This window comes from Rosenbergiella collisarenosi (assembly GCF_018494085.1).
GTDB lineage: Bacteria > Pseudomonadota > Gammaproteobacteria > Enterobacterales > Enterobacteriaceae > Rosenbergiella > Rosenbergiella collisarenosi.
In genome coordinates this window covers 1-115,343 of the sequence record NZ_JABBFP010000003.1, presented here as the reverse complement: position 1 = coordinate 115,343, position 115,343 = coordinate 1, and the positions used below count along the sequence as shown (strand labels likewise).

Here is a 115,343-nt window from a genome sequence, read left to right as displayed (position 1 = left end):
TTAGTATTGTCGGCACTACGCCAGCTCTTCGTCTAATCATCGACTCATTCGGAACGTTATGCCAGCCCTAGGAACTCCTTCACGTAAATTACGCTTAGCTCAAGCTATTTCGCTAAGTCTACTCGCGCCCACAGATAGATCTCAACCATGCAACTACTGACAACGATTCTTCGGCAACATTTTCTCGCATTCATCGCGATCGTTCTCCTAAATTTAGTGAGCGCAGCGCTGGGCATTGCAATTATTTCATGGATAAATCATGGGCTATTAACCGAGCAGTCGCTAGCCCTTGGGCTCGCTAAGATGCTGGGGTTGCTGATCCTCTTATTAGCCACCACACTTGGCGCACAGTGGAGCTTGACGACACTGGGGCATCAGTTCATCTGGCATAAACGCTCAGCGATGATTTGGCAGATGATGCATACGCCGATCGCCAGCTTGGAGGCAAAAGGTGAGGGTGAGCTATTGGCATTATTGGGACCAGACATCCGCAACATCACATTAGCTTTTGTGCGGTTACCCGAACTGATCCAAGGTGTTGTCTTGGCGATCGTGGCGATCGGCTACTTGGGCTATCTCTCATTACCCGTTTTACTGATCACGGTTTTATGGTTGTTAGTCACCTTTACCCTCGGTTACCAGATGGTGAGTAAGGTTTACCAACACATCGCTCAAGTTCGTGGCTTCGAGAGCGATCTGCAATCCTCTTTTCAGGTAGTGATGCAGGGGCGCAAAGAGCTTGCCCTTAATCCCGTACGCGCGCAGCACTTTTATAAGCACACCTACCAAGCGGCGGCACAAGGCTATAAGCGTAATATTATCAAAGCAGACAGCTATCATCTCTCTGCGATTAACTGGTCGAATATCATGATGCTCGGCCTTATCGCCGTGATATTCCTTATTTCCGGGACTCAAAATTGGGTCTCGATGTCAGTCGCCACCTCCTTCTCCTTGACCATTTTATTCCTACGCACGCCATTACTACAGGCAATAGGCGCTTACCCCACGCTGTTAGCGGGCGAGCTGGCGTTTAAAAAAATTAATGAAGTGCTACCACAAGTGGCGCAACCTTCGGCCGAACAGTTCGCTCCACCAGAAAGTTGGCAGCAACTGCGTTGGGAAAATATAGCCTGGCAGTACCCGCAAAGCGCGTTTCAAGTCGGGCCGATATCAATGACGGTGAGTCGGGGGGAAACGGTATTTATTATCGGTGCCAACGGCTCAGGAAAATCGACGTTAAGTTTGATGCTAACCGGATTGTATCCCACGCAGCAGGGCCAAGCTTATTGTGATCAGCAGCCGATCCCCACGACACAACTTCGTTCGTTTTTCTCGGTTGTGTTTACTAAGCCTTATCTGTTCGATACGTTATTTCTCGAACCCGACGAAGAGGATACTCAGCTCGCCGCCGAATGGCTATGCCGCCTGCAGTTAGAGAAGAAAATTACCCTTAACAATCATCAACTCAGTACCTTAGCGCTCTCGGCTGGCCAGAGTAAACGTATCGCGTTACTCCTTGCTATGGCTGAAAAACGCGATATCCTATTTCTTGATGAGTGGGCAGCCGAGCAGGACCCGCAGTTTAGGCGGTACTTCTATCGTGAATTATTGCCTTGGCTTCAAAAGTTAGGAAAAACGCTCATTATTATTAGTCACGATGATGACTATTTTGATGTCGCAGATCGTGTTTATGAAATGCAACACGGAAACCTGCGATTGCTTAGCGCAGAAGAGAGTCGACAAGCGGCACGCGCGGTGATCTCGCAATCTTGATAAAGGGTTTTTAATGAAACAGTTGGTAATTTTACTACACGGTTACGGTAGCGACGGCGATGATTTAAAAGGATTAGGTGAATTCTGGGCGGGGACATTACCTGGACTGCAGTATGCCTCGCCGAACGCGCCAGAGCTTTGTGAGGCGGGTTTAGGCTTTCAATGGTTTAGCCTTGCCGATATTACCCCGCAGAATCGTGTACAACGGTTGGCGGCAGCGCGCGATGCGATCGATAATATTCTGGATGATATTCTTAAGCAGAATAAGATCGATGCGCAGCATGACCAAATTGTCCTTGTTGGCTTCTCACAGGGCACCATGATTGCATTAGATCTTCTTCTGCGTAGCGACTACAACGTTATCGGCGTCGTCGGGTTTTCGGGCCGCTTAATCGACACACCGACACTGGCACGTTCGACCACCGCCGAAGTATTACTTATCCATGGTGAGGCAGACGACGTGGTGCCGGTGCAAGAGACGCTTGCCGCACAGTCAACGCTCAATGAGTACGGCATAGCCTGCCAGGTGATGACAGAACCCGAGCTGGTACATACGATTTCTGCAGCGGGTGTAGAGGCGGCAACGCAATTTTTAATTGAGCGCTTCGGTTGGGAAGACGAGGACGAGGACGAGGAATAACTCGTTGGCCCCAAGAGAGTATGCCACTCTTGGGGCTAGGGGTTATTCGAAATAGGTATCAGGATTATCCGCTAGGCTAACAAAATTCTCGCCATGCTGGTCTAATGCGTGGATCTGACCACTTTCAATATCGTAAACCCAGCCATGCAGCGTGATTTTCTTATTACGAAGCCCTACTGCGACGGAAGGGTGTGTTTTGATATTGTTAAGCTGTGCAATCACGTTTTCACGGACCATCGCGTGAAGTTTATCTTCCGGCGTTGAGTACTCTTGTTTCTCGACAACGGCTTTAGCGGCGTCGGCATAGCGTAGCCAATGTTCAACAGCAGGCATCGTATCTAAGCAGGCACAGCTGGCAATGGCCGACATAGCGCCACAGTTAGAATGCCCACAGATAATAATATCGGTAACGCCCAAGGCCATGACCGCATATTCGATCGTTGCAGATACACCGCCTGGCTCCGGTCCGAAAGAAGGAACAATGTTCCCGGCATTACGGATCACGAATAACTGTCCGGGTTCTTGCTGAGTGACGAGCTCTGGGACTAAGCGGCTATCCGAACAAGAAATAAACAGTGCCTTAGGTTTTTGACTCGATGCTAAGCTGCGAAAAAGTGCCTCACGCTCAGGAAAAATCTCTTTTTGGAAGTTTAAAACGCCATCGATAATTGTTTTCATACTTATTCCACTTAGGTGCAGGTATTAAGAAGATACGAGGCCTTGTATCAGGCGTTCGCGTGCTTAACCACAAAAATTCCAACTAAAAAACAGAAAAAGCCAATCGGTCAGAGATATGTTCTAACACTGCGGTACCGGCGAGAGAGTTTCCGAACTGATCTAATTCTGGCGACCATACGGCGATGCTCATCTTCCCCGGGACGATTGCAACAATCCCTCCACCCACTCCTGATTTTGCCGGTAATCCAACGCGCCATGCAAACTCTCCCGCCGCGTTATACATTCCGCTAGTCATCATGAGGGCATTGATATGACTGATCTGACGGTGATTAAGTTCATGGCTAAACAAAACCTTACATAACTCTGGGGAAACCAGATAACGGAAGCAGCGTGCCAGCTCTTCGCAACTCATCGATAGCGCACAATAATGAAAATAGTTCTCCAGTACTGTATTCACGTCGTTATCAAAATTATCAAACGATTTCATTAGCCATGCGATGGCCGCGTTACGAGCGGAGTGCGCCAGTTCCGAACTGGCCACTTGTCGGTCATAGTGAATATCGTCGACGCCACTTAATCGGCGGACGAGGTTGAGCATTTGCTGGCGTGGCGCCGAGAGACGGCTCTGTAACATATCGCAGACGACTAGCGCACCCGCGTTGATAAACGGGTTACGAGGGATCCCTTGCTCCATTTCTAACTGTAATAAAGAGTTGAACGGTTGGCCGGAAGGATCTTTCCCGACACGCCGCCATAGCTCTTGCTCAGGGTAGCGGGTCATGGCAATCGTCAGGGAGAGAACTTTTGAGATAGATTGGATGGAAAATCGCGTTGCGCAGTCACCTGCAGTAAATAGCTGCCCATCATGCGTACAAACGGCAACGCCAAGTTGATCTGCAGCAACATTAGCTAACGCGGGAATGTAGCTTGCGACTTTACCCTGTCCCAATAGAGGCCGAACTTCGTCAAGAATAGAGGCCAGAAAAGCATTATCTAATTGCGACACAACGAATTTCCACTAATTCAAAAAGGGGGAGCATGATGCGATGCTCCCCCTATAATTGCAAGCGTAAATCATTGTGCGGCACTGACCCGCCAGACATGATTTCCAACGTCATCGGCGATGATTAGCGCCCCTTGATTATCCAGTGTCAATCCCACCGGCGCGCCGTACAGCTGCTTCTGGTCATTGGAGACAAAGCCCTCTACCACGGTTTTAGGCTGGCCGACCGGTTTACCTTGTGAAAATTGTACATAGCTAACCCGATAACCATTAAGCGGTTTGCGGTTCCAGCTGCCATGTTCACTGATAAACACTCCTTGCGGTGCAAAGCCCGGCAGTCGGCTACCCTGGGCAAATTGCATGCCCAATGGCGCAACATGCGAGCTTAGCGCGTAATCGGGAACCAGCGCGCTGGCCACCTTATCAGGCGCTGGCGGCTGAACACGACGATCGACGTGTTGGCCAAAATAGCTATACGGCCAGCCATAGAAGCCACCCTCTTTAACCTGCGTTAGATAGTCGGGGACCAGATTGGCCCCAATTTCGTCACGCTCATTAACGATTGCCCAGAGTTGATGAGTGGTCGGATCGAAAGCGACCCCGGTTGGATTACGTAAGCCACTTGCGTAAATACGGCTGGCTCCGCTCTGACGATCGATTTCCAAGATATTCGCGCGGCGATACTCGGCCTCGAGGCCATTTTCGGTGATATTACTGTTCGACCCGACCCCAACATATAATTTGCTGCCGTCAGGTGACACCGTAAGGGATTTCGTCCAGTGGTGGTTAATAGTGGAGGGTAAATCCGCTAACACTCTGCCTTGGTTAGCTATTGAAGTCTCCCCCGACTGATAAGGGAAGACGAGCAATGCATCCGCATCGGCAACATACAGTTGGTCGCCGACTAAAACGAGGCCGAATGGAGAGTTGAGATTTTGAATGAATACATGCTGCTGCCAGTGACCTGCACTGTCCTTACGCAATAGGGTAATACGATTACCGCCTTTGTCACCTTTACCGGAGTTTTTTTTCACTAATCCCGATATTAGCTGTTTAGGTGTTGTCGTCGCTTCGCTGCTCGGCGCATTAGACTCTGCCACGAGAATATCGTTATTCGGTAGACGATACACCATCCGTGGATGGGCCAAGTTTTCCGCGATACTCTCGATTTTTAACCCGGCTGCGACCCGAGGCTGCTGTCCCTCCGGCCATGCTGCTTTATCTGGCACGCTAATCGGCGGAATAAGAAAGGCACTAGGCTGATCGAGTTTTGGTGAAGGCCCCATTTGCTCAGAGATCGAGGTCGAGTCGCTATTATCGCACCCGGCTAACAGTATACAGCAAGAGAGAAATCCTACTTTATGTCCAATCATTAGCGAACCTCCTGTTGGTGAGTCGAACTCACCGCTTGGTTAATCACGGCAATGACTAAGAAAAGAACAGTGAGCAGGGAGAGGATAAGGCCTGCTGGCATTACGCCCCATGCGTCGCGGCTATGTATAAATGCGTTGAAGATAGCCAATACTATCGCGACAAGATTGAGCCAAAAGCTCCGACGCTCGGCAAACAATTGGGGAAGCGAACGAGAGATCCAAACCTGATACAGGTTGATGAGTCGCGGGATGATAGCAAAAAGTAGACCGAAGAAGTTTAACCAGCTCGCGGCCTTAACCCAGAATATCTCTTGAGTAGAGAAATAAATCACATCGAAGATCATGCCACTAACAAACGCGCCATAAGCAGCTGGGTTAAGTAATGTAAAGAAAAAGTGAGCGACCCGAGAAGGGCGACGTTCAGCATATGACGGCATATCTTGCTCCTAAACCGCAGAGGGGGGTTCTTAGAGCATGGTTCACCATTTACATTTTCTCAACTAATTTAACAAAATATAAACCTAGTGGCCTGCGTTTATGCTAAGGAACGCTTTCTCCACCGGTGATGTCGTGTAGCGACGCCATACAAGGTAGATATCGCACGCTGAGATATCGGTAAGCGGAAAACAGTGTAATCCGGCGATTTGAGGGTGGTTGTCGATAAAACTCTGCGGCATCACGGTAAAGCCAAGCCCCTGATGAATAGCGGCGAGGATTAATGGATAAGACTCGATATCACAACGCTGCCGAGCTTGTAACTGCTGATGGGCTAACCAGTCTTCAATCAAGACGTGATAAAAACAATGCTCACCGAAAGTATACAAGCTGAGCTGCGCAACACGCTCAGCAAACTCTGCCATCGTCGCACAGTGGGTGACCAGACTTAGGCTTTCGGGGGCGAAGAGCTGACTCGCTAATACAGGATGGGTTACGGGGCCGTCGACCAACACCATATCGACTTCTCCCGCCAGTAGTCGATCCATGAGCGGTAGAGAAGAGTGGCAGGAAAGTGACACGGTCACGTCTGGGTGCACCTTCATGAAGTCAACCATGACTCGCTGTAAATGGTCGTTAATAGCCACATCTAAAGCCCCGAGACGTAAATGACCGTGCAGTGAGTCAGGTTTGAAGAAATTCAGGCACTCTTCACTCTGCTGGAGGAGTTTTTGAGCTTGGGGATAAAATGCGCGGCCTTCCGGGGTGAGGGTTAAACGCTGCTTATCACGATTGACCAAGTTTACCGCTAGACTTTCTTCTAACTCGCGAATTCGTGTTGAGACATTGGAAGGCACACAATGCATTTTTTTGGCGGCTTGTACCACACTTCCTGTCTCAACCAATGCACAAAAAATCCTTAACTGCGGTAACTTTAATTGCATCGCCAACCCCCTCGCGTGATTACCTAGACAATAATAAATGCCATACCGGCAGCGTCAGAAAAGAAAGTAATATAGCATAGCCTTGCAGCGCATTGGCGAGTGCCGGTTGTAATCCCGCACGTTGTGCCATAATCGCGGCGGCAATCATCGGTGCCATCGCGGCTTCGATCACTGTGACCTGTTGGGTAAGGGGTGCACTATGTGTTACCCACACCACTCCCCATACCACCAGTGGTGCTGCTATGAGCTTCCAGACAATGCCGCTAATCAGCGGAGACAAGGCTCCACGCGGCGGACGCAAGGCTATCTGTAATCCCACACAGAAAAGGGCTAAAGGAGTAAGCGTTGCCCCGATTTGGGCCAACGGAACCTCTAAAAAAGACGGTAACCCATGAAACGGCCTAATCAAAAGACTGACACAGAGTGCGATAAACGGTGGGAAGGTGATCACTCGTTGGGCAATCATTTTCACAGTGGGGGTCTTACCCGCGCATAGCGCCATCACCATAACGCCCACCGTAGACAGAATAATAAAACTCCCGACCTGATCGGCGATAACGGCGATCTGTAATCCTGCAGCACCGTAATAACTCTGTACGATGGGATAACCCATAAATGAAGTGTTACCGATACCGGCGACCAATGCGACGACCCCGACCACTTCTTTCGACCATGAAAAGAGTTTACCCAACAATAAGGCAAGACCGAGAGCGCCCAAAAACACACACCACATTCCGGCGATCGGCACTAGCGATTGCTGAGTGATAGGCGTGTGAGGAATCAACGTGATAATAAGAGCGGGGAGAGCAATGGTAATTAGCCACCAATTGATAGAGGGGACTAATTGCTCCGGAAAGGTTAAAAAGCGACGGGCAGCGATACCCAATAACAGGCAGATTATGAGTAGAGGATTCATTGCTTATACCGAACAGGGAGGTGATAACCGGTGCCTGAGCACCGGTTTGACTATTATGATTGGTAGTTAAGATACACCGTTTTCTGTTTCACATAGATCTGGTAACCATGTTCACCATCATCGCCACCGATCCCTGAGAGTTTCCATCCCGCGTGGAAGCCATTGATCTCTTCAGGACCATAACGGTTGATATAGACCTCTCCGTACTCCAACGCATCGCTGATTTGCATCGCAGCAATCAGATCACGGGTATAGAGATAAGAACTCAGGCCATATTCACAATCGTTAGCAAGGCCAACCACTTCGTCGATCGTATCAAATACGACGACCGGCAGGATCGGTCCAAAGGCTTCTTCTTTAAGGATAGTGGCAGTGGCCGGTAAATCGGTCACTATGGTGGGGGCCACCCAGTTACCGCCCTTGAATTTTTCATCACTCGGGATGCTTCCCTGCCAGAAGATTTTTCCGCCTTCTTGTTGTGTCTTGGCGAGTAATTCTTCAACGTGCTCTTTCTCCGCTGGTGAGACTTTAGGCCCCATCGTCGTTTTCTTAGCGAGTGGGTCACCGACAACAATAGCCTCAGCCGCTTTTTTCAATGCGCGCATAAAGGGCTCGTAAGCTTCACGCTGCACATACGTCCGCTCGTTACAGATACAGACCTGGCCACAGTTTGCCATGCGTGCATCGATAGCGTCTTGTGCGGCTTTTTCAATGTCCGCATCCGCTAATACGATAAACGGTGCTTTACCGCCAAGCTCTAAGGAAACAGGAATCACTTTCTCGGCGGCGTTCTTAGCGATAATTTTACCCGCACGCGTTGAGCCGGTCATAGTGACCAACTGCACATCGGGATGTTTAACCAACGCATCGCCGACTTTAGATCCCTCACCACAGATTACGTTGATTACCCCATCAGGAATACCCGCTGCTTTACTCAAGGTAGCCAGTGCTAGCGAACAGAGTGGGGTATTTTCGCTCGGCTTAACAATAATAGTATTACCGGCAACCAATGCAGGCGCAGTTTTACGCGTAAAAATCGCCAGTGGGAAATTCCAAGGAATAATCGCGGCGACGACGCCAAGCGGGGCTTCTTTAGTGATCGCCTGATGATTAGGGTAGTTAGACGCCAGCACATGACCGGTACGTTTCCAACCAAGTCCTGCGTAATATCGCAGCATCAAAATAGCGGTATCCACCTCGCCTTCAGACTCAGCGAGCGGTTTACCCTGCTCGGTGGTCAACAATGTGGCGAGAGCGTTCTTATGCTTTTCGATCTGCTGAGCAAACGCATAGAGATAGTTGGCACGTTGTGGCTGCGGGGTCGCCGCCCACTTGATTTGTGCCGCTTTCGCTGCCGCGATGGCGTTATCCGTATCGGCTGTAGTTCCTGCGGCGACTTCGGCAATTGTCTCGCCGGTGGCCGGGTTTTTTATATCATCGGTATTTTTGCTCGCAACCCAGGTATTATTGATGAATTGTGCAGCGGTCTCGGGCAGTAACTTTTTAAAATCGGTAGACATAATTTATCCTAATCTCGTGAGTAAACAGGCTTCAATCGTTCAGTGGAGTGGGCTGCAAGATCTCGATCCAGTAGCCATCAGGATCTTTGATAAAGGCAATATGCTTCATTCTTCCGTCACTCAACCGCTTTTGAAAGTCAACGTTCAACGCTTCAAAACGCTCACAGGCTGCCCGCACATCGGGGACAGAAATACAGATATGGCCATAGCCTTGTGGCTCATCATTACCGTTGTGGTAATGAAAGTCAGGTTTCTTCTCGGTGCCGTGGTTGTAGGTGAGTTCTAACACGCCGGTCTGACGCAGTACCCACTCTTGGCGTGCCTCATCGTCATCTGGGATTGAGGTGAGCGGCGCGCGGATCAAATAGACAATGGTGAAAGCCGCGTCATTATTGACATGCTCCACGACGGGGACAAAACCCAGTACCTGAGTGTAGAAATCGACTGAAGCTTGTAAGTCCTTCACTCGCACCATGGTATGGTTAAACTGATAACCCGCTGCGTCCTGATTATCCTCACGCTTAACGGAGAATTTTTCTAATAAGTTCGTTAACGCCATGCTAGCTCCCGTTGTTCTGTGAATAACTCTATTGGCTAAAAGCTTAGGACAGGATCTAATTTTACGAAAGTGACAGTTTTTGTGAAAAGGTTTTCACAATTAGTGAAATAAGGGTGAGTTGCGTTTTCACGATCATGTGCCACACTTTTTTAACATTTACGCGTCGAGGAGTTATTCATGTCACGGTTTAACCAGAAAGTTGTTGTCGTTACGGGGGCAGGATCAGGAATGGGTGCCGCAACCGCGAAGGCATTCGTGGCAGAAGGCGCGAAGGTGGTACTAGTGGGGCGCACTGAAGATAAACTCAAGCAGGTGGCCGAGACGCTGCCCGCTGAAAAAGTACTTATTGCCGCGACTGATATCTCCGATCCCCATGCGGTGAATGCATTAGCTGCCCACGTCGCGCAGCAGTGGGGAGAGATCGATATTCTGGTCAACAATGCAGGTGTCGTGGTGCAAGGTCTGGCTCATGAATTGGGCGTTGAGGACTGGGATAAACAGATGGGAACCAACCTCAACGGCGTGTTCTACATGGTACGCGCATTCGTACCGAGTATTATCAAACGTAAAGGAAATATCGTTAATATCTCTTCTGTTTCAGGGCTAGGTGGAGACTGGGGGATGAGCTTCTATAATGCGTCGAAAGGGGCGATTACCAATTTTACTCGTTCCTTGGCGATGGACTACGGGCGTCAAGGGGTAAGAGTTAACGCCGTTTGCCCAGGAATGACTAAAACTGACATGACAGCAGGGATCACCGATGATCCCAAGGCTTTAGCAAAGTTTAAAGATCGGACGCCGTTAGAGCGTCCGGGTACTGCCGAAGACATCGCACACGCGGTGCTATTTTTAGCCAGTGACGACGCCAGCTATATCACCGGTGTTAATCTACCGGTAGACGGCGGCATCTCCGCCTCCAATGGTCAACCCCGTCAGGCCTGATCGACGAAAAGCTACCGTGCATCGGGCGGTAGCTTTTAGCGCATACTGTTAAGAAGTTGTTCGGTATTGTAGCGAAAAGCCTGTAAGTAGGTCGGTGCCGGGCCACTTGCCGTCGACAATGCCTCAGGATATAGCTCTCCTCCTGGGGTCGCGCCAGTGGCACTGGCAATCTGCTTGACTAAACGCGGGTCAGTCTGATTTTCGGTAAAATAGCGGCTGATCTTGCGTTGCTTCAATTCCTTTATTAACCCTGCGACTTGTTGTGCTGAGGCTTCTGACTCCGTCGAGAGGCCTAATGGAGCGCTAAAGGTGACACCGTAACGTTTTCCATAGTAGCCGAAGGCATCGTGGCTGGTAAGTACTACACGTCGGGCAACCGGAATGGCTTGATACTGCTGCTGTGCCCAGTGATCGAGCTGCTGCATCTTCTGAAGATACTGTGCACCGCGCTGAGCATAACCCGCGGCATGGGCAGGGTCCGCCGCTTTAAGGGCCTGCATGATATTACGCGCATACACTTCACCATTCGCTAAGCTATTCCACGCATGGGGATCCACAATCTGCTTATCATCCTCATCCATACTGTCTGTGTGGATACCGTTTGATGCCACGGTAATCTTCCCTCGGTAACCGGAAGCGGAGACCAGACGATCCATCCAACCCTCTAAGCCTAACCCATTAACGACGATGACATTAGCCTGTGCCAAAGCACGACTGTCGGCAGCGGTAGGTTCAAAACTATGCGGATCGCCATTCGGCGCTACGAGACTCTTCACCGTAACATCCTCACCCCCGATCTGTTTTGTGATATCAGCGAGTACGGTGAAACTGGCAACGACGTTGAGAGGGGCGGCGTGTACCAAGGGAGTGATGGCGAATAAGCTACTGACGGCTAATAGGTGAAATTTCATGATGATGCTCCTGAATGACGAAAAGAGTGTCTCGCTAACCAACCGTTAGCCCGACCCATAAGGCATGACACGAGGAAAAAAACGGCGCTACACAGTACAACTGCAGGTCCTGCGGGCAGTGCGCTGTACCAGGACAGAAGAAGACCAATAAATGACGATAATAGGGCGATGATACTGGCAATAATCATCGTCGGAACAAGACGCACCGCCCAAAATCGGGCGCTAACGGCAGGAACCATCATCAGACCTACCGACATCAAGGTGCCTAATATTTGAAACCCAGCGACCAGATTTAGCACAACGAGAAACAAAAACAGACCATGGATCGCTATGGCTAGAGGTCGATGACCTACACGCAGAAAATCGCTATCGAAGGTATCGATGATTAAAGGCCGATAAATAACGCGTAGCATCAGCAGCGAGGCAAGACAAATCAGGCTAGTGGTCAGTAAGGCGGAGTGACTGACGGCCAGCAGGGAACCAAACAGGATATTCAATAGATCCATGCCGGACCCCTTGAGCGAAATCAGCGTAATACCTAGCGCTAAGGCGCCCATATATAATCCCGAAAAGCTCGCATCCTCCTTCAAAAGCGTGGTCCGACTGATGATGCCTGAGACTAAGGCGACCAGCAGCCCCGCTACAAGTCCTCCGACTCCCATCGCCAGTGTAGACATCCCAAAAAATAGATAGCCGATAGCCGCACCGGGTAGGACGGCGTGCGAGAGGGCATCCCCCGCTAGGGAAAGGCGACGTAAAGAGAGGATCACGCCCAAGGGCGTGGCGCTCAAGGAGAGACATAGGCAGCTTAATAGCGCCCGACGCATGAAATCGAATTCGATAAACGGTTGCAGAAAAGACATTAGATCACCTGAGCGAGAGGGCGAGGATGGGAAGTTCGTGGGGTAGTCCACTGCGCCGCCTGAGCGGTGAGATGTACTTGAATATCGAAATAGCGTTGCACCAAGTGATCGTCGTGCAGCACCATAACCACCGTCTTACCCGCTGCGGCGACCTGCTGCGTAAGGGACATTAAGCGCGCGATAGTTCCTTCGTCGACTCCGGTAAAAGGCTCATCTAATAACCAAACATCGCTAGGCTGAAGCCACATCCGCGAAAAAAGCGTGCGCTGTAGCTGCCCTCCTGATAAATGGCTCAGCGGGTAATCGGCGATAGCCGTGATATCGGTAATCGCAAGCGCTTGTTCGACGCGACGCCGGGCGGCCGAGGGAAGACGCCCATACCAAGTACGCTGTTGCCAGCAGCCCATCATAACGATATCTCTGACGGTTAACGGAAAGGTGCGGTCCAGAGACTGCTGCTGAGGAAGCAACGCAATCTCTGAGGAGTGGACACAAAAATGGCCAGCGCTTGGAGAGATCAAACCCGCGAGCGTCTTTAATAATGTAGATTTACCGCAGCCATTTTCACCAGTAATCGCCGTTAAGCTACCTGCTGCGAGGCTTCCGGTTAGGGAGGGGGTGATACTTCGTCCTTGGTACCCAGCACGAAGGTCAGTAAAGTGGATCATAATTCTCAGCCCTTTATGTAATAGTATAACATTACACTAGACTAAGAATTATTGACACTTCTTGATGTAATAAAATATGTCACGCCATGACGTCTAACCTAGATCGCCTCCCGCGACAGGTATCACGGTGCCCGTGATATAACTTGCCTCATCGCTCGCGAGAAATAGGATCGCCGCCGCCTGTTCCTGCAATGTACCATAGCGGTGCATAAAACTCGTTTCACAGGTTTGGTCGACGACGCGCTGATACCAAGCCTCCTGTTGCGCCGTCGGGGAGGCCGTCGCGTTATTGCGCGGAATTTTACGTACCGGGGCCTCGGTCCCTCCCGGTGCGGTAGCGTTAACACGAATACCGTGCTCTGCGACCTCGAACGCAAGAGATTGTGTTAGCGCGTTAATTCCGCCCTTCGCGGCAGAATAGGGAATGCGGTGAACACCCCGCGTCGCCACCGAGGAGACGTTGACGATCGCCCCAGATCCTTGGGCGATCATCGTAGGGAGCACCGCACGGCACCCCCACAACCCCGGGAATAGCGACCGTCTGATCTCCGCTTCGATCTGCTCTTCATTGTATTCGGAGAACGGCATCGCCCAGATAGTGCCACCGACATTGTTGATTAAAATATCGATTCGCCCAGCCTGCTGAGTGATCTTCTCGATAGTCGAGTGAGTCGATGACCATTGCTCTAAATCGGCCAACATCGCCGTGGCTATTCGCGTGCCATCATTGAGGGCCTCTGCGACCTCGAAGACTAACGGCGAGCGATCGATAAGAAATAGCGTGGCGCCTTCTGCAAAGGCTCGCTCAGCCACGCACCGGCCGATACCCTGCGCTGCGCCGGTCACAACCATGACTTTGTCTTGGAATCGCTGCGTCATACACTCACCTGCGCCACTTGCGGCGTAAATTTTTCATAGTAGAAATGCGCGGGGGTGACGCCCTGGGCGTTGAGCCATATCATTACCGCATCGACCATCGGCGGCGGGCCACATAAATAGATATCGACATCGCCGTTATGCAGGAGTTCTGGACGGATATGATCCGTCACATGCCCCTTCAGCGGTTCACTGCTATGCGGATCTGAGACACAGAGCTGATAATCGAACTGTGCCAGTTTCTCAGTAAACGCGGTGAGGACATCGCACTTCACTCGATCGTCATCCCGCGATACACCATAGAGGAGATGTATGGGTGTGGTGATCCCTTGTTGGTTCACGCTGTGCAGAATCGACAGCAGGGGCGCGAGACCCGTTCCACCTGCAAGCAGCAGTAGTGGGCGAGTGACTTCACGAAGATAGAAGCTTCCTTGCGGGCCAGCGATCGTCATGGTATCGCCGGGTTTTGCCTGCTGGGTCAAATAGTGACTCATCGCGCCATCAGGAACATTGCGGATCAAAAAGGTGAGCGGGGCAGTACCGGGGCATGAGCTAAACGAATATGCACGCGTCACATCGCCTTGCGGCACAGACAGATTAATATATTGGCCGCTTAGAAAGTTAACCTCAGCCGCCTCATCACAATCAAGCGTCAGTTCCACCGTCGTCGGTGAAAGCTGTTCGACCTTAGCCACCGTCGTTGTCCAACGCTGCTGTGCCGTTTTGCATAATGAAGAGGCCATCGGAACGTTGATGACGCAATCTGACTCGGGCACCATCTGACAGGTTAATACCATCTGCTGCTCGCGTTCCTCATCAGAGAGCGCATCGTCAAGGTAGTCATCGCCTAAGTCAAACTGGCCTGATTCACAACGACATTTACACGTGCCGCAGACGCCATCAGAGCAGTCCATCGGCAGATTTATTTTTTGTCGATAGGCGGCATCCAGCACTTTTTCATTGACGTTGCATTGGATAAAACGGCTCACGCCATCTTCAAAATTTAGGGCAATGGTATAGGACATAGTGCCTCCTTAAAGATGGTAAATATCAATAACCTGGTTGATATAGTCGTTATTTAACTGGATCTTCTTATGCATAATCTGCCAGCCCTGATCGTGATGCTCGAGTTGGTAATGCGAGTGGCCAAAGTAGCAGTCGCTCTGTTGATAACGGTGGCTATGCGTACACCAGTCCACCCGAACGGTACACCGTTGCGAATCGCCCTCGAGGATCTCGATATTGGTAAGCAGGTGGGTGGTGCGTGGCTCTGGGGTACTGGCCGCAGACCGTTCGGTCTTGATTCGATAGACACGATCCTCCAGCCCATCCCGCGATGGATAGTAGATCAGTGACATCTCTGTCTGCGGGTCAGAAGTCAAACAATCGTCGTCTCCCCATGCAGGCATCCAATACACGGCTTTCGGGTGATAGCAGGTCAACCACTCATCCCATTGTCTATCGTCAAGCAGGCGTGCTTCGCGATAGAGAAACTGGCAGATACCGTCATAATGTTCACTCATGAGTCGGCCTCCGTCGTACGCGCAAGCGCGGCGAGTAAGGTGGTTTGCCAGTGATGGTGGTGGGTGATATATAAGCCTTCATCTTCCGAGCGCGGGCCGGAGATCAGCGGCTGCATGGCAATTTGTCGGGCATTGTCATCAGGACCATCGACCCAGCGCATCGCCCCACGGCTCATATCGCTCCACGGCAGAGTACGGGCTTGATAGCCTTGCTGGCAGGCGCGAAACTCCTCAAGGTCGTCTGGCGTACCCATCCCACTGACATTGAAGAAGTCTTCGTATTGGCGTATGCGTAACGTGCGGTCTTCTTGTGGTTCGTTTTTCGGTGCGAAGCAGAAAATCGTGACCTCGGTCTTATCGACCGCAATTGGCCTCACGATGCGCAGCTGGGTCGAAAACTGATCCATGAGATAGAGGTTAGGGTAGAGGGCGAGATTACGGGTCTGGTTGACCATCATCTCGGCACGCTGATCGCCAAATTGCGTTTTCAACGCCTCGTAGTGACGGTAGATCGGTCGGACTTCGGCGTTAATTACTTGCGTCCATAACAGCATATGCCCGTTCTCAAAGCCGTAGACGCCCCCGACACTCTTCGACCAGCCATTCGCATCAACGGTTTTCACCCCGTCTTCTTCGTAATTACGCCGTGACATGGTAGAGGCATAGTTCCAGTGCACCACGCTGACATGATAGCCATCGGCACCATTCTCCATTTGCAGCTTCCAGTTCCCTTCGTAGGTATAGGAAGAGCTGCCACGCAGGACCTCTAGTCCATCTGCCGCGGAATCGACGATGAGATCAATAACCTTACGCGTCTCGCCGAGCCACTCGTCGAGGCTCGATACATCCGGCTGTAAACTGCCGAATAGAAACCCGCGATAGTTTTCAAACTTAGCGATGGGTTTTAAATCGTGAGAGCCTCCCTGCTTAAAACAGGGCGGATATTCGCCGGTTTTCTCGTCCTTTGCCTTCAGTAACTTGCCATTATTGCTAAAGGTCCAGCCATGAAACGGACAGGTAAAGGAGCTTTTATTCCCCTTTTTACGCGTGGCGAGCATCGCGCCACGATGAGAACAGCTATTAATCAGGCCGTGCAGAGTGCCTTCTTTATCACGCGTAATCATAACCGGCTGGCGGCCTATCGTCAGAGTATAAAAATCCCCTGGTTGCGCGATTTGGCTCTCATGGGCTAAATAGACCCAGTTGCCCTCGAAAATATACTCCATTTCCAGTTCAAATAATTCGGGGTCGGTAAAAATACCGCGATGACATTTATAGATCCCTTGCGCCTTATCGACAATTAGCGCTTGGTTAATCTTCTCAATAACATTTTCTTGACGTGCCGTATGCTGAGTCATAGTAACCCCTCACAGTAGTAGCAGTGATTAATCGAGAGTAAAGCGCTAGACTTCGCCAACCCGTAAGCGTCTGACCCGTGCTTCTTCTTCGTGGTCGTGTGCCGACTGCAAGCTAAAATCGAAATTCACCTCAGTGTGCGCGCCGGGTAACTCACGCTGGAGAATGACAGCGTCATCGGTAATTTTAATTGGGTCGGCAATCAGCCCGTCACGGGTGGCGAATGCGAAGTCATCCCACAAATATTTATCGCCATTGAGGTTAATTTGCGTAGTCAGGTGTTTATAGCCAGGAGCCGAGACAAAAAAGTGAACATGGGCAGGGCGGTTACCATGTCGACCTAATAGATCTAACAGTTGCTGCGTGGGGCCATCCGGCGGGCAACCGTAGCCGGATGGGAGGATACTGCGCGCGCGATATACGCCTTCGCTATCGGTGACGATACGCCGACGTAAATTGAAGTCAGACTGCGATTTATCGAAGAAGGAGTAATTACCGAGGGTATTAGCATGCCAGACGTCGACGACGGCACCGGGGATCGGTTCGCCGTGAATATCGCGCACCACACCATGGAGCCACATCGTTTCACCGTCATCGCGACCATCATCCATACGTGTAAAGCCATCGCTTAATGGTGCGTTAGCGACATAGAGCGGGCCTTCGATCGTCCGTGGTGTCCCCCCGGACTCCCCGGCCAGTTTTTCTTTGGCATCAGCACGTAGGTCAAGAAAATGTTCCAGCCCAATTCCCGCGGCGAGTAATGCTGTTTCTTTACGTTCACCTAAGAAATTAAAGTAATTAACCGCTTGCCAGAACTCTTCGTCACTAATATCGAACTGATCGATGGTCTCGCAGAGATCACTTACAATCTTGCGAATAATTGCTTTATAGCGTGGGTTCCCGCGCAGCTCATCACCGTCGCAGGTGAGGGCGAGAAACTGCTCTAGGGTCGCTTTACTAATGATAGTCGTTGACATGGCACACATCCTTTAGTGTAGGGAGAGGATTTATCGTTGTTATCGGTTACTGGTCAGTGTCGTGAATTGACGATGGATGACGACACAAAGGCCTGACCGTAATGTCCATATAAGGATAAAGCGGCAGGGCGAGCAGCAGGTTATGCAGCTCCTCGTGGCTCTCCACGTCGAACAGACTGACGTTGGCGTAGTGTCCGGCGATACGCCAGATATGCCGCCATTTACCTTGCCGTTGGAGTTCTTGTGAATAGGCTTTCTCACGCGCTTTGATGGCGTCGAAGGTCGCGCTATCCAGCTCTTTAGGGGGATTAACGATCATTTCTACGTGATATAACATGTCCTGCCTCCTTATGCCGTACGGGCATAGTGCATTAATTTATCTTCATCGATTTCGATCCCCAGACCATTGCCAGAAGGAAGGCTAAGGTGACCTTGCTGATAGGTGAGGGGGTGAACGACTACATCGTCTTTTAGTAATAGCGGGCCGAACATCTCGGTGCCCCATTCAAGATCGAGCGTCGACCATGCATGCAAGGCGGCGACAGTCCCAATCGTGCCTTCAAGCATTGTGCCGCCATAGAGGCTGATCCCGGCTGCCTCGGCGACATGAGCGAGTTTTAACGCTTGGAACGGCCCACCTGCCTTGGCTATCTTTAAGGCAAAGGCACCACTGAATCCTTGGCGAATGAGTGCTAGACCTTGCTTGGCATCGGTAACGGCTTCATCTGCTAGCAGCGTGACGGCAAAGCGTTTCGCCAAATCCACCAGTTGGTCGATATCTTCCAATGCGGTGGGTTGCTCGATAAGCGTAATCCCAGCGGCCTGTAGGCGCGGGATAGCCGCCAGCGCTTGCGCCATCGTCCAGCCTTGATTGACATCGACGTGCACGTGAATCGCGTCCCCCAATGCCTGCTTGATGCGTATGGCGTGGGCGACATCGCTGTGCAGATCTCCGGCACCAATTTTTAATTTAAAGGCATGGTGACGGCCGCTTTCTAAGAGGGCGCGAGCCTCGTCGATATCTTTGTCGGTATTACCACTGGCGAGCGTCCACAATGCAGGCAGCGTCTGGTGACGCGCACCGCCCAATAGGGCGGCAACCGGTAGCCCGACTAATTTCCCATAGGCATCGAGAAAGGCGGTTTCTACGGCCGATTTTGCGAAGTTATTGCCACGTAGCACAGCGAGTTTTTCAGCTAGCGCCGCCACGCCACTAAGGGGTTGACCAATCAGTAGTGGTGCGACGTAACGTTCTACGGTGATCCTCATCGCCTCGGGGCTTTCTGGACCATAGCTGAGACCACCAATCGTGGTGCCTTCTCCCCAACCCTGAATGCCATTTTGACAGCGCAGCTGAACAATCATGAGCGTCTGGCTGCCCATCGTTGCCATCGATAATTTATGCGGTCGAATGGTCGGGATATCGACCAGCCAACAGCGAACCTCTTCTACGACAAGTTGCATGGTTTACCTACCGGGTAAGAAAATGAGAAACAGCATGAGTAAACTCCGGCCCGCACTCGACATTGGAAAGATGCGAGGCAGGAAGGGTGAGAAGTTCGCTGTTTGTCGTCTGGTGTACGATACGTTGCGCATCGTCAACGGTCGTCACCGGATCCTGCTCACCGGCGATCACCAACATCGCGCGCGACATAGACTCAAGCTCACTGCGTAAATCTGCGAGCGCTAACGCATCGCAACAGGCGGCATAGCCTTCTGCCTGGAGCTGCGCGAGGGTGTCCTCGAACTGCTCGACGATACCGGGACGCCGGTCAATGAATGCGTCGGTGAACCAACGGCTGGCGGCGCTTGCCGCGATGGCTGATAACCCCGCTTTGCGAACCTGTAGGGCACGCGTTTGCCACGCATCACGCTGGCCGATACGCGCGGCAGTGTTCGCAACCACGATGCGGTCAAAACGACTGGCGGCATAGCGATTGAGCCACAATCCGGTAAGCCCGCCGAGGGAGATCCCGCAGAAATGAGCGCGTGCTATATTCAAATGATCTAACAGGGCCACAACATCTTGTCCAAGCTGCGCAAGCGTTAGCGGGGCATCGGTGAGCGGACTGCTCCCGTGGCCACGAGTGTGATAACGCAAAACCCGAAACGTTTTTACCCATTCGCTAAACTGCGGGTCCCATAGGGTCCACAGCGTGCCCAAGGAATTTGAGAGCACCAGTACCGGGGCGTTGTCCGGTCCATCAAGACGATAATCGAGATCCATTATTCCCCCTTATACGCGTTCAATAATCATGGCGATGCCTTGACCCACCCCAATACACATGGTGCATAGGGCATAGCGGCCTTTCTGGTGGTGTAATTGATGTACGGCATTAAGCACTAATCGTCCCCCTGACGCGCCGAGGGGATGGCCTAAAGCGATCGCACCACCATTCGGGTTCAACCACGGGGCATCTTCCGGTATGCCCAATGCGCGCGCGCAGCTGATCACTTGTGCGGCGAACGCTTCGTTCAACTCGACGACATCCATCTGCCCAAGCGTCAGCCCAGCGATACCGAGTACTTTTTTCACTGCACCGACAGGACCAAACCCCATCACGGTTGGCTCGATGCCACTGCACGCACTGGCGACAACGCGGGCAAAAGGCTGGAGCTGATGCGTGCCCAGCGCTTTTTCACTGGCCATCAGGATGGCGCATGCGCCGTCATTTAATCCTGAGGCATTCCCCGCCGTAATAGTGCCTTGTGAATGGACGACGGGTTTTAAGCTCTGAAGCTTTTCTAGAGTAGTAGGGCGAGGATGTTCATCCACACTGATATCGACCTGATGCTGATGGCGTGAAGCTGGCTGTTTGACCGCAATAGTATGGGTAGCGTAAAAACCCCGTGCTTGGGCCTGCGCGGTACGCTGTTGGCTGCGTAGCGCGTAAGCATCTTGATCTTCGCGGCTGATGCTATCGCGGGCAGCTAGGTTTTCGGCAGTTTGTGGCATGGTTTCTGTACCATAAAGCGCCGTCAAACGAGGATTGATAAAACGCCAGCCCATGGTGGTATCTTCCAACTGCATGGTTCGGCTGAAAGCTTGTTCGGCTTTTCCCATTACAAAGGGTGCGCGCGACATACTCTCGACACCGCCGGCAATAATCAGGTCGGCCTCCCCAGATTTGATGGCCCGTGCCGCGGTGGCGACCGCATCAAGGCTGGAACCGCATAATCTGTTTAGGGTGACGCCGGGGATAGCGGCCGGATAGCCCGCCAGCAACGTCGCCATCCGCGCAACATTGCGGTTATCCTCGCCTGCCTGATTGGCACAACCTAGGATAACGTCGTCGATCTGGTCTAGGGCTAATTGCGGGTAGAACTCACGCAACGCGATGAGGGGTAACGCGGCGAGCTCATCGGCACGGATGGCCGCTAAACCGCCATTGAGCCGGCCAAAGGGGGTGCGTAAGCCATGACAAAGATAGGCACTTTTAGACATGGGCATTCTCCTGGCTCGTTACAGCAAAGGTTAGCGGAACAGGCGTCAATGCTTGAAGTTCCTGCGCGCTGATATCGGCCAGAATTTCTGTGACGACCAGCCCTTGCTCGGTAACATCCATAATGGCCAGGTCGCTATAAATACGATCAATGCATCGCAAACCGGTGAGAGGAAAACTACAGGTGTCGACGATTTTGCTCTGTCCATCGCGGGTGAGGTGATTGGTCATCACATAGACCTTTTTTGCGCCAGTGGCCAGATCCATCGCGCCGCCCACCGCAGGAATAGCGTCCGGGTTACCGGTACTCCAATTGGCTAAGTCACCCTCAGCGGAGACTTGATAAGCCCCCAGCACGCAGATATCTAAGTGGCCTCCGCGCATCATGGCAAAGGAGTCACCGTGATGGAAAAAGGCGCCACCGGGCAGCAGAGTCACGGGTTCTTTGCCAGCGTTAATCAAGTCAGGGTCGATGTGGTCATCGCTGGGATAGGGACCCATTCCCAGTAAGCCATTTTCGCTATGTAGGAAGATGTCTTTATCGCTAGGGAGAAAATTGGCAATCAGCGTCGGCAGTCCAATACCTAAATTGACGTAGGCGCCTTCCGGTATATCCCGAGCAATACGCTCGGCGAGTTGATGATGAGAAAGGGAGGACATAGTTGGCTCCTAAGCGGAAAGGCGCGTTTGCGCATTGGGCGTATAGACGACGCGATTGACAAAGATCCCCGGCGTGACGATATGCTCAGGATCGATCTCTCCTAACTCTCTTATCTCCGTACTCTGCGTAATCGTGCAGCTAGCCGCCGCCGCCATGATCGGCCCAAAATTACGTCCTGCTTTATTAAAGGTCAGGTTTCCCCAACGGTCGGCCTGCTGAGACTTAATTAAGGCGTAATCCGCGCGTAGCGGATATTCGAGCACATAGTGTTTACCCTCAATTTCTCGAGTCTCTTTTCCGGCGGTCAGATCCGTACCAAAACCGGTTGGCGTGAAGAATGCACCAATCCCGGCCCCGGCGGCTTGGATCCGCGCGACAAGATTGCCTTGCGGAACCAACTCCAGCGCAACGCGCTTTTCGCGATAGAGTTTGTCGAAGACCCAAGAGTCACTCTGTCTAGGAAAGCTACAGATCATCTTATCGACACAACCGGCTTTCAACAGCGCGGCGAGGCCGAAGTCACCATTACCTGCATTATTACTAATTAGCGTGAGGTGTTTCGGCGCATGCTCAATCAGCGCATCAATCAGTTCGACGGGCTGTCCCGCTGGACCAAAACCGCCGATCATGATCACCGAACCGTCGGCGATATCAGCGATTGCCTCAGCACAAGAAACATAGAGTTTATTAATCATGGCTTAACCTTGTTCGAATTCGTTAATGCACTCTACGCTCTCCCTCAATTCGTCAACAAGTGCGAATAACAAACATTTGTGCGATTATCGAAGCAAGTGTAAGCTCTGTGTTATATTTGTGAGCTATGTTAAAAAACGCTCATCATTGGCTAGCTTATTGAGGGGGGAAAGATGGAGCAGAGCAGCATCAACCCGGCACAGGTTGCCATTGCGGAATTGATGGCCTTGACGGAGAACCACTATAAGGGCGATCCCAATTTTATGACCTCGCTCGCTCGCGGGCTGATGGTATTGCAGGCCTTTAGCCCGGCACATCAGGCGTTATCTACCTCTCAGATCAGCCAAGCCACCGGCTTACACCGCGCAGCGGTGCGGCGCTGCCTCTATACACTTAACGCGCTCGGGTTTGTCGATAGTCACGATAATCGTTACTTCCATTTACTCCCGAAGGTATTGACCCTCGGACAGGCTTATTTGCAGGGGTCCGATCTCGCCCGTCACGCCCAGAACGCGTTAAATTATCTGGCTAAGGAAATTAACCAATCGTGTTCGGTTGCGACGTACGACGCCGGAATGATCCTCTATGTTGCCCGCTCCTCGGTGAAGAAGATTATGCGCATCGACCTAGGTCGCGGTAGTCGGTTACCTGCCTATGCCACATCCATGGGACAGGTACTATTAAGCGAGTTGCCTGAGGCGCAACGAGAGGAGTATCTCGCAACAACACCGCTGTTACCTTATACCGAATTCACCCTGACCGAGGTTGATGTGTTACGCATGCGTTTGCAGCAGATTAAAGCGCAGGGCTATGCCATTAACGATCAGCAATTGGAACTAGGGCTGACCTCGTTGGCCGTGCCGATGTACTCAGCAAGAGGGAAGGTGGTCGCGGCAATGAATGTGGGGATGAATTCTAGTCAAATCGAGATTAATGACCTGAAGCAGCGGATATTGCCACGTCTGCAACGCGCAGCGATGGATTTGTCTTTGGTTTTGTGAGGATGTGAGTTCTTGCTGCGCTCGTCGATGTTAAAGAGATCGAACGAGATTATTTTTCAGCGTGAAGGTAGCGGGCAATATAAACGACTACTTGCCGATTTTGGATCGAGTAAGCTCAACGATGAGTTTGATCGATGCGGCGAGAGTAGAAAGCAGGGTCTTTATAGTGACGTAATCGTTCAGGCTTGCCGATATCCGATAAAGGATCGGCTTCTATAGCATGAAGTAACTTACGGTTTCGCACTGAAGACCTATCATTGGTGAGCGCATGCCAATGGGTTAGGAACTTAAGACAAGTGTACTCGGCTGTGGCGATGAGATTATATCATGAATGCCCTACACGATGGCTCGTATAGGGCACCGTATTCTACGCGTAAAAGCGTTTAGCGAAACGCTTGGCGGCGACAAGTGCAAGGGCCTGAGTGGGGGCGTTAGTATTCCCACTAGTAATATTTGGCATGATCGAGGCGTCGATCACATGTAGGTTCTCTACCCCATACACTTGTAAATTAGCATCGACTACGGCCATCTTATCGGTGCCCATCCGGCAAGTCCCGACGGGGTGCCACATGGTCGTCGCGACTTGCTTCACAAATTCACCAATTTCCGCATCGCTCTGTACCTGTTTACCCGGCATCACCTCTTCCTCTAAGACCTGGGCTAAAGACTCTTGCTTCATAACGTCACGCATCGATTTTACGGCTTGAATACCGATATCAAGGTCATACTCATCGCCGATAAAATTCGGGTCGATTAACGGCATGTCAAGCGGATCGCGACTGGCAAGTTTAACGGAACCTCGGCTCTTCGGCTGCAGCACGACCAGGGCAAAGGTAAGACCTGAGCGAGTACCTGTCGGCGTTAAACCGTTAGTGGAGATAATCGGTTCGTGATAACACTGGACGGTCGGCTCGGCAGTAAGATCTTTTGGATTCCAGTAGGAGACGGTTTCAATCCCATTGCCTGATGCCGGTCCATCTTTAGTAAGGTAATAACGCATACCCGCCTTGATTGTGCCGAACCCCAGCGCTGCACTCTGATAGCCTAAAACACCTTTAACATAGGCACTAACCGGAATGATTGGGTGGTCGTGGAGGTTCTCACCCACGCCTGGCAGATCAACGTTAACGTCAATACCAAATTTTTGTAACTCTGCCGCTGGGCCGATACCTGAATGCATAAGGATCACCGGGGATTGTACGGCGCCCGCTGAGAGGATTACCTGACTTGCCGTGAGTTGCTGCACGCTGCCTTTGATGTCGACTTCGACGCCAGTTGCGGTCTTACCCTTAAACAGGATTTTACGCACGGTATGTTCGGTGAGCAACGTTACGCGCCCTGATTCGACATGGCGTTGTAAGTGAGCCACATAAGCACTGCATCGTTTTTGACCACCGACATTACTTTGTACCGGCGAAACGCCCACTTGGCTATCGCCGTTATAGTCCGCGTTGTAGGGTAGGCCATATTCTTGAAAGCTTTTTAAGCAATACTGGTTCAGCTCATTGATGCCGTGTGGCAGTTGTACCGCGAGATTTCCTTTCACACCATGGTGTTTATTGTGGAAAGTATCGTTCTTCTCTTGCTCAATAAAGGTATCCCATAGGTTTTCAAACGACCAATCGGCGTCATTACCGCTTGCGGCATACCAACTATCGAAATCGCGTTTTTGACCGCGCACGTAACACATTGCATTAATCGAGGTGCCACCGCCAACCACTTTTCCCATCCGAAAACGGCGCACGCTACCATGTTGTGGGATCGTATCGTAGGGCCAAACATGGTGATCTTTCGCCAAAATCTGCCCATATCCTGCAGGGATATGGATCATGGGATCTTTATCCTTGGCACCTGCTTCGAGTACGGCGATACGTGCTTGTGTATGTTCTGCTAGGTAACCGGCAATTACACAGCCCGCTGCACCACTACCGATAATGATCACATCATAATTATCTTGACTCATAACTTTTCCTTACAGGGTTACCCTCAGTTCAGTTAAAGAGTGATAAGCCCAACATTAGTGAATATCGTATTTACTGTTATTCATTTTTAATAATTATGTAAAAAACATCAATACAACTGAGTAATAAAATGCATTAAAAGGTAAAACAAGTAATTGTTTAAGTTATTGGTTTTTATAGATAAAATATTTCATGCATCACATAATAAAATCAAATGCACAGTGGAATAAAAAATATTGTTTCATAATTGTTAGATTATTCACTTAGCGTCATCGATACGTTGTTCACGACCTCGGACCCTACAGGATAATATAATAATGAAAATAACTCGTACCCACGCAAGTCTGTTTATGGCCGCGTCCTTATTCAGTTCCTACACCCATGCGGTAGACATCAATACCGGCGATTACGATGCACTACCGGCGGGGACTAACCTTGCCATGGTCTATTTGCAGTACAACGAGGCGAATGATTTTTACCAACAAGGTAAGCGTCAGGATGGCTATCTGCGCACGGAAATGTCGATTACTCGCCTTATTCATTACACCGAAATTGGGGGCATGCTCGTTGATCCACAGATTCTTATTCCCTATGGCAGCGTGAGAGGGGCATCGGTAAATGGTCAATCATTGGGTAATGCGACTGGATTTGGGGATCCGATCGTTGGCGCAACTTTCTGGGTTGTGAACCAACCGCAAGCGGGCTACGTCGGGCGTTATGTTGGGATAACCCCTTTATTAACCTTGCCTTTAGGTAACTACGATCGTCATAAAGCGATAAACATTGGCGAGAATCGTTACAAACTCGATCTACAACTCGGTTGGGTAGAGCCACTCTATAAACAATTTAGCCTAGAACTTCTGCAAGATAGTGTGTTTTATGGGCATAACACCGACGCAGGAGCCGGGAATCAAACGCTTAAACAGCATCCTACCTACGAGGTCCAAACTAATTTACGCTACGATTTCAATCGTACGCAGAAGATGGCATTAGGCTACGCCATTTATACCGGGGGTCGCCAACATCTTGATGGGGACTATAATCAAACCAAGACGGCAAGCCAACAAGCCCGCCTTGAATATCAACAACTCTTCGCGGGCCACTTTCAAGTAAGTACCCAGTTGATTCATGACTTTGACGTGAAAAGTGGCTACAAAAAAGATACCGGCCTCAATCTAAGACTGCTGTATCTATTCTAATTACCTAGAGAGGACAAGATGACCATTCAAACTACTATTGATAACGCCTTTGCCGCACAAAAGTCGGCTTTTTTATCCGGGAAAACGACTGATATCACCTATCGACTCGAGAACTTGAAGCGGTTCAAACAGGTGATTCTCGATCATAAAGAGGAGATCTATCAAGCATTGGATAGCGACCTCGGTAAGACGCCAGAAATTGTCGATATGGCGGAGATTGGTGCGGTAACCGAAGAGATCGATGCCATGCTCGATAACCTTGCGCAGTGGGCGCAGGACGAGGTTTTTCCTCTGACGGGAGCCTTCGCTGGATCGCAAGGGCGCATCCGCGCGGAACCCTATGGCCTAACCTATATTATCGGCCCCTTTAACTATCCGTTTAACCTTACCTTGACGCCACTCATCGGGGCGATTGCTGCTGGAAATACGGCGATCCTGAAGCCTTCTGAATCAACGCCTGCGACCTCTGCCATTATTAAAAAGGTTGTAGAAAAAACCTTCGACGCGGATATCGTGACGGTGATCGAGGGTGGACGTACAGAGAACGAAATCTTATTAGCTAAGCCGTTCGATTTCTTCTTCTTCACCGGTAGCCCTAAGGTCGGTAAGATCATCATGAAGGCAGCCGCCGATCATCTCGCGCCAGTCGTCTTAGAGCTTGGCGGAAAATGTCCGGTTGTCGTCTTCGAAGATGCCGATATTGATACCTTAGTTGAACGCCTCACCTTTACCAAGTTCTTGAATAGCGGACAAACCTGTGTCGCGCCAGACTATCTATTAGTTCCAGAGTCGCTGAAAGAGAAGGTTGTTGAGAAGTTACTCGCGAAGCTTAGCACCGACTATGCAGATAAGAGTATCGGCAAGGTCGTGAGTGCGCGGCAGATCGAGACGTTAGCTGGTTACTTAACCGATACCCAAGGTAAGATCGTGGCGGGAGGGGAGTACGATGAAGCCTCACGCCAGTTTGCGGCGACAGTCGTCACAGATGTTACTTGGGATGATGCGCTGATGAAAGACGAGATCTTTGGTCCCATACTGCCGATTATTAGTTATACGGATTTATCCACGGTGCGGGAAAACATCATTACTTATCACGAAAAACCGCTCGCAATCTATGCGTTCAGCCGTGATACAGACGCCGCGCTCGATTTTATCTCAACTATTCAATCTGGGGATGCGCAGATCAACGATATGCTCACCCATGCGATGTGTCCACAGCTACCGTTTGGTGGGATTGGGCCATCGGGGATGGGTAAATACCACGGTAAAACCAGCTTCGATATCTATTCACACAAAAGGTCTATACGTACTGTTAAGGCTTAGTTTATCGCGGTATGCGGGGATTGTGCCCGCATCTCTTTCGGCGTCATTCCATAATGACGCCGAAAGGCTTGGGAGAAATGTGATTGGCTGCTAAAACCGCACTGCCAAGCGATTTCTGCCAACTGTAAGCGATTAGCTAAGGGTTTTTGCAGCAAACGCCGTGACTCTTCCAGACGTAATTGCCAGACTAATTTCATTAACGATAACCCTTCCTCTGCCAGCAAACGATTCATGTAATTAATACTGAGACGCGTGTGGTCCGCGATATTCTGCGTAGAGAGTGTGCTGTCTTGCAGATGCTCACTAATAAAATCTTTTATCGCAAGAATATTACGGAGCTTCGAGGCTTTCTTAGTACGGGTGATGGTTTCACTGTTTAATAACACATCACTTAGCGCAGAGATAATCATTTGGCTACCGATCGAGGCAATCATTGGGCTGACGGTTTCCGCTCGCGCAACGTGATGGTCGATGAGGCTAGTTAGGTAGTTAAAATCGTCCGGCTCTAACTGCGTGGCGTAGCCACCATACTGCCGCGTCATCGGGATCACCCGTTCGGCGAGTCGGCGATCACAGCCAATCACATACAGTGACGTCGGCGTGGTAAAGACCTCCTCAAACTGACTGTGCCAAGGCATTAGCGATAGCGAGCCATTTGGCAGGGAGATCTCACCGTAACGGTTAGCAATATGGATTTGACCTTGCGTTACCAACTTAAAGATGACTTGGTCGGGGAGGGGTGTTTGACGATCCGATGTTAACGCATCACTAAAGCCGTCGAAGCGCGAGAAGGTCCCCTGCGGCGTACGAATTGCACAGATATCGTCCTGTGCAGGTGCCGTCGTTGCGGGCTGGAGAAACTGTAACCCATAGCTTTGCGCGAGAAACGTCGCGAGATCTTTCGATTTCATACCCGCCCTCCATCAGTTAAGCTAGGCTAATAATAATAAAGGATAAGCGCGGTGGCTGCCAGCGTCTATCCTCAGTGATCCGTCTTGTAGGGGCCATACTATGATTGTTCGTTCTCACCAGCATTGGTTTTACCGTCTTTTTACTTGGCACGGGTCGGTTTTACCGCAAATCCTTTTACGTTTACTCCTCAACCTGGCCATGTCGCTCTGTGCACTAGCCCTGTACCCTTGGTTAAAGATGCTGAACAGCCATCTCACCTTACCGCCTTTTAGCCTGCTGGGAATTGCTGTAGCAATATTCCTTGGTTTTCGGAATAACGCCAGTTACAGCCGTTATATAGAAGCGAGAAAAATTTGGGGCTCGGTGATGATTACGAGCAGAAGCTTAGTCCGTCAAACACTTTGTGCCGTTAATGGTGCGGATAACGCAAAAATGGCGGCAAAATACTTAATCGCCTTCGCATGGTGCCTCAACCACAGCTTACGCGCGACCTCGGCCAAGGCTGATTTACAGCGCCTGCTCAGCGACGATATCGCCGACCCTTTGCTGGCACGTCATGCCATGGCGAATGAATTATTAGTCAAGATTGGGCAATTCTACGCCAAACTTCTTCGTGCCGGTGAGTTATCGGAAATCAATTATCGTAATATCGATGATAACCTAAACGAGCTTTCCCGCTGCCTAGGGGGCTGCGAGCGTATCGCTAACACCCCTGTGCCTTTCGCCTATTCACTGATCCTGCAGCGTACCCTCTATCTGTTCTGCACGCTGTTGCCCTTAGCGCTAGTGGTCGATCTGCAGTGGTTTACCCCGTTAGTCTCGGTATTTATCTCTTATACATTTCTATCATGGGAGGCTGTTGCGCAAGAGATGGAACACCCCTTCGGAGAAGGCGCGAATAACCTAGCATTGAATGCTATCTGTACGGGGATAGAGCGTAACTTATTAGAGATGACAGAGCAGACACCTTTACCACCGCTCAATCACGTCGATCGTTATTACAATCTTACTTGACTCATTCGTGACGCTGTCACTGATTAAAGTGTAACGCGATTCACGGGCCGCCCTAAGAACGGCTGTGGTTGTTTAGCGTTTCGTTGTAGAGAGAGGGGGCTTAGAGTAAATATAAAATGACCTTAACTGAGTTGATTAGACTAAATTCTCGAAAAATAATTAGGCTGTTTGGGACTTTATTAACTCGATTTTACCTTCTTTAACCATTTGGCAAGTTGTAGATTAAAGGCGTCGGGGTCACTGGTACACATCGCGTGAGCGCCATATTCAAAGAGGTAAAGCTCGCTATTGGGTAGGCCCTCGGCAAGCGTTTGTGAGCAGGTCCAAGGAACCAGTAGATCGTCTCGTGCACAGAGTATAAAGCAGGGTACATGAAGGGTTGCTAACTGGTCGGCGAAGGAGGTGTTCATTAGCGCGGCTAAGCGTAGACGTAAATTATCTGCTCCTTGAAAGTGTGCGAGCTGGTGTGCCTCCTCAGCATCAAGAAGAGCTGTGTGCTGCGACAGCCAATCTGCTGGATAGAGGAACAGCGGCTGTGCATGGATATATGCCTGTTCACTGACTGAGAGTAAATCGAGACGCACCTCAAAACAGCGACGCGTTTGGCTGTCCAACGTAGCCCAGCTGTTGATAATGACGAGACTTGCCAATCGTTGCGGTGCGAGAGTCGCGAGTCTCATCCCGATGATCCCCCCCAAAGCATGCCCGACAAAGTGGCAGCTATCGATGGCCAGGTGGTCAAGTAATTCGATGACGTCATTAGCCATCTCCGTCATCGAATAGTCTGCCGACAATGATGCCTTACTTAACCCTGTCCCTCGCTGGTCATAGACGATAACCCGATAGTCGGCTTCGAGTATTGCGAGTTGCGGCGCCCAGAAACTGCCGACGCCGCCAAGACCTGACGAGAGTAATACGGTCGGTGCTGAGTCGTGTATCACGCCGCTAATTCGGTGGGCAACGGGTGAGGTCATGCGTCCCCCTTTGCGATATGCGCAATACTCGCGATTTCAATTAATGCCTCAGGTTTTACTAATCCACATTGAATACAGTAACGTGCCGGTTTCTCCCCTGGGAAAAACTCGGCATAGACTTGATTGATCGCAGCGTAATACGCCCAGTCAGTAAGAAATAACGAGTTGAACGTCACATCGGCCATCGTCCCACCCGCGGCCTCGATCACCTGTTGGATAATCGTCAATACATGGCGAGTTTGCGCCGCCGCATCGCCGAGGTGGACGACATTGTTATGCTCATCAAAAGGTAAGGTTCCCGATACATAGACGATACCATCCGCCATCGTTCCTGCACTGAAAGGAGCGATGGGTGGCGTGGAATGTGGAAGAGTAATAATCTGTTTGGGCATAGCCTGTCTCCTAAGCACTTTTTTCTAGCGGGGGATGCTGCTCTGCCACGGCATGACAGAAATGGTCTACATCCGATACCCACCCAAAAAATGTCTCGATATTATACAGAGCCGCTTGCTGCGTGTAGGTGGGACCCGCTTGGTGAGTAGCGTCCTCAAGCACTACGCTGAAATACTCTAAGAAGAAACTGTCTCGCAGTGTCGACTCAACACAGACATTGGTCGCGATACCGGTAAAGACCAGATGATGGATCCCAGCGCTGCGTAACAGGCTATCCAGTTGCGTATTAAAAAAACCACTGTAGCGCGGTTTAGCCAGGACAATGTCGCCGGGTTGTGGGGTGAGGGCATCGACGAGGGCATAGTCCCAACCGCCTTTTGCTAACAGCTTCCCTTGGTATTCCGGCTGCTTGCGCATCGTTTTTAAGGCGTTGGATTTATGGAAGTTGGGGGAGCCTGGTCCACCCGCTTCGACGTAGTGATGGTCCCAGCCATTTTGGAAGAAAATAATTTGCATTCCGGCTTGGCGGGCGCTAGTGATGGCTCGATTAATATTATCGATTACCGCGCCAGTCGGTGACACATCGAACCCGGCGAGATCTAAGTAGCCGCCTTGCGTCGCATAGGCATTTTGCATATCGATAACGATTAAGGCGGTCTGTTTACAGGGTAATGCAATCGGCTCCGGCCTTGCCGTTAATACGGCTTCATTTTCTTGTACGACCTGATTACGACGGACGATTGGACGAGTTGTGAATGTCATTAGGCTACCTCTCTCGACGGAAATAGATGTTGGCGTGTCTGCATTAAGGGTTGGATAAACTGGCCAAATTGCTCGATACCTAGGACAAAGTCGTCGAACGTCAACAACACTCCTCCTGCACCCGGCAGTGTCGCAATCTCATCTAACATGGCGGCAACCTGCGTATAGGAACCGACGAGCGTTCCCATATTGATATTCACGGCTGAAGTCGGATCGGCCATCTGCCGGACGTTAGTCGTGCTATCGGCGCGTTTATCTTGTTGAGTTTGCTGTGTCAGCCACTGTAGCGCCTCTTGATCAGCCCCCGCTTTATAGTGCTCCCATTTTGCGCGGGCGGCGCTCTCACTCTCGTCGGCAATAATCATAAATAAAACAAATGAGGGGACATCGCGACCCACATTAGCTGCCGCTTGGTTCATGCGATCGACGGTGCTGCTAAAGGCACAGGGTGTATTAACGCCCTTACCGAAGCAAAAATTGTAATCGGCGTGCTGAGCGGAGAACGCCAAGCCCGCGTCACTCTGTCCCGCGCAGATCACCTCCATCTTTGCAGAGGGTTGTGGACTGACTCGACAGTCATCCATCTGAAAATATTTCCCTTGGTGATGACTGTGTCCGGTGCCCCACAGATCGCGTAAGACTGAGACATATTCAGTAAGATAGGCATAGCGCTCGGCGAAATACTCATCTCCTGGCCACAATCCCATCTGCGCATACTCTGGTTTTTGCCATCCGGTCACGAGGTTAACGCCGAATCGGCCCTGAGAAATAGAATCAATCGTCGCAGCCATCCTCGCAACAATCGCGGGCGGCATCACTAATGTTGCGGCCGTAGCATACAGCTTGATCCGCTCGGTCACCGCCGCTAAGCCAGCCATAAGGGTGAAGGATTCGAGGTTATGATCCCAAAACTCAGTTTTTCCTCCGAAGCCGCGGAGCTTGATCATCGATAACGCAAAATCAAAATGATAAAACTCTGCACGTTGTACGATCGTTTTATTCAGTTCAAATGTCGGTTTATATTGTGGGGCATTTTCCGAGATCAACCAGCCGTTGTTACCAATAGGAATAAAGACACCGATTTTCATAGTCGTTCCTCGCTTGATTTTTCTTACAATGCATCGCGAGAACACCATTGCAAAGTCGATGCCAATATTTAAACTGTCTAATAAACAATAAGTTATAAAAAAATAGCGATAAACTGGAGTGATTGGTCTGGTTTTGACCTATTGGTAGATAATTATTGCCCAATTTCTGCGCAATCAAGTACTTTTACTGTGCACTAGTGGTTTAAGCCATTGTTTGCCATAATGTTTGCTAAGTGACGGAGGAGAAGAGTGTGCGAGACAGTAAAAACCCTGATACCCGACGGGCGCGGGCTGCGCTGAAGAAACGCCGTGCCATTATGGACGCAGCACTGACGCTGTTTTCTCAATTCGGCTTACATGGCACTTCTTTGGATCGCGTTGCCGAAAGTGCCGACATTTCAAAGACGAATCTCCTGTACTATTTTCCCTCGAAGGAACTGCTGTATATCGCCGTTCTTGAGGATTTATTAGATATTTGGTTGGCTCCTCTGAAGGCGTTTAATGCCGACCAGCATGCAAGACAAGCCATCGAGCACTATATCTACTTAAAGCTTACCGTCTCACGCGACCACCCTCATGCATCCAAACTGTTCTGCTTAGAGATGCTACAAGGCGCGCCACTTCTTAATCAGACCCTCACGACCTCGCTCAAGCAACTCGTTGAAGAGAAATCAGCGATTATCCGAGGCTGGATCGCGGCCGGGCAACTGGCCCCGGTCGAGCCGATGCATTTAGTCTTTACCCTGTGGGCAACTACTCAGCACTATGCTGACTTTGGCGTACAGATCGCCGCTGTCAGCGGCAGTACCTTAGAAGACCCGAGGTTTTTCCAGCAAACCTTAGAAAACTTGAAGAAAATCATACTTGATGGCGTTTGTCGCTGATGCGCATCAAAGGTTAAGCTCAGGGTTAGCGTATCGCATCAATCTTCGCTAGGCTTGAGTGCACGATGATTAATTCCTAAGGGATCCCAATGACCACTTCACAGCAGCATTATCAAGGTTGGCAGTTAGCTAAGCGCCCACAAGGCGAACCGAGTGCAGAATGTTTTTCCTGGGTAACTGGGGAGCTCCCCACACCACAGCACGGCCAATTACTATTACGCACCCGCTATCTGTCACTTGACCCGTATATGCGAGGACGTATGGATGAGGGGGAGTCCTACGCACCACCCGTACAAATTGGTGACGTTATGGTGGGGGGGACAGTATCCCAGGTCGAAGTGTCTCATGCGCAAGGTTTTGCACCCGGAGACTGGGTGCTCTCGCAAGGCGGATGGCAAAATGCTTCCGTTGCCGATGCCAAAGACGTGGTAAAACTCTCCTCTTCTTTACCCCATCCCTCTTATGCATTGGGGATTTTAGGGATGCCCGGGTTCACCGCCTACATGGGGTTGACCGATATCGGTAAACCCAAGTCTGGTGAGACCTTAGTCGTCGGTGCGGCAACGGGGCCGGTGGGGGCGACCGTTGGACAGTTAGCGAAACTCAAAGGATGTCGGGTCATCGGCGTAGCAGGAGGAGAAGATAAGTGTGCGTATGCTGTCGAACACCTTGGCTTTGATGCCTGTCTCGACCATCGTGCCGCTGACTTTACCGAGCAGCTAGCACAAGCATGTCCCAACGGGGTCGATATCTATTTCGAAAACGTCGGCGGTAAAGTGTTCGAGGCGGTATTTCCCTTACTCAATGCACGTGCACGAGTCCCGGTCTGTGGCGCAGTGGCTTATTACAATCAAGACTCGCTACCTTCAGGCCCCGATAAGACGCCTTTTATCGTGACGCAATTGATTAAAAAACGCATTCTCATGCAGGGATTCATTATTTTTGCTGACTATGCAGAGCATTATACTGAGTTCCTCGACACCATGACCCCATGGGTTGAACAGGGTACGATCCACTATCGTGAGCAGGTCATTGACGGACTGGAACACGCTCCCCAGGCGTTAAACCAACTGTTGCGCGGTGATAATTTCGGTAAGATGGTCATTAAGGTTAGTTAATCAGCTCCCTCTCACCGACTCTCGGTGAGAGGGAGGTTATAATTCTGCGCCTCAGTTCGGCACTAATTTTTCGCTAGGCGACTTAAAACTTTAAAGTAGGAGTCTAGCCATGCGTCAAGACATACCCAATGTTGTCGTCAATGATCATCTTTCCTTGCCGTTAAAGCTATCATCTGGATGAGATCCGAGAGGCAGGATTAACGCTGCCTGAAATTAATCAGATAGAGCTACTCCCTTGGTCGCAAAATTGCCGAGATCGCATGGCGGCATGGCGTTAGTGAGGCGAAGTGACTACTGAGATGGGCAACTCAACAAGGTGGTAATCCCCCCAAGCATAACCGGTTGTCGAAGACTATTTTGAGAACATCGTATGATGATAACTTAGCGAGATAATAAACCCACCGCATTATCCGTGAGGCATATCTGCGAATTTCCACTATCTTATGGGGAACTATAAGAACGACATCTATGGATCCCGTTATGCATTCTTCTTCGTCACGGCCTAATTGGCCCGCCGTATTTGCTATTGCTTTCTGTGTCGCCTGCCTGATCACCGCTGAGTTCTTACCGGTAAGCTTGCTGACTCCGATGGCTGCCGACTTACATATTAGCGAGGGAACCGCCGGGCAAACGGTGACCGTTACCGCGCTCGTCGCAATGTTTGCGAGCATTATCATTACCGCGTCGATAAAAAATATTGATCGCCGTTACGTTGTGATTGCCTTCGCCTTGTTATTAACGCTTTCCAGTTTAACGGTGGCGTTCTCCACTAATTTTATCCTGCTATTAGGGGGAAGGATTATATTGGGTATTGCGCTAGGCGGGTTTTGGGCACTGGCAGCGTCAGTAACGATGAAATTAGTCCCGCCCCATGCCATCGCCAAAGCTCTTTCTGTAGTCTTTGGCGGGGTTTCCATCGCGATGGTTATCGCGGCACCCATCGGAAGTTTTCTCGGAAACTTGATCGGTTGGCGTAACGTCTTTATTGGCGCCGCATTACTGGGTGTTGCCTGCACGATCTGGTTGATTGCCGTATTGCCTTCGATGCGCAGTGACACCACACATCGGCAGAGAATGCTCAGTATCTTCAAACAACCGGGCGTAACGGTCGCCATGTTGGCGATTATGCTGACCTTTTGTGGACAGTTCTCGTTCTTTACCTATATTCGCCCCTTACTGTCGACCGTCTCCGCTATGGATATTAATCAGCTAACACTGATCTTCCTCGGTTTTGGTGTCGCCAACTTTATCGGGACCTCTCTTTCGGCCCTCGCACTGAAGAGGGGGCTTTTCACGACGCTGATTATTGCTCCTTCTACGTTATTTATTTGCGCGGTTCTCTTTATCTTCCTCGGCCAAATCCCGTGGGTCGCCTCAGTAATTATTATTATCTGGGGACTGACCTTCGGCTTTATCCCCGTTGCGTGGTCCACGTGGATCACGCGCAACCTTGCCCACCAAGCCGAAAGTGCTGGTGCGGTACAAGTTGCGGTTATTCAGCTCGCCAATACGCTTGGGGCGGCGTTAGGTGGGGTGTTATTAGATAAACAAGGTATTCTTGCGCCGATTACGCTATGTGCTGGCGCCATGCTGGTTACCGCATTACTCGTTACCTTAGCGCTTCCTAAACATACCTCGTTAAGCCAGTAAGACTTCGCCCCCTCTCAAGGGGGCGAATCTTAATGAGACTCGTGAAGATAGCGGCGTAATGCTTTCCCAGTTAAGGAACGCGTGCAATCGACGATAGCATCCGCTTGTCCGCGATAGACGATTTCTCCGCCTTCATCCCCGGCACCCGGCCCGAGATCAATCAACCAATCGGCACTGAGCATGACGTCTAGATTATGTTCCACCATAATCACCGTCGTACCGCTATCGACTAGCTGCTGGATTAACGCAAGGAAATGACTAACATCCTGACCATGCAATCCTGTCGTGGGTTCGTCGAGGATTAAAATTGCCTCCTGTTGAGCCATCACCGTCGATAATTTGACGCGTTGTCTTTCACCGCCTGAAAGCGTGGACGTTGCACGGCCAATGGTCAAATAGCCTGTCCCGACTTGTTCCATACGTAGTAGGGGTTGAGTAATAGAAGTATCGTCTGCAAAGAAGGTCAATGCTTGACTGACCGTTAATGCCATAACTTGGTCGATTGAGCTGCCTCGATAGAGATAGCTTAAGGCCGTAGGGTTATAGCCTGAACCGTTACAAGCTTCGCATTCACTCTCTGCATTCCCGAGAAAGGCTAATTCAGACGTACGGATCCCTTTCCCTTTACATACCTCACAGCCTCCTTTGGAGGCGGCACTGAACCATGCGCGTGCCACACCGTTTGCCTTAGCAAAATGTGTTCGTATTCTATCCATAATATCGAGGTAGGTTGCGACCGTAGAGCGAATACTGCCATGCAATGGACTCTGGTCGAGGTAACGGATATCGGGATAGCGATGAATGAGGGCTTTGACTAACGTACTTTTCCCCGACCCCGCGACACCGGTTAATACCGTCAGGATCCCTTGATATATCTCGACGTTAATATTTTTTAGATTATTGACGTTAAGATCCTTGATAGCCAAGGCGATCTGCTGAGGCTGACGGGCAGTACGAAAGTGGCGGGGGGCGGTCATTGACGCGGCGGTGGGCGTACACGAACGGAGAAACTGTGGATAGGGACCGCTGAATAACACGTTTCCTCCCTCGCTTCCTGAACCAGGCCCCATATCCACGATATGATCCGCCAACGTAATTAAGTCCGGATCATGCTCAACGATGAGCACCGTATTGCCTTTATCACAAAGCTTACGCAAGATTTTGCCAAAGTGTTGCACCTCAAGAGGATGCAGGCCGGTAGAGGGTTCATCGAAGATATAGGTAAAACGCGTTAACGAGCTGCCGAGATGTCTCACCATTTTGATACGCTGCGCTTCGCCGCCAGACAACGTAGGCGTAGTGCGTGAGAGCTGCATATACCCCAGACCCAAGTCGATCATCGTACGTAATAATAACAGTAAGTTTTCGACAGCCGGCAGGATGTCTGGCGATTGCCACTCACTGACAATATCCGCGAGCCGCCTTACGGGGAGGTCGGATAACTGTGCGATATTCTGCCCATCGATTTTACACGCTAACGCCGCCTGGTTCAGACGGGCACCCGCGCAAAGCGGACAGGTCATCTTATGAATAATACGCTGTAACTCGTCGTGAAAGCGCTTTTGCATTCCTTGCGAAATATTATCAATAAACATATGACGAAAGCGGTGAACAATCCCTTCATACTTTGCGGTGGCGTACCATCCCGCAGGGGGATTTTTTAACGGCGCAGGTTCGGCATGAAGTAATAGCTCAAGTTCCTGCTGCGTATAATCTTGTAGCTTCTTATCGGCATCGAAAAGCCCTGTACGCTTATACCACTTCCAGTACCAACTACCCGGTTGATAGGCTTTGAAGTTAAACGCACCTTCGTTGATGGATTTACTCATATCGATCAACTCACTTTCATCGATATCATAGACCTCACCACTTCCTTGGCAGGCAGGACACATTCCGCTGGCATCGTTAAAGGAGAAGGCAGGGGAATAACCCGCCCACGGCTTACCCACCCGCGAAAAAATAAGTCGTAACAGCGGTGAGGCATCGGTGGCCGTTCCTACAGTCGAGCGGCTATTCGTGCCGATCGGCTTTTGGTCGACAATAATTGCGGTAGAAAGCCCTGAAATATGCCGTACATGCGGTGTACCGGACTGTGGTAAGCGATTACGCAGATAGGAAGGAAACGTGAAGTTTAATTGTCGTTGCGATTCAGCGGCGAGTACACCAAAGACTAGCGATGATTTTCCCGATCCCGAGACACCCGTAAAGACGGTTATCTCATCCACCGGTAATGATACTGAAATATTCTTAAGGTTATTTTGCGAAGCCTCAATGACCTCAATGGTTAGTTTTGATTTAGTCATCTGCCCCATCCTTAACGGTAAAATAGCTAATAATGACTCCAACTATAGCCTAGGAAACGCAGGGTGAGGGCGAGAGCATCTTCAGACTGCGCTTTTATACTTTGTTAGCATCATGAGCTGTGTTAAACCAGAGGGAGAAGAGCGTTAATCGTTAGGAGCCCACTATGTATAATAATCATTTAATTCATTATGCAATACATCTGCGCCAACGTGGCAATGTTGAACAAAGCCATAGATATCTTTTCGGCCTGCTAACCTCACCTGTAACAGCCGGGCAATCGTACCTGCATATTGCGTGGTCTTACGATAAAGAAGGTAATGAGGATCGGGCGCTCGCCTACTACCGACTGGCGTTAGCACAGAGATTAGACGATGAAGACCGTTTCGAGGCAGAATTTGGTCTTGCCTGCACGACTCGTTGCTTAGGCCGCCTAGTTGAGGCGGAAGCACTATTCCATAGACTAATGGAACTTTACCCTCCACGCCGCGAAATCATCCCTTTCTATGCACTCTGTTTGATCGCCTTAAATAGACCGTATCATGCAATTCAGCTTTTATTAGGCCTAATTATCGAAAATCCGCCTACCGATGCAATCACTCACTATCAGAGCAGCCTAAGAACGTATTACTGCGAGATTTACTAATCATGTTTATTCCTCAACGCTCATAATATCGATGATATTCACCACGTACTTTGCTACTATTGTTATTCATTAACCTATTCATAAAGCTATTCATCGTGGAGAATTACTATGCAAAATCGTGTCGAGTCTTTACGCCGTATTCTGCAAGTATTGCCGATGACTGCTAAGCAACTCATTGATAAAATTGGTATTAGTCAGCCTACTTTATCTAGGACTCTGAAAGGCCTTGAGGAAGAAATCATAAGGATTGGGGCCGGGCCTTCTATTCACTATGCGCTAAAACATCCTGCACGCGGCTTCAATGCTGTTCCGATTTATCGAATTTCTTCAGCAGGTAAAATCAAATTGTTAGGGGAGTTAATACCGGTTTACCCGCAAGGGTTTGTGATGCACCAGACCGATGGCGTTACTATCCATAGCGACGGACTTCCTTGGTGGTTATTTGATATGCGTCCTCAAGGATACTTAGGCCGTGCTTTTGCCTCAACCTATTCGACCGAATTAGGGTTATCCCCCAATCCTGAGCATTGGCAAGACGATGAGGTGATTCGTGCTCTGCTCGTCTATGGTTACGATAGCGTCGGAAATATTCTGATTGGTGAGAAGGCAAAAAACCAATTTCTGTCGATGCCTACGCCGATATCGATCGAGCGATCGCAGCACTATCCGCAGCTCGCGCAGTCAATTAGCCGCGGAGAGTTACCAGGCTCGTCGGCGGGGGGAGAACAGCCTAAGTTTTGTACCTTCAGCGAACAGGGGCATGTCCTGGTTAAGTTTACCGCGGCGGAGAATAATCCCGTGAGTGAGCGTTGGCGTGATCTACTGCATGCTGAGCAACTCGCGCTACGCGTTCTGGGCGTTGAGACAGAAATGATTGAGCTAGGATCCCAACGCTACTTGGAAATCCCGCGATTCGATCGTGTTGGGGAGCTAGGCCGTATCGGGATCTTTTCACTGCGCGCGCTTGATGCGGAATTTATCGGTAAAGCGAGAGAGCCTTGGCCGACGTTAGTGAAAGCCCTCGCCAAGTTAGGCTATGTCGAGGCAGAGGCAGTAGACAAGGCGGCCACACTTTGGGCGTTTGGTGCATTGATTGGGAATACCGATATGCATCATGGAAACTTATCTTTTATTAGCGACCATGGGCGGCCTTACAGACTCGCTCCTGCCTACGATATGTTACCGATGGGCTTCGCGCCAAAATCGGGGGGCGAACGCGTTGATATTTTACGCCCAGTCAACCTCATTGCGGCTATTGATGAGTCGACCTGGCATAAAGCGCTAGCCTTAGCGGAGGAATTTTTGGCGCTCGCTCAAGAGAGCGATCATTTTTCCGCAAACTTCGTCCCGTGTCTACGCGCCTTAACGGCCCACATAATGGACGCTCGGCTACGAATATCAAGATTAGGCTAGGGGTTGTAATTTAGCTTGGACGCTGTTTGATTTACAAGCGCCAGCTATTACTACTTGCGTTCGTAATAGCTGGGATAACGTGGCAGCTACCGTCACAGACAAAGAGGTCAGCATAAGGAGGGAAATACTTAAGCGACCCTCTTAGATGCCTTCGTATCGATCACTCGTCAACTCCCCATAATCAGTAGCGCTAATAGTCGTTATTAGTAATGCTGATTGTTCTTTTTTCTCGCGTTTTGACATCCTTTTGTCATCCGATATCACTCCTAAGAGAGCACCACAATGCAAAATGCGATTCATTGGCCCGAAAAATTTTTACCCGGTCTTAGTGACAATTTCTGTTCAAATGAAGTTATTGTTGAAGGGCTGAGTGCTGCTGATATTTGGCCGCTATTGATCACCCCTTCATTGTGGCCAAACTACTATGATAATGCCGCTAACCCAGGTTTCCATAACCCGGACAGTAAGACTTTATTCGCAGACTGTCGTTTTTATTTTGATACCTTTGGCTTTCATGTTGAATCTCGAGTCACTGAATATGTTCTACCGAGTACCGGAGTCCCTGGGCGTATATCCTGGCATGGTTGGGTTGGACAAGAAGGGCGGGCGGATCGTCTAGACGTATTACATGCTTGGCTAGTAGAGGACCTGAGCCAAGGACGTGTGCGGATCCTTACTCAAGAAACTCAAAATGGAGGACCAGCCAAAGCATTAGCGACAACCACGCCAAACCCGATGATTAACGGTCACCAAGATTGGCTGGTGGGGTTGGTTACTGCAGCAAAAAATAAGTCCTCATCCAAGCGCTGAAATAATTATCATCACTCGACAAATGCGTTCCCTGCCTTTAGCCTTAGTTGATGAGGATATCTAAGGGTTAATATCAGAGATGAAAAATGAACTCCGTAACCTTGATCTAAATCTGCTTAAAGCTTTCGGGGCCTTACTTGATGAACGTAGTGTTACTCGCGCAGCTCATCGACTTGCTATTACCCAGCCGGCAGTCAGTGGCATGTTGGTAAAACTGCGCGAGTACTTTAATGACCCGCTGTTTGTACGAACGCCAGACGGTATGATGCCGACAGTACGGGCTGAGGAGTTAACAGGTCCGGTCACGCAGATCCTACGGGATATTACGCAATTATTACATTCGCCGCATTTCGATCCAAATAGTGCAACGCTCACCTTCAAGTTTGCCGCCACGGACTATGCGCTCAGTGCAGTACTCATCCCATTGATTGCGCTATTGAAATCACGCGCACCCGGTATCAATATTGCTGTGCAATCAGTGAGTGATGACCGAGTGGCACAACAGCTATCGCGCGGAGAGGTCGACCTTGCCTTGCTCACCCCAGAAACTACCGCGATAGAACTGCACAGTCGAAGCCTTTATCAAGAAGAGTATGTCTGTGTCGTACATCGCTCACATCCTGCTGCGCAGAGTTTATCGATGACGATCGAACAATTTTGTGATTATGAACATGTTCTCGTTTCCACCGAAGGAAAGTTCAGTGGACCGACTGATGAAAAACTTGCCGAGATGAATCTTAACCGCCGTGTTGGTGTTTCGGTTAACAGCTTTCATGCTGTTCCCGAAATATTGCGCCTCACCGCTATGATTGCCGTGCTTCCCAGACGTTTAGCCACGGTCACTCACGATTTAGTCATTATCCCGATGCCACTGACTGTACCCGGCTTTACCAAAAGTATGGCATGGCACGCTCGTCGCCATCACGATCCTGCCCATCGCTGGCTACGAGCATTATGCATAGAGGTCAGCCAATAAAATTATACCTCATTGGACTTGGCGCTTAACCCATCCCTGAAAGAAGTCGATAAATGTACGCACTTTCTCCGGCACATGACGAGTATTAGGGTAGAGCGCGTAAATCCCTTGGCGGGGGAAGTGATAATCAGGGAGTAGATGGACTAAGTGTCCTTGCTCTAGATCCCGTTCAACGAGCCATGCCGGTAATAACGCAACCCCAGCGCCGCTTTTCACAAACGCTAACAATGAGGCGGCGCTATCCGTTACCAACCTAGCGGGATGCTTAGCCTGAAACAGGACCTGCGCTTGAGTGGGCGTTAACACCTGCCACGATAAGGGAGTGGGGAGCCGACTGTGTGCGATCCAATTCGCCTCGGCAAGCTGATCTAAGGAGGTGAGGGGGCCAGTACTGAGTGTTGCTAAGTATGCGGGCGTGGCGATCGGTAAGATATCGAATTGCTCAATAAGTTTAGCATGATAGTTCGAATCGACTAATTGACCATGACGGATAGCGACGTCGAAACGCCCCGCAATTAAATCATCGTTCTTAGACGAGGTAACATGCTGGATCCGTAACTGTTGATGTAATTGCGCGAAAGCTGCTAAGGCCGGTACGACGACTTTTTCACCATACTCTGCAGTAGTAGTGATACGTAACAATCCACTTAGCCCCGAATGGTCTGCGCGAACGTCGTTGAGCACACACTGTGCATGATATAACAGTTGCTGGCAATGATGATAAAAACGCTCGCCCGCCTCAGTGACAGATAGCTGCCGGGTACTCCTGGCCAATAGCGAGACATTCAGCGTTTGTTCTAGCTGTTTAACATTAAAACTTACGACCGCCTTAGTAAGCCCTAGTGTCGACGCGGCGGCGGTAAAGCTTTTCGCCTCGACGACCGCAACGAAAATGGCTAACCGCTGCATATTTAGCATCTCATCCCCCTCAACGCCTATACTGTCAAAATTATTTTGACAGTATAACGTGTAAAGACGAATTTATCGTTAGCCATGACGCCCCTATACTTTATGCATACTGCTTAATTATTGAGGGTAAGCATGAGCTATAGAGTGCGCGTCGCCTTAGTCTATCTACTTGGTTTTTTTATTGATCTGGTCAATATGTTTATTGCTAATGTTGCCTACCCGCAGATAGGTAGCGTTTTTGGAGCGTCCGCAAACCAACTTGCGTGGATCAGCAATGCCTATATTTTGGGACTCACGCTTGTCATTCCGCTTAGTCGTTGGCTGGTCATGCATCTTGGTACGAAACGGCTCTTTACGATGTCGCTACTAGTCTTTATTGTGGCGGCAGTCGGCGTAGGATCCGCAACCACACTGCCTTATCTTATTGTTTGCCGTTTATTGCAAGGGGTGGGAGGCGGCCTGCTTATCCCCATCGGTCAAACGATGACTTATGCGCTCTATCCTAGCCATCAACGCGCTAAGCTCTCGTCACTCGTGATGGCCGTTGCGCTCCTCGCGCCAGCATTATCTCCAGTAATAGGGGGAATAGTGGTGGAGTCATTAAGCTGGCGCTGGGTATTCTGGTTAAGTATTCCCTTGGCGCTATTAACGTTGATACTTGCAGGATTATGGCTAAAACCTGGCTTAGTCTTAGGGTCTACTCAGCGATTGGATGGCGTAGGACTCGTGAGTCTCTGTATAGCACTTACGCTGATCCTCGTTAGCCTGACTCTATTAGGAGACGGGGCGCAGGGTGACATTGGAGGAGTGATTTTTCTTGTTGGGCTTTTTTTCCTAATAGGGTATATCCAGAACGCCTTGAGGAAACAAAACCCATTGTTGAATCTACGGTTGCTCAAAGAACCGTTATTGCACAGCGCTATGCTTATTTACCTGTTTATCCCCGGTATGTTTACTGGCGTGAATCTTATTGCGGCCCTCTTTTTGCAGAATCAATTGGCGATATCTCCAATACAGGCCGGCAGCTTAATGATCCCCTGGACGCTTGCTTCATTTTTAGCGATTACGCTAACGGGCAAGATCTTTAACTCTGTGGGCCCTCGTCCGTTGTTCCTTATAGGGTGTGTGGTGCAAGCTGCGGGGATCGGCTTATTAATCGGCATTACCAGTAAAGAGAATAGTCTTATCCTCGTCGCTTCCTATCTACTAATGGGATTTGGGGGGAGTTTGTGTAGTAGTACCGCGCAAAGTGCCGCTTTTATCAATATACAGGAGCATGATTTGGCCGACGCCAGTGCAATATGGAATATGAACCGTCAGTTAAGCTTTGCTCTAGGAATCGGTCTGCTGAGCGGCCTGCTCACTCTCGCATTACACTCAGGATTAGTCGCTCAACAGGCTTACATTCTTTGTTTTACTATCGCTGCCTGCAGCGGTCTTATTCCACTGATAAGCTGTCTTCGTATAGCGAATCAGCGCGTTATTTCAACCTTAAATAAGGCTAAACGATGAATAGATATTTTGATGAAGTGATGGTGGCCCACGTGCTTATCGCAGACTGGCTAAGCGGGCGTCAAAGCTCGCCACAGGTTTGTGAGATGCTACTCGACCGCTTTAGTCGGAATTTTTCGATGATAACAACGCAGGGCGCAGTTCTTGATATTGCTAGACTATCCTCCTTCTTCCGTGCTCAGTGTGGAGCGAGACAAGGACTTGAGATTGATATACTAGATATGCAGTTAGTCGCAGACTATAAAGACGGGGCGGTCGTGACTTATCAAGAACGACAGCACGTAACTGGCCAGCCGTCTACGCTGCGATTTTCGACAGTTGTATTTGAAGTAGATAATGAGGGTAGGCTCCTATGGCGCCATCTTCATGAAACAGCAAGCGACGTAATCTAAGCCTATTTGTTGTATTATTAGTATCAGTGATCGGATTTGTATAAGGTTTGGCTCGTGCTTAAAGAGAACTTTAATGAGTTACACATTTTTCTGTTAGCATCGCAACAGGCTAAGCATAGAGTAGGGCGTATACTTTCGAAGTGCTTTGAGCGACCCGAAGTCATGGAAATTTTACCGAGATACTAGGAACAGGTATGGAAAGCAACAATCGGGGACTTTAGTACATTACAAAATAGGTACATAATGCCCCAATAATCCTATTTAACATAATATACATTATGCGCACCAAGGTGACGGGGAGCGAAAAATAGTCTTTTAGTGTGAACAAGTACCAAGTCCTATCATCAGCCAATAAAACAAACTCTGGCTAATCCAATCAGCCTATTGATGGTCAGCGGCTTTGCATCGACTCCCGAAACGAGTTATTTTTTTCTGATAATCATTCCAATTGAAATTTAGTTGTGTGTTATTAGGACTACAGATAAATCTGTACAACAACACTATCCGGAGAATTATATTTAATCACTGTAACGATATCTGTAGAGTTTCGCGAATGCCAACAGTCTACTTGTGCATCACATTTTGATTCACGGATATAAACCGAATTCTTCAATTCTCTTTGTCTCTTCTACGCCGTGATATCTCACTGTGAAAACCGTTGCTTCTGATCCACTTAAGTCCCCAAGCTCATCAACATAGTTGTCGGAGTTAGTAACGGGACATCATCTAACGCTTGATGATCACCTCTACTAACATCGTTAATAACAATATCTCTATCACAACATTCGCCACCATAGTACGGCTAGATAATGAACCTAGCGCTAACACCAATGCAGTACTAGGCTTAGAAACTAAAATGAACACTATATCGATAGCCCCATCATTCATTATTACTCGGAGAGTTTATGAGCAAAATCACGCAATACTCGACCATAGGTGCCCTAATGTCTGGTCACTTCTCCGGCGATTTTCCTCTTAACTCTAGCCATAGCCCAACACTCTTTGGCTTAGGGTGTTCGTGTGGGATCAGTGGTGAACTCACAGTCTGCGGCGGTGAGTTTTGGGAAGCGACGGCGGGTGAAAAGCTGCATAAGCTTACGGATTGCCGGCTCCCCTTTTTACAAGTCACCGAGTTTGTAGCAGAAAATGAGTTCGAGGCGAAAGGGATAAATGAAGCTAACCTAGATCAGCATTTAAGCCAACAGCTTGCCATCGCTAATATTTTCTTGGCGGTGAATGTGAAAAGTTGCTTCGATAAAGTCGTTATTCGTCGTCCACAGCGTGATGAAACGCAGACGAGATCAGTTGAAGAGATGGCAGATGCCCAGCAGGTTGACACGCTAACGACGATATCTGGTCAATTAATCGGTTTTTGGACGCCAGAACTCTTTGGCCGTATCTCTGTACCCGGCTTTCATTTTCACTTTCTTAGCGAGGATCGCCGGTACAGCGGCCATGTTTTGTCATTCAAAACAGCTGAAGCGACGGTTGCCTACCAAGTTAAAACGAGTATTGAAATCCATAATCCCACCAGCGCAGCCTTTGGCGATCTCAATATTGATGTGACAAAGTTAGACGAGCTAATCGGCAACGTTGAGAAGTAACTGACTAGGCATCTTCGGATGCCTAGCCTCAAGATTAAGCGAGTAAACCACCATCTACGGGTAGCGCAATACCCGTAATATAGCTGGACTTCTCGCTGGCGAGGAAGCCAACCGCATTAGCAATATCATTAACCTGACCGTAAGCCCCTGTTGCCACGAAACTACTCAGGTACTTCGCCTCTTTTGTATCTGCAGGGTTCAGATCGGTATCGATCGGACCGGGTTCTAAAACGTTAATGGTGATCCCCTTGGTACCTAGATCCCGGGCAACACCCTGTGCAAAGCCGCGTAATCCCGCCTTAGTTGCCGCATAGACGGATAGCCCACCAAAAGGTACCCGCCCAGCAAATGCTGACCCCATTAGTATGATACGACCGCCCTCGCCCATCACTTTCGACGCCTCGCTGGTTTCAATCATCATGCCGCGCAGATTAAGATTAAGTACGGCATTGATATCGTCGCTAGTGACCTCGGTAATCGGTTTATGATTACCGATCCCCGCATTGCAGACGAGCACATCAAGGCGTCCTAGTTGTTTAACGGTCTCAGCGATGACCCGCTGGTTACCCTCAACGGTGGAACCATCGGCCTGAATTAATGCAATTTTTCGCCCTAACGCTGTGATGTGCTCGGCAACCTCATCCGCTTTAGCCTGATTACGCGCAAAAGAAATCGCAATATCGAAGCCCTGCTCTGCTAAGTGACGCGCGATGGCTGCGCCGATTCCGCGACTGCCACCAGTGATGAGTGCAACTTTACGTGTCATGGATAACTCCTTAATAAAATTAGCGTAATTGAAAAAAGTCTTTAGCTATTAGACGCTAAACAAACAGTATTGACGTGTTTATTCGTGTGATCGTTAACATAGGCCCTGCATATTTTTAGTGAAACGGTCCCATTTTATCTTGATGAATCGTGAAGGAAATTTACGGCTTATTTTTAATCAATCATCACGGTTATTACTCACTAGCGTGGCAGCATACGAGGAAAATCTGTACCCTTGCTCGCATAAAAGTGTAAAACAATAAAAGCAATGGAGAATGACATGCCCATCACTCGGCGTGATTTTTTGAACGGGACGGCTATCACGTTAGCCGCAGGCCTAACACCTCTGAAGTTAAGCTATGCCGCAATAAGTGGTAAAGAAGATCGCTACTACCCACCCGCCCTCATGGGAATGCGCGGAAACCACCCCGGTTCATTTGAAATGGCCCATAAGATAGGTCGTGAGGGGCTCATCCCTGCCGTAGCAAAACTGCAGCCAGAAGCGCATTATGATCTCGTGATTGTCGGGGCTGGGCTTAGCGGATTAGCCAGCGCTCTCTTTTGGCAGCAAAAAAAAGGCAAGGACCAGCGGATCCTATTGCTGGATAACCACGACGATTTTGGTGGCCATGCCAAGCGTAATGAGTTTTCAACCCCAGAAGGCACGATTATTGGTTACGGCGGCAGTGAATCTTTCCAATCGCCTACCCATATCTACAGCCCTGTCGTGTTAGCGCTGTTGAAATCGTTAAATGTCGATATTCAGCAGATGGCGAAAGACTTTGACGTTAATTTTTATCCCGATCTGAATCTAAGCCGTGGAGTCTATTTCGATAAGGCGCATTTTGGTGAAGATAAACTGGTAAGTGGCGATCCCGATGGCGTTGTGGCCGATGATATCCCGGCTAATCGTCGTAATGGCCGTCCTATCGCCGACTATATTAATGATTTTCCGCTTTCCTCTGCCGATCGCCAAGCCCTAATCCTGCTGCATACACTGCCCAAAGATTATCTACCGGGTATGGATACTCAGCAGAAACTCGCCTGGCTCGCTAAGCATAGTTATCTCGAATTCCTTCAGGACAAAGTTGGGCTTTCTCAGACGGCGATCGCTTATTTCCAACAGATGACCAATGATTTTCAGGCAGTGGGGATTGATGCGACGGCCTGTAATGATGCACAACTCTGTGGACTGCCTGGCTTTGAGGGAATGGGACTTCCTCCCCTCGATCCTGAGGATCAAGCTGAGTTAAGCGATCCTTATATCTATCACTTCCCTGATGGTAACGCAGGACTGGCACGGATGATGGTACGTCGCCTCATTCCACAGGTTGCGCCGGGTGATACCATGCACGACTGTGTTACCGCGCAATTTGATTATGCTCAGCTTGACCGGCCTGACCATAACGTCAATTTACGCTTAAACAGCACGGTCGTTAACGTCGCTCAGCATGAATCTGCCGCTGAAGTGAGTTATTTCCAGCAAGGGGAATTACATAAAGTATCGGCGTCTCATGTGGTGATGGCCTGCTACAACATGATCATTCCTTGGCTAATCCCCACTCTTCCTGAGGCGCAGAAAGCGGCGCTACATGAAAACGTTAAAGCGCCTTTAGTTTACTGTAATGTGGTGATACGCCAATGGCGATCCTTCCAACAGCTCGGGGTACATGATGTCTATTCACCGGCTGCCCCGTTCAGTATGGTCAAACTCGACTTCCCGGTTGATATGGGCGATTACCGCCACCCCCGTGATCCCGATAAGCCTATCTGTCTTCATATGGTCCATGTTCCAACACTCGCCGGTAGTGGCTTATCGAACCGAGAGCAGTCTCGTAAAGGGCGTGCCTGGTTACTCGGTACACCATTCAGTACCTTTGAAACTATGGTCCGCGACCAATTACAGGGAATGCTAGGCCAAGCTGGATTCGATCATGAGAAAGATATTCTCGGAATTACGGTAAATCGTTGGGCACATGGCTATTCGTATATTGTTAACACGATGTTTGACGACGAAGAGCAAGCAGAAGCGCTAATTAAAACTGCGCGTCAGCCATTCGGTCTTATCGCTATTGCTAACTCGGATTCAGACTGGAGTCCTTATGCACACGCTGCCATCGATCAAGCTTGGCGTGCCGTAAACGAATTAGTTGGGCCACAGGGAGAGTCATCATGAAACGGTTATGGGCATTAGCGGCTCTCGCAGGCCTTTCGTTACAGTGCCACGCAGCACCCGATAACACCCTGATCACTCAGGGTGAATATCTAGCACGTGCGGCGGATTGTATGGCTTGTCATACCCAGGAGGGTGGCAAACCCTATGCTGGTGGGGTGAAGTTTACGCTACCCATCGGTACCCTCTACTCGACCAATATTAGTCCAGATAAACAGTATGGTATAGGCGGTTATAGTGAGGCCGAGTTTTCACAAGCCTTACGTAAAGGCGTGGCAAAAGATGGGCATCTTCTCTATCCCGCTATGCCGTATACCGCCTACGCGCGGTTCAGTGATCACGATATCCATGCGCTTTATACCTATTTTATGCAAGGCGTGCCTGCGGCTAACCTTCCTAACCGTTCCAATGATATCCCTTGGTATCTTGCTGCGCGCTGGCCGTTACGAGTCTGGAATATCTTCAACGCGCCACAGCAAAAGGACGCCGTTTCTACGCCTCAAAACGAAACACCTTTGGAGCGTGGAGCATGGCTTGTAGAAGGCCCCGGTCATTGCGGTGCGTGTCATACACCCCGTGGCTGGATGATGCAAGAAAAAGGAACGACCTCCGCAAGTGAGGATTACCTTGCAGGTGCAGACATTGAGGGATGGTATGCGCCTTCTCTCCGTCATCTGCCCTACGATGCCCAGCAAACGGCGTTATTACTTAAGACGGGACACAACACTAGCAGCGCGGTATCTGGGCCGATGTCCCCGGTTATCACCCATAGCACTCAATACCTGACTGATGAGGATGCGCAGGCAATAGGCGTGTATCTGGCTTCTTTACAGCAAGGACGTCCAAACACGCCGACATCCGTACAAGCCACAGTAACAGACCCAGACAATCACTATCTTCGTTATTGCTCCACCTGTCATGGTAAAGACGGCCAAGGAACCGCCGACGTTATCCCTGCACTACGTAATAATTTAGCCGTAATGGCGGATAATCCGGCTAACCTCGTACAGGTCATCGGGCAAGGGGCGCAGACACCACAAACCATCGGTCATCTTTCATGGTCGATGCCTGGCTACCGTCATACGTTGACCGATAGTGAGATCGCAGAGTTGACCAACTATGTGCGTGGCCGCTTCGCGGGCAAACAGGAAAAAGTGACCGCGTCACAGGTCACTCAGATCCTCGGCCAACAATAAAACCTTCCAGAGCGCCTTAAGGCGCTCTATTATTTACGTGCCGCAGCAGCAATCTCGGGGCTCGCTTGCCAAATACGATAATTAACATCTATTCCCTTTGGCGCATAAACCACTATAGGTAACTTACTGTTGTAACGGATGAAGCGTTGCGCTGTGCTCAGCGGTAATGACACAAACTTGATCTGCGAAGCTTGATGCAGACAGGCCATTTTCGTTGAGATACGCCCCGGTTTTATCTCTACTTTATAATAGTCATAGCCCCATCCTTCCACCGTATGGGTTGAGAATGAACCGAGTAGTGAGGTGTGATTGCAGTCTACCTGCTGTTTCTGTCCAATGATCACTTCCACCTGGCGCTCATCTTCATGACTAACGGCCGCCAACTCGATAACGTGACGTTGTAACCCATCAACCGTAGACGGATAAGCATCGAGCGGAGAGTTCTGCTTTGCGGCGTAGCCGTGCATAGAAGCCGTAAAGCCCAGCACGGTGATCAATACAGTAAGTATTCGTTGTGTATGCATTATGTCATCCTCTAAAAAAGTCTCCCTACAATAGTGCAGTGAGCGATGCTGGTGCAAGCCTCTCCCAATCATAATGCGAACAATCCGCTATATACGGGAATGAAACCAAAACGACAGATGTCTTAGGATTGGTACAAAAGTTGCAGCAGATGATTATCTGTTTGTGAGGGGTCTATTATGAAAGCAATAATTATTGGGGCAGGTATTGGTGGCATGTCGAGCGCAATCGCGCTGGAAAAGCAAGGGATACAGACTGAAGTCTACGAGGCTGTAAAAGAGATGAAGCCCGTTGGCGCAGCAATCTCTATCTGGCCAAATGGGGTCAAATGCCTTAATGCGTTAGGTATGGGGGCTAAGATTAAGGCGCTAGGCGGCGATATGCAATCGATGGCTTATTTAGACTACCAACAGGGCTCCCCGTTGACCCAATTTAGTATGACTCCTTTAATTCAGCGGGTGGGTGAAAAACCCTATCCCGTCGTGAGAGCCGAGTTACAAAATATGCTTATCGACCATTACGGTAAGCAGCGCATTCAGTTTGGCAAACGCCTGACCGCAATCGATCAAAACCCGCAGGGCGTGACAGTAACCTTCGATGACGGGACTCACGCGCAAGGTGACTTCCTGATCGCGGCAGATGGCACCCATTCAGTCGCTCGCCATTATGTTTTAGAGGAAAGTTTACCTCGCCGCTATGCGGGATATGTAAATTGGAATGGACTGGTCGGCATAGATGAAGCTATTGCCCCCGCTGCACAATGGACAACGTTTGTTGGCGAAGGTAAACGCGTGTCACTGATGCCGGTGAGTAATAACCGATTTTATTTCTTCTTTGATGTGCCACTCCCTACAGGCTTACCTGAAGACAGAGCTACCCTACGACATGATTTGCAAAGGTATTTTGCAGGCTGGTGCCCCGCGGTACAACAGCTTATTAGGGTACTCGATCCGATGACCACTAACCGGGTAGAGATCCATGATATCGAACCGTTCGATACCTTTGTCAAAGGCCGCGTCGCCTTACTCGGCGATGCGGCACACAGTACCACCCCCGATATCGGCCAAGGAGGCTGTGCGGCTATTGAGGATGCCGTGGTGCTGGCAGAGATCATCGGTAGCCATTCCTTGGGGATTGAAGATAGCCTACGCCGCTACCAGCAGCGCCGGACGGTACGTACTCGCGATTTAGTGCTTAAAGCCCGCAAACGGTGCGAGATCACCCATGCAAAGGATCCACAGCAGACTGAGGCTTGGTATCAAGAACTTCGTCATGAGACGGGTGAACGTATCTTGGCTGGAATGTGTGAAACGATCGAAGGCGGCCCACTAGGCTAGTGGGCCACCCCACTCAATTATTGTGGCGTTGGAATGCGCAACGCCCATTAACCCAAGTTTGACGGATATTTCGCTCGTCGCCTAGGGTCATCAATACGAATAAACGTTCCCAAATATCGCGACAGCGAGCCTGCCGAAGAGTTTGTAGCGGCGTGACTGCACAATCAATGACGATAAAATCAGCCTCCTTCCCAGGTAGAAAATTCCCAATCTTATCGTCAAGTGATAATGATACAGCCCCGCCTAGGGTCGCGTGATAAAACGCTTCCGCAACGGTTAACGCGTAATGCTGGAGCTGTTGAACCTTGTAAGCTTCAGAGAGCGTACGGAGTAATGAGAAACTCGTCCCCGCACCAATATCGGTCCCCATCCCTATTTTAACGTTATGTTGATGCGCCTTACGTAGATTAAACAGTCCGCTGCCTAAGAACAGATTGGAAGTCGGACAGAAACTAATCGCAGAATCGCTGCGCGCTAAACATTGCCACTCCGCTTCCTCTAGGTGCAAACAGTGTGCGAACACGCTACGTGGACCCGTTAGGCCGTAATGATGGTAGACAGAGAGATAATCTTGTTGGTCGGGGAAAAGCTCTTTCACCCAAGCTATCTCCTGCGGATTTTCACTGAGATGAGTTTGTAGCCAAACATCGGGATATTCTCGTTTGAGTTGCCCAACTGCCGCGAGTAATTCGGGGGTCGAGGTCGGCGCAAATCGTGGAGTGAGCGCATAGCTAAGCCGACCTTTATTATGCCAACGCTCGATGAGGTTTTTGGTCTGCTGGTAACTCTCGGCGACCTTCTCACAAAGCGCGTCGGGGACAAACCGATCCATCATCACTTTCCCAGCAATGATCCGCATTTCTCGATGTTCAGCGGCTTCAAACAGCGCGTCGGTCGACCCTTCATGTACCGATCCAAAAATTAACGCGGTCGTCGTCCCATTCTCGAGACATTGATCCAGAAATTTCGCGGCCATCTCTGTAGCGAACGCACGGTCTTGATAGTCGATTTCAGCGGGAAACGTATACTCCTCTAACCACTCAAGAAGTTGCTCACCCCAAGAGCCAACCATACCTATCTGTGGAAAATGAATATGCGTATCGATAAAACCCGGGAAAATAATCTTCCCACGCAGATCAAGGTAGTCATACTCTTCCCAATCGGGGACCTGCGTACGCTCTTCCCATTCCAGCAACTGAACAATCTTACCGTGATCGATCAGTAACACCCCCTCTTCTATATAGCGCGCATGACCGCTTGCCTGTGCGGGGTCAGCTAGACGAGCGGGGAAATCGAAAAATGCGGCCCTAATGGCATAACGCATGAATGTTCCTTAATGATAAATAAAAATGGGTTGCAAGCCCTATACCAAGTTATATAAATCCTAAGAGTCCCTTACCCTGCAGAGAACGCCATATTTTGTAAAGCAAAAATAGAGCAGCCAATAAGAATGAGTGCTATGGTAAGTTGATAACCTATTTCTTTATGGAGCAAGCATGATTATTTTAGTCACTGGTGCAACCTCAGGATTCGGTGAGGCAATTACTAAGCATTTCATCAAACAGGGTCATAAAGTCATCGGTACCGGCCGTCGGGATGAGCGGCTTCAGGCCCTTAAAAGCCAATTAGGCGATGCGTTCTATCCCGTGAAACTAGATGTGCGCGATTATCAAGAAATTGAACAACAACTCTCCGCATTGCCTACTGATTGGCAAGATATTGATGTAACGGTTAACAACGCTGGTCTCGCCCTAGGCCTCGGTCATGCACAGGAAGCCGATCCCAAAGACTGGGAGACGATGGTAGATACCAATACTAAAGGTGTGATGTATGTCTCGCGTGCAGTCTTACCCAATATGGTTAAGCGCAACAAGGGGCATATCATTAATATCGGCTCGACAGCAGGCAATTGGCCCTATGAGGGCGGCAACGTATATGGCGCGACTAAAGCTTTCGTCAGGCAGTTTAGCTTAAATCTACGCACCGACTTATTCGGCACGGCGATACGGGTCACTAATATCGAGCCTGGATTAGTCGGCGGCACCGAGTTTTCCAATATTCGTTTTAAAGGCGATGATGATAAAGCCGCAAACGTCTATCAAGGTACACAAGCGCTGACTCCTGAAGACGTCACCGAGGCGGTGTATTGGGTCGCAACCTTACCTGCGCACGTAAATATTAATACGCTGGAAATGATGCCGGTCAGCCAATCTTATGCCGGTCTACGTGTAGACAAAGCTTGAGTATATCCACGCTATCAATAAAATAATCGTGGTAGACTTAGACCTTCAGGCTAATCGTAAGGATGAGAAAAGGTAAAACAATGAAGAAGTTAATCAGGATGTTACCCGCGGCGTGTATTCTGGCCTGTTTGGGATCAGTGGCTCAGCCGGTGATGGCTCAGACCGAGCATCTTATTATCGATAACGGCCATTCGAGCTACAGTAGCGAGCTTTCTCGTGAACACAAAGAGCAGTGGGATGATAGCCGCACTCTGCGTAACAAGATCAATACCCGTAATGTCAAAGACTTTAACCGTCTCGATCGTGCCATTGATACGAAAGAGGCTTGCCAACAGAGTCTTAATCTTAATGCTTATTGGGAACCCAATACATTACGCTGTCTTGACCGTCAAACCGGACGCCCCATCCAACCTTAATGTGAGGAAAAGGTAATGAAAAAATTAGGCTTAACGTTACTCTCCGGGCTGTTACTGGTTCCCATGCTCACTCAGGCATCTTGCGAATCGGTCAAAGCCGACATCCAGCAAAAAATTATACAAAATGGCGTTGCCGAGTCAGCATTCTCCTTAGATGTGGTTCCTAACGATCAAGCTGAACAGCAAGGCGGACTCGTCGTGGGTCACTGTGAAAATGATCAGCAGAAAATTGTTTATAAACGCACTGCTGATGAGAGCAACACGCCCTCTCAAGCCGCTTCTCAGTAGTTGAGGACGTTGATAACAGGGCTTAATGCCCTGTTTTTTTATGCGTGAAAAAGGTGCGGAGTGTTGCGGTACTAAAATAAGAAGAAAGGTCTTTCTGATTAATACGCGCTAAATAGGGGATTTCGCCAATTTTAGGTGCAGCAATATGCTGGGTAAGTATAGAGATAAGTTGTTGATACTCTTCGAGGCCGGGATTGATGCGATTGGCTACCCAACCAACGAGTTCTCCCCCCTGCTGCGAGATTGATTCAGCCGTTAAAATAGCATGATTGATGCAGCCAAGTTTTATGCCCACCACCAGAATAACCGGGATTTTCTGCTTAATCACCCAATCAGAGAGCGGATTTTGGGTATTAATCCTACTATGCCATCCTCCGGTTCCCTCAACGACTACACGCTCAACACAGCTTTCAAGATACGATAGGCCCGCTGAGAGAAACTGTTCACTGACTGTAGTAATCGCGCCAGTACTTACCTCGCTTCCAGTAAAGGGATAAGGATTAACGTCCTTATATTCCAACGCGAGCGTCGAGGCATCCTGCAGTAATTGCGCATCTGCACAACGCAGTCCCTCTTCTGTCCACTGCGCGTTCTGTGATAACGGTTTATAACCGGCGCACTCTACCCCTTGTTGTTGAAGTACACGTAATAGCGCAAGTGTAACGACCGTTTTCCCTACAGCGGTGTCGGTTCCCGTAATAAAAATGTTTTTCACTCTTCTATTTTTCCCTTAAGACCGTCGAGAGGACAGTAATTTTAGTTAATTCTTCTTAAGCGATAATTGCGTTAAAGCAAAGTTTATGTGTATTAACTGTTCGGATAAGTTCGGTATGGGGATAGGGAGAAGAACGGATCATTGACTTTTGCATAATACCAGACGGTAAATAGTGCAGGGAATTGACCTAAAGATGGCGAGTCTGGACATATTGATTATACTGAATAATGTAGATATTGAATCTGCGTCAATGACGCTATACTGTGATCCAAATCACGTTAATTTTAGGCAATAAGATTTCTATGATTGTAGAACCTTCAGTTACCTCATCTCATCAAGAGGATATCCCCCCCGTCCCGCGCAAGGTGGCATGGTTACGGGTACTCTTGTTGGCGATCTCTGCATTTATCTTCAACACTACAGAGTTTGTCCCTGTAGGGTTACTGTCTGATATCGCAACTTCATACCAAATGAAGACGGCCGATGTTGGGATCATGCTGACCATCTATGCATGGTGTGTAGCCTTATTATCGTTACCGCTTATGCTGGTCACTCGTAATATCGAGCGGCGGTTTTTGCTCGTGATCCTGTTGATTGTTTTTACGGTCAGTCACGTTTTCTCTGCCTTCGCTTGGGACTTTAATGCACTGATTGCTTCGCGTATTGGGATCGCCATTACGCATGCTATTTTTTGGTCGATAAATGCCTCCTTGGTGATCCGGATTGCCCCGCTTGGTAAGCGAACTCAAGCGCTAAGTATTCTTGCTACGGGAACCGCATTAGCAATGGTGTTGGGCGTGCCGATTGGGCGGATTATTGGCCAATATCTGGGCTGGCGTTCAACGTTCGGGTTGATTGGCATCTCTTCTTTTGTGTTAATGATTATGCTCGCTCGCTTGCTTCCAAAATTACCGAGTGAACATACCGGCTCTCTAAAAAGCGTTCCTGAGCTTTTCCGTCGTCCACCGTTGGTATGTCTATACCTACTGGTAACGATTGTGGTGACCGCTCACTATACAGCTTACAGCTATATAGAGCCGTTTATTCAGGCAGTCGCCCTGCAAAGTGCTAACTTTACCACCTTGCTCTTACTGTTATTCGGTGGCGCAGGAATATTTGGGAGTACTTTATTTAGTGCTCTAGGTAAAAAATTCCCGTCGGGACTGCTTTTAGGCGCCATCTTCCTCATCACCCTATGTATGGCTCTACTTTATGTCACCGCAAGCCATAATTTCGAGACTATTTTGCTCTGCGTGGTCTGGGGAATAGCAATGATGATGATAAATTTAGCGCTGCAGATCAGAGTATTATCCTTAGCCCCCGATGCGACCGATGTCGCCATGTCGTTACTGTCGGGTATTTATAATATCGGTATCGGTGCTGGTGCACTACTGGGGGGGCAAATTAGTAACGCTCTAGGATTATCGGTGATCGGTTATGCCGGGGCAGCATTCGGATTAATTAGCCTACTCTGGTGCGCATGGAGCCTAAAACGCTACCCTATCTTGCGTTCAAATCAGTAACTTAGCGTTATTCAAACCCAGAAACCCGCATTTACAGGCGGGTTTTTTTCTGTCATAACATTGTGCCTACCTTTAAAGAGCAATTTTTTAACAAGGGACCGGCTAATGGATATTCACCGATTTAATCAAAAAATTCGCTTAAGGCATTTTCATGCTTTGGCCGCCGTCGCACAGCAAAAATCGATTAGTGCAGCGGCTAAAATGCTTTCCATTAGCCAACCGGCCCTTTCAAAGACATTGACGGAATTAAAACAGCTTTGTGGGTACGATATCTTTATTCGGCACGGTCAAGGCGTTACGCTCACGCATGAGGGGCAGCAACTACTTCCTCATGCCCTACAAATACTAAACACTCTTCAACATGCGACAGACACTATCTTTATGCTGGAAACTGCCCCAGTACAGGTGATCCGTCTCGCCGCACTAACCACGGTGGCGATGGGGATTTTGCCGAGGATCATTGATGCTTTCCATCATCGTAGCCCTAACGTTCAACTGCAAGTATCCACGCTACACAATAACGTTTTACTCGCTGCCCTACGGGCGCGCGAATACGATTTAGGAATTGGAAGGCTCGCTGAAAAGGCCTTTATGGAGGGGCTCGAATACGAGCTACTTTTCACTGAAAAAATTAAACTCGTCGTAAACCCAGCCCATCCTCTCCTTAAAGGCAATGTAAGTTTAGCTGCAGCAATGAATTGGCCAGTGGTCATCTCACCTGAAGGGACGGCTCCATGGCGCATTGCACAACGTATTCTAGCCAGCCAGCACTGTATATTACCCGAAACCCGCGTCGAAACCTCATCGACTTCGCTCGCCAGACAGTTAGCGCTACATTACAACTATGTTTGGTTCGTCCCCTCCGGAGCCGTCAGGGAGGACCTGCAACATCAAGCGCTTACTCCATTACCTTTGCACTTTAGCGATCTGGGCGAGGCTGTAGGGATCATTACTCCTGTCGATACGGCACTCAATGCCACCGCTGAACAACTCCGTGCGACTATCCGTGACTATTCACTCATACTGAATAAAACTACTTTTTTATTAAAGTAAAATATCTTTTATTGTTTTAATACATGAACTTAATAAAAAACATAAGTGATATTACTCTTATGTATGCAAGATAACTATAACTCATAACTAAAAATAAATATTTTGATGGTTATTTATACGATTAAAAGGAAAAATGGTGAAATTATGGGCTTAATATAGTTAGAAGCCTAATATTAATTGTATTTATAAGTTCATTGTATTGAATGTATTTTATTGTAAATGCTTTATGAGTATGATTCGTATTATTAGGTTATATTATTGATTAAAAACAAATTAATTGTCAGTATTTCTAACAAAAAAAAGACCATAAATTGATCGTGGTTAAGACCTTTTTTTCTTCGCGAAAAATGTTAAAGTACCTCTAGACAAATTAACGGAGAATTCATCATGCTCAGTGAAAAAAGACTAATCAAACGCGCGCCGATCAATGGCAGTTCAATACATTGTCAAGATTGTAGCATTAATCAACTCTGTATCCCTTTTACCTTAAAGATTCATGAACTCAACCAGTTAGACAATATTATCGAACGCAAAAAACCTATCCAAAAGTCCCAATCGCTGTTTAAGGCTGGCGATGAGCTAAAGTCTTTATATGCAATACGCTCCGGTACTCTTAAAAGTTATACGATCACTGAGCAAGGTGATGAGCAAATTACCGGCTTTCATCTAGCGGGAGATGTTATCGGCTTCGATGCAATCACATCTGGTCACCACCCTTCTTTCGCACAAGCTTTAGAGACCTCAATGGTCTGTGAAATACCCTTTGATACACTGGATGATTTAGCAGGTAAAATGCCGGCCCTCCGTCATCAGATTATGCGACTTATGAGCGGCGAAATTAAAGCTGACCAAGAAATGATCCTTCTACTCTCTAAAAAGAATGCAGAAGAACGTTTAGCCGCTTTCATTTGGAATCTCTCGCAGCGATTTGCACAACGTGGATTCTCTCAACGCGAATTTCGGTTGACGATGACGCGGGGGGATATTGGCAACTACCTCGGGTTAACGGTGGAGACAATTAGCCGCCTATTGGGTCGTTTCCAAAAAAGTGGGATGCTCTCTGTGAAAGGTAAATATATCACGATTGAAAATCATGAGATGTTGAATTCTCTGGCGGGCCATGTCCAGAAATGCGCTTAACAATTATCTAGATAACCCAAACCGGATACGCTATGTTACTGAGCAATGATGATCCGGTTTTTTCTCTCATATCCTCCGAAACCGGACTATCCTTAGGTTAACTTAATAGGCTGAGGGGACGTCATATGACGCAGTATCAAAATATTCTCGTGGTCATTGACCCTGATCAGGATGACCAGCCCGCCCTACGGCGTGCCGTCTACTTGAATCAGCGTCTTGGTGGTAAAATTACCGCATTCCTTGCAATTTACGACCTTTCTTACGAGCTGACGACCGCTTTGGCCTCAGAGGAAAGAGAGGGTATGCGCCAAGAAATGATCCAGCAACGTACGGAGTGGTTAAGGTATCAGGCTCGCACGTATCTGGAAGCAGGCGTTCAAATCACGTTAAAAGTTATCTGGCACAATCGCCAACAAGATGCGATTTTTCAAGAAATCGACATCGGCGCTTATGACTTGGTTCTCAAAATGGCCCACCAATATGACCGCCTCGAATCGGTGATATTCACCCCTACGGATTGGCAGCTTTTGCGCAAGAGCCCCTGCCCGGTGTGGATGGTTAAGGACCAACCTTGGCCAGACAATGCGACGGCGGTAGTTGCGGTTAATTTGGTCAGCGATGACGAGCAACACGATGCGCTTAATAGAAAATTGGTACGTGAAACTCAAGCCCTCGCCGAACACGTCAACCATACCGAGGTGCGCTTAGTAGGCGCTTATCCTATTACCCCAGTGAATTTGGCCATTGAATTACCCGATTTTGATGCGCAAAGTTATAGCGATGCGGTACGGGGTCAGCATTTATTAGCGATGAAAGAACTTCGACAGCCCTTCTCTATCGATAGCGGCAATACTTATGTAGAACAAGGCGAACCCGAAGAGGTGATCCCTGAGCTAGCGGCTAAATTAAATGCAGGCGTAGTCGTATTAGGCACCTTTGGACGTACCGGGTTTTCAGCAGCCTTTTTGGGCAATACGGCTGAACAAGTCATCGACCACCTACGTTGCGACTTACTCGTTATGCGTCCGGATGAAATAAACACGTAGTTCCCAATGATTCTTACAATACTAAGTAAAGGGATAAAATTATTATCCCTTCACTTATCCGCGGCTCTTTCAACAAGATAGGGCAATAAATTGACTAAGACAGCAGATTCTTTCCGTGTAATAATCACCCTTCAACAGCAAACAATAAATTCTCTTTTTCTGCGTAAGCTGAAGGACGTTTTATGAAACTGAATGCTACTGTTTTAGCAACGGCGCTTATTTCGCTCGGGCTGTCTAATGCTTATGCCGCTCAGGAACTGAGCCCGCAAAAAGCCGCGACTCTTGCACCCTATAAAAGAATCAATTTCACAGGTCGCTTTAATTCATTACTCGATGTCAGCAACTCCGTTTCCAAACGGGCTGATGATGCCGGTGCCGCCAGTTTCTACGTCGTCTCTGTACACGATAGTAATAGCAATGGCGGAAATTGGCGCGTCACCGCTGATCTCTATCTTCCTGATTCCGCACCGGCGCCAAAAGAACCGCAATACCGCTACATCGATGGCGTCAAGGAATTGCCTAAGGCGGAAGCTTACCGCTTAGAGCCCTATGATACCGTCAGTATTAGAGGGTTCTATCCTAGCCAACCGCAAGCCGAATATGCTATCGCTCGTGCAGCGAAGGCGAAAGATGCGGATTCGTTCTTTATTATCCGCCAAATTGCGGCGAATAATGGCGGTAATCAGTACATCACTGCCTATATTTATAAAGCTGATGCGCCAAAACGAGTCGTTCAAAACCCCGACGCGATTCCTGCAGATTCACAAGCCGGCAAGGCAGCCCTAGCAGCAGGGGGCGCGGCAGCGAAGAAGGTCGAGATCCCAGGTGTCGCGTCTTCTGAATCTGCCAGCGAAAACGTGGGACGTTTTTATGAAACACACTCGTCGACGAACAAACGCTATACAGTGTCTCTGCCACAAGGTGGAAAGATCCAAGAAGTTAATGATTTGACGGCTGCACAGATGACGCCGTTCGATACGGTCACAATCACCGCTCACTTCGGCAATCCTACTGAGATGTCGACCGCCATTGCACGCAGAGCCGCTGATAAAGGGGCGAAGTATTACCATATTACCCGCCAGTGGCAGAATCAGAGTGGAGGTAACCTCACTGTCACCGCCGAACTCTTTAAATAGTCTGAAAAGCACCTTAGGGTGCTTTTTTTTACACTCTTAATGCATAAATAAGCATTTTTCCGCATTTATACTCATTGCATTCTCACCGCTCAATTCGTAGAATCACCGCCCTGACTCGCTCCTTGAAATATGCTGTGTTGTTTTCTTTTTTTAGCATCACCTGCTGTTTAAGTAATCTCAATAAGACATTTTAGTAAGTTCGTAGGTATTTATGACTGCAAAGAAATTAGGTGTTGGTGCACTCACCGCGTTAGTGCTCAGTTCGATGCTCGGCGCCGGCGTCTTCAGTCTGCCTCAAAATATGGCTGCAGTCTCCGGATCGGAAGCCCTGATCATTGGCTGGTCAATCACCGGTATTGGCATCTTATTTTTGGCCACCGCCATGCTCTACCTTTCACGCTTACGTCCTGACCTTGATGGCGGCATATTTACCTATGCTGAAGATGGCTTTGGTAAGACAATCGGATTCCTTTCTGCTTGGGGCTATTGGCTATGTGCTGTGATTGCCAATGTCTCTTACCTAGTGGTCGTGTTCTCTGCACTCAGTTTTTTTACCGATTCTCCAGGCCATGTACTTTTCGGCGAAGGCAACACTTGGCAATCGATGCTAGGCGCTTCGATACTATTATGGGTTATTCATGGTCTTGTCGCGCGGGGTGTACAAACTGCCGCCAGTATCAATATCCTCGCAACCTTTGGTAAGCTCGTACCGTTGGCGTTATTTATTGTCCTTGGCCTCCTGCATTTCGATTATCGTCAATTCTCCTTCGATTTTTCGGGTATGCAGTTACATCTCCCAGTATGGGCACAGGTTAAACAAACCATGCTTATCACCCTCTGGGTATTTATCGGTGTTGAGGGTGCGGTCGTGGTGTCCGGTCGAGCGAAGAATAAAGAGGATATTGGCAAAGCCACCCTCTTTGCGGTCATTGCTGCATTGAGTGTTTATCTGTTAGTGACCATCTTATCTTTGGGGATTATCCCTCGAGATACCCTTGCGAACATGAAAAACCCCTCAATGGGTGGACTACTCGCCCAGATGATTGGTCCGTATGGCTATTGGATTATTGTCGGTGGGATTATTCTATCAGTCTCGGGCGCTTACTTAAGTTGGACAATTATGGCGGCAGAAATCCCTTTTATTGCTGCTAAACGTGGTGCTTTTCCCAAACTTATTGCTGCACAAAACACCGCTGATGCCCCGATAGGCAGTCTATGGATGACGAATATTAGCGTGCAGGCATGTTTAATTGCGATTGCCTTTTTCCATCTGGACTACAGTACCTTGCTCACGATTGCCTCTGAGATGGTGCTAGTCCCCTATCTACTAGTCGGTCTTTTTCTCACCAAGGTCTGTTATCAAGCGCGTAACTACTCACCTCTGCTCATCGGCATCGGTGCAACACTGTATGGATTATGGCTGATTTATGCCTCTGGTTTGACGAATCTGTTAATGTCGTTAACCTTGTATGCGCCAGGGCTGATGGTCTTTCTCTTTGCCGCTTGGCAACATCGCCAACACTATCGGCTACGCACTCTTGATAAGCTGATTATTCTCACGATTATCACAAGTGGCTGCATCATTGCGCTAACCACCCTATAGAGTCGTGCGAGCGGATCAGAAATTGACGTGAAGAAAATCACTTTCTTGACGTAACGTGACAGCCTTTCGATATTCCGAGTATATAAGAGAGATTTGTTGTTCAGAAAGGGAATAGGGTAATTGGATAGTGAACTGTTTGATATTTTGCTGTTCTGCTAGAACGAGTAAACGCGCAATATTCATTTCATCGCTGACTTGAGTTGAAATTATTTGCAGAGCCAACTCTTTAAAATATTCAGCAGTAGCGAGTTTATTGTGTGCTGTCTTACGTGTGACGACACCAAAGATAGGGAGTACGCCATAAATTGCATCTACGAATCGCCATTTTTTCTTGCACGAAGCAGAGAGTAATCGACTGTAATTAAAGGAAAAACAGTCATTTTCTTTCTTCATTAATGTCGATGGCGTTGGCACATCATCCCCCAATTTTTATAATCAAACCTACTTATCTTCGGCGCTTATAGTCGCATATAATTACGTTATTATACCAGCAAGAGATGCCTTTTTCGTGATAACGTAGCTATAATTTCCAATAACGTTGTTTTATTGTTAAATAATAAAAGAAATTTGTTAAAAATGAATAAAATAGTTTACGTTGAAGATGAAATTGAGGTGGGTGAATTAATTTCTGCTTACTTAAAAAAACATGATATTGAGGTCACTATTGAAACACGTGGAGATCGCGCAGAAGCTACAATTTTGGCCGCTCAGCCGGATCTCGTGTTACTCGACGTCATGTTACCGGGAAAAGACGGAATGTCGTTGTGCCGTGATCTCCGTAGCCAATGGCAAGGGCCAATCGTATTGCTCACCTCTTTGGATAGCGATATGAATCATATTCTCGCCCTCGAAATGGGCGCCAATGACTATATCTTAAAAACAACGCCTCCCGCCGTCTTACTCGCGCGATTACGTCTGCATCTTCGCCAAACACAGTCCCATTCGGTGGGAGAAGAGCGTCCCCCCGCTCAGCGTAATAGTCGATTCATAAGTTTTGGTAAACTCTCCATCGATATGCTCAACCGACAAGTTATCTTGGATGGAGAGAATATTGCCCTCTCAACGGCCGATTTTGACTTATTGTGGGAGCTTGCTAGTCACGCTGGACAAATCCTCAATCGTGATGCGTTGCTGCAAACGTTAAGGGGTGTCAGTTATGACGGCATGGATCGTAGTATTGATGTAGCGATCTCTCGACTGCGCAAGAAACTTCACGATAATGCGACAGAGCCGTTTCGCATTAAAACCATTCGTAATAAAGGGTATCTGTTTGCCCCACAAGCGTGGGAAACCGAGGCGGAATGAAAAAATTATTCATTCAATTTTATCTATTACTGTTCGTCTGTTTTATCGTGATGACCTTATTGGTCGGACTGGTGTACAAAATGACAGCCGAACGCGCTGGCCGACAGTCGATGAACGATTTGATGGCCAGTTCGCTATCACTGATGCGTAGTGAATTACGCGAGATCCCGCCCAAAGACTGGAATAGCACGGTTGATAACCTCGACCTCAATCTATCGTTTAAATTACATATCGAACCGCTCACTAACTACCAGTTACCCGCTACGGATATGCGCCGCTTACACTCTGGGGAGATCGTTGCGCTCGATGACCAATACACGTTTATCCAGCATATTCCTCGCAGCCACTACGTGCTTTCCGTCGGCCCTATTCCTTATCTGTTTTTTTTACATCAGATGAGGATGCTTGATGTCTTACTTTTGACGTTTATCGCCATGTCGCTCGCACTACCGGTATTTATTTGGATGCGCCCCCACTGGCAAGAAATGTTGAAGTTGGAAAAAATGGCACAACGCTTCGGTGAGGGTGATTTAGATGCCCGTACGCAATTTGAAAGTACCTCAAGCCTATTCCGACTCGGCGTAGCCTTTAATCAAATGGCCGATAACATTAAAGATTTAGTGGCGAGCAAAAAACGGCTGATTGATGGTATCGCGCATGAATTGCGTACGCCATTGGTGCGTATGCGTTATCGGTTGGAGATGAGTGATAACCTTTCAGATGCTGAGTCAACAGCGTTAAATCGAGATATTGGTCAACTTGAAGGACTGATCCAAGAGTTGCTCACGTTTGCACGTCTCGATCGACCTCAGGTCGCGCTCTCTTTGCAACAATTCGATCTCCGTGAATGGTTAGTAGAATGTGTCGACGACCTACGTCTGATACGCACAGATAAAACGATTGATCTTGATATCCCTGCACAGGCTGCGATCCACAGTCTCGATAATCGATTATTAGAACGCGTCTTAGATAACCTGGTTAATAATGCCCTGCGCTACGCACAACAGCGAATACGCATCAGCCTTTGGTTCGATGCTCAGCATGGATATTTACAGGTTGAAGATGACGGCGAGGGTATCCCCGCCGAACAACGCATCAAGATCTTCGAACCCTTTGTGCGACTGGACCCTAGCCGTGATCGTGCTACCGGCGGCTGCGGATTGGGACTGGCGATTGTTCACTCAATTGCGCAGGCATTTCAAGGAACTATTCGCGCAGAAAGCAGCCCCTTAGGGGGCGCATGTTTACGTTTTAGCTGGCCCTTGAGCCCACTTACTCAAGATATGCCCCTTCCTCCTACCGTACGCAAGGATCTCTCATGACTGCCTATCAAGCTCTAACTGAACGTTTTCAACGCTTGTCCCGCCTTAACCATCTTTCGGCGATTGCTGGATGGGATATGCAGACGATGATGCCGCACGGGGGCAGCGACGCACGCGGCGAAGCGCTAGCCGAACTCAGCGTTATGCACCACGAGATTTTAGTTCAGCAAACGACTGGCGAACTCTTAGCACAGGCGCAAAACGAAGGACTGGATGATGACCAGCTCGCGAATCTGCGCGAGATGGCCCGTCAGTATACCGATGCAGCCCTATTGCCTGCCGAGCTAGTGGAGGCGAAAGCCTTAGCGGGGAGTCGATGCGAACAAGCCTGGCGCCAACAACGCATCGATAACGACTGGCAAGGTTTCCAACGTAATCTGGTCCCCGTTGTTGATCTCGCACGCCAAGAAGCCCAGCTACGCGCACAGAAATTAGGGGGATCGCCGTACGATGCGCTGCTTAATCTCTATGAGCCTGGCATGACCAGCCAACGTCTTGATACGATCTTCGGGGACTTAACCCAGTGGCTTCCAGAACTATTACAAGAGGTGGTCGCTAAGCAGCCGCCCCTTGCGCCCTCACAAACGACTCGCATCTTCCCAATATCTCAGCAACAGGCACTGGCTCAGGCCGTGATGCAGCGCCTAGATTTTAATTTCGACCATGGTAGGCTTGATATCAGTGCTCACCCTTTCTGTGGCGGCGTACCGACGGATGTTCGTATTACGACTCGTTACGATACACAAGAATTCCTGAGTGCCTTGATGGGCGTTATTCATGAAACTGGACACGCGCGCTACGAACAAAACCTACCTAGCCAATGGTCGGGTCAACCTATTGCTTTAGCACGTTCGACCGCTATCCATGAGTCGCAAAGCCTATTTTTCGAGATGCAACTCGGGCGTAGCACATCATTTCTAAAAGGCCTACACCCGCTGATCTGCCAAAATTTAACGGCGGCTACAGATCTCACCTTGAACGATTTGGTGCAGCAGGTTCAACGGGTTGCACCCGGGTTGATCCGTGTCGATGCCGATGAGGTGAGCTATCCAGCGCATGTCATCTTGCGCTATGAAATTGAGCGCGCGTTGATTAACGCTGAGATTGAGGTAAGCGATATCCCTGAACTGTGGGATGAGAAAATGCAGCGCTATTTAGGGCTTAGTACTGCGGGCAACTATCGTGATGGCTGTATGCAGGATATCCATTGGACAGACGGCTCCTTCGGTTACTTCCCTACCTATACGCTGGGGGCGATGTATGCTGCCCAATTGTTTAATGCAATGCGTGACCAACAACCGGAGAGCGAAACCGCTATCGCTACGGGTGATCTAGCGCCCACCTTTAACTGGTTAAAAGAAAATATTTGGCAGCATGGCAGCCGGTATTCAGTGGACAACTTGATCCAGCAGGCAACAGGGGAAACGCTCAATCCACACTGGTTTAAACGCCACTTGGAACAGCGCTATCTAGGCCGATAAGGTGATTGTACATACCGTTACATACCGATACCAATCACTCACGGACAGCCAATGCGATTACTCATATAGTGTCTCTACCGGCTCCGCAGTGGGCTATCCGATAATGTGATATTGAGGAAATTCAAATGAAAAAGCTTTTCGCACTGGTAGTTGCCGCGGCTATGGGTATCTCTTCAGCAGCTTTCGCTGCAGACACTACAGCTGCCCCAGCAGCTACAACTGCTAAGACTACGACTACTGCTGCACCTGCTAAGCACCATGCTAAAAAGCATCATGCTAAGAAAGCTAAACCTGCTGCAGAGCAAAAAGCGCAAGCGGCTAAAAAGCACCACGCTAAGAAAGCTAAACCTGCTGCAGAGCAAAAAGCACAAGCGGCTAAAAAGCACCACGCTAAGAAAGTAAAACCTGCTGCAGCACAAAAAGCGCAAGCAGCTAAAAAGCACCACGCTAAGAAAGTAAAACCTGCTGCAGCACAAAAAGCACAAGCTGCTAAAAAGCACCACGCTAAGAAAGTCACTAAAAAATAAGTACGTCTCGAACGCTACTAGCGTCATAGTGATACAAGCACCCGGTTTTACCGGGTGTTTCTTTACGGGAGTTTACCCATGATGCGCCGCTACCGTTATGAAATTATACTTCTGACCGTTGTCGTTTGTGGTATTATGGCTGCCTGTTGTTTTGTCTAGCATTATCCTCACCGTGACAATTCCCTCCCTTTTCCCCATTGATACGACTATAGTATCGCTATACTACATCTACTCCTGCGGCCGTTGAGAACCTTATGCGCTTCGAAAAAATATGTTTTTTAACCCTTATCTGCTGTAATTTCCATGCTTACGCAGATGACGATACGCTCAGCGCAGCGCAGATTAAGACGTTATTTTTTGGCCAAGACCATCGCGTGGAAATTGCTAAACCCCAAGATCATCCTTGGGATGCTATCGGTCAATTGGAAACTGAAAGTGGTAACTTATGCACGGCCACGCTTATTTCTCCGCATATTGCATTAACGGCAGGTCACTGTCTGCTCGCCCCTCCCGGTAAGTTCGATCCCCCTGTCGCGCTACGGTTTGTGACGACTAAGAAAGGGTGGCGGTATGAGTTACACGACATTGACGCAAAAGTCGCCCCGACGCTAGCAGGGAAATTGAAAGCCGCCGGTGAAGGTTGGATCGTCCCAGCTAGAGCCGCACCGTCCGATTACGCCATCGTTATTTTACATAACCCACCTTCTGCAATAACACCTATTCCGCTTTTTAGCGGCGACAGAGATCAACTCGATGTAGCGCTTAAATCGGTGAATAATTTAGTGACTCAAGCCGGTTATCCCGCGGATAACCTCGATAATCTGTTTGCTCATGAAGGCTGTAAGATTACTGGCTGGGCGCAAACGGCAGTGCTCTCCCACCAATGTGATACATTGCCAGGCGATAGCGGCTCGCCGCTAATGATTAAAACTAATAATCAATGGCAGATCATCGGGGTCCAGAGTTCCGCTCCCGGCCCGCAGGATCGCTATCGCGCAGATAACCGTGCCATCGCGGTAAGCTCGTTCACCAGTAAGATCCCAAGCCTGACGAATGGCCTAAACTAAGCCTCGCCGAGCCTTAGCTCGGCGTCTCTTCCAGTGACTGTAGGATACGTTTTTCAGACACTGGGTGAGGTGTCCCCAGCTGCTGAGCAAAAAGGCTCACCCGTAGCTCTTCTATCATCCAGCGAGCAGACAAGACCTTTTCATTATTTTGATCGGCTTTAGATAACTTATTACGATAACGTTGTAGCGCTTGCTCAACCTGTTGAATACGCAACATCCGTGCACGATCGCTGTGTGGATCTATGGGAAGCTTATCTAAACGTCGTTCGATCGCCTGTAAATAACGCAACGTGTCCGCCAACTTGTGCCAACCATTCTTCGTCACAAACCCTGGATAAACGAGATGCGAAAGCTGCGCTTTGATATCACTTAATGCCAGCGCTAACGCCATATCGACGCGGCCTTTTAGACGTTTGTTAATAGCAAATACGGTAGAGAGAATTTTCTCGACCTGTTGAGCAATGTCTACCACCGTTTGATTAAGCTCAGCCTTAACCTTTTCACGCAGCACAGAAAAGTGCTGTGCGTCCCAGACGAGGCCGCCATGCTGCGCCATTATCTTATCAATCCCGCAGTGGATACAATCATCGATAAGCTGTAGAACCTGCCCGTAGGGATTAAAGTACAGCCCCAGCTTGGCCTTATTCGGGAGTTTCTCGTGCAGATACTTGACCGGCGAAGGAATATTTAGCAGAAGTAATCGGCGCTGACCTTGCCACATTGCCTGACGCTGCTCTGCCTCGGTATCGAAAAGTTTAATCGCAACACTCTGCTTCTCGTCCACCAGCGCTGGCCACGCTTTCAGCGTAAACCCGGCCTGTTTACGGCTGAAAGTCTGTGGAAGTTCGCCGAAATCCCATTCGGTCACGCCCTGCTTTTCTAACCCAATATCGGCTACTTTCGATAGCGTCTCGCGGACTTTGCCTTTCAGTTTCAGTTGTAGCGCGGCAAGCGATTTACCCTCTTCCAATTTCTTATTATGACCATCGACGACGCGAAACGTCATTTTGAGATGTTCAGGCACCTGCTGCAGTTGCCAAGCATCACGATCGATGGTCACGCCACTCATGCGCCGAAACTCACGCTCCAGCGCGTCCAGTAATGGCATATTCATATCGGTAACACGGCCTAAGAATGCCTCAGCATAGTCTGGTGCCGGGACAAAATTTCGACGTACCGGTTTAGGTAATGACTTGATCAAGGCGACGACTAACTCTTTGCGTAAGCCGGGAATTTGCCAATCGAAGCCCTGTTCGTCAATTTGGTTAAGTAACGGCAATGGGACATGCACCGTCACCCCATCGGCATCCTGTCCAGGCTCGAACTGATAAGTGAGCGGTAGCTGGACATTACCTTGTCGCCAATTATTAGGATAATCGTTAGCATCGACCTGACCTGCACCCTCTCTAACTAACATCTCTTTGTCGAAATCGAGCTGCTGAGGGTCGTCTTGATAGGCCTTTTTCCACCACTTATCAAAATGGCGCACAGAGACTATGTCTGAAGGGATGCGCTGCTCATAGAACGCAAACAAGGTCTCGTCATCAACGAGAATGTCTCGACGCCGAGATTTATGCTCAAGATCTTCCACTTCCAGACGAAGAGCCTGGTTGTGGCTAAAGAAGCGATGTGTCGTCTGCCACTCCCCCTCAACCAGTGCGTGACGGATAAAGAGCTCGCGGCATAAAACCGGATCAATACGGCTGTAATTGACCTTACGCTGTGTGATGATCGGTAAACCATATAAGGTCACCTTTTCGAAGGCCGCGACGGATCCTTGCTTTTTCTCCCAGTGCGGTTCGCTGTAGCTATGCTTAACTAGATGACCCGCCAGTGGCTCGATCCACTCTGGCTCGATTTTAGCGGCGATCCGTCCCCATAACTTGCTCGTCTCGACTAACTCGGCGACCATCACCCATTTAGGCGGTTTTTTAAAGAGGCTCGATGCAGGAAAAAGGTGAAAGCGAGTCTGTCGCGCGCCCAAAAACTCACCCTTTTCGATATCTTTTTGCCCAACGCGTGACAGTAAGCCGCTCAGTAGCGCACTGTGTAACTCACGATACGGAGCGGGTTGGCTGTTTACCGCAAATCCCAATTCACGAACGACTTGCCGTAATTGCGTATAGATGTCTTGCCACTCACGGATGCGCAGATAATTTAGGTAATCGCTCTTACATTGACGACGGAATTGATTGCCAGTTAAGGCTTTCTGTTGTTCCTGTACGTAGTTCCAAAGAGTGATCCACGCAAGAAAGTCCGATTCCTTATCAGCGAAGCGGCGATGTTTCTCGTCCGAGGCCTGCTGCCTGTCGACCGGGCGTTCTCGCGGATCTTGAATAGAGAGTGCGGCAGTAATAATCATAGCCTCACGCACACATCCAAATTGTTGAGCAGCCAAGACCATCTTTGCGAGTCGAGGGTCGATCGGCAGTTGTGCCAGCTGTCGTCCTACAGTGGTCAACTTCTGGCTATCGTGTCCAGTGCTCTCTAGAGCCCCTAATTCTTCTAATAGACGGACACCATCTTGAATATTACGGTTGTCTGGTTTCTCGACAAACGGAAATTTTTGAATATCGCCCAGCCCGAGTGCAGTCATCTGCAAGATCACCGACGCTAAGTTGGTGCGTAATATCTCAGGATCCGTAAATTCTGGGCGGGTCTGGTAATCGTCCTGAGAATAAAGGCGGATACAGATACCCTCTGAGACCCGGCCACAACGCCCTGCACGTTGGTTAGCGGAGGCCTGAGAAATGGGTTCTATCGGCAGACGCTGCACCTTGGTTCGGTAACTATAGCGGCTAATCCTCGCAGTACCGGGATCAATCACATATTTGATCCCAGGTACCGTCAAGGAGGTTTCTGCAACGTTTGTCGCTAAGACAATCCGCCGACCGGTGTGCGATTGAAACACCCTATTCTGCTCACTGTTTGAGAGCCGTGCATAAAGAGGCAAGATTTCAGTATGCGGTAAATCTCGACGCGAAAGCGCATCCGCAGTATCGCGGATTTCGCGCTCCCCACTCATAAATATAAGAATATCGCCGGGTGGCTCGCGGTAAAGTTCATCGACGGCATCGAAGATGGCCTGTAATTGATCGCGATCCCCTTCGCTACTCTCTGCGCTGACCGGACGATAACGCACGTCCACCGGGTAGGTTCGTCCAGAGACTTCAATGATTGGCGCATCCCCGAAATGTTTAGAAAAACGTTCAGGGTCGATGGTAGCAGAGGTAATGATGACTTTAAGATCGGGACGCTTAGGCAGCAATTCGCGCAGGTAACCCAATAGGAAATCGATGTTAAGACTACGCTCATGCGCCTCATCGATAATCAAAGTATCGTATTGCAACAAGCGTTTGTCCTGCTGAATCTCTGCAAGCAAGATACCGTCAGTCATCAACTTGACATGTGTCTGTTCTGAAATTTGATCGGTAAAACGCACCCGATAGCCTACGACTCCGCCGAGAGCACTCCCTAACTCCTCAGCAATCCGCGTTGCGACTGTACGGGCCGCCAGACGCCGTGGCTGAGTGTGACCGATTAGTCCTTGTCGCCCGCGGCCTAGCGCGAGACAAATTTTTGGAATCTGGGTTGTTTTACCCGAACCCGTCTCCCCCGCAATAATCACGACCTGATGGCGACTAATCGCCTCAGCGATAGCCTGTTGCTTTTGGCTGACGGGAAGATTATCGGGGAAAGTGATAACCGAAGGACGACCGCTCTCATGGTTCGCAAGACGCTGCTCAGCGGCGATCAGCTCCTGTTCTATTTTGGCGACTACCGCTTGCTGCGAGGCCGGTTGAGCTATCTTATCAATCCCTCTTAATCGGCGACGAAGCTGCTGACGATCACGAAATAAAACCTGATCACTGCGCGTCCAGAGTGAGGAAAGGGTCGTGGAATCGATTTTAGACATAGAGCGGTATTACCTTGAAGTAGCAACAGTAGAAGAGAATATCGATACAGCCAACTTACTGTTCTATTATATCACAACTCATTGTTAAGCGGCAGGTTAGCACCCATAAGTCTAGGTTAAGGTTCATTCAGATTTTTTGAATATGGACATCGAAAACATTGCCTTTTTTTTGGCGACTAACCCCTTTATAGTGAGCATAACTTACCGAACAACAAGGATAAATCATGAGCAAGGTATTAGTACTTAAATCAAGTATTCTCGCAGACTACTCACAATCGAGTTTATTAGCCGACCACTATGCCGCTTCAGCCACAGCAAAAGGTGACACTGTCACGGTACGTGATCTCGCAGCTAACCCTATTCCGGTACTGGATGGTGAATTAGTGGGTGCACTACGCCCAAGCGATGCCGCGCTAACCGAGCGTCAACAGCAAGCGTTAACCCTTTCTGACCAGCTTATTGCCGAATTACAAGCGCACGATGTCATCGTTATCGCCGCGCCAATGTATAACTTTAATATCTCTACGCAGTTGAAAACTTACTTTGATTTGATCGCTCGTGCAGGCGTGACATTCCGTTACACCGGGACGGGGCCAGAAGGCTTAGTCGTCGGTAAAAAAGCCGTCGTGCTTTCCACCCGCGGCGGCATCCATAAAGACACCCCAACCGATTTAGTCACGCCATACCTGGCATTGTTTTTAGGCTTTATTGGGATTACCAACGTGCAAACCATCCTTGCCGAAGGTATTGCATATGGGCCAGAGGTCGCCACCAAAGCTATTGAAGACGCAAAAGCGCAAATCGATCAGCTGGTATAAGCTTTCGCATGACTAAACAAAGCGCCCTATTGGGCGCTTTGTTGTTTCTGCTGCCCGGGAGCTTGCATTTTCTCTGGCGTTCTCTCTGCTTGGCGCTGGTGAATGAGTTTTTCAACATCAGGATCTGCTTTGATGGTGATGTCGTGATCGACTTTCACATTCATATTGATAGTGATCGGCTCTTTCGGCGCAGCTACCTCAATTTTGGGAATACAGCCTACCAGAGTCGTGGCAACAGCGAGCATTATGATGAGATTAAGTTTCATTGTCCTTTTTCCTTATTAGCAGGTAGCCGAGTCTGCTCCTCTAACCATGACTGTAAATTATCGCCATAGCTGAGACTGCGCCATAGCATAAAAATATTTTCGGTATGGTGATAATTGAGATTGACGCGTTGTCTCTTGTCATCGAAGCGGCTAGTACCGTGGATCTGCGATTTCATCAGTAGGTCGCCTTTAGCGCTGACTTGCACCGTCGCGTAGGACTTCGAAATCTCCATATAACGTAACCAATCTATTGCCGCACCGGCCGCGAGGTTATTTTTAAGAACTTGATCTAACAAGTCTTTGTCTACCCGTAGCGTCAGGCCTTTATCATCTTTAATCCAACCATTTTCGATAAGCCACGGCGAATTCTCAAACCACAACGGTAGTTGACCGCTGATTTTACCAGACATAGCGATCTGCTTCGGGTGAATGGCGGTAATAAGCTGGCTCATCCCTAGATGCTTAATCTCGAGCTGCGCACTGTGGTGCTGAGGCAGGCGTAAGTGCGCCATAGCTAAGCTCCCCCCGAAAATATCGACTGATGTATTATTGATTTCCATTGGGTGCTGCTCATCCCACGGCCAGCTGCCTTTAAGCTGCAGGGTAAGATCGCTCATCGGGAACTTATTCTCAATTTGCGCGATGTTCAACGCCACAGGCTCGCGCAATCCAAAATGCCAGCGGTGATCTGTAAAGCGGAAAGGCAAGGAAAAATTAACCCCCTTAAACTGGTAGTCCGGTAGCCAAATGTTGCCATCCTTGACGACCCAATGCCCCCCGGCTTGAAATCCCTTATCGTCAGTGAAGGAGAACGCCGCTTGTGCCCGTAAGTCCCCAGAATGTAACGCGACTCGACTTTCCGGTCCGGCAAGCGGTTGGAATACGGAGAGTGATTGCTCTGGCCACCACGCACGGCCTAACCAACGGCTCTTATCTCGCCGCCCGATAACCCGCACCGGGCCGATTTGTTTGGCAACTAATTGGCCTTTAAATCCAAACTGATCAGGCGTTGTTCCCTGCACATCGAGATTCAATTGCGCGGCGGGAAGTTGACTTGTTTCGCCAAAGAACGTCGAATCTGAGACGATTTTAAATCCTCCCGAGAACTGTGGCTTTTCTTGCTGAGTGATCCAATGTGCGGGCTGAGTCAACGTCATGCGCGGCTTTTGCATAAGCATGCTGCCGTAGCGGATCTGGTCAAAGCCGGTAGAGAGTGAAGTTAAAGTAATTTCTTCGTCATGCCAGAAGCCTCTTCCTTGCACGTCCCAATTAGCCGTCAGTGGCAGGATCATCCCTTTCCCCCAATAACGCCAATCCCACCGCCCTTTATCGGGTAAGAAGTTCTCTGCCATCCCTGCCAGGTGCAGAAGATAAAAGCTACTCTGCTGATTACGCACCATGAAATTGGCTTGTAACAGCCCACTGAGTCCCTGCGCAGTCAATCTCACTCCTGCAATAGGCCATCGCGCTTCGTCGACTTCCCACCCCGGTAAGACTTCTCCGCGCATTAATAGCAGGGCTTTTGGTTGGAAGTGCAGCGTAGGGCTGGTTAACATTCCGGTGAGTGTCGCCGGTAACCCCGCGTAAAACTGCAAATCTTGTAATTTTGCGGTACCGGTCAACCGCAGGGGAAATTGATTATCACTGAGCGATAATGTTCCCGGCCCGAGATTGAGCACTACATTGCCTTTTCCGCCACGCCCTTGAGTAAGCGCATTAACGCGACCACTAATCAGCGTTTGCTCGAAGCCTTGCTGCCAATGACGTGCAGTGAGGGAGAAAAAACCGCTAAGCGGCTGGCCTGGCATTGACCAGGCCCAGGACCCCTTTTCAACGCGAAATTCATCGTCTGTGACGCTGAAAGGCGCTCGAAGTAAAGGTGACTGAGCGGTAGTATCGTTGATGAGTAATTCACCCTGCTGGTGGTCACGCGATAGACTCACCATCAGAGGCTTGGGATAGTCAGCAAGGGTTATATTACCCCGCAAGTTCGCCTCTTCAGGAACCGAAGCAAGGCTATCGGTTAGCTGAACGTTACCTGATAACGATAACGGTTGTTTGAACAAGGGATGAGTTACTGTAATCTCGTGCAACGTTAAGGTCTGCCCAGAGAGTGCCGCATCGAGAGACAGTGCTTGTCCTTGGTAAAGAAGATGCTGTTCGGCTCCTGCTGAGGAGAATCTCAATGCGCCTTGATAGGTTTGCCAAGGAGCAATCGTTAGCGAAGCGATATCGAGATTAAGGCTCGGTAAGGTCTGCTGAAGATGGCGTAGACTTAACGGTGAGCTCTCTGTTGAGGCCGTAGATGGCCACTGTTTAAAGCAGTCACTGTTGACAGTGACCTGTTGCGCAGAAAGCTTAATCGGAAAGCGACTCAGCGCAACCTTCGGTGACGTTACCTGTGCTAGTTGGCACCCTTGCGTAGAAATTGAAAAAGTGGGTAGCTTGAGTTGCGAGAAAGATAACGAAAAGCCGCTTTGCCGCTCGACAGTGACGCCTTGAGGGAGGTAATGCTGTACTAACGGAACGAACCATTGATTGATCGATAGACCCAATCCAATAAGACTGATGCCCACAATGGCTAGAGCAAATAAGATATAGCGTAACGCTAGCGACATATTTCCTTATCCCTTATAACGCTTTTAACAAGTTCCAATAATCATTAATTTTATTTATTAATTTACTCAAATAAAAATGACGTAGCGCAAGAAGTATTGACTCTGCTCGCAGTATAACATTACCCGCCTCTAATGGAGAAAAATCTATGAAAATTGCGGTTTATAGTACTAAGGGATATGACCAAGCGGTACTGAATAAGGTTAACGAAGGGTTCGCCTACACATTCAGCTTCTTTGACTTTCGGCTGACGACAGAAACAGCGAAAAACGCCGTCGGTCACGACGCAGTGTGTTTGTTCGTTAATGATGAATGCGATGCGTCTATTTTAGCGGAATTACACCGCTTGGGGGTAAGGGTCATCGCACTGCGTTGCGCGGGCTTCGATAATGTCGACCTACACAGCGCAAAAGAACTCGGTATTGAGGTGGTCAGGGTACCGGCTTACTCGCCAGAGGCTGTGGCCGAACATACCATCGGATTGATGATGTGCTTAAATCGACGGATCCATCGTGCTTACCAGCGGACACGTGAGGGCAATTTTTCGTTAGAAGGGCTAACGGGTTTTAATATGTTCGGTAAAACCGCCGGCATCATTGGTACCGGTAAAATTGGTCTCGCAACATTACGTATATTACGGGGTTTCGGCATGGAATTATTGGCGACAGATCCTTTTCCCTCTAAAGATGTCGCCGCACTAGGGGTCAGTTATACCGACTTGAATGATCTACTTGCTCGGTCCGATGTAATCTCATTACATTGCCCGATGACCCCAGATAACCATCACCTACTTAACGCTCAGGCTTTTAAGAAAATGAAAAGCGGAGTGATGATCATTAATACCAGTCGGGGGGGATTGATAGACTCTTCTGCCGCGATAGAAGCGCTCAAAGCAGGTAAAGTCGGTGCCTTAGGGATGGATGTCTATGAAAATGAACGAGAACTGTTCTTCGAGGATAAATCAAATGAAATCATTCAAGATGATATTTTTGGACGCCTCTCAGCCTGCCATAATGTCCTATTTACCGGACATCAAGCCTTTCTAACCCAAGAAGCGCTTACTAGTATTGCTCAGACGACACTGAACAATTTAGCGCAAATACTGCGCGGTGAGCCTTGTGACAACACAGTGACTCACTAAGGGAATTTACGGCCAGCGTTAGCGTGCACAACTCCCGCTCATCAATGCGGTCTCACTACAACGCTTGCCATTCACTAACTGGCACATTCCAACGCGGCTTCCATCGAGTTGACGCGTATAAGCCAAGGATCCCCCTGCCATCGCACAATTATCCGCTGCGACGACCGACATATGTACGGGTTGAATATGGGCTGCAGTAGCCTGTTGCTCAGGTTCTGCCGGAGGGTGGCTACATCCGGCGAGTAACAAGACAGAACTCGCTAGCAGTAAGGAAACAACTTTCATTCGGTAAGCTCCAGAGGGGAATTAAGCAAGAGCTTGAAAATATGTCAGAGTTGGCATAATTAATCGAGCCATTACATAACTTTTTACGATTTAGTTTTACATTTCGCTGTTAAGCGATTATTGCTAAGACTTTTATTGCAATACTTCTGATTGGGACAGGAAATATGCTAGACTTCGCCGCGCGTTTGAACACATAAGTCCTTCAAACGATATCCTAAGACCTTCTCGTAGAATTCTTTGATTCAGGTACTCGCTTAATGTCATTCAATCCCGAAGTTAACAGTAAACAGCAATATAACTTTAATAAATTACAAAAACGCTTGCGTCGTAACGTCGGTGAGGCGATTGCTGATTTCTCGATGATTGAAGAAGGCGACCGGATTATGGTTTGTTTGTCTGGCGGTAAAGACAGCTATACCTTACTGGAAATCCTGCGTAGCTTGCAAAAAAGTGCTCCAATCAACTTTTCGTTGATTGCGGTTAACCTGGATCAGAAACAGCCTGGTTTTCCAGGGCATATTCTTCCCGAATACCTTGAGTCTTTAGGTGTGGAATATAAGATTGTCGAGGAAGACACATACTCTATCGTTAAAGAGAAAGTCCCTGAAGGTAAAACCACGTGTTCACTCTGTTCGCGGTTGCGCCGAGGTATCCTCTATCGTACTGCCAGTGAATTAGGGTGTACCAAGATCGCCTTAGGTCACCATCGCGATGATATTCTTCAAACTTTGTTTTTAAATATGTTCTACGGCGGGAAAATGAAGGGAATGCCGCCAAAATTGATGAGCGATGATGGTAAGCATATCGTCATTCGTCCTCTCGCTTACTGTCGCGAGAAAGATATTATTCGCTTTTCAGAGGCGAAACAGTTCCCGATCATCCCCTGTAATCTTTGTGGCTCGCAGCCCAACCTACAGCGCCAGGTTATCGGTGATATGTTACGGGATTGGGATAAACGCTATCCTGGTAGAATCGAGACCATGTTCAGTGCGATGCAAAACATCGTTCCATCACATATGGCAGATACTCAACTTTTCGACTTTCATGCGGTCACCCATGGAACTCCAGTCGTCGACGGGGGGGATTTAGCGTTTGATCGAGAAGATATCCCCGTTACTCCTCTTGGTTGGCAAGCAGAAGATGAAAGCCATCAACCTCATACCCTGAACCGCTTAGATATTGTCGAATTAAATTAGTAATAAAGGGCGGCTAATGCCGCCCTTTTCATCATTATTATCATGCAAAAAAAAACCGGCCCTAGTTACCTAGGTGCCGGGGTCATGAGAATCAATTACGCTATGCTTTAATTCAAAAAATAAGACAATGTGGAGCGCAACGTCCATCGCTTGACGTTGCATTCACCTGCGAAAAAGATTATGCCCCAGTCTTAACAAATCCGTTTTGATGCAGATCACCTTTTAAGTTCTCTCAACTTACAGCCACTTCCTGCTCTTGAGCCATAAGGTGACTGCAATAGCGATCGCCGCAAGCAGCACACAAAAGACTGAAAAGCCGTAGTGCCAACTTCCTCCCGGGATGCCGCCTAGATTGACCCCGAACAGCCCTGTCAGGAAAGTCGCGGGTAGAAAGACCATGGCCATTAACGACATGATATAAGTGCGGCGATTCATCGACTCGGCAATCAGTGCATCAATTTCATCGCTAATTACCGCCGTACGTGCAATACCTGCATCCAGATCTTCCAAACCTCGCCCTAGTCTATCGGCGATATCTTGCATCAGGCGTCGATCTTCGTCCGCCATCCAGGTGAATTTTTCATTGGCAATTCTCGCGAAAACATCACGTTGCGGAGCCATATAACGGCGCATAACGATCAGCTGTTTACGCAAAAGAGCCATTTCGCCTCGCGCTGGAACCTTGCCATCTAACAGGGCATCCTCTAAGGCGATAATGCGATCATAGAGCTGCTCGATAAACTCACCGCTTTGCTCCGTGAGTGCGTCACAAAACTCAACGATCCAGTTACCCGCATTCTCTGCACCATGACCTTTCTGTAGGTCCTCCCATACGGTGTCGATGGCACGCGCTTTACGCTTACGCGTGGTGATGATTAAATCACCATTAATAAAGACGCGTACCGCGACCAGCTGATCAGGTCGTGCGTTATCATTATGATTGATACTCCGTAACACCAACATGAAACCATCGGCGAGCCGGCTGATACGCGGTCGCAGGCTGTCGCCAGCCAAAGCATCACGCACCGTATCGGGAATAAGCGGTGTGGATTGCAGCCAGTCTCGGCTTACGGTTGAGGAGTAATCTAAATGCACCCAGCACGGTTTCGTCGGGCCGATCGCACCCGCAGAGGAGATGGGTAACATCCCCCCTTCACCATCCAATTGGCAAGCAATGATTGCATCCGGTACATGCAGTTGTGTGATATCGATTGAGCTCAAAATCAGTCCTTTTTCCTCAAATTTTTCTCAGTGTAGCGGATGTACTGTAAGCGCCACGGAGAAAACCGTAAAATTTCGTTAATGCTTTTCAATACGCAATTGCCGGCTATAAACCACATCTTCCGGATTCGTGATCGGATAACCTTTCACCCATGGCTTTATTAGGCGTCCGTTGGTGTATTGATAGATCGGTGCGATGGGCACCTGTTCCGCCAGCATCGTCTCCGCTGCCGCGTAGGTTTTTTCGCGTTGTTTGGTTGTCGTCTCAGTGCTTGCTTTAGCGATTAGCGCATCGTAAGCGCTGCTAGTGAAACGCGAGATATTACCACTGTGCTGCGAGGTCAGAAGCGAAAGGAAGGTGGACGGCTCGTTATAGTCACCCACCCACGAGGCCCTGATTACATCGAAGTTTCCCTGTTTACGGCTATCAATGTAGGTCTTCCACTCTTGATTGACTAAACTGACCTGTACTCCCAAGCTCTTTTTCCACATTGACGCTACTGCGATTGCGATCTGTTTATTATTATCGGTGGTGTTGTAAAGAATGCTGATCTTTAGAGGCCGATTTGGCCCATATCCAGCGGCATTTAATAATAACTTGGCTTGGCGATTACGCTCTGCCTGCGTCAGTTGCTGGTAGGGCAATACCGGTGGCGCGAAGCCTTGAGTAATATCAGGGGTTAGGTACCAAGCAGGTTTTTCACCTGTGCCCAGTATTTTATCCGCGATGATTTGCCTATCGATCGTCCAAGATAATGCTTTGCGAACATTTACGTTTGCCGTAGGCCCTTTTTGCGTATTGAAGGCGTAGTAATAGGTCCCGAGTTGCGCGGGAGTATAAACCTCTGCAGGCATAGTCTGCTGCAATTGTTGGTAGCGATTCTTAGGGAAGGATTCTGTGACATCCAGCGAGTTGGCTTGATACCAATGGGTCGCCGTCGCCGAATCGTTCAGTGGTACGAAGGTCACGGTGTTAAGCGTCGAATGGGCATTATCCCAATACTGCGTATTTCTGGTCAGGACAACCCGCTCGTTGACGATATGTTTCTCAAGCTGATAGGCGCCGTTACCTACTAAGTGCCCAGGGAGTGTCCACTGACTTCCATATTGGGTAATTACACTCTGCGGCACCGGATATAGCGCAAAACTCGCGGTTAGTACGGGAAACCATGCCACAGGATGCTCGAGGGTCACCTTTAAGTGATAATCATCGGTGGCAACCACGCCTAAGCTTGATACGGGCTTTTTGCCCGCCGTGATGGCAGACGCGTTATCAATCGCAGCGAGTGCGGGAAACCATGCATAGGGCGAGCTGGTTTTGGGATCCACCATCCGTTGCCAACTGTAGACAAAATCCTTCGCCGTAACCGGATCACCGTTTGACCACTTAGCCTCTTTGCGTAACGCAAATACCCAGACCTTTTGATCGCTACTATGCCAACTTTTCGCAACGCCCGGCACGGGTTGGCCCTGCGCATCTTGGTTAGTCAAGCCTTCAAAGAGATCACGTAAAATTGGAATTTCAGGTAATCCCACCGCTTGAGCCGGGTCTAGGGATGCCGGTTCATCTTTAATTTGACGAATAATCTCTTGCTTGGACGCCAAGACTTCAGGCTGCGCCCAAACGCTGGTAGGTAAACACAGCGATAACAAACTCGTCACCACAACAAACCGATGATCACGCATAAACGCTATTCCTTACTCTTGAGTTACCGCCCTGTCCTACGTGATGCAGCGGTTTAGTATTAAGCTCTCGATTAAACGGCAAAAGTATGTCATAAAAGTGAGGTTAACTCATTAAAGTTCCTACTAATTAGGGACGCAAATTTCTACTGAAGGAAACTACTATGTCCCAGTCTGTTACGTTAAAAGGCTCAGCAATTCAGGTTGCTGGTCAATTTCCCACCGCTAACACTCAAGCGCCCTCCTTTACCCTTACTAATAAAGACTTGGCCGACGTTGGCCTAGCTGCTTATACAGGTAAACGTAAAGTCGTTAATATTTTCCCAAGTGTTGATACCGGTGTTTGCGCTGCATCAGTACGTAAGTTTAATCAATTAGCATCGGAACTGGCGAATACCGTTGTTATTTGCGTGTCGGCAGATTTACCCTTCGCGCAATCTCGCTTTTGTGCCGCAGATGGCTTAGAGAATGTCGAGTCCCTTTCAACCTTCCGTAACCCTGAATTCAAGCAAGCGTGGGGAGTCGATATCCAAGACGGCCCACTCGCGGGACTGACCGCACGCGCAGTGGTTGTGCTCAATGAACAAGATGAAGTGTTATACAGCGAATTAGTGCCTGAAATTGCACAAGAGCCAGACTACGACGCTGCGTTAGCCAGCCTCAAGTAAAATATTAAGGCCAAGCTATGTTTGGCCTTATTCTTGCCTACCTATTCCGTTCCCTTCTGACCCACACCATATTCTCTTAATTTATTAGCGATCGCCGTATGGGAAACCCCAAGCCGCTTGGCTAACTTTCGTGTACTGGGATAACTGGTATAAAGCTTAGCGAGTACTGAACGCTCAAACCGTCCATTGATCTCGTCTAACGTGCCCTCGAGTTGTAAAATATCCAGCTCTTCATCATGAGTAAAACTCGGCAGCACAACATCTTGCGGCTTCAACTCATCCCCTTCGAATTGGGTCATCGCAGCATAAAGACAGTTTTTTAATTGACGAATGTTACCTGGCCAATCGTAACGTGCTAAATGAGCAGATAGTGATGGCGAAAGGCGCGGCACAGCAGTGTTTTGCTCAACGGCAAAACGTGCGACAAAGTAACTTGCCAAAGGCATAAGGTCTTGCGGATGTTCACGCAATGCTGGCAGTTGTAGCGATAACACGTTTAATCGGTAAAAGAGATCTTCACGGAAAGCGCCTTGTTCGACGAGTTCTTGTAAATTTTTCTGCGTGGCGCAAATAACCCGCACATCCACATGCACCTCATGCTCGTCCCCGACACGTCTAAATGTGCCATCATTGAGGAAGCGCAGGAGTTTGGTTTGGAGGCTAGGCGACATCTCGCCAATTTCATCAAGAAATACTGAACCACCCGCCGCCTGTTCAAAGAAACCTTTCTGGCTATCGACGGCGTTCGGATAAGCGCCAGCAGCATGGCCGAATAACTCGCTCTCCGCCACATCATCGGGCAATGACCCACAATTTAAGGCTAAGAACGGGTGATTATGCCGAGGGCTTTGTTGGTGGCATGCCCGCGCAATAATATCTTTTCCCGTACCCGTCTCACCGATAATTAATAAGGGAGCATCGTGCATCGCCAGCTTTTTTGCGCGCTGTATGACTTGGCGCATCTTAGGGCTTTCAGCAATGACGTGGTTAAAAGCCCCTTCAGTATCGTAGTCGTTGTGCTCTGGCCCCGGCTTTGCCTGCGAGACCGGCTTAAAGATCACTAAACTACCCGTTAACTGCGCCTGTAATGTTTCATCATCTGGCAAGAAAAGTGGACAAACCTCTAGTAGGAAGTCGCGGCCTTGTAACGTGATCGGGATGGTTTTTTTCGACTGCAAAGATGTAGGGTCGATAGTCGGGATCAGCGCTGAGAGAGAGTGACTTACGGGTTTGCTACCCAGTGAGAAGAGTTGCTGCGCGGGGAGATTACACAGCTCGATACGCCCCTTCAAATCAGTACACAGCACGGGATAGGGCAGGCTATTGACTAAAGCGTGTAAAGCATGGGAGGACTGTTCCGACGGCATATGGTTGACGCGTCGCACATCGCTAACGCCAGATGTGCGCCTTATTTCCGCCATCAACCCACTAAAGTCGTCGAACTCCACCGAGCTAAAGCGTAAGTAGACCGTATAATTCTCGCCAATCTCAATACCGTAGAGATCGATACCGCGTTTAACTAATAAATCTAGCAACTCGCGAACAAGTCCTTGACGGTCTTGGCATTGTACTTCTAAACGCATGGCAACTCTCCCTAACAGCGTGATAGTTACAGTATACGCTAGCTAGGGATAAAGCAGAATATTTCTGTCATGAAAAGTTGACACTTCAGCGACTATTATCCCTGATTCGGTTTACGGGCGCGTAGCTTATCACCTAAATCGGCGATTAACCCCCGACGAAACTCACTTACTTTGGGTGCCTCATCTTCGCCCCACGGGATCGGGCGACAGAGGGTCATTGTTTTTATCCCTAAGCGCGCAGTTAAAACCCCTACGCCGACTCCTTGGGCGACTCGAACAGAAAGCCGTGCCGCCAAGTCTTGCGTGAGCCAATCGATCCCCGCCTCTTGGATCCATTCACTCGCCCCCGCGATAGCCATATTAAGCAGGATAGAGCGAAGTAATCGAATACGTCCGAGATAGCCGGGCTCCACTTGGTAAAGGCGAGCAATCTGATTCACCATACGTAAACTCCGCCATGCGACTAATCCCATATCCACTAATGCGTAAGGACTGGCGGCGATCATCAACGCGGATTGGGTTGCTGTTTGACGAATTAAACGTCGCGCCTGTTGATCGAAGGTAGGTTGAACGATTCTTGAATAGAGAAGGATCACTTCTTTATTACTCAGCCCCGGGTCGAGTGCAGCTCGCCATTGAAGAACGGCAGGATGCTCGGCGGCTAATCCCGCATTCTGGATCAACTTTTCGCAGAACACCACACTACTATGTTGGCCTTCGCTCGCGAGGAGCTGTTGCGCCTCCTGATGAATATGCATTTGCTTTTTCAACCGCCGTAACCGCAAGAATTCGCGTAGCAAAGCGCTGAGGGCCGCAATAATAATCAGGATACCCGCCGAGGTCGTAGCGAAAGTCAGCCATTGGCTATCCTGCCATGCCACGAATAGAGTTTGCGCTAACTGGGCAATCCCGCTCACCAGTAAAATACTCATACCGATAAGTAACAGGCGGCCCCACAGCGGAAGTTTAGGACGTAGGCTCTGTTCTAAGGTGAGTTGATGCTCGCCGTCGATCGGCTCATTACCCCCTGACGGTTCCGCAATAAAATGCTGTTCCGCATGTTGTTCATCAAAATGGTAGGCGGTTTTAATCGTTTCAACCTGCGGCTCAGAAGGGGTCTCTGTAAAATCGATACGCGGCTTGACGTCATTACCCTTCATTTCAATTTATCTCCAAGTAAAAAATCTAACGCATTATCCATACGTAAATGCGGTAAAGGCGCATCAGCTTGCATCTCAAGAGGCGTGAAATTTTCAAACTGAAAACCTTGTTTTTCCCAGAATGAGGGCGTCGGAAGTTGTGAGGGGACTTCCCCTGGATAGAGCGATACCGGCTGGTAATCGGTTAAGCGACGGCCTCGTAATGCGGGCACTTGCTGTTGCTGGTATTCAATCAATCCCGGACGCGTTGCTTGAATAGCACTTAATGCTAGACACTCGATCTTAACGCCCTCAAAGGCAGCATTCTGCCAAGCCGCTTGAGTAACCTGACGGAGTAGAGAGACTAAATTAGTGTGTTGATCGCTGGTGACATGATCCGCTTTAGTCGCGGCAAACAGGAGTTTGTCGATAACTGGTGAGAATAGACGTCTAAATAACGAACGCTGGCCATAATGGAAACTATGCATTAGCTGCGTTAATGCTAACCGCATATCGTTGAAAGCATTTGCCCCGCTGTTTAGCGGTTGTAGGCAGTCGACTAACACAATCTGACGGTCAAATCTTAAGAAATACTCTCTGTAGAATTTCTTCACCACATGCTGGCAATAGAAGTCGTAACGCCGTGCCAATGTCGCATAAGTGGAGGTTTTATCGTAGTTATCATGTTGCGGATCAGGAGTACCCGCAAAAGGCCAAGGGAAAAACTGCAGCGCAGGAGCACCTGTCATTTCACCCGGTAGAATAAAGCGTCCCGGCTGAATAAAATGGTAACCCTCGGCTTTACAGCGGTGCAGATAATCAGTCCAGCGCTGTGCTATGTCTGCGAGCAGCTGTTCATCGGCAGGGGCATGGGGATCTAAATCAGCGCAAGCTTCCTGCCATGATGAGGCCCATTGCTCGCGCTCAGCGGTCACTAAATCGCGCATTTGCGTTGACCACTGGGCATAAGTCTGGCCTAACATGGGGAGGTCTAATAACCATTCACCCGGGTAATCAATGATTTCCAAGTGTAGGGACGCGGTCTCTTTAATAAAGCGTTTCAGTGAATTCTGAGGACGGTAACGGATCACCAGTTCAATCTTGCTCACCCCGTGGGTTGGGGTCGGCCAACTTGCTGGTTGCCCAAAGAGTTGAGCGATACCCCGATCATAGCTGAAACTCGGGGTGGCAAGATCACGCTGGGGAACACGCTTAACACCGATGATCCTTCCTTCACGAGCAGGCGTGAAAAGTGGCAGACGAGCCCCATGATCAACCGAAAGAAGTTGATTCACTAAGGAAGTGATAAACGCCGTTTTACCACTTCGACTTAGGCCCGTTACCGCCAGGCATAAATGTTGATCGGTGCTACGCTGCACCCAAGACATCACCTCATTTTGGATATTTTTCATGCTGCTCTTTTAGTAGTTTTGCGGAAACTCTTTTCATCACTTTGCTGAGTAACGGTTCAAGTACCATACCGAGAAACAGCCGCACTGGCTTTTTCGAGACCGATTTTACCGCCCACCCTGCTACTCCTGCAGGACCAAAAGTGACGGCATTAATTAATACAAATTTCCCCACCGACTTGAGGGCCGGTTTAACCCGCCGTTTTGCCGAGTTTTGCCATTGTTTATTCATAATTACCTCACTAGTGTGGTCGATGCGTCGGCCAGTCGCGATTAAAGTTTGCGAAAGCGGCTGCGTACCGAAAACGTTTCAGACGTCACGTACCCTTCCATTTTCCGTAAGCGTTGCTCACTTTCTTTCAAGGTCTGATCGGCCTGACTTAATATCTCATCAATTGAAAGTGTAGCGCTTTCTTGAACACTACTATGAGGTTTTTTATCCAAAATAAAACCGAGTGCGACATAGACAATTAGCGTGACAAAAAAGAGTCCAAACGTTGAAATAACGCCAATCAAGCGTACTAGATTTACCGGTAAGCCCGTGTAATCGGCAATCCCGGCACAAACGCCTAAGATCTTCCCCTGCTCTTTGTTAAGATACAAGGGTTTATCACTGATAAACGGAAGTCTAATCATGATTGTCTCCATTCCGGATTCTCGGCATCAAGGATAGCCTCTAAGGCCGTTATACGATTCTGCATACGGTCAGCCTCTTGTTTCAACTGCTCAATCTGCATAATCTCTTTTGCTGAAAGCTTATTCGAAAGTTTTCCGCGTTGGCTATAGTGTAACCACAGCCATAGCGGCGCGATAAACACGATGAATAGCGTAAGGGGGATACTTAATAAAAATCCGCTCATCAATACTCCTTATCTTTTAGCAGCGACCTATAACCTATTCAGATTTCGCAACTTGTTGGCGAATCTTCGCCAGTTGCTGGCTAATTTCATCGTCAGCGCTCAGCTCAGAGAACTGCTGGTCAAGACTCGCCATGCTGCTCGATTTCAACACTTCTGCCTCGGCTTCCATATGATCGATACGGCGTTCGAACGATTCAAAACGTGCAAGATTTTTTTCTACTTTACCGCTATCGACATGCTGGCGAATTTGACGACTGGTAGAAGCCGTTTGGTAACGCAGCGTTAACGCTTGTTGACGAGCACGTGTCTCCGTTAATTTGGTCTCTAACTCGACCGTTTCACTTTTCATCTTCGCAATATTTTCGTCAAGAATGGTCGCATCAGCCTGCAGTTTCTCGGCTAATTGGGTTAATTTTTGTTTTTCGAGCAATGCAGCTCTTGCCAACTCTTCTTTTTCCTTTCTCACCGCAAGCTCTGCTTTCTGTTGCCACTCGTCGGCCTGTACCCCTGCAGAATCAATACGTCGTTGTAGCATTTTTTTCTCTGCTAAGGCTTTGGCTGAGTGGGTACGAACCTCAACTAACGTATCTTCCATTTCTTGGATCATGAGCCGGACCATTTTTTGAGGATCTTCGGCCTTTTCGAGTAGCGTATTAATGTTCGAGTTAATGATGTCGGTAAAGCGCGAAAAAATACCCATTGAGTTGTTCCTCTACTAAGTTGATGACCGAATAGTGATAGCAATTAGCATGCCAACAATTAACCACTTGAATATTAAAGGATTTACGTAGATGCATTCCACCGCATTTCGCGTAAAATAGTTAAATTAACCAATAATTAGTGAAATTAACCAATTATGCAGCACGAAAATGTCCTTGGTGAAGCGGAAAGTTTTCTCACTATGCTTGAGCACGTTTCCTCCCTAGCGGTTCTCAATAAACCCGTCATCATTCAAGGAGAGCGAGGCAGCGGTAAGGAAATGGTTGCCCAACGGTTACACTATTTATCACCTCGTTGGGAGGAGAGCTTTATCACGCTCAACTGCGCCGCACTTAATGAGAACTTACTCGATTCTGAGTTATTTGGGCACGAAACGGGCGCCTTTACCGGGGCGCAAAAGCGCCACTTAGGACGCTTTGAGCGCGCAAATCATGGCACACTGTTCTTGGACGAGATCGGCAATGCCCCCCTGTCAGTACAGGAGAAACTGTTGCGCGCAATTGAATATGGTGAAATCGAACGATTGGGCGGGAACTCCACACTGAATGTAGATGTACGCGTTGTTTGTGCATCTCACGAAGATTTACCGAAGCTAGTCGAAACCGGTAAATTCCGTGCTGATCTGCTAGACAGACTAGCATTCGATGTCATTTACGTCCCTCCATTACGAGACCGGCAAGCGGATATCTTACCTTTAGCTAATCATTTCGCCATGCAGATGTGTCGTGAACTCAAACGCCCATACTTCCCGGGTTTCAGTCATTATGCTGAACAACAGTTACTCAATGCCGTTTGGCCGGGTAATGTGCGTGAGTTAAAGAATGTCGTCGAGCGCTCGATCTATCGCAACCAGACGCTAGATAAACCTCTAGCCGAGATGATCCTGTCCCCTTTCCGTCGCGATAAGACTACAATTCCGCTCGCTTTCGGGGATGCAGAGCTCCCAGCGCTTCCCCTCGATTTACGAGCCTGGCAGACTCAGCAGGAAGGCGCTTTACTGGCAGAAAGCTTACGTCAGTTTGCGCAACACACCCAAGCGGCTAAAGCGCTGGGACTGAGCTATCATCAGTTTCGAGCACTGTTAAAAAAACATCGTGCACACGAGTAGAAATGGGATAAAAAAAAGCCCGCGGTCAGCGGGCAAGAAATACTAGAAGCAATGTGAGCAATGTCGTATCTGATAACCTGTCATCACCAGATGTTTTGATAGTAATCATTATCATTACGATATGCAAATGTTTCTCATTCTTTTTTAAGAATAGTTATGCCTCCCTTTATTGCCCTTCGATTGGTTTTAATGACTGCTTAGGGTAAAATTACTTAATGGCTCATTACTTTAGTCCCTTATGACGAAAATCTTACGTGTTTTACTCGCCAGTGTTGGGGTGTTGTGCGCGACTGCTGCCCTTTGTCCTGCCTCCGCCACATCAAATACAGGCATCGTCTACTGTGTAAACGGTGAGGTGAACACCTTCAATCCTCAACTCGCAAGTGGTGGCGTGATAGTCGATACCCTATCCGCACAACTCTATGACCGTCTGTTGGATGTTGACCCCTATACATTTCGCCTTATCCCTGCTCTAGCGGAACGTTGGGAGGTAAAAGATGAAGGGTCTACCTTTATCTTTCATCTTCGTCGTGATGTGTCTTTTCAGCATACCGCCTGGTTTACCCCGACTCGTCCAATGAATGCAGAAGATGTGGTATTTAGCTTCGCACGAATGTTCGATAAGCATCATCCATGGCATTCCATTAATGGGGGTCACTACCCCTATTTTGATAGCTTACAATTTGCAGACAGTGTGCAGTCAGTCAAGAAAATCGATACCTATACCGTAGAGATTAAACTCGTTCATCCGGATGCTAGCTTCCTATGGCATATTGCGACACATTACGCGCCTATTTTGTCTGCCCAATATGCGCAGCAACTCAGTGACGAGCGCCAGCAAGAACGTCTAGATCGTCAACCGGTGGGAACGGGGCCTTTCCAACTGAGTGAATATCGCAGTGGACAATTCGTTCGCCTGCAGCGTAATCCCCATTATTGGAAGGGTGTACCACGCTTACGGCAAGTGGTGGTCGATTTAGGTGCGGGGGGAACGGGGCGTCTCTCAAAACTGCTGACTGGGGAGTGTGATGTATTGGCCTATCCTGCCGCGAGCCAACTGACGATATTACGCGATGACCCGCGTCTTAGAATGACGTTACGCCCAGGTATGAATATGGCATTTCTCGCGTTTAACACCCGCAGGCCGCCACTCGATAACGTAGAGGTTCGCAAAGCGCTCTCCTTGGCCATCAATAACGAGCGGTTAATGGCCTCGATCTATTACGGTACTGCAGAAACCGCTGCATCGGTATTACCTAGAGCCTCTTGGGCCTATGATAATGACGCTAAAGTGACGGAGTACAATCCCAAAGCGGCTAGGCAGCGTCTCGAACAATTGAAAATTCACGATCTCCATTTGAAAATGCTTGTCCCGGTCGCTTCCGAGCCATGGAATCCTAGCCAATTAAAAACAGCAGAATTGATTCAAGCCGACCTTGCTCGTGTCGGTGTGCATGTCGACATCCAGCCCGTTGAAGGCCGCTTTCAAGAGAATCAGCTAATGGCGATGAATCACGATCTTACCTTGGGAGGCTGGAGTACTGACAGTAATGATCCGGACAGTTTCTTCCGTCCGATGCTCAGCTGTGCAGCCATCGAGTCAGGAACCAATTATGCCCACTGGTGTAATGAAACCTTCGATGACACGCTACATTTGGCCCTGCTTTCTCAACAACTCTCAGGGCGAATCGATTATTATCGCCAAGCACAACAAATCTTAGCGCAACAGCTCCCTATCCTTCCGCTTGCCTCCTCACTACGATTGCAAGCTTATCGATACGATATCAAGGGGCTAGTGCTTAGTCCTTTTGGGAACAGTTCATTTGCAGGCGTATATCGTGATGCATCAAACGGGGAGACCCCATGAGCCTCTACATCGTACGACGACTTGTTTTATTGTTAATCACTTTACTATTACTTTCTTGGGTGAGCTTTAGCCTTTGTTACTACACGCCTCATGCCCCTCTACAAGGTGCAACCTTGAGCGATGCGTATAGTTTTTGGCTGCAAGGACTGTGGCACTTCGACTTTGGTGTGTCGAGCATTAATGGGCAATCTGTGAGCAAGCAATTGCTAGAGGTGTTTCCGGCAACCCTCGAACTGTGCATCTTAGCCGCAGTATTGGCAACTCTAGTCGGTTTACCACTTGGCATTATCGCGGCGATCCATCGCCATAAATGGCAGGATAAGCTGATCAGCGGCTTCGCGTTGTTGGGCTTCTCAATACCCGTCTTCTGGCTGGCGTTACTCCTCACACTATTGTTCTCGCTGACATTAGGCTGGTTTCCTGTGTCCGGTCGAATTAACCTTCTCTATCCAGCTCCCTCGATCACCGGCTCAGCACTCCTCGACGCGTGGCTATCCCACTCTCCTTTACGTCATGAGATGCTATTAAGTGTCATGCGTCATCTTGTCCTGCCTGTCGTGACACTTTCTATCGTACCAATGACCGAGCTTATTCGCCTAATGCGCGACAGTACCCTAGAAGTTATTCATCAAGGTTACATCAAAGCGGCGGTAATTCGTGGCCTCTCACGTTTTACCGTCGTCCGTCGTCACGTGCTGCACAATGCATTACCCCCGGTTATCCCGCATCTCGGCTTGCAGTTCTCGACGCTATTAACGCTGGCGATGATCACCGAGGCAGTTTTCAATTGGCCGGGTATTGGACGCTGGCTGATCACGGCGGTTCGTCAGGCAGACTATAATGCTATCTCAGCGGGCGTAATGACCCTGGGTAGCCTAGTTATTTTCATCAATATGTTGGCAGACATCGTTGGCGCGATGATCAATCCACTGAAGCATAAGGAATGGTATGCCAATCGATAAAATTTATCAGGAACAGAAAGTACCCGGCGCTTTTCGACGTGCCTGGCGCTTCTTCTATCGTGATACTTCCGCTATGGTTGGCTTTTATGGAAGTTGCGCCCTACTTCTACTCTGTATTTTCGGGCAACTCCTCGCTCCTTACGGTGTAGACCAGCAGTTTATTAGTTATCAGTTACTTCCACCTTCGTGGTCGCGCTATGGTGATGTCTCTTTTTTCCTTGGGACCGACGATTTAGGTAGAGACCTGTTAAGCCGTTTGCTAGCAGGAACATTGCCTACCCTTGGCGGCGCATTTGTCGCAACACTCTTTGCAGCAGCTGGAGCCTTTTTACTGGGTATTTTGGCGGGTATGACTCGTGGATTACGGTCTGCGACGATTAATCACTTTCTCGATATCGCGCTTTCTCTACCTTCCCTTATCATAGCAATCATTGTGGTGGCATTTCTTGGACCGACGCTCGGGCATGCGATGCTCGCAGTATGGTTGGCTTTGATGCCGAGAATGGTCCGCACCCTGTATCTCGCTATTCGTGAAGAGATGAACGAAGCATATGTTGTCGCCGCCAAAATGGACGGTGCAAGTCCGCTGTTACTGTTAAAAGGCACAATTCTCCCGAATATTCTGCCTATTATCGTTAGCGACCTCACCCGCTGTTTCTCAATTGCTATTTTCGATATTTCAGCATTAGGTTTTCTCGGCTTAGGGGCGCGACTCCCTTCGCCTGAATGGGGAACCATGTTAGGGGATTCGTTAGAGCTAATTTATGTCGCGCCTTGGACGGTGATGCTTCCGGGCGCTGCAATCATGTGCGCTATTCTGGTGATCAATCTTCTCGGCGAAGGCATCCGCCGTGCCGTTGATGAGGGAGTGAAATAAATGCCTCTTCTCGATATCCGTAACCTAACGATTGAGTTTATTAATGATGATAAACCGATTAAAGCGGTGGACCGCGTTAATCTGCTGTTAAACGAAGGCGAGATTTTGGGATTAGTCGGTGAGTCTGGCTCGGGGAAAAGTTTGGTCGCCAAGGCAATTTGCGGCGTTACCTCAGATAACTGGCGCATTACCGCCGACCGAATGCGGTTTGGTGAGATCGATCTTCTGCGCTTAACCCCACGCGAAAGACGTCGCGTTATTGGTCGCCATATCTCGATGATCTTTCAAGAGCCGCAAGCCTGTCTCGACCCTTCAGCCTCAATTGGCCGCCAACTCAAACAGGCTATCCCACGCTCGAGTTTTAAAGGGCCTTGGTATAAAAAGTTACTACCGTGGCGTAAAGAGAAAGTCATCGATATCCTACACCGCGTCGGTATTCGCGATCACCGCGATATTATGCGTAGCTATCCTTACGCATTGACAGAAGGTGAGTGTCAAAAGGTCATGATCGCCATTGCCCTCGCGAGTCAACCACGGTTACTGATTGCGGATGAGCCAACTAATGCGATGGAATCCACGACTCAAGACCAGATATTTAGACTATTAAGGCGCTTAAATCAGAACAACAATACGACCATTTTATTGATCAGCCATGATCTTCGTACCGTAAGTCAATGGTCTAATCGCATTCAGGTGCTGTACTGTGGTCAGACCGTTGAAACCGCTACGAGCCGGGAGCTGGTCGCGACGCCTCACCACCCTTACACGCAAGCATTAATGCGGGCGATGCCTGATTTTGGCCAGCCCTTACCGCATAAAAGCCGCCTAAACACGCTTAACGGCTCGATTCCGTCTTTAGAACATCTGCCCATCGGTTGTCGATTAGGGCCTCGCTGCCCCTATGGCCAGCGCGAGTGCATTGTTCGCCCGGCGCTTTCAGGCACTAAGCATCACCAATATGCCTGTCACTTTCCGTTGAATATCGAGAATTAGCCATGTTAGAAACCCTGTTAGAAGTCAGGAATCTGAGCAAAATCTATCGCTATAAAACCGGCTTATTTCGCTCTCAACAGATCGAAGCGGTCAAAGACGTAAGCTTTACGCTGAAGGAACGGCAAACGCTCGCGATTATCGGCGAAAATGGTTCAGGGAAGTCAACCCTAGCCAAAATGCTGGCAGGAATGGTGGCACCAACATCTGGCGAGATATTAATTAATAATCAGCAACTGGTCTATGGCGATTACCGCTTTCGTAGCCCGCTTATCCGGATGATATTGCAAGACCCTACCGCATCGCTCAATCCGCGACAACGCGTTAGTCAGATCCTCGATCTCCCTCTGCGCTTAAACTGTGAATTGACCGATGAAGCCCGTTATCAGCACATTATAATAACCTTAAAAAAAGTAGGTCTACTTAAAGAGCATGCGGGGCTTTATCCGCATATGTTGGCCCCCGGCCAGCGACAACGTCTCGCCTTAGCTCGTGCCCTCATCTTACAGCCTAAAATATTGATCGCCGATGAAGCCATGACATCGCTCGATATGACCATGCGCTCTCAACTGATTAACCTAATGTTGGAGCTGCAAGAGCGCGATGGGCTGTCTTATATTTACGTTACTCAGCAAATCGGAATGATGAAACATGTGAGTGACTCTCTTGTGGTCATGCGTGAAGGGGAAATTGTGGAACGAGGCGGTACTGCAGACGTGCTAGCCTGTCCGCTCCATGATCTCACAAGAAAACTCATTAATAGCCATTTTGGTAGCGAGTTAACCTCTGACGCGTGGCGTAATGATTACTAACACTGGCGATAATTTCGCCATAAGTTGCACCAGATTAGCCTATGGCAGAAAAGTCGTGTTAGAATCCCGCCAACTTTTTCGCAGAGCCAGTATCTGCCAACAATACTGATAGTTAAGGGATCAAAATTATGGGTTTTCTTTCAGGTAAACGCATTCTTATCACAGGTGTCGCAAGTAAGTTATCAATCGCCTGGGGTATCGCTCAAGCGATGCACAAACAAGGCGCTGAACTCGCATTCACCTATCAAAATGATAAACTTAAAGGTCGTGTTGAAGAATTCGCTAAAGAAGTCGGTTCTGATATCGTCCTGCCTTGCGATGTTGCTGAAGATGAAAGCATCAAAACGCTGTTTGCTGAATTAGCGAAAACCTGGCCGCAGTTTGATGGTTTTGTGCACTCAATTGGTTTTGCTCCAGCAGACCAATTAGATGGCGACTACGTGAATGCGGTAACCCGTGAAGGATTCAAAATTGCCCATGACATCAGCGCTTATAGCTTTGTCGCCATGGCAAAAGAGTGCCGCGCGATGCTAAATCCGAACGCTGCCTTACTCACACTGTCCTACTTGGGTGCAGAGCGCGCAATCCCTAACTATAATGTTATGGGCTTAGCCAAAGCATCACTTGAAGCGAACGTCCGTTATATGGCTAATGCTATGGGACCGGACAGTGTTCGTGTAAACGCAGTTTCAGCGGGCCCAATCCGCACACTTGCGGCATCGGGTATCAAAGATTTCCGTAAGATGCTGTCTCACTGTGAAGCCGTGACCCCTATCCGTCGTACCGTGACTATCGAAGATGTGGGTAACTCTGCTGCCTTCTTATGTTCAGACCTTGCTGGCGGTATTACCGGCGAAGTTGTACACGTTGACGGCGGTTTCAGCATTGCAGCAATGAATGAATTAGAATTGAAATAAGTCTCTTTTCAGGCAGGTATATTGATTACCTGCCTATTTCCCCGATGCTTCCATCCCCACTTGCTAATTGCGCGATTAATGTCTTGCCGCAGAGCACCGATTCGCGTAAAACTGGTTGCCGCCAATTAGCCACTGATGACTGAAAACTATGCTTCAAGATAATCCGCTGCTGGCGCAGCTAAAACAGACACTGCATGATCAGACTCCTCGTGTTGAGGGTGTGGTCAAAGGAACCGATAAAGGGTTCGGATTTTTAGAAGTAGAAGGCCAAAAAAGCTACTTCATTCCCCCGCCGCAGATGAAAAAAGTCATGCATGGCGACAAAATTAGCGCGGTAATCCACTCAAATAAAGATAAAGAGAGTGCCGAGCCAGAAAAACTGATTGAACCTTTCCTCAGCCGTTTCGTGGGTAGAATCCAGAAAAAAGATGATCGGCTATCAATTATTCCTGACCATCCGTTACTTAAAGAAGCTATCCAGTGCCGAGCCGCTCGAGGTGTCGACCATGACTTCGTTGCTGGCGATTGGGCTGTAGCAGAGATGAAACGTCACCCGCTGAAAGGCGATCGGGGTTTCTACGCTGAGCTTACAGAATTCATTACGGTCGGAGATGATCACCTTGCACCGTGGTGGGTGACACTGTCACGTCACAACCTAGGCCGTAGCGCCCCAGAAGCTGAGTTACCTGAATTCCAGCCCGAGCAATTAGAGCGCCGCGATCTCACCGCCCTTGAATTTGTGACTATTGATAGCGCCTCAACGCAGGATATGGATGATGCCCTATTCACTCGCGAACTGGATAATGGTCAACTGAGCCTAACTGTCGCGATTGCTGACCCTACAGCTTGGGTCATGCCGAATACGCCGTTAGACAATATTGCAGCAGAGCGTGCTTTTACCAACTATCTGCCTGGCTTCAATATCCCAATGTTACCGCGCGAGCTGTCTGATGACCTCTGCTCATTACGGCCCAACGTTAAGCGGCCTGTGCTCGCCTGCGATATTGTTATTGATAGCGAAGGTGCTTTAGTCGGTCAGCCAGCGTTTTATGCTGCATGGATTGAGTCAAAAGCGAAACTTGTTTATGACAACATTTCGGATTGGTTAGAAAACAGCGGTGAGTGGCAGCCAGAGAGCGACGCGATCGCACAGCAAATTACGCTATTACAGCGTTTCTGTTCGACTCGTCATCAATGGCGTAAAACCCACGCACTAGTATTCCGCGACCGCCCTGATTACCGCTTTGTACTCGGTGAGAAAGGTGAAGTGCTAGAGATTATCACCGAGCAACGTCGTGTCGCGAACAAAATGGTTGAAGAAGCGATGATAACGGCCAATATCGTTGCAGGCGAAGTACTTCGTGACCAACTCGGGTTTGGTATCTATAACCTACATAGTGGGTTTGATGAGCAAAATGCTGAGCAAGCAAGCGCCATTCTCGCTAATCATGGAATTACCGTCGATCCTACCGCTATTGCGACGCTAGAAGGGTTCAAAGTTCTCCGCCGCCGTCTGGACGAAGAACCAACTCAATATCTTGATAGCCGTATTCGTCGTTTCCAGTCTTTCGCTGAAATTGGAACGCAAGCAGGCCCGCACTTCGGTTTAGGTTTGGATGCCTACGCGACATGGACATCGCCAATTCGTAAATATGGTGACATGGTCAACCATCGTTTACTGAAGTCGATTATTCTAAATGAACAGAATGCTAAGCCGGAAGAAGCCTTAACCCTTCGTATGTCTGAGCGCCGTCGCCAGCACCGCATGGCTGAGCGTGATGTCGGGGATTGGTTATATGCGCGTTATTTAGCGCCGTTCGCCGGTACTGAGCAGAAATTCAATGCTGAAATTATCGATATCAGCCGTGGTGGAATGCGTGTTCGCTTAGCCGATAATGGCGCTGTCGCATTTATTCCTGCGCCATTTATTCATGCTGTGCGTGATGAGCTAGTGCTTAGCCAAGAGCTGGGTACCGCCCTGGTTAAGGGTGAGGAGCGTTATCGGGTGACAGATATCATTGAAGTCACCATCGCCGAAGTCAGGATGGAAACACGTTCAGTGGTTGCCCGACCAGTAGTCTAGTCGTCCCCTCTCTCAAAACCACCTACCCAGGTGGTTTTTTTTTCCTCATTTGGCTGTGGTATGGAGTAAAGCCACCTTCTGAATGATAAAACCTCCAGTATTTAATCGTGAAATAAAATAGAGTGCGCTAAATTTAAGAGAATTCACCTATATTATAGCTAGGCAGCAAATTAAAATGCTCCATAATCACCTTAATTGTAAATAGCAGGGTATTCATAGTGGTTTAATAAATCATGACGAGTATTCAACGAGGACAAAATATGAAAGTTAAGCGTAATACGATAAATAAAGCGGTACTTGCTGTAGCGTTAGTCACCGTATTGAGCGGATGTTCAAATTGGGACAAGAGAAGCCGTAATACGGCAATTGGCGCAGGTCTTGGTGCGATCGGTGGCTCGGTATTAACCCATGGTGATGGGCTAGGTACTCTAGGCGGCGCAGCACTGGGTGGAGTTATTGGGCACCAAGCCGGACACTAATGATAGGCCGGGACATTCCGGCCTATTCTATGAAAATCAGCCGCCGGACAATTTAACCTTAAAGCCCTTCTGTTCCAGATAGCCTTTCAAAAATTCGCGTTTATCGCCTTGAATCTCAATCATCCCCTCTATTACCGTACCCCCACAGCCGCATTTTTTCTTCAACTCAGCCGCAAATCGCGTTAAAGCAGCATCATCCATATCCAAGCCAGTAATGATACTTACTCCTTTACCTTTACGGCCACTTGTTTGGCGGCTAATACGAACAACACCATCTCCCTTAGGCCGTGGAACTACCGTTTTTTCCTCGGTGATCCTACCGCTCTCTGTAGAATAGACGAGTGGATTATCATTTTTCATGACGTTGATTCCAATGAAGCTAAAATACCTTTCAATGCCTGTTCTGGACTAGCCGATTGAGTAATTGGACGACCAATAACCATATAATCAACGCCAGCACTGACGGCCTCAACAGGAGTCATAATACGCCGCTGATCACCTTGCTCACTACCTTCTGGACGAATACCGGGCGTGACGAGTAAAAATTCTTTACCAAAGCGTTGTTTAAACTGAACCGCCTCATGGGCTGAACACACCACACCCTCTACTCCACACTCTTTAGTGAGCTTAGCGAGTTTTTCTGCATGTGCGGAAGGAGAATCAGTAATCCCCAAACCGTGTAAGTCAGTCTGGTCCATGCTGGTAAGTACTGTGACGGCAATGAGATGCGGTGCTGAGCTTCCAAACTTATCTAAAGCCTGTTTAGCGGCTTCCATCATCCGAACTCCTCCTCCTGCATGGACATTAACCATCCATACACCAAGATCTGCCGCGACGGTAACCGCTTTAGCCACAGTATTAGGAATGTCGTGAAATTTAAGATCAAGGAAGACTTCAAAATTGCGGCGATGTAAGGCATGTATCACCTCAGGCCCATAACGAGTGAACATCTCTTTACCAATTTTTAGACGACAGCTTTTAGGGTCGATACGATCTGCTAACGCTAGCGCTGAATCTATATTATCAAAATCGAGGGCCACAATAACGGGTGAAGCGATAGACATAATATTCCTTACTGGAGATAGGCAACCGAGAGCTCTATTTTACCTACTTAACTAAAACCGTGACAATGGTTAAGTTAGGATCCTGCCCCATCCAACTAGTATGTTGTAACTAATGTGCGTCTTTTTTTGAAACTACGAGTCTAAACCACGCATCGGTTTCACCGTCGACCAACCTTTACACGATGGGCAGTGCCAGTAGATCGCATGCGCCGTAAAACCACACTTCTGGCAGCGATAACGAGGTTTTAAACGTAATTGTTCGCCGACCATATCACGCAGTACCGCAAGACTTTCTTTTGCACGTCCGTCTTCAGTCCCTTCGAGGTAATAATTGACCAATCGGTGAAACCCATTCAAGGTAGGCGCAGAATGCAATTGTGCCTCTAAAAATTGCTGAGCCGGCTCTAAGCCTTGGTCTTGTTCAATTTCGTCTGCGAGGTAAAGCTCAGCCATACTACCATGGTGTTCGGAAACACACTGTTCTAAAAAATGCCGCCAATGCGTTGTGTCTGACAGTCGTTGGTAGGCCTCTTTTATAGAGGGTAATACCTCGCTGATCATCTCTGGGTCTTGTTCGGGAACACGCTTGAGGACCTCGATGGTTTTTTCGGGCTCTCCTTTCGCAGTCCACAGTCTACCGAGCATAATCGACACTCGTGCGCACTTCCTGTCTGATACCTCGGCTTTACGCAGTAAAAGTAATGCCTTGTCTAGGTCATCACCCGCCATCGCCTGGAGGGCGAGTTCACAATAGAAATGTGCGATATGCGTGCCTTGCGGTATTTTATCTGCCTTAGACAGTTTTTCCGCGGTATCAATCGATTGCTGCCAGTCGCGTGTTAGCTGATAAATCGAGAGCAGTTGCTTCAACGCACTAACCTTAAAATCGTTCTCAGCGATAAGTTGTTTAAACATCGCCTCAGCCCGATCATATAGACCGGCAGCCATATAATCGCGCCCAAGTTGCTGAATAGCCAGGAGACGCTGTTCAAAATTCAGAGAGGTACTCTCCATCAAAGACTGGTGAATACGAATGGCGCGGTCGACATCGCCGCGCGAGCGAAAGAGGTTACCTAAGGTTAGGTGAGCTTCAAAGTCGGTGGAGTCTTCTTTGAGCATATCTAGGAAAAGGTCTACCGCTTTGTCTTGCTGATTGGAGAGGAGGAAGTTTACCCCTGTCACGTATTCTCGCGACAGGCGATTAGCTTCTTGTTGTTTACCTTGCTGCGCACTCCTCCTGCCCATATACCAGCCATAGGCTGCTGCAACAGGTAATAGTAAGAACAGCAATTCAAGCATGCGAGGATCCTAAGCGGCTTAGCACTATAGCCAGACAGTTACGGCTGTTTACTAAGCTGTTGTTCAAGTTTGATTACTTTATTTTTAGCGTGGGCAAGAGCCACTCGAGCTCGAAGCCAAAAGACCCCACAGATCACCCATCCTAATAGGAAGCCAATACCAAAGAGTGAAGCCAACAGTGTGGAAAGCCTAAATGTACCTTGAGCGACTAAAAAGTTAAAAGTGACCAGTTGCTCATTTTTCGCTCCAAGCGTGAATGAAGCGACAAAAACGAATAAAACGATAATCACTATTAGCAAATATTTAAATTTCACTTGGCGTCCCTTCAAACTGTTCGTCTAGCAAACGAGTCATTTAATCAAATTATGTTAATGTTTTTTACCAATTACTGCTTATAGTATGGGGATGATTGTCGTTTTTACAATCGTTGAGGACAAAAATCTTTCATTTACGAGAGCATAAGCGACGGTAAACAAATAACACGAGTAAAGTAAATACCCAAGCAATGCTAACGGAGGCAATGAGGTCTCGCGGCCAATGCATACCGAGTAACATTCTACTCCACATCACGGACCATGCCCACAACGTTACGATGATTAATACTGGCCAATACCGTCTCAAACTGATCAGCCCATAGAAGAGCAACAGCCAGCTTGCCACGAAGAAACTGTGTCCGGAAGGAAAAGAATAACCCGTTTCATGTTGCCAGTGCGTACGTTGCCAGCCAGGAATCGATGGCCAAAACGCGGATGACTGAGTGATGAGGGCTTGACGTTCTACCTTGGATTGCTGATAAAAGACGCTCGGTGCAACGTGCAGTTCGTTCGTAAGTTTCACGACATAAGGCCTAGGTTCAGCGAAGTAAGGCTTTAATAATGATTTGATGCCTTGCCCTCCCCCGACCACCACCACTATCAACAGCGCCCATGCTGCGCGACTCTGCATAGAAGAACGACTGGCGCTATAGAGAAGCGTTCCCAATACTAACGACGTCATTATTCCCCAAGGGCGAGTAACCGTCTGGGTTAGCAGGTAAAACGGATAGGCGGTAAGTGAAGTTCGTTGGGGATCCCATTGCCAACCAAAAATAAGCGTTACTAACGGTACTATCAATAATAACCCGGCACCGAGCGAAACGTTAAGTAGCTGCTTACTCATAATTCCCCATAAGAATAGTAACTTAGTGTGCTTTTTTTATGAACATCTTACCTACTTCCGCCGCGAGTATGGCAGAATGTCAGGATGCATCAAGAATAACGAGTATAATTCAAATACCGGGGTATGTAATGCAATTAACACGTGTAGCAGAAGCCAAACTCCCTACGCAATGGGGTGATTTTCTAATGGTTGGCTTTGAAGAAATTTCAACGCATAAAGATCATGTTGCGCTAGTATTTGGCGATATCAGTGGCGATGCACCCGTACTCACCCGTGTGCATTCTGAATGTTTGACGGGCGATGCCTTGTTTAGCTTGCGCTGTGACTGCGGTTTTCAGCTTGAGGCCGCACTCGACGCTATTGCGAAAGAGGGGCGTGGAATATTGCTCTATCATCGTCAAGAAGGGCGCGGTATCGGTCTACTCAATAAAATCAAGGCCTATGCGCTGCAAGATAAAGGATACGATACTGTCGAGGCCAATGAAGCCTTAGGTTTTGCACCCGATCAACGCAATTTTACCTTCTGTGCCGATATGCTTAAGTTACTCGGAGTCGACAGGATCCGCCTTATAACAAATAATCCTAAAAAGGTGAGCGTACTTAGCGAAGCTGGAATTAAAATCAGTGAGCGTGTACCGCTACTTGTCGGACGTAACCCAAAAAATACGGATTATTTAGATACCAAGGCAAAAAAAATGGGCCACTTACTCGACCGCTCGTAGTCATCTTAAACGACTAACGGTAAAAAGTGGGCAGTATTGGTGGGGTTGACCAATACTGCCCATCCTACAATAACTGACGTAAAACCAACCCAACAAGTAGCCAAAAGCCAAGGCAAAATCCGAGACATACACACCAAACCGTCTTCGTTGACCATGCGCAAGTCTTACCTATTTTGCTTAAGTGTTTACATTGATGCGTCATCATAAATCTCTACGGTGCTCTTTTTATTGGAGGTGCGTAGTATGCCGAGCGCTCAATGGTGCAATATAATTACGATCAATATCTTGCTCAAAATAAAAGTTAACTGAGCAAATAATGATGTGGATCTATTTAAAAGGTAGCTTTATATCTTTAAACATCGCCTCTACGTCCTCATTTGAACGTAGCGCGATGGCCGTATCGACAACGTCGCGCGTTAAATGTGAGGCAAAACGTTGGATAAAATCATACATGTAGCTACGTAAGAAGCTACTGCTGCGAAAGCCAATTTTAGTCGTGCTGTGTGTAAAGATATTCGAGGCATCGATACCCACCAAATCAGGATCTGAAATCGGGTCCACCGCCATACTCGCAATAACCCCGATACCTAAGCCTAAGCGTACATAGGTTTTGATAACATCCGCGTCGGTTGCCGTGAAGACTATTTTGGGTGTTAAGCCCGCGTGACTAAATGCGGTATCGAGTTCAGAACGCCCGGTAAAACCGAAGGTGTAGGTGACGAGTGGATACTCGGCTAACTCTTGGATGGTTACTTCTTTTTTCTGCGCCAGAGGATGCGACGGTGGCACGACTATCGATCTATTCCAGTGATAGCAAGGCAACATAATTAGATCGTCGTAAAGATGCAGTGCCTCTGTAGCGATAGCGAAATCAGCGTTACCTTTAGATACTGACTCGGCAATCTGGGTCGGTGAGCCCTGATGCATATGTAAGGATACCCGCGGGTATTTATGCATGAAGCCTTTAATCGTCTCAGGCAGTGCGTAACGCGCCTGGGTATGTGTCGTGGCAACATAAAGTGAGCCTTGGTCAGGCCAAGTGTGCTCCCCTGCGACCGACTTAATCGCATCCACCTTCGACAGCACTTCACGAGCGATACGGATTATTTCCTGACCTGCGGGCGTGACTTGGGTAAGGTGCTTACCGCTACGAGCGAAAATCTGGATACCGAGCTCATCTTCAAGCATCCTAACTTGCTTACTAATACCAGGTTGTGAGGTATAAAGCCCCTCCGCTGTCGAACTGACGTTTAAGTTATGATTGACCACTTCAACAATATAACGCAACTGCTGTAATTTCATTACTCTTCCTTAACACGCGACGACGTAGAGACTAGGCAGGCTAACTCATAAGGGGAAATCTTTATTTGGTATAACCATCATAGCATTATTCATAATGATAAAGAATAATTGGTTATAACCGTTGGAGGGGAGACATTACAGAATTAAAAAATGCATACCTTGGGATAAGGTATGCACCAAGGCGCTTATTTCTTAACTTCTTGCCACTTACCGTCTACGTAGAACAGTGTCCAGTTTGTCGCTTTGCCCTCTTTCTCTGAAGAGACATACTGCTGTTTAGTTTTACGACTAAACCTTACTAACGTTTTATTTCCTTGAGGATCCGTGGCGGGTGCTTCCGTCAGATAGATAAACTTCTCCGGTAGGCGCTCCTTGAAGCGCTGTAACTCTTCGATGAGTGGCGCACGTGTTTCACGAGATTTAGGGAAAGTATTTGCCGCGAGAAAAATCCCTGAGGCGCCGTCACGCAATACAAAATAAGCGTCTGATTTTTCACATTCAAGCTCAGGTAGTGGAACCGGATCTTCTTTCGGTGGTGCCACCTCTCCATTACGCAGAATTTTACGCGTGTTTTTACACTCTTCATTGGTACATGCCATGTACTTACCAAATCGGCCTAGTTTTAAATGCATTTCATTCCCGCACTTATCACACTCTACGATTGGGCCATCATAGCCTTTGATGCGAAACTCCCCCGCTTCCACTTCATAGCCATCACAAGAAGGGTTGTTGCCGCAGACATGCAGCTTACGCTTCTCATCGATAAGATAGCTATCCATCGCCGTTCCACACTTCTCACAACGCCGACGCGCACGCAAGGCATTGGTTTCGGCATCATCACCTTCCAGAATATTTAAAACTTCGTTTTCTGGGATCAGGTTGATGGTCTGCTTGCAGCGCTCTTTAGGCGGTAAGGCATAGCCCGAGCAGCCTAAGAAAACACCTGTGGTCGCGGTGCGGATACCCATAGCCCGATCACAGGTCGGACAGTCAATGGAGGTGAGCACCATCGGGTTAGGTTGCATCCCCCCTTCCTCGGGATCTTTTTCCGCTTGTGTTAATTGCGATGTAAAATCGCCAAAGAAGGTATCGAGGACACCTTTCCACTCGGCTTCTTTATTCGCAACCTGGTCAAGATGATTTTCCATGCGCGCGGTAAAATCGTAATTCATCAGTTCTTGGAAATTCTCCTCCAAGCGATCGGTAACGATTTCCCCCATTTTCTCCGCATAGAAACGGCGGTTTTCAACCTGAACGTAACCGCGATCTTGGATAGTCGAGATAATCGATGCATAAGTTGAAGGTCGGCCGATACCGCGCTTTTCCAGCTCCCGGACGAGTGAGGCTTCGCTAAAACGCGCGGCTGGCTTCGTGAACAGCTGACGTGGGATAATCGTATTCAAACCGAGAGAGTCGCCGACTGCGACAACCGGAAGCGTCATATCTTCGTCGTTTTTACGCAACGCAGGCATCACTTTAGTCCAACCATCAAACCGCAGCGTACGACCTTTCGCTTTGAGCGTGAAATCAGCAGCTTTCACCGTTAATGTCGTGGAATCGTAACGGGCAGGTGTCATTTGGCAGGCAACAAATTGACGCCAAATAAGTTGGTATAATTTACGGGCGTCGGCTTCCATATCTTTAAGTTGTTCAGCCTCAACAATGATATCGGAAGGACGGATAGCTTCATGAGCCTCTTGGGCATTATCTTTACTAGAGTAGACTATCGCTGAGTCTGGGAGATATTTGTCTCCGAATTCCGACTGGATATAGTCGCGTGCCATGCTCAATGCGTCTTGACTGAGGTTGGTCGAGTCAGTACGCATGTAAGTGATATGGCCACCTTCGTACAAACGCTGAGCCAGCATCATCGTCTTCTTCACACCATAGCCAAGGCGTGTACTCGCCGCCTGCTGTAGAGTCGACGTGATAAACGGTGCGCTGGGTTTGCTGCTCGTCGGTCTATCTTCCCGATCGAGCACGTCGAAGCGTGCTTTTTCCAGTAGCTTAACTGCAGAGTCCGTCTCTTGCTTATTGGTCGGCTTAAATGCTGCATCACTTTTATGCGTGACACGCATGAGTAGTTCATCACCTTTCGGTGTGGTGAGGGTTGTATCGACTTCCCAATATTCTTGCGGGACAAATGCCTTGATTTCGCGTTCGCGTTCCACTACTAAGCGTACCGCGACAGATTGCACACGGCCCGCCGAGAGGCCCCGCGCAATTTTTTTCCACAATAGCGGAGAGACCATGTAACCCACGACACGGTCCATAAAGCGTCGAGCCTGCTGAGCGTTAACGCGATCGATATTTAATTGACCGGGCTTATCAAACGCCTGCTGAATCGCATTCTTAGTAATTTCGTTGAAAACGACGCGACTAAAGCGCTGGTCATCACCGCCAATAATTTCGCGCAAATGCCATGCTATAGCTTCTCCCTCACGGTCCAAATCCGTTGCGAGATAAATGTGGTCAGCATCTTTAGCAAGAGCTTGCAGTTCCGCAACGACCTTCTCTTTACCGGGTAAAATCTGGTAGTTTGCCTTCCAGCCGTGCCAAGGATCGACCCCCATTCGGTTGACGAGCGCTTCTGTTGCATCTTTTTTAACGGCTTTAGTGCCTTTTGCCTTACTGGTAGTCCCACTCTTTTTTGCCGCCGAACCGCTGGTGGGTAAATCACGGACGTGACCCACACTAGATTTAACGACAAAGCCACTGCCCAGATATTTATTAATCGTTTTGGCCTTTGCAGGTGACTCCACTATGACGAGTGCTTTACCCATAAATAATCTACCTAATAAAAACGTTCGATGAACGTGAAAAAACCTTGATGGGTAACGTTTATTACCCGCTAAATTCTGTTACAGAATATGTTGTATAGCACAATTGTGGCATCGTCGCGGAAAATAACCAACTGATTAAAGTAATTTATTTCACAGTTCAACGAGTAAATCAGACCCATTGGTCTACAGTACTAAATCGCCACACTGTACCTGATAAAATCAGTTTCGCAACATTATTTAGAGTCTGTTGTAGAGGATTTTCGAGAAGTTCCGAGAGAGGAAATCTGCGCCATTGCAGGGGAAAAGGCCCCTTAAATAAAGGGGCTTTGGCACAAAAAGTAATAACTAGAGTAAGGGTTTCTGACCGCGCTGCCACAGTTTTAACGCAGCTTTTTCGACTGCCGTCGCACCGCTCTGTGTCAACCGTTCAATGATCGTTTTACGACGAGCGTAGCTTAGGCTCAGTAACCGAAACTGCTGCATTCTTTCGATAATCCATGCGTCGCTCGTCGCTATCTCATCGATAAGGCCTTTTTCCAACGCCTGTTTACCGTACCAGTGCTCACCCGTTGCGACACTATCGATGTCGAGACTTGGGCGCATATCGCTCACGAACGCTTTAAATAATTGATGCGTCTCATCGAGGTCTTGGCGAAACTTATCCCGACCCTCTTCGCTATTTTCACCCAACATCGTTAGCGTACGCTTATACTGGCCAGCGGTATGCAACTCAACATCGATATCGTTTTTCTTTAATAGGCGGTGGATATTCGGGATTTGTGCCACAACACCAATCGATCCAATAATAGAGAAAGGTGCTGCGACGATATGATTTGCCACACAGGCCATCATATAGCCGCCGCTAGCGGCAACTTTATCGACGACAGCGGTAAGCGGTATACCGTGATCGCGAAAGCGTTGCAGCTGTGAGGCCGCTAACCCATAACCGTGAACTACGCCGCCAGGACTCTCTAATTTTAGTAGCACTTCGTCGCCAGGCTTCGCCGCCGACAATACCGCAGAGACCTCTTTGCGCAGTGTCTCGACTTCATGAGCATCCATACTCCCTTTGAAACTGAGTAAAAAGAGTACCGGTTTAACCGCGAAAGTGCCGGCTTTAGCCTGCTGCTTTTCTTCTTTTATTCGTGTCTTCTCTTTTTGTTTTTCAGTTTTTAGCCACAGTTTTTGTGCGGTCGGCTCAATCAGTGCTTGTTCGAGTCGTTTTTGTAGCTGCTTATACTCTTTACCCGGTTCGCGAATCACGAGTTCGCCAGGGGATTGTTTAGCCTTACTTCGTTGACTGACGATAAAAATGACAATCGCTAAGACTGCCACCACCAGGGTCACACACTTGGCTAAAAATAAGCCATACTCTGCTGTAAAACCCACGTTATTCTCCTCTCGGGGGTAATTGACGCTACATTAATCGTTTCAATAGATCGTTTTCGATAAGTAATCACCTATGATTGTAACATAGCCGTTGAAACGGCATAACTGCCATCACTTTTGTTAAGGACACGCCATGCACTATCAAGCGCCTCAGGATCTATTAAAAAATCGAACCTTACTTATCACCGGCGCAACGGAGGGCATTGGCCATGAAGCGGCCTTCACTTATGCGCGCCATGGTGCGCGACTCATTCTCCTAGGTCGTAATCAGCAAAAGCTCGACCATGTAGCGGCGGAGCTGCACCATAAGTTCGGTAAATTTCCATCGCTATTCAAAATCGATTTTGCTACCGCAACAGCAGAAGACTATCAAGAGCTAGCGAGGCATATCGCATTGGTGGCACCCACGCTCGACGGCGTGTTACATAATGCGGGAATGCTCGGAAGGATTCAGCCGCTGTTAGACACACCTGCTTCACTTTGGCGACAAGTTATGCAGGTTAACCTCGATGCCACTTATTACCTCACGCAAGCCATCATGCCCTTGCTGCTCAATGCGCCCAATGCCTCACTGATCTTCACGACCTCAAGTGTCGGACGCCAAGGTCGTGCCGGCTGGGGAGCCTATGCGATGTCTAAATTCGCGACAGAAGGCATGATGCAGGTGCTCGCTGAAGAACTCAACGATACCAACGTTCGCGTTAACTGTATTAATCCTGGTGGTACCCGTACAAAAATGCGCGCGAGCGCCTACCCCGACGAAGATGCGATGAAGCTAAAGACGCCTAGTGACATTATGCCGCTCTACCTGTGGTTAATGGGTGAAGATAGCCTAGCGACCAACGGCCAGAGTTTGGATGCACAACCAGGGCGCAAGGCCGGTCCCGCTGAATAAATCGCCGCTGCTCGCTGGAAATTGCGACTTATCTTTGCCAAGCTTGAGCTATTAATGATGATCGAGAACAAGGTGAGTGATATGACAAACGCAGTATTACGCCATAGCGAGCAGAGTTTAACCTGGGGACGCGGAGAACGGGTATTGGAGGTATTTTTAGAACCGACCTGCCCTTTCTCCGTCCTTACTTTCAATAAGCTACCAGAGCTACTGTCCAAAGCAGGCGACGATAGATTACAAATTAAACTGCGCCTACAATCGCAACCTTGGCATCTATTCTCCGGTATCGTCGTGCGTTATATCCTCGCGGCTTCTACCCTCGCAGACGGACAAGTGGCGGTGAAGGCAGTAATGCAAAGCATCGCCGATCATCGTGAGGAATTCGAGTTTATCGACCACTGTCGTGGTCCGAATATGCAGACCACGCCCGAGCAACTCCTACAACGTTTGGTTGCTTACAGCGGCGTCGACGTACGTGAGATTTTCGATCAAGCGGATCTGCAAAATTTGATTAAGTTTCAAGCCAAGTATGCCCGTCAAAATGGGATACATGTGTCGCCCAGCTTCATGATCGATGGGCTGCTCCAGCCGACGATGAGTAGTCAAGATTCTATTGAGGATTGGTTAAAAACACTCGATCTTAACTAATCCGTTCAGTGCGTTAACCATTTTTTAACCAGATTGTTGTTTTACTAGGCAGTTAACCATGAATCCCGATAATTGCCTTTGACAGTCCTACGCCGTGTCATTAGTATACGCCGCGTTAACGCAATTCCTCTGTAGTTCAGTTGGTAGAACGGCGGACTGTTAATCCGTATGTCACTGGTTCGAGTCCAGTCAGAGGAGCCAAATTTAAAGAAGTCAGATGTCTACGGACGCCTGGCTTTTTTGCTTTCTATCAATTGGTTAACCCTTCAAACTTGTCTACTCACATCTATTAAAAAACACTCGAAGCTACACCCTTTTGCTGGTAAAAATACTGGTAAAGCTGGTTCGGTTTTCTTTTTACCAGCAAACAGAGGATGCCGTCATACCACTTACTGACGGGTTGGCCTCTATCTGCTGGTACATCCTAACGGTTCAAAATATTGGTAGTTGGGTTATCGCTTTAAAGGCAAAAAGAAGGTGTTTTCCGTAGACATCTATACCCGTACTTTTAAAAGCGTAGCCAAAAACTGGTTTGTAACTAAATCAGCTTGGTCAGAAGATGATCAGCGCTCAGTCTGGACTCGCATTAAAACTTACCTATTTCCTGATATGTTGGTTATCAGGGACGCAGCCGGTTCACGGTAATGGCAATAAAACTCAATCTACTACAGTGCATATCATCATGGCTCATCAGTCGGTAAAACATTTGTATGTCTGTCCGGCAGATCTAGAGAATGACTCCATTGCCGGTTCAGTAATCCAAAACTGCAAGTTTACGCTGGTTTTGCGCTTCCCCTAGGATTATCAGCACAGCTCGCCATATCGATACCATGCTGTCGTATCCATGCAGCCTGAGCTTCTTCACTACCACCAAGTAAGTTATTCTCAACAACAGTCCCGGTTAAGGCGACCGGGACCTATAACTTAACCAGGTTTGGATGACTTTTTTCTACGACCTTTAAATTTATCAATCAAATTAAAGGTAATTGCAGCTAATGTTATTGCTGATCCTGCAATAATGCTTTTGAAAAGATTCCTCATAATTTCTTCATAAGGTAAATAAAATCCACCCAGATGAATAAAACTTGAAACAACTTTTATGATTAGACCCAATAAGAAAAAACCAACAGTAAAATAAGCAAAAAGAACTATGTATTTAAGAGTGGACTTCATCATTTTCCACTCTCCTGCTTTTTGATAATACTTGTGCCTGCATCAGTGGCAGCTTCGGAAGCAAAAGCCCCTCCAATATCGTAGATGAATCCAGGCAGTTCCTTTCTTGTTATTGAATTAACAATCCCCGGCGCATACTCCCCGAACATGCCGCCAACCCAGGCACCGGCGGCAGAGGCCCCTATCGATCCTGGATTTGGCCCATCAGTAAACACTGCTCCACCTGCCGCTATGCCCACGTTCTGCCAGACTCCACGCCCCGGTGCCAGACCGCCCATAATAGCGGCGGCTCCCGTACTCAGCGGATCGTAAACTTTTCCTTCATTCCCCGACAGGCTCATATCAAACCACTGATAACTGCCATTCGCGACGGCTGCAATTACGCTACCGCCCACAACTTTCGCTATCGAGGCCGCAGGACCTAAGTAGATTGCGACTCCTATCATTAAGCCATCTGTGTAACCCTCAACAATGGCTTTCGTAATATTCGCTCCCTCGGGTAAATCCCCTTTCACATGCTGACTGAGCGCTGTATTGATTTCATCTGAGGTTGCGCCTTGCTGAGCCATGGACATTGCTAATGAAGAGGCTGATTGACCATAATCCGTCATTCCTGAAGGAAGGTTCAGCCAGTTATTCTCAACTATAAATCAGCGACCAGCCGAAAAATTTAGGTGATAACTAAACCGCAGCGGTGAGGCAGTAACTAACTGATATATTGAGTAAGATCCCGGCTCCATTGCCGGGGTCTTAAATTATTTTAACGTATTGAAAAGTTCTAATATTTTATCTCTGAGCTGTTCATCGTTTAATTCATAATCATCCTTATCACTATCAGGATTATATAAATCAGCCAGACAAAAAATACTTGATAAACATTCACTTACTCTTTCTTCATAATTTAGAATATTTTTGTTATCTCTTTCTATACGCCACAGCTCAATATATGCCTCAGCAAAGGCGTTTGCAGATAACCTTTCCTCAGTAAATGACTTTGCAAAATCTAAAATCAAATTACTCATCGTAATATCCCATTTTTCATAAAATTATCGTATTGTGGTGTACTAGGTATCACCTTGAAACCAGTAACAAAATTACCTGAACCATCCACTACCACAGCATTATTAGTTTTAGAGTTAAAAAATACCTTAGAGTCTTTGACAAATCCATATGAACCTTTTTCTATAGTCGCAGCATCATTCATATGATTTTTGATTGCCGTTTCGTACTGACCCAATGTTTGAGGATTTTTCTTTGTTGTTATCACACCAAAATCAATAGCGTGCTTAAATTTTTTATCGAGCTGCTTTTGTGTAATTCCAGTAAGTTCTCTTGAAATATTACTCGATGCTCCCTTTCCTTCATTTTTTAATACATTAGCCGCCACAACCTCTGCTTTCGCTGCCGTGGCTTCAGCCGCTGTCTTACCTATCCCGACAGCACCACCTGCGCCTACTCCTCCCGGGACTAAGGCTTCCGACACCTGAATGCCTGCATTATTCAGGCACAGCACTACATTCCCTGCGCATGCTTGTATTACAGTTCTTGCCGCTACAGCTATCTCCGGTGTAGCCGCTGCCAGTAAACCACCGCCAAGCCCAGCTGGAAGTGCCACCATCAGCGCATCCTGCATCGCCAGACCTTTCTGACAGGACGCTGAACCTGGATTATCCGCACAAGAGGCAATATTCTTGCCATGCTCTCTGGCGAACTTCTCCTGACCGTCCTCAGTACCACCCATCAGGTTATTCTCAACCGTCACCTTCCCGGTGTGCGCACCCGCCATAGCATTCGCCATATCGCCGCCGGCTAACCCTCCCGCCAGACCGGCCGCAAGAGTCGCGAATACACTGACCATCTGCTTCTCGTTTTCGGTGAGCGCGTTAACCTCTCGTCCATAGGCACCCGCCGCAATCACCCCTACCAGCTCTGCACTGGTGGCTGCGGTGGCTCCGACTAAGGCGTTATTTCCCTGCGCGGCGGTGAGCACGGCATTAACGGTAGCATGTGCCAGTAACTTACCGTTCGTATCCAGCTCACTCTGGCCGATGATATTGGCAATATAGGGTGCGCCTACACCGGCTAGCGCGCCGCCAATGTCTCCGCCGGCAAGCCCCTGTACCGCCGCGCTCACCGCTTGGATGGCTCGCTGAACGCTCCCGCCCACACCGAATCCCGAGTCGTTCATCGCCTGCTGATAAAATTGCTGAGTGATAAATTCTACTAAGGTACGCTCGTCAGGCTGTTGACCAGGATGCTGGCTAAGCCACTGCGCCTTGATATTCTCCTGTTGCTCGGGGGTCAGCTGGGCGACTTTCTCTGTCGCCGTTTTTATGGCCGCAAGCTGGCCCTGCGTCTGCGCAATATTCGCGGCTTGTGCCCCAATACTGCTGATCAATTGTGCTTCGCGTAGGCGATTTTGCTCCTTCTCCTTATCAAAGATCGGGCTGAGCGCCTGGTGAGCGTTTTCTACATCACGGCTGAGCGAGGATAAAGACTGCGATTGCTCGGCAACGTCGCGAACCACTAAGGTTCCTTGGCTTATCGCTGAGTGGGTGACCGAGTCAGCACTGCCGGCCCCCGCTGCCCCTAGCAGTAAAGAGTTCGCGGCACTCTTCAGCAGCTGGCTAGTCGGATCGCCCCCGGAGCTCATGCCGACACTTTTGTGTTCAACCTTATACTCGGCATGATTATCGATATCCGTAAACCCTAACGTGCCGGTCTGTAGCTGATTATTCTGCGCGGCGGCAGTAGCGCCGATCACCGCGCCATTCAACTGCGTATGCTGCCCCACTGTAATCGAGAACCCGCCCTGCCCGGCAAAAATCCCGGTTTGCTCC

112 protein-coding genes, 1 tRNA gene and 1 pseudogene are annotated in these 115,343 nt (G+C 48.7%); 52 read left to right on the top strand and 62 right to left on the bottom strand.

All coding sequences use genetic code 11. From position 1 onward, the window contains the following. The first annotated feature begins 147 nt into the window (after nt 1-147). Together HGT70_RS06255 and HGT70_RS06250 are read left to right on the top strand one after the other, a co-directional pair. Complete coding sequence (locus tag HGT70_RS06255) at nt 148-1,773, top strand: multidrug ABC transporter permease/ATP-binding protein (protein WP_214195311.1); 1,626 nt, start codon at nt 148-150, stop codon at nt 1,771-1,773. Between the two features lie 13 nt (nt 1,774-1,786). Continuing rightward, a complete protein-coding gene (locus HGT70_RS06250; protein WP_214195310.1) occupies nt 1,787-2,413 on the top strand; it encodes an alpha/beta hydrolase in 627 nt (208 codons plus the stop codon). A gap of 42 nt (nt 2,414-2,455) precedes the next feature. On the opposite strand, the gene HGT70_RS06245 is transcribed toward HGT70_RS06250, so the two are convergent. From HGT70_RS06245 to gloA, 8 genes are all read right to left on the bottom strand, one after another. Beyond that, the gene (locus tag HGT70_RS06245; protein ID WP_071430136.1) at nt 2,456-3,091 is read right to left on the bottom strand and encodes a carbonic anhydrase; all 636 of its coding nucleotides are present in this window, start codon (nt 3,089-3,091) and stop codon (nt 2,456-2,458) included. 82 nt (nt 3,092-3,173) lie between these two features. After that, the gene (glsB, locus tag HGT70_RS06240; RefSeq protein ID WP_071430134.1) at nt 3,174-4,097 is read right to left on the bottom strand and encodes a glutaminase B; all 924 of its coding nucleotides are present in this window, start codon (nt 4,095-4,097) and stop codon (nt 3,174-3,176) included. Nucleotides 4,098-4,165: 68 nt separating this feature from the next. After that, nucleotides 4,166-5,467 carry a PQQ-dependent sugar dehydrogenase gene (locus tag HGT70_RS06235; protein ID WP_241569097.1) on the bottom strand — a complete coding sequence of 434 codons (1,302 nt, stop codon included), beginning with the start codon at nt 5,465-5,467 and terminating at the stop codon, nt 4,166-4,168. Continuing rightward, the gene (locus HGT70_RS06230; RefSeq protein ID WP_214195309.1) at nt 5,467-5,904 is read right to left on the bottom strand and encodes a DUF2231 domain-containing protein; all 438 of its coding nucleotides are present in this window, start codon (nt 5,902-5,904) and stop codon (nt 5,467-5,469) included. Before HGT70_RS06230 ends, HGT70_RS06235 begins: the two co-directional genes overlap by 1 nt. An 84-nt stretch (nt 5,905-5,988) precedes the next feature. Beyond that, nucleotides 5,989-6,846 carry a LysR family transcriptional regulator gene (locus HGT70_RS06225; RefSeq protein WP_214195308.1) on the bottom strand — a complete coding sequence of 286 codons (858 nt, stop codon included), beginning with the start codon at nt 6,844-6,846 and terminating at the stop codon, nt 5,989-5,991. 19 nt (nt 6,847-6,865) lie between these two features. Continuing rightward, nucleotides 6,866-7,762, bottom strand: coding sequence for an AEC family transporter (locus HGT70_RS06220; RefSeq protein WP_214195307.1), 897 nt, complete (start codon nt 7,760-7,762; stop codon nt 6,866-6,868). A 53-nt stretch (nt 7,763-7,815) separates the two neighbouring features. After that, the gene (locus HGT70_RS06215; protein WP_214195306.1) at nt 7,816-9,282 is read right to left on the bottom strand and encodes an aldehyde dehydrogenase family protein; all 1,467 of its coding nucleotides are present in this window, start codon (nt 9,280-9,282) and stop codon (nt 7,816-7,818) included. A gap of 31 nt (nt 9,283-9,313) precedes the next feature. Beyond that, on the bottom strand, nt 9,314-9,841 hold the full coding sequence (gene gloA, locus HGT70_RS06210; protein WP_214195305.1) for a lactoylglutathione lyase: 528 nt from the start codon (nt 9,839-9,841) through the stop codon (nt 9,314-9,316). Between the two features lie 177 nt (nt 9,842-10,018). Between gloA and budC the strand changes: the two genes are divergently transcribed. Further along, nucleotides 10,019-10,783 (top strand): meso-2,3-butanediol dehydrogenase, encoded by a 765-nt coding sequence (budC, locus tag HGT70_RS06205; RefSeq protein WP_214195304.1) that lies wholly within the window; start codon nt 10,019-10,021, stop codon nt 10,781-10,783. Between the two features lie 35 nt (nt 10,784-10,818). On the opposite strand, the gene HGT70_RS06200 is transcribed toward budC, so the two are convergent. From HGT70_RS06200 to HGT70_RS06135, 14 genes are all read right to left on the bottom strand, one after another. Beyond that, on the bottom strand, nt 10,819-11,694 hold the full coding sequence (locus HGT70_RS06200; protein ID WP_244968849.1) for a metal ABC transporter substrate-binding protein: 876 nt from the start codon (nt 11,692-11,694) through the stop codon (nt 10,819-10,821). Further along, nucleotides 11,691-12,557, bottom strand: coding sequence for a metal ABC transporter permease (locus tag HGT70_RS06195; protein ID WP_214195303.1), 867 nt, complete (start codon nt 12,555-12,557; stop codon nt 11,691-11,693). Before HGT70_RS06195 ends, HGT70_RS06200 begins: the two co-directional genes overlap by 4 nt. Further along, a complete protein-coding gene (locus tag HGT70_RS06190; protein WP_214195302.1) occupies nt 12,557-13,225 on the bottom strand; it encodes a metal ABC transporter ATP-binding protein in 669 nt (222 codons plus the stop codon). The genes HGT70_RS06195 and HGT70_RS06190 overlap by 1 nt, the downstream gene beginning before the upstream one ends. A 93-nt stretch (nt 13,226-13,318) precedes the next feature. Then, complete coding sequence (gene benD / locus HGT70_RS06185) at nt 13,319-14,104, bottom strand: benzoate diol dehydrogenase BenD (protein ID WP_214195301.1); 786 nt, start codon at nt 14,102-14,104, stop codon at nt 13,319-13,321. Then, entirely contained in the window at nt 14,101-15,126 is a 1,026-nt protein-coding gene (gene benC, locus HGT70_RS06180) for a benzoate 1,2-dioxygenase electron transfer component BenC (protein ID WP_214195300.1), read from the bottom strand. The genes benD and benC overlap by 4 nt, the downstream gene beginning before the upstream one ends. A gap of 9 nt (nt 15,127-15,135) precedes the next feature. Beyond that, nucleotides 15,136-15,624 (bottom strand): benzoate 1,2-dioxygenase small subunit, encoded by a 489-nt coding sequence (gene benB / locus HGT70_RS06175; RefSeq protein WP_214195299.1) that lies wholly within the window; start codon nt 15,622-15,624, stop codon nt 15,136-15,138. Further along, entirely contained in the window at nt 15,621-16,982 is a 1,362-nt protein-coding gene (locus tag HGT70_RS06170) for a Rieske 2Fe-2S domain-containing protein (protein ID WP_214195298.1), read from the bottom strand. The genes benB and HGT70_RS06170 overlap by 4 nt, the downstream gene beginning before the upstream one ends. 45 nt (nt 16,983-17,027) lie before the next feature. Continuing rightward, on the bottom strand, nt 17,028-17,957 hold the full coding sequence (gene catA / locus HGT70_RS06165) for a catechol 1,2-dioxygenase (RefSeq protein ID WP_214195297.1): 930 nt from the start codon (nt 17,955-17,957) through the stop codon (nt 17,028-17,030). 46 nt (nt 17,958-18,003) lie between these two features. Beyond that, entirely contained in the window at nt 18,004-18,294 is a 291-nt protein-coding gene (gene catC / locus HGT70_RS06160) for a muconolactone Delta-isomerase (RefSeq protein WP_214195296.1), read from the bottom strand. 11 nt (nt 18,295-18,305) lie between these two features. Then, nucleotides 18,306-19,421 carry a muconate/chloromuconate family cycloisomerase gene (locus HGT70_RS06155; RefSeq protein ID WP_214195295.1) on the bottom strand — a complete coding sequence of 372 codons (1,116 nt, stop codon included), beginning with the start codon at nt 19,419-19,421 and terminating at the stop codon, nt 18,306-18,308. Nucleotides 19,422-19,428: 7 nt separating this feature from the next. Further along, nucleotides 19,429-20,184 carry a 3-oxoadipate enol-lactonase gene (gene pcaD / locus HGT70_RS06150; RefSeq protein ID WP_214195294.1) on the bottom strand — a complete coding sequence of 252 codons (756 nt, stop codon included), beginning with the start codon at nt 20,182-20,184 and terminating at the stop codon, nt 19,429-19,431. A 9-nt stretch (nt 20,185-20,193) separates the two neighbouring features. Beyond that, nucleotides 20,194-21,402 carry a 3-oxoadipyl-CoA thiolase gene (gene pcaF / locus HGT70_RS06145; protein WP_214195293.1) on the bottom strand — a complete coding sequence of 403 codons (1,209 nt, stop codon included), beginning with the start codon at nt 21,400-21,402 and terminating at the stop codon, nt 20,194-20,196. Then, nucleotides 21,395-22,060: a 3-oxoacid CoA-transferase subunit B gene (locus tag HGT70_RS06140; protein WP_214195292.1), complete on the bottom strand. Its 666-nt coding sequence runs from the start codon at nt 22,058-22,060 to the stop codon at nt 21,395-21,397. Before HGT70_RS06140 ends, pcaF begins: the two co-directional genes overlap by 8 nt. A gap of 9 nt (nt 22,061-22,069) precedes the next feature. Then, the gene (locus HGT70_RS06135; RefSeq protein WP_214195291.1) at nt 22,070-22,756 is read right to left on the bottom strand and encodes a 3-oxoacid CoA-transferase subunit A; all 687 of its coding nucleotides are present in this window, start codon (nt 22,754-22,756) and stop codon (nt 22,070-22,072) included. Nucleotides 22,757-22,927: 171 nt separating this feature from the next. Between HGT70_RS06135 and HGT70_RS06130 the strand changes: the two genes are divergently transcribed. After that, complete coding sequence (locus HGT70_RS06130) at nt 22,928-23,755, top strand: IclR family transcriptional regulator domain-containing protein (protein WP_214195290.1); 828 nt, start codon at nt 22,928-22,930, stop codon at nt 23,753-23,755. A 115-nt stretch (nt 23,756-23,870) separates the two neighbouring features. Here the strand turns inward: HGT70_RS06130 and HGT70_RS16595 are convergent, their stop codons facing one another. Both HGT70_RS16595 and HGT70_RS06120 read right to left on the bottom strand, forming a co-directional pair. Then, nucleotides 23,871-24,071 (bottom strand): type II toxin-antitoxin system YoeB family toxin, encoded by a 201-nt coding sequence (locus tag HGT70_RS16595; protein ID WP_214195495.1) that lies wholly within the window; start codon nt 24,069-24,071, stop codon nt 23,871-23,873. A gap of 51 nt (nt 24,072-24,122) precedes the next feature. Then, nucleotides 24,123-25,718 (bottom strand): GMC family oxidoreductase, encoded by a 1,596-nt coding sequence (locus HGT70_RS06120; protein WP_214195289.1) that lies wholly within the window; start codon nt 25,716-25,718, stop codon nt 24,123-24,125. Between the two features lie 315 nt (nt 25,719-26,033). Here HGT70_RS06120 and HGT70_RS06115 point away from each other — a divergent pair, with 315 nt between their 5' ends. Continuing rightward, on the top strand, nt 26,034-26,915 hold the full coding sequence (locus HGT70_RS06115) for a transporter (protein WP_214195288.1): 882 nt from the start codon (nt 26,034-26,036) through the stop codon (nt 26,913-26,915). Between the two features lie 18 nt (nt 26,916-26,933). Next, nucleotides 26,934-28,238 carry an NAD(P)-dependent benzaldehyde dehydrogenase MdlD gene (gene mdlD / locus HGT70_RS06110; RefSeq protein ID WP_214195287.1) on the top strand — a complete coding sequence of 435 codons (1,305 nt, stop codon included), beginning with the start codon at nt 26,934-26,936 and terminating at the stop codon, nt 28,236-28,238. Here mdlD and HGT70_RS06105 read toward each other — a convergent pair. Further along, complete coding sequence (locus tag HGT70_RS06105; protein ID WP_214195286.1) at nt 28,235-29,149, bottom strand: helix-turn-helix transcriptional regulator; 915 nt, start codon at nt 29,147-29,149, stop codon at nt 28,235-28,237. The genes mdlD and HGT70_RS06105 overlap by 4 nt on opposite strands. 100 nt (nt 29,150-29,249) lie before the next feature. Between HGT70_RS06105 and HGT70_RS06100 the strand changes: the two genes are divergently transcribed. Further along, nucleotides 29,250-30,164, top strand: a complete 915-nt coding sequence (locus HGT70_RS06100) for a bestrophin family protein (RefSeq protein ID WP_214195285.1) — start codon at nt 29,250-29,252, stop codon at nt 30,162-30,164. Nucleotides 30,165-30,343: 179 nt separating this feature from the next. Here HGT70_RS06100 and rutD read toward each other — a convergent pair whose 3' ends face one another. From rutD to rutA, 4 genes are read right to left on the bottom strand one after another with little or no spacing between them, the layout of a single operon-like run. Then, on the bottom strand, nt 30,344-31,138 hold the full coding sequence (gene rutD, locus HGT70_RS06095; RefSeq protein WP_214195284.1) for a pyrimidine utilization protein D: 795 nt from the start codon (nt 31,136-31,138) through the stop codon (nt 30,344-30,346). Beyond that, on the bottom strand, nt 31,135-31,530 hold the full coding sequence (gene rutC, locus HGT70_RS06090; RefSeq protein ID WP_214195283.1) for a pyrimidine utilization protein C: 396 nt from the start codon (nt 31,528-31,530) through the stop codon (nt 31,135-31,137). The genes rutD and rutC overlap by 4 nt, the downstream gene beginning before the upstream one ends. 10 nt (nt 31,531-31,540) lie before the next feature. Beyond that, nucleotides 31,541-32,293: a pyrimidine utilization protein B gene (gene rutB / locus HGT70_RS06085; protein WP_214195282.1), complete on the bottom strand. Its 753-nt coding sequence runs from the start codon at nt 32,291-32,293 to the stop codon at nt 31,541-31,543. Next, nucleotides 32,293-33,381 (bottom strand): pyrimidine utilization protein A, encoded by a 1,089-nt coding sequence (gene rutA, locus HGT70_RS06080; protein ID WP_214195281.1) that lies wholly within the window; start codon nt 33,379-33,381, stop codon nt 32,293-32,295. Before rutA ends, rutB begins: the two co-directional genes overlap by 1 nt. 251 nt (nt 33,382-33,632) lie before the next feature. Between rutA and rutR the strand changes: the two genes are divergently transcribed. The 3 genes from rutR to HGT70_RS06065 all read left to right on the top strand — a co-directional run bounded on the left by rutR (nt 33,633) and on the right by HGT70_RS06065 (nt 37,033). Then, a complete protein-coding gene (rutR, locus tag HGT70_RS06075) occupies nt 33,633-34,265 on the top strand; it encodes an HTH-type transcriptional regulator RutR (RefSeq protein ID WP_214195280.1) in 633 nt (210 codons plus the stop codon). Nucleotides 34,266-34,354: 89 nt separating this feature from the next. Next, complete coding sequence (locus HGT70_RS06070) at nt 34,355-35,383, top strand: NADP-dependent oxidoreductase (protein WP_214195279.1); 1,029 nt, start codon at nt 34,355-34,357, stop codon at nt 35,381-35,383. Nucleotides 35,384-35,863: 480 nt separating this feature from the next. After that, nucleotides 35,864-37,033 carry an MFS transporter gene (locus tag HGT70_RS06065; protein WP_241576063.1) on the top strand — a complete coding sequence of 390 codons (1,170 nt, stop codon included), beginning with the start codon at nt 35,864-35,866 and terminating at the stop codon, nt 37,031-37,033. 29 nt (nt 37,034-37,062) lie between these two features. Here the strand turns inward: HGT70_RS06065 and HGT70_RS06060 are convergent, their stop codons facing one another. Beyond that, nucleotides 37,063-39,336, bottom strand: a complete 2,274-nt coding sequence (locus HGT70_RS06060) for an ATP-binding cassette domain-containing protein (RefSeq protein WP_214195277.1) — start codon at nt 39,334-39,336, stop codon at nt 37,063-37,065. 164 nt (nt 39,337-39,500) lie between these two features. Here HGT70_RS06060 and HGT70_RS06055 point away from each other — a divergent pair, with 164 nt between their 5' ends. From HGT70_RS06055 to HGT70_RS06040, 4 genes are all read left to right on the top strand, one after another. Continuing rightward, a complete protein-coding gene (locus HGT70_RS06055; RefSeq protein ID WP_214195276.1) occupies nt 39,501-39,980 on the top strand; it encodes a tetratricopeptide repeat protein in 480 nt (159 codons plus the stop codon). A gap of 108 nt (nt 39,981-40,088) precedes the next feature. Further along, on the top strand, nt 40,089-41,393 hold the full coding sequence (gene yjjJ / locus HGT70_RS06050; protein ID WP_214195275.1) for a type II toxin-antitoxin system HipA family toxin YjjJ: 1,305 nt from the start codon (nt 40,089-40,091) through the stop codon (nt 41,391-41,393). A gap of 282 nt (nt 41,394-41,675) precedes the next feature. Continuing rightward, nucleotides 41,676-42,203, top strand: coding sequence for an SRPBCC family protein (locus tag HGT70_RS06045; RefSeq protein WP_071430122.1), 528 nt, complete (start codon nt 41,676-41,678; stop codon nt 42,201-42,203). Between the two features lie 79 nt (nt 42,204-42,282). After that, nucleotides 42,283-43,179 carry a LysR family transcriptional regulator gene (locus HGT70_RS06040; protein ID WP_214195274.1) on the top strand — a complete coding sequence of 299 codons (897 nt, stop codon included), beginning with the start codon at nt 42,283-42,285 and terminating at the stop codon, nt 43,177-43,179. Nucleotides 43,180-43,188: 9 nt separating this feature from the next. Here the strand turns inward: HGT70_RS06040 and HGT70_RS06035 are convergent, their stop codons facing one another. After that, nucleotides 43,189-44,097, bottom strand: coding sequence for a LysR family transcriptional regulator (locus HGT70_RS06035; protein WP_214195273.1), 909 nt, complete (start codon nt 44,095-44,097; stop codon nt 43,189-43,191). A 123-nt stretch (nt 44,098-44,220) separates the two neighbouring features. On the opposite strand from HGT70_RS06035, the gene HGT70_RS06030 reads away from it, so the two are divergent. Together HGT70_RS06030 and HGT70_RS06025 are read left to right on the top strand one after the other, a co-directional pair. Next, a complete protein-coding gene (locus HGT70_RS06030; RefSeq protein WP_214195272.1) occupies nt 44,221-45,600 on the top strand; it encodes an MFS transporter in 1,380 nt (459 codons plus the stop codon). Further along, entirely contained in the window at nt 45,597-45,992 is a 396-nt protein-coding gene (locus tag HGT70_RS06025) for a DUF4440 domain-containing protein (RefSeq protein ID WP_214195271.1), read from the top strand. The genes HGT70_RS06030 and HGT70_RS06025 overlap by 4 nt, the downstream gene beginning before the upstream one ends. A 726-nt stretch (nt 45,993-46,718) precedes the next feature. On the opposite strand, the gene HGT70_RS06020 is transcribed toward HGT70_RS06025, so the two are convergent. Continuing rightward, nucleotides 46,719-46,856, bottom strand: coding sequence for a hypothetical protein (locus HGT70_RS06020; protein ID WP_214195270.1), 138 nt, complete (start codon nt 46,854-46,856; stop codon nt 46,719-46,721). Between the two features lie 41 nt (nt 46,857-46,897). Here HGT70_RS06020 and HGT70_RS06015 point away from each other — a divergent pair, with 41 nt between their 5' ends. Then, on the top strand, nt 46,898-47,596 hold the full coding sequence (locus HGT70_RS06015; protein ID WP_214195269.1) for an acetolactate decarboxylase: 699 nt from the start codon (nt 46,898-46,900) through the stop codon (nt 47,594-47,596). Nucleotides 47,597-47,630: 34 nt separating this feature from the next. Here the strand turns inward: HGT70_RS06015 and HGT70_RS06010 are convergent, their stop codons facing one another. Next, nucleotides 47,631-48,362 (bottom strand): SDR family NAD(P)-dependent oxidoreductase, encoded by a 732-nt coding sequence (locus HGT70_RS06010; RefSeq protein ID WP_214195268.1) that lies wholly within the window; start codon nt 48,360-48,362, stop codon nt 47,631-47,633. Between the two features lie 279 nt (nt 48,363-48,641). Between HGT70_RS06010 and HGT70_RS06005 the strand changes: the two genes are divergently transcribed. Continuing rightward, a complete protein-coding gene (locus HGT70_RS06005) occupies nt 48,642-50,537 on the top strand; it encodes an NAD(P)-binding protein (RefSeq protein ID WP_214195267.1) in 1,896 nt (631 codons plus the stop codon). After that, complete coding sequence (locus tag HGT70_RS06000) at nt 50,534-51,730, top strand: c-type cytochrome (RefSeq protein WP_214195266.1); 1,197 nt, start codon at nt 50,534-50,536, stop codon at nt 51,728-51,730. The genes HGT70_RS06005 and HGT70_RS06000 overlap by 4 nt, the downstream gene beginning before the upstream one ends. Nucleotides 51,731-51,759: 29 nt before the next feature. Here HGT70_RS06000 and eco read toward each other — a convergent pair whose 3' ends face one another. Beyond that, on the bottom strand, nt 51,760-52,254 hold the full coding sequence (gene eco, locus HGT70_RS05995; RefSeq protein ID WP_214195265.1) for a serine protease inhibitor ecotin: 495 nt from the start codon (nt 52,252-52,254) through the stop codon (nt 51,760-51,762). A gap of 177 nt (nt 52,255-52,431) precedes the next feature. Between eco and hpxO the strand changes: the two genes are divergently transcribed. Beyond that, a complete protein-coding gene (gene hpxO, locus HGT70_RS05990) occupies nt 52,432-53,589 on the top strand; it encodes an FAD-dependent urate hydroxylase HpxO (RefSeq protein WP_214195264.1) in 1,158 nt (385 codons plus the stop codon). Nucleotides 53,590-53,602: 13 nt separating this feature from the next. On the opposite strand, the gene guaD is transcribed toward hpxO, so the two are convergent. After that, nucleotides 53,603-54,913: a guanine deaminase gene (gene guaD / locus HGT70_RS05985; RefSeq protein WP_214195263.1), complete on the bottom strand. Its 1,311-nt coding sequence runs from the start codon at nt 54,911-54,913 to the stop codon at nt 53,603-53,605. A 172-nt stretch (nt 54,914-55,085) separates the two neighbouring features. Between guaD and ydfG the strand changes: the two genes are divergently transcribed. From ydfG to HGT70_RS05970, 3 genes are all read left to right on the top strand, one after another. After that, the gene (gene ydfG, locus HGT70_RS05980) at nt 55,086-55,832 is read left to right on the top strand and encodes a bifunctional NADP-dependent 3-hydroxy acid dehydrogenase/3-hydroxypropionate dehydrogenase YdfG (RefSeq protein ID WP_214195261.1); all 747 of its coding nucleotides are present in this window, start codon (nt 55,086-55,088) and stop codon (nt 55,830-55,832) included. A gap of 80 nt (nt 55,833-55,912) precedes the next feature. Next, the gene (locus HGT70_RS05975) at nt 55,913-56,248 is read left to right on the top strand and encodes a DUF1283 family protein (protein WP_071430093.1); all 336 of its coding nucleotides are present in this window, start codon (nt 55,913-55,915) and stop codon (nt 56,246-56,248) included. 15 nt (nt 56,249-56,263) lie between these two features. After that, complete coding sequence (locus tag HGT70_RS05970) at nt 56,264-56,536, top strand: DUF1161 domain-containing protein (RefSeq protein ID WP_214195260.1); 273 nt, start codon at nt 56,264-56,266, stop codon at nt 56,534-56,536. A gap of 22 nt (nt 56,537-56,558) precedes the next feature. Here the strand turns inward: HGT70_RS05970 and bioD are convergent, their stop codons facing one another. Further along, on the bottom strand, nt 56,559-57,251 hold the full coding sequence (bioD, locus tag HGT70_RS05965; protein ID WP_214195258.1) for a dethiobiotin synthase: 693 nt from the start codon (nt 57,249-57,251) through the stop codon (nt 56,559-56,561). A 302-nt stretch (nt 57,252-57,553) separates the two neighbouring features. On the opposite strand from bioD, the gene HGT70_RS05960 reads away from it, so the two are divergent. From HGT70_RS05960 to HGT70_RS05935, 6 genes are all read left to right on the top strand, one after another. Continuing rightward, nucleotides 57,554-58,774 (top strand): sugar transporter, encoded by a 1,221-nt coding sequence (locus HGT70_RS05960; RefSeq protein ID WP_071434973.1) that lies wholly within the window; start codon nt 57,554-57,556, stop codon nt 58,772-58,774. A 105-nt stretch (nt 58,775-58,879) separates the two neighbouring features. Then, a complete protein-coding gene (locus HGT70_RS05955) occupies nt 58,880-59,827 on the top strand; it encodes a LysR substrate-binding domain-containing protein (RefSeq protein ID WP_214195256.1) in 948 nt (315 codons plus the stop codon). Nucleotides 59,828-60,214: 387 nt separating this feature from the next. Beyond that, nucleotides 60,215-60,967, top strand: a complete 753-nt coding sequence (locus HGT70_RS05950) for a fumarate/nitrate reduction transcriptional regulator Fnr (RefSeq protein WP_071430085.1) — start codon at nt 60,215-60,217, stop codon at nt 60,965-60,967. A 125-nt stretch (nt 60,968-61,092) separates the two neighbouring features. Continuing rightward, the gene (uspE, locus tag HGT70_RS05945) at nt 61,093-62,013 is read left to right on the top strand and encodes a universal stress protein UspE (RefSeq protein WP_214195255.1); all 921 of its coding nucleotides are present in this window, start codon (nt 61,093-61,095) and stop codon (nt 62,011-62,013) included. Nucleotides 62,014-62,195: 182 nt separating this feature from the next. Then, entirely contained in the window at nt 62,196-63,149 is a 954-nt protein-coding gene (ydgH, locus tag HGT70_RS05940) for a DUF1471 family protein YdgH (RefSeq protein ID WP_071430081.1), read from the top strand. A 211-nt stretch (nt 63,150-63,360) separates the two neighbouring features. Further along, the gene (locus HGT70_RS05935; protein ID WP_071430079.1) at nt 63,361-64,752 is read left to right on the top strand and encodes a basic amino acid/polyamine antiporter; all 1,392 of its coding nucleotides are present in this window, start codon (nt 63,361-63,363) and stop codon (nt 64,750-64,752) included. Between the two features lie 15 nt (nt 64,753-64,767). Here the strand turns inward: HGT70_RS05935 and HGT70_RS05930 are convergent, their stop codons facing one another. Continuing rightward, entirely contained in the window at nt 64,768-65,145 is a 378-nt protein-coding gene (locus HGT70_RS05930; protein WP_071430077.1) for a hypothetical protein, read from the bottom strand. 183 nt (nt 65,146-65,328) lie between these two features. On the opposite strand from HGT70_RS05930, the gene rstA reads away from it, so the two are divergent. From rstA to HGT70_RS05905, 5 genes are all read left to right on the top strand, one after another. Continuing rightward, nucleotides 65,329-66,057 carry a two-component system response regulator RstA gene (gene rstA / locus HGT70_RS05925; protein ID WP_214195253.1) on the top strand — a complete coding sequence of 243 codons (729 nt, stop codon included), beginning with the start codon at nt 65,329-65,331 and terminating at the stop codon, nt 66,055-66,057. After that, nucleotides 66,054-67,379, top strand: a complete 1,326-nt coding sequence (rstB, locus tag HGT70_RS05920; protein WP_214195252.1) for a two-component system sensor histidine kinase RstB — start codon at nt 66,054-66,056, stop codon at nt 67,377-67,379. The genes rstA and rstB overlap by 4 nt, the downstream gene beginning before the upstream one ends. Further along, nucleotides 67,376-68,860: a carboxypeptidase M32 gene (locus HGT70_RS05915; RefSeq protein ID WP_214195251.1), complete on the top strand. Its 1,485-nt coding sequence runs from the start codon at nt 67,376-67,378 to the stop codon at nt 68,858-68,860. The genes rstB and HGT70_RS05915 overlap by 4 nt, the downstream gene beginning before the upstream one ends. 125 nt (nt 68,861-68,985) lie before the next feature. Beyond that, entirely contained in the window at nt 68,986-69,387 is a 402-nt protein-coding gene (gene asr, locus HGT70_RS05910) for an acid resistance repetitive basic protein Asr (RefSeq protein WP_214195250.1), read from the top strand. Between the two features lie 254 nt (nt 69,388-69,641). Further along, nucleotides 69,642-70,454: a trypsin-like serine peptidase gene (locus HGT70_RS05905; protein ID WP_214195249.1), complete on the top strand. Its 813-nt coding sequence runs from the start codon at nt 69,642-69,644 to the stop codon at nt 70,452-70,454. A 13-nt stretch (nt 70,455-70,467) separates the two neighbouring features. On the opposite strand, the gene hrpA is transcribed toward HGT70_RS05905, so the two are convergent. Continuing rightward, complete coding sequence (hrpA, locus tag HGT70_RS05900; RefSeq protein ID WP_214195248.1) at nt 70,468-74,370, bottom strand: ATP-dependent RNA helicase HrpA; 3,903 nt, start codon at nt 74,368-74,370, stop codon at nt 70,468-70,470. Nucleotides 74,371-74,594: 224 nt separating this feature from the next. On the opposite strand from hrpA, the gene HGT70_RS05895 reads away from it, so the two are divergent. After that, complete coding sequence (locus HGT70_RS05895; RefSeq protein WP_214195247.1) at nt 74,595-75,188, top strand: FMN-dependent NADH-azoreductase; 594 nt, start codon at nt 74,595-74,597, stop codon at nt 75,186-75,188. A 26-nt stretch (nt 75,189-75,214) separates the two neighbouring features. Here HGT70_RS05895 and HGT70_RS05890 read toward each other — a convergent pair whose 3' ends face one another. Next, nucleotides 75,215-75,454, bottom strand: coding sequence for a YnbE family lipoprotein (locus HGT70_RS05890; RefSeq protein WP_214195245.1), 240 nt, complete (start codon nt 75,452-75,454; stop codon nt 75,215-75,217). Continuing rightward, entirely contained in the window at nt 75,451-78,072 is a 2,622-nt protein-coding gene (locus tag HGT70_RS05885; protein ID WP_214195244.1) for a YdbH family protein, read from the bottom strand. Before HGT70_RS05885 ends, HGT70_RS05890 begins: the two co-directional genes overlap by 4 nt. 146 nt (nt 78,073-78,218) lie before the next feature. Between HGT70_RS05885 and HGT70_RS05880 the strand changes: the two genes are divergently transcribed. Then, nucleotides 78,219-79,211 (top strand): 2-hydroxyacid dehydrogenase, encoded by a 993-nt coding sequence (locus tag HGT70_RS05880; RefSeq protein WP_214195243.1) that lies wholly within the window; start codon nt 78,219-78,221, stop codon nt 79,209-79,211. A gap of 18 nt (nt 79,212-79,229) precedes the next feature. Here HGT70_RS05880 and HGT70_RS05875 read toward each other — a convergent pair whose 3' ends face one another. Continuing rightward, the gene (locus tag HGT70_RS05875) at nt 79,230-79,496 is read right to left on the bottom strand and encodes a putative hemolysin (protein WP_214195242.1); all 267 of its coding nucleotides are present in this window, start codon (nt 79,494-79,496) and stop codon (nt 79,230-79,232) included. Nucleotides 79,497-79,753: 257 nt separating this feature from the next. On the opposite strand from HGT70_RS05875, the gene ttcA reads away from it, so the two are divergent. After that, nucleotides 79,754-80,692, top strand: a complete 939-nt coding sequence (ttcA, locus tag HGT70_RS05870; RefSeq protein WP_214195240.1) for a tRNA 2-thiocytidine(32) synthetase TtcA — start codon at nt 79,754-79,756, stop codon at nt 80,690-80,692. 237 nt (nt 80,693-80,929) lie between these two features. On the opposite strand, the gene zntB is transcribed toward ttcA, so the two are convergent. Together zntB and HGT70_RS05860 are read right to left on the bottom strand one after the other, a co-directional pair. Continuing rightward, entirely contained in the window at nt 80,930-81,913 is a 984-nt protein-coding gene (gene zntB, locus HGT70_RS05865; RefSeq protein ID WP_214195239.1) for a zinc transporter ZntB, read from the bottom strand. A gap of 78 nt (nt 81,914-81,991) precedes the next feature. Further along, nucleotides 81,992-83,599: a peptide ABC transporter substrate-binding protein gene (locus HGT70_RS05860; RefSeq protein ID WP_214195238.1), complete on the bottom strand. Its 1,608-nt coding sequence runs from the start codon at nt 83,597-83,599 to the stop codon at nt 81,992-81,994. Nucleotides 83,600-83,760: 161 nt separating this feature from the next. Between HGT70_RS05860 and tpx the strand changes: the two genes are divergently transcribed. Next, on the top strand, nt 83,761-84,264 hold the full coding sequence (gene tpx / locus HGT70_RS05855) for a thiol peroxidase (protein WP_071430062.1): 504 nt from the start codon (nt 83,761-83,763) through the stop codon (nt 84,262-84,264). 41 nt (nt 84,265-84,305) lie between these two features. Here the strand turns inward: tpx and tyrR are convergent, their stop codons facing one another. From tyrR to pspA, 7 genes are all read right to left on the bottom strand, one after another. Then, the gene (gene tyrR / locus HGT70_RS05850; RefSeq protein WP_071430060.1) at nt 84,306-85,847 is read right to left on the bottom strand and encodes a transcriptional regulator TyrR; all 1,542 of its coding nucleotides are present in this window, start codon (nt 85,845-85,847) and stop codon (nt 84,306-84,308) included. Between the two features lie 95 nt (nt 85,848-85,942). Continuing rightward, entirely contained in the window at nt 85,943-87,007 is a 1,065-nt protein-coding gene (locus tag HGT70_RS05845; protein ID WP_214195237.1) for a YcjF family protein, read from the bottom strand. Continuing rightward, nucleotides 87,004-88,398, bottom strand: coding sequence for a YcjX family GTP-binding protein (locus tag HGT70_RS05840; RefSeq protein ID WP_071430056.1), 1,395 nt, complete (start codon nt 88,396-88,398; stop codon nt 87,004-87,006). Before HGT70_RS05840 ends, HGT70_RS05845 begins: the two co-directional genes overlap by 4 nt. Further along, a complete protein-coding gene (gene pspD / locus HGT70_RS05835; protein WP_071430054.1) occupies nt 88,379-88,627 on the bottom strand; it encodes a phage shock protein PspD in 249 nt (82 codons plus the stop codon). The genes HGT70_RS05840 and pspD overlap by 20 nt, the downstream gene beginning before the upstream one ends. Nucleotides 88,628-88,668: 41 nt before the next feature. Further along, entirely contained in the window at nt 88,669-89,031 is a 363-nt protein-coding gene (gene pspC, locus HGT70_RS05830; RefSeq protein WP_071430052.1) for an envelope stress response membrane protein PspC, read from the bottom strand. Further along, nucleotides 89,028-89,255 carry an envelope stress response membrane protein PspB gene (gene pspB / locus HGT70_RS05825; protein ID WP_071430050.1) on the bottom strand — a complete coding sequence of 76 codons (228 nt, stop codon included), beginning with the start codon at nt 89,253-89,255 and terminating at the stop codon, nt 89,028-89,030. The genes pspC and pspB overlap by 4 nt, the downstream gene beginning before the upstream one ends. A 34-nt stretch (nt 89,256-89,289) precedes the next feature. Next, nucleotides 89,290-89,955 (bottom strand): phage shock protein PspA, encoded by a 666-nt coding sequence (gene pspA / locus HGT70_RS05820; RefSeq protein ID WP_214195236.1) that lies wholly within the window; start codon nt 89,953-89,955, stop codon nt 89,290-89,292. A gap of 156 nt (nt 89,956-90,111) precedes the next feature. On the opposite strand from pspA, the gene pspF reads away from it, so the two are divergent. From pspF to osmB, 9 genes are all read left to right on the top strand, one after another. Next, nucleotides 90,112-91,083 (top strand): phage shock protein operon transcriptional activator, encoded by a 972-nt coding sequence (gene pspF / locus HGT70_RS05815; protein WP_214195235.1) that lies wholly within the window; start codon nt 90,112-90,114, stop codon nt 91,081-91,083. 238 nt (nt 91,084-91,321) lie between these two features. Beyond that, the gene (sapA, locus tag HGT70_RS05810; RefSeq protein ID WP_214195233.1) at nt 91,322-92,950 is read left to right on the top strand and encodes an ABC transporter substrate-binding protein SapA; all 1,629 of its coding nucleotides are present in this window, start codon (nt 91,322-91,324) and stop codon (nt 92,948-92,950) included. After that, nucleotides 92,947-93,912, top strand: a complete 966-nt coding sequence (gene sapB / locus HGT70_RS05805; protein ID WP_071430043.1) for a putrescine export ABC transporter permease SapB — start codon at nt 92,947-92,949, stop codon at nt 93,910-93,912. The genes sapA and sapB overlap by 4 nt, the downstream gene beginning before the upstream one ends. Further along, complete coding sequence (gene sapC, locus HGT70_RS05800) at nt 93,899-94,789, top strand: putrescine export ABC transporter permease SapC (protein WP_214195231.1); 891 nt, start codon at nt 93,899-93,901, stop codon at nt 94,787-94,789. The genes sapB and sapC overlap by 14 nt, the downstream gene beginning before the upstream one ends. Beyond that, on the top strand, nt 94,790-95,782 hold the full coding sequence (sapD, locus tag HGT70_RS05795) for a putrescine export ABC transporter ATP-binding protein SapD (RefSeq protein ID WP_071430040.1): 993 nt from the start codon (nt 94,790-94,792) through the stop codon (nt 95,780-95,782). Between the two features lie 2 nt (nt 95,783-95,784). Beyond that, entirely contained in the window at nt 95,785-96,591 is an 807-nt protein-coding gene (gene sapF / locus HGT70_RS05790; protein ID WP_214195230.1) for a putrescine export ABC transporter ATP-binding protein SapF, read from the top strand. A 128-nt stretch (nt 96,592-96,719) separates the two neighbouring features. Next, on the top strand, nt 96,720-97,508 hold the full coding sequence (gene fabI, locus HGT70_RS05785) for an enoyl-ACP reductase FabI (protein WP_071430036.1): 789 nt from the start codon (nt 96,720-96,722) through the stop codon (nt 97,506-97,508). 148 nt (nt 97,509-97,656) lie between these two features. Continuing rightward, a complete protein-coding gene (locus tag HGT70_RS05780; RefSeq protein WP_214195229.1) occupies nt 97,657-99,591 on the top strand; it encodes an exoribonuclease II in 1,935 nt (644 codons plus the stop codon). A gap of 260 nt (nt 99,592-99,851) precedes the next feature. Further along, nucleotides 99,852-100,070 (top strand): osmotically-inducible lipoprotein OsmB, encoded by a 219-nt coding sequence (gene osmB / locus HGT70_RS05775; RefSeq protein ID WP_071430032.1) that lies wholly within the window; start codon nt 99,852-99,854, stop codon nt 100,068-100,070. 36 nt (nt 100,071-100,106) lie between these two features. Here the strand turns inward: osmB and yciH are convergent, their stop codons facing one another. From yciH to HGT70_RS05750, 5 genes are all read right to left on the bottom strand, one after another. Further along, on the bottom strand, nt 100,107-100,430 hold the full coding sequence (gene yciH, locus HGT70_RS05770; RefSeq protein ID WP_214195228.1) for a stress response translation initiation inhibitor YciH: 324 nt from the start codon (nt 100,428-100,430) through the stop codon (nt 100,107-100,109). Beyond that, a complete protein-coding gene (gene pyrF / locus HGT70_RS05765) occupies nt 100,427-101,134 on the bottom strand; it encodes an orotidine-5'-phosphate decarboxylase (protein WP_214195226.1) in 708 nt (235 codons plus the stop codon). Before pyrF ends, yciH begins: the two co-directional genes overlap by 4 nt. Nucleotides 101,135-101,266: 132 nt before the next feature. Next, nucleotides 101,267-102,433 (bottom strand): lipopolysaccharide assembly protein LapB, encoded by a 1,167-nt coding sequence (gene lapB, locus HGT70_RS05760; RefSeq protein WP_214195225.1) that lies wholly within the window; start codon nt 102,431-102,433, stop codon nt 101,267-101,269. Between the two features lie 38 nt (nt 102,434-102,471). After that, nucleotides 102,472-102,747, bottom strand: a complete 276-nt coding sequence (locus HGT70_RS05755; protein WP_214195224.1) for a LapA family protein — start codon at nt 102,745-102,747, stop codon at nt 102,472-102,474. A gap of 130 nt (nt 102,748-102,877) precedes the next feature. After that, a complete protein-coding gene (locus HGT70_RS05750) occupies nt 102,878-103,591 on the bottom strand; it encodes a phosphatase PAP2 family protein (RefSeq protein ID WP_071430023.1) in 714 nt (237 codons plus the stop codon). 128 nt (nt 103,592-103,719) lie between these two features. Here HGT70_RS05750 and ribA point away from each other — a divergent pair, with 128 nt between their 5' ends. After that, nucleotides 103,720-104,313 (top strand): GTP cyclohydrolase II, encoded by a 594-nt coding sequence (gene ribA, locus HGT70_RS05745; protein WP_071430021.1) that lies wholly within the window; start codon nt 103,720-103,722, stop codon nt 104,311-104,313. 327 nt (nt 104,314-104,640) lie between these two features. Here ribA and cysB read toward each other — a convergent pair whose 3' ends face one another. From cysB to sohB, 3 genes are all read right to left on the bottom strand, one after another. After that, nucleotides 104,641-105,615 carry an HTH-type transcriptional regulator CysB gene (gene cysB, locus HGT70_RS05740; protein ID WP_071430020.1) on the bottom strand — a complete coding sequence of 325 codons (975 nt, stop codon included), beginning with the start codon at nt 105,613-105,615 and terminating at the stop codon, nt 104,641-104,643. Between the two features lie 185 nt (nt 105,616-105,800). After that, nucleotides 105,801-108,398 (bottom strand): type I DNA topoisomerase, encoded by a 2,598-nt coding sequence (topA, locus tag HGT70_RS05735; RefSeq protein WP_214195223.1) that lies wholly within the window; start codon nt 108,396-108,398, stop codon nt 105,801-105,803. Between the two features lie 345 nt (nt 108,399-108,743). Further along, on the bottom strand, nt 108,744-109,787 hold the full coding sequence (gene sohB, locus HGT70_RS05730; protein WP_214195222.1) for a protease SohB: 1,044 nt from the start codon (nt 109,785-109,787) through the stop codon (nt 108,744-108,746). A gap of 133 nt (nt 109,788-109,920) precedes the next feature. On the opposite strand from sohB, the gene HGT70_RS05725 reads away from it, so the two are divergent. The 4 genes and pseudogenes from HGT70_RS05725 to HGT70_RS16590 all read left to right on the top strand — a co-directional run. Then, a complete protein-coding gene (locus HGT70_RS05725) occupies nt 109,921-110,682 on the top strand; it encodes a YciK family oxidoreductase (RefSeq protein ID WP_214195221.1) in 762 nt (253 codons plus the stop codon). An 81-nt stretch (nt 110,683-110,763) separates the two neighbouring features. Beyond that, complete coding sequence (locus tag HGT70_RS05720; protein ID WP_214195220.1) at nt 110,764-111,330, top strand: DsbA family protein; 567 nt, start codon at nt 110,764-110,766, stop codon at nt 111,328-111,330. A 125-nt stretch (nt 111,331-111,455) separates the two neighbouring features. Continuing rightward, nucleotides 111,456-111,531, top strand: a tRNA-Asn gene (locus tag HGT70_RS05715). 181 nt (nt 111,532-111,712) lie between these two features. After that, nucleotides 111,713-111,942 (top strand): annotated as a pseudogene (locus tag HGT70_RS16590) (Arm DNA-binding domain-containing protein); the annotation flags it as partial. Between the two features lie 312 nt (nt 111,943-112,254). On the opposite strand, the gene HGT70_RS05710 reads toward HGT70_RS16590, so the two are convergent. The 4 genes from HGT70_RS05710 to HGT70_RS05695 all read right to left on the bottom strand — a co-directional run. Next, on the bottom strand, nt 112,255-112,506 hold the full coding sequence (locus tag HGT70_RS05710; protein WP_092674222.1) for a hypothetical protein: 252 nt from the start codon (nt 112,504-112,506) through the stop codon (nt 112,255-112,257). Then, entirely contained in the window at nt 112,503-113,114 is a 612-nt protein-coding gene (locus tag HGT70_RS05705) for an adhesin (RefSeq protein ID WP_157725280.1), read from the bottom strand. Before HGT70_RS05705 ends, HGT70_RS05710 begins: the two co-directional genes overlap by 4 nt. Nucleotides 113,115-113,258: 144 nt before the next feature. Further along, the gene (locus HGT70_RS05700) at nt 113,259-113,525 is read right to left on the bottom strand and encodes a colicin immunity domain-containing protein (RefSeq protein WP_071430011.1); all 267 of its coding nucleotides are present in this window, start codon (nt 113,523-113,525) and stop codon (nt 113,259-113,261) included. Then, on the bottom strand, nt 113,522-115,343 hold a 1,822-nt coding region (locus HGT70_RS05695; protein ID WP_214195219.1), incomplete at its 5' end, for a VENN motif pre-toxin domain-containing protein. The genes HGT70_RS05700 and HGT70_RS05695, both read right to left, overlap by 4 nt.

What these genes read in the sequence shown, in the direction of transcription:
- HGT70_RS06055 (WP_214195276.1), top strand. Translation starts at nt 39,501, where the DNA reads ATGTATAATAATCATTTAATTCATTATGCAATACATCTGCGCCAACGT.
- HGT70_RS06195 (WP_214195303.1), bottom strand. Translation starts at nt 12,557, where the DNA reads ATGTCTTTTCTGCAACCGTTTATCGAATTCGATTTCATGCGTCGGGCG.
- HGT70_RS05880 (WP_214195243.1), top strand. Translation starts at nt 78,219, where the DNA reads ATGAAAATTGCGGTTTATAGTACTAAGGGATATGACCAAGCGGTACTG.
- HGT70_RS05935 (WP_071430079.1), top strand. Translation starts at nt 63,361, where the DNA reads ATGACTGCAAAGAAATTAGGTGTTGGTGCACTCACCGCGTTAGTGCTC.
- HGT70_RS06235 (WP_241569097.1), bottom strand. Translation starts at nt 5,467, where the DNA reads ATGATTGGACATAAAGTAGGATTTCTCTCTTGCTGTATACTGTTAGCC.
- HGT70_RS05705 (WP_157725280.1), bottom strand. Translation starts at nt 113,114, where the DNA reads ATGACGGATTATGGTCAATCAGCCTCTTCATTAGCAATGTCCATGGCT.
- lapB (WP_214195225.1), bottom strand. Translation starts at nt 102,433, where the DNA reads ATGCTTGAATTGCTGTTCTTACTATTACCTGTTGCAGCAGCCTATGGC.
- gloA (WP_214195305.1), bottom strand. Translation starts at nt 9,841, where the DNA reads ATGGCGTTAACGAACTTATTAGAAAAATTCTCCGTTAAGCGTGAGGAT.
- asr (WP_214195250.1), top strand. Translation starts at nt 68,986, where the DNA reads ATGAAAAAGCTTTTCGCACTGGTAGTTGCCGCGGCTATGGGTATCTCT.
- HGT70_RS05975 (WP_071430093.1), top strand. Translation starts at nt 55,913, where the DNA reads ATGAAGAAGTTAATCAGGATGTTACCCGCGGCGTGTATTCTGGCCTGT.
- HGT70_RS06065 (WP_241576063.1), top strand. Translation starts at nt 35,864, where the DNA reads ATGCATTCTTCTTCGTCACGGCCTAATTGGCCCGCCGTATTTGCTATT.
- rstA (WP_214195253.1), top strand. Translation starts at nt 65,329, where the DNA reads ATGAATAAAATAGTTTACGTTGAAGATGAAATTGAGGTGGGTGAATTA.
- pspB (WP_071430050.1), bottom strand. Translation starts at nt 89,255, where the DNA reads ATGAGCGGATTTTTATTAAGTATCCCCCTTACGCTATTCATCGTGTTT.
- ribA (WP_071430021.1), top strand. Translation starts at nt 103,720, where the DNA reads ATGCAATTAACACGTGTAGCAGAAGCCAAACTCCCTACGCAATGGGGT.
- HGT70_RS05720 (WP_214195220.1), top strand. Translation starts at nt 110,764, where the DNA reads ATGACAAACGCAGTATTACGCCATAGCGAGCAGAGTTTAACCTGGGGA.
- HGT70_RS06115 (WP_214195288.1), top strand. Translation starts at nt 26,034, where the DNA reads ATGAAAATAACTCGTACCCACGCAAGTCTGTTTATGGCCGCGTCCTTA.
- cysB (WP_071430020.1), bottom strand. Translation starts at nt 105,615, where the DNA reads ATGAAATTACAGCAGTTGCGTTATATTGTTGAAGTGGTCAATCATAAC.
- sapA (WP_214195233.1), top strand. Translation starts at nt 91,322, where the DNA reads ATGACGAAAATCTTACGTGTTTTACTCGCCAGTGTTGGGGTGTTGTGC.
- pcaD (WP_214195294.1), bottom strand. Translation starts at nt 20,184, where the DNA reads ATGGATCTCGATTATCGTCTTGATGGACCGGACAACGCCCCGGTACTG.
- HGT70_RS05960 (WP_071434973.1), top strand. Translation starts at nt 57,554, where the DNA reads ATGATTGTAGAACCTTCAGTTACCTCATCTCATCAAGAGGATATCCCC.
- uspE (WP_214195255.1), top strand. Translation starts at nt 61,093, where the DNA reads ATGACGCAGTATCAAAATATTCTCGTGGTCATTGACCCTGATCAGGAT.
- HGT70_RS06105 (WP_214195286.1), bottom strand. Translation starts at nt 29,149, where the DNA reads ATGAAATCGAAAGATCTCGCGACGTTTCTCGCGCAAAGCTATGGGTTA.
- benB (WP_214195299.1), bottom strand. Translation starts at nt 15,624, where the DNA reads ATGAGTGAACATTATGACGGTATCTGCCAGTTTCTCTATCGCGAAGCA.
- benC (WP_214195300.1), bottom strand. Translation starts at nt 15,126, where the DNA reads ATGTCCTATACCATTGCCCTAAATTTTGAAGATGGCGTGAGCCGTTTT.
- HGT70_RS05895 (WP_214195247.1), top strand. Translation starts at nt 74,595, where the DNA reads ATGAGCAAGGTATTAGTACTTAAATCAAGTATTCTCGCAGACTACTCA.
- HGT70_RS05885 (WP_214195244.1), bottom strand. Translation starts at nt 78,072, where the DNA reads ATGTCGCTAGCGTTACGCTATATCTTATTTGCTCTAGCCATTGTGGGC.
- eco (WP_214195265.1), bottom strand. Translation starts at nt 52,254, where the DNA reads ATGCATACACAACGAATACTTACTGTATTGATCACCGTGCTGGGCTTT.
- sapC (WP_214195231.1), top strand. Translation starts at nt 93,899, where the DNA reads ATGCCAATCGATAAAATTTATCAGGAACAGAAAGTACCCGGCGCTTTT.
- HGT70_RS06190 (WP_214195302.1), bottom strand. Translation starts at nt 13,225, where the DNA reads ATGATCCACTTTACTGACCTTCGTGCTGGGTACCAAGGACGAAGTATC.
- HGT70_RS06250 (WP_214195310.1), top strand. Translation starts at nt 1,787, where the DNA reads ATGAAACAGTTGGTAATTTTACTACACGGTTACGGTAGCGACGGCGAT.
- ydfG (WP_214195261.1), top strand. Translation starts at nt 55,086, where the DNA reads ATGATTATTTTAGTCACTGGTGCAACCTCAGGATTCGGTGAGGCAATT.
- topA (WP_214195223.1), bottom strand. Translation starts at nt 108,398, where the DNA reads ATGGGTAAAGCACTCGTCATAGTGGAGTCACCTGCAAAGGCCAAAACG.
- sapD (WP_071430040.1), top strand. Translation starts at nt 94,790, where the DNA reads ATGCCTCTTCTCGATATCCGTAACCTAACGATTGAGTTTATTAATGAT.
- HGT70_RS06200 (WP_244968849.1), bottom strand. Translation starts at nt 11,694, where the DNA reads ATGAAATTTCACCTATTAGCCGTCAGTAGCTTATTCGCCATCACTCCC.
- pspD (WP_071430054.1), bottom strand. Translation starts at nt 88,627, where the DNA reads ATGAATAAACAATGGCAAAACTCGGCAAAACGGCGGGTTAAACCGGCC.
- rutD (WP_214195284.1), bottom strand. Translation starts at nt 31,138, where the DNA reads ATGACCTCACCCGTTGCCCACCGAATTAGCGGCGTGATACACGACTCA.
- HGT70_RS05780 (WP_214195229.1), top strand. Translation starts at nt 97,657, where the DNA reads ATGCTTCAAGATAATCCGCTGCTGGCGCAGCTAAAACAGACACTGCAT.
- fabI (WP_071430036.1), top strand. Translation starts at nt 96,720, where the DNA reads ATGGGTTTTCTTTCAGGTAAACGCATTCTTATCACAGGTGTCGCAAGT.
- HGT70_RS05930 (WP_071430077.1), bottom strand. Translation starts at nt 65,145, where the DNA reads ATGAAGAAAGAAAATGACTGTTTTTCCTTTAATTACAGTCGATTACTC.
- hrpA (WP_214195248.1), bottom strand. Translation starts at nt 74,370, where the DNA reads ATGTCTAAAATCGATTCCACGACCCTTTCCTCACTCTGGACGCGCAGT.
- mdlD (WP_214195287.1), top strand. Translation starts at nt 26,934, where the DNA reads ATGACCATTCAAACTACTATTGATAACGCCTTTGCCGCACAAAAGTCG.
- HGT70_RS06155 (WP_214195295.1), bottom strand. Translation starts at nt 19,421, where the DNA reads ATGCAACTTGTCGTAGAAGAGGTTCGCTGTTGGCTGGTCGATATCCCG.
- HGT70_RS05970 (WP_214195260.1), top strand. Translation starts at nt 56,264, where the DNA reads ATGAAAAAATTAGGCTTAACGTTACTCTCCGGGCTGTTACTGGTTCCC.
- catA (WP_214195297.1), bottom strand. Translation starts at nt 17,957, where the DNA reads ATGTCAACGACTATCATTAGTAAAGCGACCCTAGAGCAGTTTCTCGCC.
- HGT70_RS06135 (WP_214195291.1), bottom strand. Translation starts at nt 22,756, where the DNA reads ATGATTAATAAACTCTATGTTTCTTGTGCTGAGGCAATCGCTGATATC.
- HGT70_RS06245 (WP_071430136.1), bottom strand. Translation starts at nt 3,091, where the DNA reads ATGAAAACAATTATCGATGGCGTTTTAAACTTCCAAAAAGAGATTTTT.
- HGT70_RS06120 (WP_214195289.1), bottom strand. Translation starts at nt 25,718, where the DNA reads ATGAGTCAAGATAATTATGATGTGATCATTATCGGTAGTGGTGCAGCG.
- HGT70_RS06140 (WP_214195292.1), bottom strand. Translation starts at nt 22,060, where the DNA reads ATGTCCTCCCTTTCTCATCATCAACTCGCCGAGCGTATTGCTCGGGAT.
- tyrR (WP_071430060.1), bottom strand. Translation starts at nt 85,847, where the DNA reads ATGCGTTTAGAAGTACAATGCCAAGACCGTCAAGGACTTGTTCGCGAG.
- HGT70_RS06000 (WP_214195266.1), top strand. Translation starts at nt 50,534, where the DNA reads ATGAAACGGTTATGGGCATTAGCGGCTCTCGCAGGCCTTTCGTTACAG.
- HGT70_RS06025 (WP_214195271.1), top strand. Translation starts at nt 45,597, where the DNA reads ATGAATAGATATTTTGATGAAGTGATGGTGGCCCACGTGCTTATCGCA.
- HGT70_RS06040 (WP_214195274.1), top strand. Translation starts at nt 42,283, where the DNA reads ATGAAAAATGAACTCCGTAACCTTGATCTAAATCTGCTTAAAGCTTTC.
- osmB (WP_071430032.1), top strand. Translation starts at nt 99,852, where the DNA reads ATGAAAGTTAAGCGTAATACGATAAATAAAGCGGTACTTGCTGTAGCG.
- HGT70_RS06030 (WP_214195272.1), top strand. Translation starts at nt 44,221, where the DNA reads ATGAGCTATAGAGTGCGCGTCGCCTTAGTCTATCTACTTGGTTTTTTT.
- HGT70_RS06045 (WP_071430122.1), top strand. Translation starts at nt 41,676, where the DNA reads ATGCAAAATGCGATTCATTGGCCCGAAAAATTTTTACCCGGTCTTAGT.
- rutC (WP_214195283.1), bottom strand. Translation starts at nt 31,530, where the DNA reads ATGCCCAAACAGATTATTACTCTTCCACATTCCACGCCACCCATCGCT.
- HGT70_RS06015 (WP_214195269.1), top strand. Translation starts at nt 46,898, where the DNA reads ATGAGCAAAATCACGCAATACTCGACCATAGGTGCCCTAATGTCTGGT.
- hpxO (WP_214195264.1), top strand. Translation starts at nt 52,432, where the DNA reads ATGAAAGCAATAATTATTGGGGCAGGTATTGGTGGCATGTCGAGCGCA.
- HGT70_RS06005 (WP_214195267.1), top strand. Translation starts at nt 48,642, where the DNA reads ATGCCCATCACTCGGCGTGATTTTTTGAACGGGACGGCTATCACGTTA.
- HGT70_RS05955 (WP_214195256.1), top strand. Translation starts at nt 58,880, where the DNA reads ATGGATATTCACCGATTTAATCAAAAAATTCGCTTAAGGCATTTTCAT.
- HGT70_RS05905 (WP_214195249.1), top strand. Translation starts at nt 69,642, where the DNA reads ATGCGCTTCGAAAAAATATGTTTTTTAACCCTTATCTGCTGTAATTTC.
- ydgH (WP_071430081.1), top strand. Translation starts at nt 62,196, where the DNA reads ATGAAACTGAATGCTACTGTTTTAGCAACGGCGCTTATTTCGCTCGGG.
- yciH (WP_214195228.1), bottom strand. Translation starts at nt 100,430, where the DNA reads ATGAAAAATGATAATCCACTCGTCTATTCTACAGAGAGCGGTAGGATC.
- yjjJ (WP_214195275.1), top strand. Translation starts at nt 40,089, where the DNA reads ATGCAAAATCGTGTCGAGTCTTTACGCCGTATTCTGCAAGTATTGCCG.
- HGT70_RS06060 (WP_214195277.1), bottom strand. Translation starts at nt 39,336, where the DNA reads ATGACTAAATCAAAACTAACCATTGAGGTCATTGAGGCTTCGCAAAAT.
- rutA (WP_214195281.1), bottom strand. Translation starts at nt 33,381, where the DNA reads ATGAAAATCGGTGTCTTTATTCCTATTGGTAACAACGGCTGGTTGATC.
- HGT70_RS05840 (WP_071430056.1), bottom strand. Translation starts at nt 88,398, where the DNA reads ATGAAAAATATCCAAAATGAGGTGATGTCTTGGGTGCAGCGTAGCACC.
- sapF (WP_214195230.1), top strand. Translation starts at nt 95,785, where the DNA reads ATGTTAGAAACCCTGTTAGAAGTCAGGAATCTGAGCAAAATCTATCGC.
- HGT70_RS05950 (WP_071430085.1), top strand. Translation starts at nt 60,215, where the DNA reads ATGCTCAGTGAAAAAAGACTAATCAAACGCGCGCCGATCAATGGCAGT.
- HGT70_RS05710 (WP_092674222.1), bottom strand. Translation starts at nt 112,506, where the DNA reads ATGATGAAGTCCACTCTTAAATACATAGTTCTTTTTGCTTATTTTACT.
- budC (WP_214195304.1), top strand. Translation starts at nt 10,019, where the DNA reads ATGTCACGGTTTAACCAGAAAGTTGTTGTCGTTACGGGGGCAGGATCA.
- HGT70_RS05845 (WP_214195237.1), bottom strand. Translation starts at nt 87,007, where the DNA reads ATGAAGGGTAATGACGTCAAGCCGCGTATCGATTTTACAGAGACCCCT.
- HGT70_RS06035 (WP_214195273.1), bottom strand. Translation starts at nt 44,097, where the DNA reads ATGCTAAATATGCAGCGGTTAGCCATTTTCGTTGCGGTCGTCGAGGCG.
- ttcA (WP_214195240.1), top strand. Translation starts at nt 79,754, where the DNA reads ATGTCATTCAATCCCGAAGTTAACAGTAAACAGCAATATAACTTTAAT.
- HGT70_RS06100 (WP_214195285.1), top strand. Translation starts at nt 29,250, where the DNA reads ATGATTGTTCGTTCTCACCAGCATTGGTTTTACCGTCTTTTTACTTGG.
- HGT70_RS06230 (WP_214195309.1), bottom strand. Translation starts at nt 5,904, where the DNA reads ATGCCGTCATATGCTGAACGTCGCCCTTCTCGGGTCGCTCACTTTTTC.
- HGT70_RS06010 (WP_214195268.1), bottom strand. Translation starts at nt 48,362, where the DNA reads ATGACACGTAAAGTTGCACTCATCACTGGTGGCAGTCGCGGAATCGGC.
- HGT70_RS06225 (WP_214195308.1), bottom strand. Translation starts at nt 6,846, where the DNA reads ATGCAATTAAAGTTACCGCAGTTAAGGATTTTTTGTGCATTGGTTGAG.
- HGT70_RS06130 (WP_214195290.1), top strand. Translation starts at nt 22,928, where the DNA reads ATGGAGCAGAGCAGCATCAACCCGGCACAGGTTGCCATTGCGGAATTG.
- HGT70_RS05725 (WP_214195221.1), top strand. Translation starts at nt 109,921, where the DNA reads ATGCACTATCAAGCGCCTCAGGATCTATTAAAAAATCGAACCTTACTT.
- HGT70_RS06215 (WP_214195306.1), bottom strand. Translation starts at nt 9,282, where the DNA reads ATGTCTACCGATTTTAAAAAGTTACTGCCCGAGACCGCTGCACAATTC.
- rutB (WP_214195282.1), bottom strand. Translation starts at nt 32,293, where the DNA reads ATGACATTCACAACTCGTCCAATCGTCCGTCGTAATCAGGTCGTACAA.
- sapB (WP_071430043.1), top strand. Translation starts at nt 92,947, where the DNA reads ATGAGCCTCTACATCGTACGACGACTTGTTTTATTGTTAATCACTTTA.
- HGT70_RS06220 (WP_214195307.1), bottom strand. Translation starts at nt 7,762, where the DNA reads ATGAATCCTCTACTCATAATCTGCCTGTTATTGGGTATCGCTGCCCGT.
- HGT70_RS05860 (WP_214195238.1), bottom strand. Translation starts at nt 83,599, where the DNA reads ATGCGTGATCATCGGTTTGTTGTGGTGACGAGTTTGTTATCGCTGTGT.
- pspC (WP_071430052.1), bottom strand. Translation starts at nt 89,031, where the DNA reads ATGATTAGACTTCCGTTTATCAGTGATAAACCCTTGTATCTTAACAAA.
- catC (WP_214195296.1), bottom strand. Translation starts at nt 18,294, where the DNA reads ATGTTATATCACGTAGAAATGATCGTTAATCCCCCTAAAGAGCTGGAT.
- benD (WP_214195301.1), bottom strand. Translation starts at nt 14,104, where the DNA reads ATGACGCAGCGATTCCAAGACAAAGTCATGGTTGTGACCGGCGCAGCG.
- HGT70_RS05750 (WP_071430023.1), bottom strand. Translation starts at nt 103,591, where the DNA reads ATGAGTAAGCAGCTACTTAACGTTTCGCTCGGTGCCGGGTTATTATTG.
- pyrF (WP_214195226.1), bottom strand. Translation starts at nt 101,134, where the DNA reads ATGTCTATCGCTTCACCCGTTATTGTGGCCCTCGATTTTGATAATATA.
- HGT70_RS05700 (WP_071430011.1), bottom strand. Translation starts at nt 113,525, where the DNA reads ATGAGTAATTTGATTTTAGATTTTGCAAAGTCATTTACTGAGGAAAGG.
- HGT70_RS06170 (WP_214195298.1), bottom strand. Translation starts at nt 16,982, where the DNA reads ATGACTCAGCATACGGCACGTCAAGAAAATGTTATTGAGAAGATTAAC.
- tpx (WP_071430062.1), top strand. Translation starts at nt 83,761, where the DNA reads ATGTCCCAGTCTGTTACGTTAAAAGGCTCAGCAATTCAGGTTGCTGGT.
- guaD (WP_214195263.1), bottom strand. Translation starts at nt 54,913, where the DNA reads ATGCGTTATGCCATTAGGGCCGCATTTTTCGATTTCCCCGCTCGTCTA.
- pspF (WP_214195235.1), top strand. Translation starts at nt 90,112, where the DNA reads ATGCAGCACGAAAATGTCCTTGGTGAAGCGGAAAGTTTTCTCACTATG.
- pspA (WP_214195236.1), bottom strand. Translation starts at nt 89,955, where the DNA reads ATGGGTATTTTTTCGCGCTTTACCGACATCATTAACTCGAACATTAAT.
- HGT70_RS06255 (WP_214195311.1), top strand. Translation starts at nt 148, where the DNA reads ATGCAACTACTGACAACGATTCTTCGGCAACATTTTCTCGCATTCATC.
- HGT70_RS05875 (WP_214195242.1), bottom strand. Translation starts at nt 79,496, where the DNA reads ATGAAAGTTGTTTCCTTACTGCTAGCGAGTTCTGTCTTGTTACTCGCC.
- HGT70_RS05890 (WP_214195245.1), bottom strand. Translation starts at nt 75,454, where the DNA reads ATGAAACTTAATCTCATCATAATGCTCGCTGTTGCCACGACTCTGGTA.
- HGT70_RS06070 (WP_214195279.1), top strand. Translation starts at nt 34,355, where the DNA reads ATGACCACTTCACAGCAGCATTATCAAGGTTGGCAGTTAGCTAAGCGC.
- HGT70_RS05915 (WP_214195251.1), top strand. Translation starts at nt 67,376, where the DNA reads ATGACTGCCTATCAAGCTCTAACTGAACGTTTTCAACGCTTGTCCCGC.
- rstB (WP_214195252.1), top strand. Translation starts at nt 66,054, where the DNA reads ATGAAAAAATTATTCATTCAATTTTATCTATTACTGTTCGTCTGTTTT.
- pcaF (WP_214195293.1), bottom strand. Translation starts at nt 21,402, where the DNA reads ATGTCTAAAAGTGCCTATCTTTGTCATGGCTTACGCACCCCCTTTGGC.